Annotated in this window: 110 protein-coding genes, 1 pseudogene and 1 other annotated feature (1 of these 112 cut by a window edge); of the genes and pseudogenes, 31 read left to right on the forward strand and 80 right to left on the reverse strand. The window is 54.9% G+C overall.

What is annotated here, in order from left to right; translation table 11 throughout:
- Positions 1 to 450 precede the first annotated feature (450 nt).
- Positions 451 to 1,137 (forward strand): YjjG family noncanonical pyrimidine nucleotidase, encoded by a 687-nt coding sequence (locus tag ACFSOY_RS06265; protein ID WP_386044873.1) that lies wholly within the window; start codon positions 451 to 453, stop codon positions 1,135 to 1,137.
- Between the two features lie 124 nt (positions 1,138 to 1,261).
- Positions 1,262 to 1,639 carry a VOC family protein gene (locus ACFSOY_RS06270; RefSeq protein ID WP_386044875.1) on the forward strand — a complete coding sequence of 126 codons (378 nt, stop codon included), beginning with the start codon at positions 1,262 to 1,264 and terminating at the stop codon, positions 1,637 to 1,639.
- Between the two features lie 1,754 nt (positions 1,640 to 3,393).
- On the opposite strand, the gene ACFSOY_RS06275 is transcribed toward ACFSOY_RS06270, so the two are convergent.
- From ACFSOY_RS06275 to ACFSOY_RS06285, 3 genes are all read right to left on the reverse strand, one after another.
- Positions 3,394 to 4,275, reverse strand: coding sequence for an effector binding domain-containing protein (locus ACFSOY_RS06275; protein WP_386044877.1), 882 nt, complete (start codon positions 4,273 to 4,275; stop codon positions 3,394 to 3,396).
- Positions 4,276 to 4,442: 167 nt separating this feature from the next.
- The gene (locus ACFSOY_RS06280) at positions 4,443 to 4,787 is read right to left on the reverse strand and encodes a ribonuclease H family protein (protein WP_386044879.1); all 345 of its coding nucleotides are present in this window, start codon (positions 4,785 to 4,787) and stop codon (positions 4,443 to 4,445) included.
- A gap of 12 nt (positions 4,788 to 4,799) precedes the next feature.
- Entirely contained in the window at positions 4,800 to 5,066 is a 267-nt protein-coding gene (locus tag ACFSOY_RS06285) for a ribonuclease H family protein (RefSeq protein WP_386044881.1), read from the reverse strand.
- Positions 5,067 to 5,369: 303 nt separating this feature from the next.
- Between ACFSOY_RS06285 and ACFSOY_RS06290 the strand changes: the two genes are divergently transcribed.
- Positions 5,370 to 5,888 (forward strand): RICIN domain-containing protein, encoded by a 519-nt coding sequence (locus ACFSOY_RS06290; protein WP_386044883.1) that lies wholly within the window; start codon positions 5,370 to 5,372, stop codon positions 5,886 to 5,888.
- Between the two features lie 336 nt (positions 5,889 to 6,224).
- On the opposite strand, the gene rnhC is transcribed toward ACFSOY_RS06290, so the two are convergent.
- The gene (gene rnhC, locus ACFSOY_RS06295) at positions 6,225 to 7,220 is read right to left on the reverse strand and encodes a ribonuclease HIII (RefSeq protein ID WP_386044885.1); all 996 of its coding nucleotides are present in this window, start codon (positions 7,218 to 7,220) and stop codon (positions 6,225 to 6,227) included.
- Positions 7,221 to 7,335: 115 nt separating this feature from the next.
- Positions 7,336 to 7,761, reverse strand: coding sequence for a PH domain-containing protein (locus ACFSOY_RS06300; RefSeq protein WP_386044887.1), 426 nt, complete (start codon positions 7,759 to 7,761; stop codon positions 7,336 to 7,338).
- Between the two features lie 264 nt (positions 7,762 to 8,025).
- On the opposite strand from ACFSOY_RS06300, the gene ACFSOY_RS06305 reads away from it, so the two are divergent.
- A complete protein-coding gene (locus ACFSOY_RS06305; RefSeq protein WP_386044888.1) occupies positions 8,026 to 8,448 on the forward strand; it encodes a hypothetical protein in 423 nt (140 codons plus the stop codon).
- 70 nt (positions 8,449 to 8,518) lie between these two features.
- On the opposite strand, the gene rsgA is transcribed toward ACFSOY_RS06305, so the two are convergent.
- The 3 genes from rsgA to ACFSOY_RS06320 form a co-directional block, all read right to left on the reverse strand.
- On the reverse strand, positions 8,519 to 9,571 hold the full coding sequence (gene rsgA, locus ACFSOY_RS06310) for a ribosome small subunit-dependent GTPase A (RefSeq protein WP_386046758.1): 1,053 nt from the start codon (positions 9,569 to 9,571) through the stop codon (positions 8,519 to 8,521).
- A gap of 437 nt (positions 9,572 to 10,008) precedes the next feature.
- Complete coding sequence (locus ACFSOY_RS06315; protein ID WP_386044890.1) at positions 10,009 to 12,822, reverse strand: phosphodiester glycosidase family protein; 2,814 nt, start codon at positions 12,820 to 12,822, stop codon at positions 10,009 to 10,011.
- 126 nt (positions 12,823 to 12,948) lie between these two features.
- Positions 12,949 to 14,226, reverse strand: a complete 1,278-nt coding sequence (locus ACFSOY_RS06320) for a M48 family metallopeptidase (protein WP_386044892.1) — start codon at positions 14,224 to 14,226, stop codon at positions 12,949 to 12,951.
- A gap of 114 nt (positions 14,227 to 14,340) precedes the next feature.
- Between ACFSOY_RS06320 and ACFSOY_RS06325 the strand changes: the two genes are divergently transcribed.
- The 4 genes from ACFSOY_RS06325 (at position 14,341) to ACFSOY_RS06340 (ending at position 17,121) form a co-directional block, all read left to right on the forward strand.
- Positions 14,341 to 14,730 carry an acyl-CoA thioesterase gene (locus tag ACFSOY_RS06325; protein WP_386044893.1) on the forward strand — a complete coding sequence of 130 codons (390 nt, stop codon included), beginning with the start codon at positions 14,341 to 14,343 and terminating at the stop codon, positions 14,728 to 14,730.
- An 80-nt stretch (positions 14,731 to 14,810) separates the two neighbouring features.
- Complete coding sequence (locus tag ACFSOY_RS06330) at positions 14,811 to 15,758, forward strand: ABC transporter ATP-binding protein (RefSeq protein WP_386044894.1); 948 nt, start codon at positions 14,811 to 14,813, stop codon at positions 15,756 to 15,758.
- A complete protein-coding gene (locus ACFSOY_RS06335; protein ID WP_386044895.1) occupies positions 15,727 to 16,476 on the forward strand; it encodes an ABC transporter permease in 750 nt (249 codons plus the stop codon). The genes ACFSOY_RS06330 and ACFSOY_RS06335 overlap by 32 nt, the downstream gene beginning before the upstream one ends.
- A 72-nt stretch (positions 16,477 to 16,548) precedes the next feature.
- Entirely contained in the window at positions 16,549 to 17,121 is a 573-nt protein-coding gene (locus tag ACFSOY_RS06340; protein WP_386044897.1) for a CHAP domain-containing protein, read from the forward strand.
- 23 nt (positions 17,122 to 17,144) lie between these two features.
- Here ACFSOY_RS06340 and ACFSOY_RS06345 read toward each other — a convergent pair whose 3' ends face one another.
- From ACFSOY_RS06345 to ACFSOY_RS06355, 3 genes are all read right to left on the reverse strand, one after another.
- Positions 17,145 to 18,098 (reverse strand): phosphotransferase family protein, encoded by a 954-nt coding sequence (locus ACFSOY_RS06345; RefSeq protein WP_386044899.1) that lies wholly within the window; start codon positions 18,096 to 18,098, stop codon positions 17,145 to 17,147.
- A gap of 77 nt (positions 18,099 to 18,175) precedes the next feature.
- Positions 18,176 to 19,114 (reverse strand): carbohydrate kinase family protein, encoded by a 939-nt coding sequence (locus ACFSOY_RS06350; protein ID WP_386044901.1) that lies wholly within the window; start codon positions 19,112 to 19,114, stop codon positions 18,176 to 18,178.
- A gap of 173 nt (positions 19,115 to 19,287) precedes the next feature.
- The gene (locus tag ACFSOY_RS06355) at positions 19,288 to 21,657 is read right to left on the reverse strand and encodes an immune inhibitor A domain-containing protein (RefSeq protein ID WP_386044902.1); all 2,370 of its coding nucleotides are present in this window, start codon (positions 21,655 to 21,657) and stop codon (positions 19,288 to 19,290) included.
- A 270-nt stretch (positions 21,658 to 21,927) separates the two neighbouring features.
- Here ACFSOY_RS06355 and ACFSOY_RS06360 point away from each other — a divergent pair, with 270 nt between their 5' ends.
- Complete coding sequence (locus tag ACFSOY_RS06360; protein WP_386044904.1) at positions 21,928 to 23,826, forward strand: DUF2334 domain-containing protein; 1,899 nt, start codon at positions 21,928 to 21,930, stop codon at positions 23,824 to 23,826.
- A gap of 204 nt (positions 23,827 to 24,030) precedes the next feature.
- Positions 24,031 to 24,423 (forward strand): hypothetical protein, encoded by a 393-nt coding sequence (locus tag ACFSOY_RS06365; protein WP_386044905.1) that lies wholly within the window; start codon positions 24,031 to 24,033, stop codon positions 24,421 to 24,423.
- Between the two features lie 226 nt (positions 24,424 to 24,649).
- Here the strand turns inward: ACFSOY_RS06365 and ACFSOY_RS06370 are convergent, their stop codons facing one another.
- The 7 genes from ACFSOY_RS06370 to ACFSOY_RS06400 all read right to left on the reverse strand — a co-directional run bounded on the left by ACFSOY_RS06370 (position 24,650) and on the right by ACFSOY_RS06400 (position 30,708).
- On the reverse strand, positions 24,650 to 24,949 hold the full coding sequence (locus tag ACFSOY_RS06370) for a hypothetical protein (RefSeq protein ID WP_386044907.1): 300 nt from the start codon (positions 24,947 to 24,949) through the stop codon (positions 24,650 to 24,652).
- Positions 24,946 to 25,383: an HNH endonuclease gene (locus tag ACFSOY_RS06375; protein ID WP_386044908.1), complete on the reverse strand. Its 438-nt coding sequence runs from the start codon at positions 25,381 to 25,383 to the stop codon at positions 24,946 to 24,948. The genes ACFSOY_RS06370 and ACFSOY_RS06375 overlap by 4 nt, the downstream gene beginning before the upstream one ends.
- 63 nt (positions 25,384 to 25,446) lie before the next feature.
- On the reverse strand, positions 25,447 to 26,391 hold the full coding sequence (locus tag ACFSOY_RS06380; RefSeq protein ID WP_386044910.1) for an ROK family glucokinase: 945 nt from the start codon (positions 26,389 to 26,391) through the stop codon (positions 25,447 to 25,449).
- Positions 26,392 to 26,491: 100 nt separating this feature from the next.
- The gene (locus tag ACFSOY_RS06385) at positions 26,492 to 27,601 is read right to left on the reverse strand and encodes an ABC transporter ATP-binding protein (RefSeq protein WP_386044912.1); all 1,110 of its coding nucleotides are present in this window, start codon (positions 27,599 to 27,601) and stop codon (positions 26,492 to 26,494) included.
- Between the two features lie 42 nt (positions 27,602 to 27,643).
- Complete coding sequence (locus tag ACFSOY_RS06390; RefSeq protein WP_386044913.1) at positions 27,644 to 29,011, reverse strand: MATE family efflux transporter; 1,368 nt, start codon at positions 29,009 to 29,011, stop codon at positions 27,644 to 27,646.
- A 137-nt stretch (positions 29,012 to 29,148) separates the two neighbouring features.
- Entirely contained in the window at positions 29,149 to 29,505 is a 357-nt protein-coding gene (locus tag ACFSOY_RS06395; protein WP_386044915.1) for an arsenate reductase family protein, read from the reverse strand.
- 255 nt (positions 29,506 to 29,760) lie between these two features.
- Positions 29,761 to 30,708 (reverse strand): isopenicillin N synthase family dioxygenase, encoded by a 948-nt coding sequence (locus tag ACFSOY_RS06400; protein WP_386044916.1) that lies wholly within the window; start codon positions 30,706 to 30,708, stop codon positions 29,761 to 29,763.
- 256 nt (positions 30,709 to 30,964) lie between these two features.
- Between ACFSOY_RS06400 and rpsF the strand changes: the two genes are divergently transcribed.
- The 3 genes from rpsF to ACFSOY_RS06415 all read left to right on the forward strand — a co-directional run bounded on the left by rpsF (position 30,965) and on the right by ACFSOY_RS06415 (position 32,538).
- Entirely contained in the window at positions 30,965 to 31,252 is a 288-nt protein-coding gene (gene rpsF / locus ACFSOY_RS06405) for a 30S ribosomal protein S6 (protein WP_386044918.1), read from the forward strand.
- 32 nt (positions 31,253 to 31,284) lie between these two features.
- Entirely contained in the window at positions 31,285 to 31,563 is a 279-nt protein-coding gene (gene rpsR / locus ACFSOY_RS06410) for a 30S ribosomal protein S18 (protein ID WP_386044920.1), read from the forward strand.
- Between the two features lie 156 nt (positions 31,564 to 31,719).
- The gene (locus ACFSOY_RS06415) at positions 31,720 to 32,538 is read left to right on the forward strand and encodes a hypothetical protein (RefSeq protein ID WP_386044922.1); all 819 of its coding nucleotides are present in this window, start codon (positions 31,720 to 31,722) and stop codon (positions 32,536 to 32,538) included.
- Between the two features lie 33 nt (positions 32,539 to 32,571).
- On the opposite strand, the gene ACFSOY_RS06420 is transcribed toward ACFSOY_RS06415, so the two are convergent.
- Positions 32,572 to 33,315, reverse strand: coding sequence for an EcsC family protein (locus ACFSOY_RS06420; protein WP_386044924.1), 744 nt, complete (start codon positions 33,313 to 33,315; stop codon positions 32,572 to 32,574).
- A gap of 117 nt (positions 33,316 to 33,432) precedes the next feature.
- Here ACFSOY_RS06420 and ACFSOY_RS06425 point away from each other — a divergent pair, with 117 nt between their 5' ends.
- Together ACFSOY_RS06425 and ACFSOY_RS06430 are read left to right on the forward strand one after the other, a co-directional pair.
- The gene (locus ACFSOY_RS06425) at positions 33,433 to 34,494 is read left to right on the forward strand and encodes a type III polyketide synthase (protein WP_386044926.1); all 1,062 of its coding nucleotides are present in this window, start codon (positions 33,433 to 33,435) and stop codon (positions 34,492 to 34,494) included.
- Complete coding sequence (locus tag ACFSOY_RS06430; protein WP_386044928.1) at positions 34,488 to 35,051, forward strand: isoprenylcysteine carboxyl methyltransferase family protein; 564 nt, start codon at positions 34,488 to 34,490, stop codon at positions 35,049 to 35,051. The genes ACFSOY_RS06425 and ACFSOY_RS06430 overlap by 7 nt, the downstream gene beginning before the upstream one ends.
- 75 nt (positions 35,052 to 35,126) lie before the next feature.
- On the opposite strand, the gene ACFSOY_RS06435 is transcribed toward ACFSOY_RS06430, so the two are convergent.
- Complete coding sequence (locus ACFSOY_RS06435; protein WP_386044929.1) at positions 35,127 to 35,381, reverse strand: DUF1292 domain-containing protein; 255 nt, start codon at positions 35,379 to 35,381, stop codon at positions 35,127 to 35,129.
- Positions 35,382 to 35,451: 70 nt separating this feature from the next.
- Here ACFSOY_RS06435 and ACFSOY_RS06440 point away from each other — a divergent pair, with 70 nt between their 5' ends.
- A complete protein-coding gene (locus ACFSOY_RS06440) occupies positions 35,452 to 36,336 on the forward strand; it encodes a 4Fe-4S binding protein (protein WP_386044931.1) in 885 nt (294 codons plus the stop codon).
- 15 nt (positions 36,337 to 36,351) lie between these two features.
- Here the strand turns inward: ACFSOY_RS06440 and ACFSOY_RS06445 are convergent, their stop codons facing one another.
- Positions 36,352 to 37,005, reverse strand: coding sequence for a YjbE family putative metal transport protein (locus ACFSOY_RS06445; protein WP_386044933.1), 654 nt, complete (start codon positions 37,003 to 37,005; stop codon positions 36,352 to 36,354).
- A 134-nt stretch (positions 37,006 to 37,139) separates the two neighbouring features.
- Between ACFSOY_RS06445 and ACFSOY_RS06450 the strand changes: the two genes are divergently transcribed.
- Positions 37,140 to 37,274, forward strand: coding sequence for a hypothetical protein (locus ACFSOY_RS06450; RefSeq protein WP_386044935.1), 135 nt, complete (start codon positions 37,140 to 37,142; stop codon positions 37,272 to 37,274).
- Between the two features lie 33 nt (positions 37,275 to 37,307).
- On the opposite strand, the gene cspD is transcribed toward ACFSOY_RS06450, so the two are convergent.
- The 9 genes and pseudogenes from cspD to ACFSOY_RS06495 all read right to left on the reverse strand — a co-directional run bounded on the left by cspD (position 37,308) and on the right by ACFSOY_RS06495 (position 48,498).
- Positions 37,308 to 37,508 (reverse strand): cold-shock protein CspD, encoded by a 201-nt coding sequence (cspD, locus tag ACFSOY_RS06455; protein ID WP_386044936.1) that lies wholly within the window; start codon positions 37,506 to 37,508, stop codon positions 37,308 to 37,310.
- A gap of 171 nt (positions 37,509 to 37,679) precedes the next feature.
- Positions 37,680 to 39,197, reverse strand: a complete 1,518-nt coding sequence (locus ACFSOY_RS06460) for a carboxypeptidase M32 (protein WP_386044938.1) — start codon at positions 39,195 to 39,197, stop codon at positions 37,680 to 37,682.
- Positions 39,198 to 39,317: 120 nt separating this feature from the next.
- Positions 39,318 to 42,281: an OmpL47-type beta-barrel domain-containing protein gene (locus ACFSOY_RS06465; protein ID WP_386044940.1), complete on the reverse strand. Its 2,964-nt coding sequence runs from the start codon at positions 42,279 to 42,281 to the stop codon at positions 39,318 to 39,320.
- 273 nt (positions 42,282 to 42,554) lie between these two features.
- Positions 42,555 to 44,147 (reverse strand): annotated as a pseudogene (locus ACFSOY_RS06470) (hypothetical protein); the annotation flags it as partial.
- 155 nt (positions 44,148 to 44,302) lie between these two features.
- Positions 44,303 to 44,932, reverse strand: coding sequence for an LbetaH domain-containing protein (locus ACFSOY_RS06475; RefSeq protein ID WP_386044942.1), 630 nt, complete (start codon positions 44,930 to 44,932; stop codon positions 44,303 to 44,305).
- Positions 44,933 to 45,010: 78 nt separating this feature from the next.
- Positions 45,011 to 46,081 (reverse strand): ABC transporter permease, encoded by a 1,071-nt coding sequence (locus ACFSOY_RS06480; protein WP_386044944.1) that lies wholly within the window; start codon positions 46,079 to 46,081, stop codon positions 45,011 to 45,013.
- A complete protein-coding gene (locus ACFSOY_RS06485) occupies positions 46,078 to 46,818 on the reverse strand; it encodes an ABC transporter ATP-binding protein (protein WP_386044946.1) in 741 nt (246 codons plus the stop codon). The genes ACFSOY_RS06480 and ACFSOY_RS06485 overlap by 4 nt, the downstream gene beginning before the upstream one ends.
- Positions 46,819 to 46,839: 21 nt before the next feature.
- Positions 46,840 to 47,496, reverse strand: coding sequence for a TetR/AcrR family transcriptional regulator (locus ACFSOY_RS06490; protein ID WP_386044948.1), 657 nt, complete (start codon positions 47,494 to 47,496; stop codon positions 46,840 to 46,842).
- Positions 47,497 to 47,628: 132 nt separating this feature from the next.
- Positions 47,629 to 48,498 (reverse strand): NAD-dependent epimerase/dehydratase family protein, encoded by an 870-nt coding sequence (locus ACFSOY_RS06495; RefSeq protein WP_386044950.1) that lies wholly within the window; start codon positions 48,496 to 48,498, stop codon positions 47,629 to 47,631.
- Between the two features lie 299 nt (positions 48,499 to 48,797).
- On the opposite strand from ACFSOY_RS06495, the gene tenA reads away from it, so the two are divergent.
- Positions 48,798 to 49,493: a thiaminase II gene (gene tenA, locus ACFSOY_RS06500; protein ID WP_386044952.1), complete on the forward strand. Its 696-nt coding sequence runs from the start codon at positions 48,798 to 48,800 to the stop codon at positions 49,491 to 49,493.
- 132 nt (positions 49,494 to 49,625) lie between these two features.
- Positions 49,626 to 51,542, forward strand: a complete 1,917-nt coding sequence (locus tag ACFSOY_RS06505; RefSeq protein WP_386044954.1) for an ABC-F family ATP-binding cassette domain-containing protein — start codon at positions 49,626 to 49,628, stop codon at positions 51,540 to 51,542.
- Positions 51,543 to 51,568: 26 nt separating this feature from the next.
- Here ACFSOY_RS06505 and ACFSOY_RS06510 read toward each other — a convergent pair whose 3' ends face one another.
- From ACFSOY_RS06510 to proC, 3 genes are all read right to left on the reverse strand, one after another.
- Positions 51,569 to 53,374: a DUF2334 domain-containing protein gene (locus tag ACFSOY_RS06510; RefSeq protein ID WP_386044955.1), complete on the reverse strand. Its 1,806-nt coding sequence runs from the start codon at positions 53,372 to 53,374 to the stop codon at positions 51,569 to 51,571.
- Positions 53,375 to 53,437: 63 nt separating this feature from the next.
- A complete protein-coding gene (locus ACFSOY_RS06515; protein ID WP_386044957.1) occupies positions 53,438 to 53,752 on the reverse strand; it encodes a hypothetical protein in 315 nt (104 codons plus the stop codon).
- 4 nt (positions 53,753 to 53,756) lie between these two features.
- Positions 53,757 to 54,566 carry a pyrroline-5-carboxylate reductase gene (gene proC, locus ACFSOY_RS06520; RefSeq protein ID WP_386044958.1) on the reverse strand — a complete coding sequence of 270 codons (810 nt, stop codon included), beginning with the start codon at positions 54,564 to 54,566 and terminating at the stop codon, positions 53,757 to 53,759.
- Between the two features lie 94 nt (positions 54,567 to 54,660).
- Here proC and ACFSOY_RS06525 point away from each other — a divergent pair, with 94 nt between their 5' ends.
- The 4 genes from ACFSOY_RS06525 to ACFSOY_RS06540 all read left to right on the forward strand — a co-directional run bounded on the left by ACFSOY_RS06525 (position 54,661) and on the right by ACFSOY_RS06540 (position 57,183).
- Positions 54,661 to 55,401 (forward strand): YwaF family protein, encoded by a 741-nt coding sequence (locus ACFSOY_RS06525; RefSeq protein WP_386044960.1) that lies wholly within the window; start codon positions 54,661 to 54,663, stop codon positions 55,399 to 55,401.
- Positions 55,402 to 55,491: 90 nt separating this feature from the next.
- On the forward strand, positions 55,492 to 56,169 hold the full coding sequence (locus ACFSOY_RS06530) for a phosphopantothenoylcysteine decarboxylase domain-containing protein (protein WP_386044962.1): 678 nt from the start codon (positions 55,492 to 55,494) through the stop codon (positions 56,167 to 56,169).
- An 85-nt stretch (positions 56,170 to 56,254) separates the two neighbouring features.
- The gene (locus tag ACFSOY_RS06535) at positions 56,255 to 56,761 is read left to right on the forward strand and encodes a DUF6886 family protein (protein ID WP_386044963.1); all 507 of its coding nucleotides are present in this window, start codon (positions 56,255 to 56,257) and stop codon (positions 56,759 to 56,761) included.
- Positions 56,762 to 56,775: 14 nt separating this feature from the next.
- Complete coding sequence (locus ACFSOY_RS06540) at positions 56,776 to 57,183, forward strand: NUDIX domain-containing protein (RefSeq protein WP_386044965.1); 408 nt, start codon at positions 56,776 to 56,778, stop codon at positions 57,181 to 57,183.
- A 267-nt stretch (positions 57,184 to 57,450) separates the two neighbouring features.
- Here the strand turns inward: ACFSOY_RS06540 and ACFSOY_RS06545 are convergent, their stop codons facing one another.
- Both ACFSOY_RS06545 and ACFSOY_RS06550 read right to left on the reverse strand, forming a co-directional pair.
- Positions 57,451 to 57,720 (reverse strand): PQ-loop domain-containing transporter, encoded by a 270-nt coding sequence (locus ACFSOY_RS06545; RefSeq protein WP_386044966.1) that lies wholly within the window; start codon positions 57,718 to 57,720, stop codon positions 57,451 to 57,453.
- Positions 57,721 to 57,762: 42 nt separating this feature from the next.
- A complete protein-coding gene (locus ACFSOY_RS06550; protein WP_386044968.1) occupies positions 57,763 to 58,284 on the reverse strand; it encodes a GNAT family N-acetyltransferase in 522 nt (173 codons plus the stop codon).
- A 179-nt stretch (positions 58,285 to 58,463) separates the two neighbouring features.
- On the opposite strand from ACFSOY_RS06550, the gene ACFSOY_RS06555 reads away from it, so the two are divergent.
- Together ACFSOY_RS06555 and ACFSOY_RS06560 are read left to right on the forward strand one after the other, a co-directional pair.
- Positions 58,464 to 59,117 carry a helix-turn-helix domain-containing protein gene (locus ACFSOY_RS06555; protein WP_386044970.1) on the forward strand — a complete coding sequence of 218 codons (654 nt, stop codon included), beginning with the start codon at positions 58,464 to 58,466 and terminating at the stop codon, positions 59,115 to 59,117.
- 117 nt (positions 59,118 to 59,234) lie between these two features.
- Positions 59,235 to 59,978 (forward strand): VOC family protein, encoded by a 744-nt coding sequence (locus ACFSOY_RS06560; protein ID WP_386044972.1) that lies wholly within the window; start codon positions 59,235 to 59,237, stop codon positions 59,976 to 59,978.
- Positions 59,979 to 60,253: 275 nt separating this feature from the next.
- On the opposite strand, the gene ACFSOY_RS06565 is transcribed toward ACFSOY_RS06560, so the two are convergent.
- From ACFSOY_RS06565 to ACFSOY_RS06610, 10 genes are all read right to left on the reverse strand, one after another.
- Complete coding sequence (locus tag ACFSOY_RS06565) at positions 60,254 to 61,180, reverse strand: serine hydrolase domain-containing protein (RefSeq protein ID WP_386044974.1); 927 nt, start codon at positions 61,178 to 61,180, stop codon at positions 60,254 to 60,256.
- 241 nt (positions 61,181 to 61,421) lie between these two features.
- Positions 61,422 to 62,060, reverse strand: coding sequence for a hypothetical protein (locus ACFSOY_RS06570; RefSeq protein ID WP_386044976.1), 639 nt, complete (start codon positions 62,058 to 62,060; stop codon positions 61,422 to 61,424).
- A complete protein-coding gene (locus tag ACFSOY_RS06575) occupies positions 62,057 to 62,914 on the reverse strand; it encodes an ABC transporter ATP-binding protein (protein ID WP_386044977.1) in 858 nt (285 codons plus the stop codon). The genes ACFSOY_RS06570 and ACFSOY_RS06575 overlap by 4 nt, the downstream gene beginning before the upstream one ends.
- A gap of 17 nt (positions 62,915 to 62,931) precedes the next feature.
- Positions 62,932 to 64,995 (reverse strand): hypothetical protein, encoded by a 2,064-nt coding sequence (locus ACFSOY_RS06580; protein WP_386044979.1) that lies wholly within the window; start codon positions 64,993 to 64,995, stop codon positions 62,932 to 62,934.
- 65 nt (positions 64,996 to 65,060) lie between these two features.
- Entirely contained in the window at positions 65,061 to 65,435 is a 375-nt protein-coding gene (locus ACFSOY_RS06585) for a hypothetical protein (RefSeq protein WP_386044981.1), read from the reverse strand.
- A 333-nt stretch (positions 65,436 to 65,768) separates the two neighbouring features.
- Positions 65,769 to 66,839, reverse strand: a complete 1,071-nt coding sequence (locus ACFSOY_RS06590) for a glycosyl hydrolase family 18 protein (RefSeq protein ID WP_386044982.1) — start codon at positions 66,837 to 66,839, stop codon at positions 65,769 to 65,771.
- A 25-nt stretch (positions 66,840 to 66,864) separates the two neighbouring features.
- Positions 66,865 to 68,685, reverse strand: coding sequence for a polysaccharide deacetylase family protein (locus ACFSOY_RS06595; protein WP_386044983.1), 1,821 nt, complete (start codon positions 68,683 to 68,685; stop codon positions 66,865 to 66,867).
- 30 nt (positions 68,686 to 68,715) lie between these two features.
- On the reverse strand, positions 68,716 to 70,545 hold the full coding sequence (locus ACFSOY_RS06600) for a glycosyltransferase family 2 protein (protein ID WP_386046760.1): 1,830 nt from the start codon (positions 70,543 to 70,545) through the stop codon (positions 68,716 to 68,718).
- 59 nt (positions 70,546 to 70,604) lie between these two features.
- Entirely contained in the window at positions 70,605 to 71,918 is a 1,314-nt protein-coding gene (locus ACFSOY_RS06605; RefSeq protein ID WP_386044985.1) for a nucleotide sugar dehydrogenase, read from the reverse strand.
- A gap of 33 nt (positions 71,919 to 71,951) precedes the next feature.
- Positions 71,952 to 73,406: a polysaccharide deacetylase family protein gene (locus ACFSOY_RS06610; protein WP_386044987.1), complete on the reverse strand. Its 1,455-nt coding sequence runs from the start codon at positions 73,404 to 73,406 to the stop codon at positions 71,952 to 71,954.
- Positions 73,407 to 73,839: 433 nt separating this feature from the next.
- Here ACFSOY_RS06610 and ACFSOY_RS06615 point away from each other — a divergent pair, with 433 nt between their 5' ends.
- Positions 73,840 to 73,998, forward strand: coding sequence for a hypothetical protein (locus ACFSOY_RS06615; protein ID WP_386044989.1), 159 nt, complete (start codon positions 73,840 to 73,842; stop codon positions 73,996 to 73,998).
- Complete coding sequence (locus tag ACFSOY_RS06620) at positions 73,995 to 74,468, forward strand: GNAT family N-acetyltransferase (protein ID WP_386044990.1); 474 nt, start codon at positions 73,995 to 73,997, stop codon at positions 74,466 to 74,468. The genes ACFSOY_RS06615 and ACFSOY_RS06620 overlap by 4 nt, the downstream gene beginning before the upstream one ends.
- Here ACFSOY_RS06620 and ACFSOY_RS06625 read toward each other — a convergent pair.
- Complete coding sequence (locus ACFSOY_RS06625; protein ID WP_386044992.1) at positions 74,465 to 75,397, reverse strand: Gfo/Idh/MocA family protein; 933 nt, start codon at positions 75,395 to 75,397, stop codon at positions 74,465 to 74,467. The two genes, ACFSOY_RS06620 and ACFSOY_RS06625, sit on opposite strands and share 4 nt — an antisense overlap.
- A 117-nt stretch (positions 75,398 to 75,514) precedes the next feature.
- Here ACFSOY_RS06625 and ACFSOY_RS06630 point away from each other — a divergent pair, with 117 nt between their 5' ends.
- Entirely contained in the window at positions 75,515 to 76,471 is a 957-nt protein-coding gene (locus tag ACFSOY_RS06630; RefSeq protein WP_386044994.1) for a helix-turn-helix transcriptional regulator, read from the forward strand.
- A 162-nt stretch (positions 76,472 to 76,633) separates the two neighbouring features.
- Here the strand turns inward: ACFSOY_RS06630 and ACFSOY_RS06635 are convergent, their stop codons facing one another.
- From ACFSOY_RS06635 to ACFSOY_RS06690, 12 genes are all read right to left on the reverse strand, one after another.
- Complete coding sequence (locus tag ACFSOY_RS06635; protein WP_386044996.1) at positions 76,634 to 76,948, reverse strand: hypothetical protein; 315 nt, start codon at positions 76,946 to 76,948, stop codon at positions 76,634 to 76,636.
- A 114-nt stretch (positions 76,949 to 77,062) separates the two neighbouring features.
- Entirely contained in the window at positions 77,063 to 77,638 is a 576-nt protein-coding gene (locus tag ACFSOY_RS06640) for a GNAT family N-acetyltransferase (protein WP_386044998.1), read from the reverse strand.
- Between the two features lie 25 nt (positions 77,639 to 77,663).
- Positions 77,664 to 78,287 (reverse strand): TetR/AcrR family transcriptional regulator, encoded by a 624-nt coding sequence (locus ACFSOY_RS06645; RefSeq protein WP_386044999.1) that lies wholly within the window; start codon positions 78,285 to 78,287, stop codon positions 77,664 to 77,666.
- A 227-nt stretch (positions 78,288 to 78,514) separates the two neighbouring features.
- The gene (locus ACFSOY_RS06650) at positions 78,515 to 79,228 is read right to left on the reverse strand and encodes a hypothetical protein (protein WP_386045001.1); all 714 of its coding nucleotides are present in this window, start codon (positions 79,226 to 79,228) and stop codon (positions 78,515 to 78,517) included.
- Between the two features lie 293 nt (positions 79,229 to 79,521).
- Positions 79,522 to 79,887 carry a DUF4180 domain-containing protein gene (locus tag ACFSOY_RS06655; protein WP_386046762.1) on the reverse strand — a complete coding sequence of 122 codons (366 nt, stop codon included), beginning with the start codon at positions 79,885 to 79,887 and terminating at the stop codon, positions 79,522 to 79,524.
- A gap of 189 nt (positions 79,888 to 80,076) precedes the next feature.
- Positions 80,077 to 80,958, reverse strand: a complete 882-nt coding sequence (locus ACFSOY_RS06660) for an aminoglycoside phosphotransferase family protein (RefSeq protein WP_386045003.1) — start codon at positions 80,956 to 80,958, stop codon at positions 80,077 to 80,079.
- 145 nt (positions 80,959 to 81,103) lie between these two features.
- The gene (locus tag ACFSOY_RS06665; RefSeq protein ID WP_386045005.1) at positions 81,104 to 81,385 is read right to left on the reverse strand and encodes a hypothetical protein; all 282 of its coding nucleotides are present in this window, start codon (positions 81,383 to 81,385) and stop codon (positions 81,104 to 81,106) included.
- A gap of 235 nt (positions 81,386 to 81,620) precedes the next feature.
- Positions 81,621 to 83,144 (reverse strand): 23S rRNA (uracil(1939)-C(5))-methyltransferase RlmD, encoded by a 1,524-nt coding sequence (rlmD, locus tag ACFSOY_RS06670; protein WP_386045007.1) that lies wholly within the window; start codon positions 83,142 to 83,144, stop codon positions 81,621 to 81,623.
- Between the two features lie 19 nt (positions 83,145 to 83,163).
- On the reverse strand, positions 83,164 to 83,523 hold the full coding sequence (locus ACFSOY_RS06675; protein ID WP_386045008.1) for a nucleotide pyrophosphohydrolase: 360 nt from the start codon (positions 83,521 to 83,523) through the stop codon (positions 83,164 to 83,166).
- A complete protein-coding gene (locus ACFSOY_RS06680; RefSeq protein WP_386045010.1) occupies positions 83,524 to 85,443 on the reverse strand; it encodes a RecQ family ATP-dependent DNA helicase in 1,920 nt (639 codons plus the stop codon). It lies immediately after the preceding gene.
- Entirely contained in the window at positions 85,436 to 86,125 is a 690-nt protein-coding gene (locus ACFSOY_RS06685) for a hypothetical protein (RefSeq protein WP_386045012.1), read from the reverse strand. The genes ACFSOY_RS06680 and ACFSOY_RS06685 overlap by 8 nt, the downstream gene beginning before the upstream one ends.
- 166 nt (positions 86,126 to 86,291) lie before the next feature.
- A complete protein-coding gene (locus ACFSOY_RS06690; protein WP_386045014.1) occupies positions 86,292 to 87,179 on the reverse strand; it encodes a 5'-3' exonuclease in 888 nt (295 codons plus the stop codon).
- Between the two features lie 161 nt (positions 87,180 to 87,340).
- On the opposite strand from ACFSOY_RS06690, the gene ACFSOY_RS06695 reads away from it, so the two are divergent.
- Together ACFSOY_RS06695 and ACFSOY_RS06700 are read left to right on the forward strand one after the other, a co-directional pair.
- Positions 87,341 to 87,856, forward strand: coding sequence for an RNA polymerase sigma factor (locus tag ACFSOY_RS06695; RefSeq protein ID WP_386045016.1), 516 nt, complete (start codon positions 87,341 to 87,343; stop codon positions 87,854 to 87,856).
- Between the two features lie 101 nt (positions 87,857 to 87,957).
- On the forward strand, positions 87,958 to 89,355 hold the full coding sequence (locus tag ACFSOY_RS06700; protein WP_386045017.1) for a hypothetical protein: 1,398 nt from the start codon (positions 87,958 to 87,960) through the stop codon (positions 89,353 to 89,355).
- 219 nt (positions 89,356 to 89,574) lie between these two features.
- Here the strand turns inward: ACFSOY_RS06700 and ACFSOY_RS06705 are convergent, their stop codons facing one another.
- The 9 genes from ACFSOY_RS06705 to ACFSOY_RS06745 form a co-directional block, all read right to left on the reverse strand.
- Positions 89,575 to 90,396: an enoyl-CoA hydratase-related protein gene (locus ACFSOY_RS06705; protein ID WP_386045019.1), complete on the reverse strand. Its 822-nt coding sequence runs from the start codon at positions 90,394 to 90,396 to the stop codon at positions 89,575 to 89,577.
- A gap of 5 nt (positions 90,397 to 90,401) precedes the next feature.
- Entirely contained in the window at positions 90,402 to 91,289 is an 888-nt protein-coding gene (locus tag ACFSOY_RS06710; protein WP_386045020.1) for a nitroreductase family protein, read from the reverse strand.
- 81 nt (positions 91,290 to 91,370) lie between these two features.
- Positions 91,371 to 94,151, reverse strand: a complete 2,781-nt coding sequence (locus ACFSOY_RS06715) for an ABC transporter permease (protein ID WP_386045022.1) — start codon at positions 94,149 to 94,151, stop codon at positions 91,371 to 91,373.
- Positions 94,151 to 94,849, reverse strand: a complete 699-nt coding sequence (locus ACFSOY_RS06720) for an ABC transporter ATP-binding protein (protein ID WP_386045024.1) — start codon at positions 94,847 to 94,849, stop codon at positions 94,151 to 94,153. The genes ACFSOY_RS06715 and ACFSOY_RS06720 overlap by 1 nt, the downstream gene beginning before the upstream one ends.
- 74 nt (positions 94,850 to 94,923) lie before the next feature.
- A complete protein-coding gene (locus ACFSOY_RS06725; RefSeq protein WP_386045026.1) occupies positions 94,924 to 95,931 on the reverse strand; it encodes a sensor histidine kinase in 1,008 nt (335 codons plus the stop codon).
- Positions 95,928 to 96,644 (reverse strand): response regulator, encoded by a 717-nt coding sequence (locus tag ACFSOY_RS06730; protein WP_386045028.1) that lies wholly within the window; start codon positions 96,642 to 96,644, stop codon positions 95,928 to 95,930. The genes ACFSOY_RS06725 and ACFSOY_RS06730 overlap by 4 nt, the downstream gene beginning before the upstream one ends.
- Before the next feature lie 155 nt (positions 96,645 to 96,799).
- Entirely contained in the window at positions 96,800 to 97,867 is a 1,068-nt protein-coding gene (locus ACFSOY_RS06735) for an HD-GYP domain-containing protein (RefSeq protein ID WP_386045030.1), read from the reverse strand.
- Between the two features lie 64 nt (positions 97,868 to 97,931).
- On the reverse strand, positions 97,932 to 98,702 hold the full coding sequence (locus ACFSOY_RS06740) for an SDR family NAD(P)-dependent oxidoreductase (protein WP_386045032.1): 771 nt from the start codon (positions 98,700 to 98,702) through the stop codon (positions 97,932 to 97,934).
- A gap of 89 nt (positions 98,703 to 98,791) precedes the next feature.
- On the reverse strand, positions 98,792 to 99,340 hold the full coding sequence (locus ACFSOY_RS06745) for a hypothetical protein (protein WP_386045034.1): 549 nt from the start codon (positions 99,338 to 99,340) through the stop codon (positions 98,792 to 98,794).
- A gap of 96 nt (positions 99,341 to 99,436) precedes the next feature.
- On the opposite strand from ACFSOY_RS06745, the gene ACFSOY_RS06750 reads away from it, so the two are divergent.
- Complete coding sequence (locus ACFSOY_RS06750; RefSeq protein WP_386045036.1) at positions 99,437 to 101,032, forward strand: M2 family metallopeptidase; 1,596 nt, start codon at positions 99,437 to 99,439, stop codon at positions 101,030 to 101,032.
- 41 nt (positions 101,033 to 101,073) lie between these two features.
- Here the strand turns inward: ACFSOY_RS06750 and ACFSOY_RS06755 are convergent, their stop codons facing one another.
- The 13 genes from ACFSOY_RS06755 to ACFSOY_RS06815 form a co-directional block, all read right to left on the reverse strand.
- Positions 101,074 to 102,219, reverse strand: coding sequence for an ATP-binding protein (locus tag ACFSOY_RS06755; RefSeq protein ID WP_386045038.1), 1,146 nt, complete (start codon positions 102,217 to 102,219; stop codon positions 101,074 to 101,076).
- Positions 102,220 to 102,373: 154 nt separating this feature from the next.
- Positions 102,374 to 104,089, reverse strand: a complete 1,716-nt coding sequence (gene argS, locus ACFSOY_RS06760) for an arginine--tRNA ligase (RefSeq protein ID WP_386045040.1) — start codon at positions 104,087 to 104,089, stop codon at positions 102,374 to 102,376.
- Between the two features lie 61 nt (positions 104,090 to 104,150).
- Positions 104,151 to 104,377: a binding site (T-box leader), on the reverse strand.
- Between the two features lie 40 nt (positions 104,378 to 104,417).
- Positions 104,418 to 104,657: a YkvA family protein gene (locus ACFSOY_RS06765; protein ID WP_386045042.1), complete on the reverse strand. Its 240-nt coding sequence runs from the start codon at positions 104,655 to 104,657 to the stop codon at positions 104,418 to 104,420.
- Between the two features lie 38 nt (positions 104,658 to 104,695).
- Positions 104,696 to 106,231, reverse strand: a complete 1,536-nt coding sequence (locus ACFSOY_RS06770) for a fumarate hydratase (protein ID WP_386045044.1) — start codon at positions 106,229 to 106,231, stop codon at positions 104,696 to 104,698.
- Positions 106,232 to 106,379: 148 nt separating this feature from the next.
- Positions 106,380 to 107,744 (reverse strand): UDP-N-acetylmuramate--L-alanine ligase, encoded by a 1,365-nt coding sequence (gene murC, locus ACFSOY_RS06775; RefSeq protein ID WP_386045046.1) that lies wholly within the window; start codon positions 107,742 to 107,744, stop codon positions 106,380 to 106,382.
- Between the two features lie 140 nt (positions 107,745 to 107,884).
- Complete coding sequence (locus ACFSOY_RS06780) at positions 107,885 to 108,781, reverse strand: cation diffusion facilitator family transporter (protein ID WP_386045048.1); 897 nt, start codon at positions 108,779 to 108,781, stop codon at positions 107,885 to 107,887.
- 122 nt (positions 108,782 to 108,903) lie between these two features.
- The gene (locus ACFSOY_RS06785) at positions 108,904 to 109,170 is read right to left on the reverse strand and encodes a DUF6154 family protein (protein WP_386045050.1); all 267 of its coding nucleotides are present in this window, start codon (positions 109,168 to 109,170) and stop codon (positions 108,904 to 108,906) included.
- Between the two features lie 176 nt (positions 109,171 to 109,346).
- Positions 109,347 to 109,631 carry a hypothetical protein gene (locus ACFSOY_RS06790; protein WP_386045052.1) on the reverse strand — a complete coding sequence of 95 codons (285 nt, stop codon included), beginning with the start codon at positions 109,629 to 109,631 and terminating at the stop codon, positions 109,347 to 109,349.
- Positions 109,632 to 109,773: 142 nt separating this feature from the next.
- Complete coding sequence (locus tag ACFSOY_RS06795; RefSeq protein WP_386045054.1) at positions 109,774 to 110,718, reverse strand: DUF4097 family beta strand repeat-containing protein; 945 nt, start codon at positions 110,716 to 110,718, stop codon at positions 109,774 to 109,776.
- Between the two features lie 124 nt (positions 110,719 to 110,842).
- Positions 110,843 to 112,006: a S8 family peptidase gene (locus ACFSOY_RS06800; RefSeq protein ID WP_386045055.1), complete on the reverse strand. Its 1,164-nt coding sequence runs from the start codon at positions 112,004 to 112,006 to the stop codon at positions 110,843 to 110,845.
- 84 nt (positions 112,007 to 112,090) lie between these two features.
- Positions 112,091 to 113,251, reverse strand: coding sequence for a S8 family peptidase (locus ACFSOY_RS06805; protein ID WP_386045057.1), 1,161 nt, complete (start codon positions 113,249 to 113,251; stop codon positions 112,091 to 112,093).
- Positions 113,252 to 113,505: 254 nt separating this feature from the next.
- Entirely contained in the window at positions 113,506 to 114,669 is a 1,164-nt protein-coding gene (locus ACFSOY_RS06810; protein ID WP_386045058.1) for a S8 family serine peptidase, read from the reverse strand.
- 76 nt (positions 114,670 to 114,745) lie between these two features.
- On the reverse strand, positions 114,746 to 115,343 hold the 3' portion of the coding sequence (locus tag ACFSOY_RS06815) for a S8 family peptidase (protein ID WP_386045060.1). Its footprint extends 563 nt past the window's final position; only the last 598 of its 1,161 coding nucleotides appear in the window; its start codon lies beyond the right edge, outside the window; the stop codon is at positions 114,746 to 114,748.

The raw sequence follows: 115,343 nt of genomic DNA on the forward strand, positions 1-115,343 counted from the left end.
ATATTTCCTTGGTACGTTTTGTGAACTATCCTGATCATCGAATTGTTCGAAATGAATGGGTGGTTCATCATGCAGATGTTGCCATGCGCAGGATGTAGAGTGTTATGTTGCGTTCCTGTTAATTGGTGAGTCGAGTAGGTAACTGAAACAAACCGTATGACATTCATGAGAAGATCCAACTTCTACATAAGTTGAATCTTCTCATGTAAGCCGTCCTATGAGCTTCGGCTGATGTCCAACAATCTCACGAAAGGTTAGATGATAAGTACTCGTTTTGTGTTTTCCTCCCTCATCATACGAATTGGTCAAAGTGAGGAAGGTCTCCAGGCTATGGTGAAAAGCAGTACGACATTGTATGATTGTTTACTATTAGGAGGATAAATTGTTTCATCCTCTATAGAAAGACTGAGTGCAGTCGTTCTAGATCGATCATGATTCATGGAGGTAATTATGAAGTACGAGATCATATTGTTCGATGTTGATGATACATTGTTCGATTTCAGCATGTCAGAAAAGACGGCATTGCAACATACTTTTCTAAAGTTCGGGATGCCAACCGGTTTGACCGATTATCATACCACTTACAAAGAGATTAGCAAGATATTATGGAGTGATTTGGAAAAGGGGAATACCACTTTATCAGGACTAGGGGTGGAGAGATTTAGAAGGTTGTTCTTCGAGCATAGCCTTGAAATCGATGCAGCTAAATTCAACAGCACCTATCTTGGCTATTTGGGGAAGGAAACAGTTCTTGTAGAGGGAGCCCTGGAACTGTGCAACCAACTTGCCGGCTGTCGGCTAGCGATTATTACAAACGGATTTACAGCTGTTCAGAAATCAAGGATCGGCAGTTCTCCTCTATGCAATACTTTCGAGCATATTATTATTTCAGAGGAGGTTGGCTCCCAGAAGCCAGAGAGTGGCATTTTTGATTATGCGTTTTCCAAGCTAGACTTTACAGATAAGGAAAAAGTATTGATTGTGGGCGATTCATTAACCTCAGATATTCAAGGGGGAGCAAATTATGGGATTGATACCTGCTGGTTCAATCCAAACTATGAGGAAAACAGTATTGGAACTCGACCGACATATGAAATCCATGAGCTGATGGATCTGTTGAGGATTTTGAGAATCTAGTTAGATGAAATAAGTTATATACTTGTAGCGGCATTTAGCTAAACAAGTAGATTTGTTGAGTAGCAAATCGCATTTTCGTATTCGTAATGATCAGATCATGAACTAGAAAAAGGAGCTGACCTTAATGAATATCTCTCGCTTGGATCATTTGGTTTTGACTGTAAAAAGTATAGATAAAACATGTGACTTCTATAGCCGAGTGTTAGGTATGAAGGTTATCACTTTTGGGGAGGGAAGAAAGGCACTACTTTTTGGACAACAGAAAATAAACCTGCATGAAGTAGGTAAATTGTTTGAACCAAAAGCAAAAAATCCAATGCCTGGAACTGCCGATCTATGTTTTATAACAGATGTCCAACTTTCAGATGTGATCGATCATTTGGATAGTTGCGGAGTACCGATTGAAGAAGGCCCTGTAAAACGAACAGGAGCATTAGCTCCTATTATGTCGGTGTATATTAGAGATCCTGATGATAATCTGATCGAGATTTCTAACTACTAATTGAGTCCCGTTCACTTGGATAAACTCTGAGCAGCCTTTACCTACCAGTACAGACCGACCCCTCTTTCATCCATCATTATGGCTGCGTTCGATCATGTGAGACGAGAACGATAGTGCCTTCTAAAAGCTAAAAAAAGTTCTAGTGTTTCCGTATACATAACAGAAAATTAGTCGGCTCATCTAAGACCCGCACGTTGTAGATTCCCAAAAAAGTTGGCACAACATGAGTTGCCAAAAGCATTCTGCTATGATTTATCATGCCCGTGACAAAGTGAATTCTGATCGCATAAAATGATACGATTTCAAGTCACTCATAAAAAGAAGGTCTGCATGATGAAATCACAAATAACAGTCGAAAACATGAAGCGAACTCAAGATCTCCAAACAAGATTTGCAGTTGCGTTTCTTACATTATTTTTAGCCACTTTCTTTTTAGGGAGAACTGCGACTCCACAATTAGGCATCGGCCAAATCGTTCTCCTCTGGGGTCTTTTAGTACCTGATATGCGGAAAGTGGTGATGATTTTGTTCGTAGTTTATTACTTTCTGTCATAGCGAGAGCAGAAGTTCGAGCCATAGAAAAAGGCACGCAACGTTTGTATAGCTTCGGTTGTTTCCTACGCGCTTCATCTAAAGGTTTTGAAATCAATCGATCATACTTTTTGTCTTTTGAACGATACAATACTTATTACGCAGACCGAGAAACATGGTGACGCAAGTGCTCTACTTGAATCTGAACGTAATCGCTTACGAACAAGAACAACTCTAACCTCTCAATGGTTGGAGTTGTTCTTGTTCGTAACTCTTCTTGAAAAAAGTATCCCGATGAGTAGAAATAGGATCGGTAACAGCAGCAGATATACACCTATTGACCACATGGCAAGCAATGAACACAAAAAGGACAATATTGCACCACTATACATCTTTTTTGGTGATCTTCTGCGAATTCCCCATATAGCCAGCAGAATACTTACTACCAGTACAGAATAGAACAAATATCCCCAAAACCCCATCTGGACACCTCCACTCAATAGAACACTATAGGTAAGCACGCACGAAAATTACATGATCAACTTTTCATAGAACTCGTTGTATTTAGCAGGCTTGAGGTGCAGGTATACCCTAACATGATTCGTCCTAACCTTCGACCATGATGATCTACATCGCATAAGTCAAGAAACTTTTGGGGGACATTAACGTAGAAGGAGGTGAAAACATATGGACAAAACGGAATTGACATTGAATAATGGCGATACATTTTTTGTGGAGAAACGTAATTGCGAAGCAACTGGTCAGGAGTATGTAGTGGCTTATATGGATACCCATGAGCCCACTAAACAATGTGAAACAAACGTCATCGGATGCAACGGAGTTATTTATACAATTCGATGTAAAACAAGAAATACTAAAGTAGATTGTACAAAGAATCCGCCTATAATCGTTTGTGTTGACGGACCTTGTACCTAGCATATATACATAAGAAATGACAGTCAATTAGACTGTCATTTCTTATTTACACCTCTTCGCTAAACCTTATATTCTACTCCTGTTTCTTCGAGGACCTCTTCCATCAAAGTCTTGATCTTTCGGATAAATTGTTTTGGCAGGGTTTCAGTTAAATTCCGTACAATTACGCCAGCCGTAACCAAACCTCCGAAAAACCCCCATCCACACAAGCAGTACCAAACACCAATAGAACAACTGCCCAATATCATAATCATCAAATGGGCAGTTGTTTCAAAAGGTGCGAAGTCTTACTCCTTCACAATCGCGATGTAGATGTCCATCTGCTTGTCGATGTCAGACTCAGAACGCTCGTCGTACCACTCAAATTCGGGCGTGCAGGCTTGATAGCCGGAGGTGGGAAACCACTCTTGGAATGCTTGCGCCCACGTTTGCTGGATGCTCGACGGGAAGTCCGCGTTGGACGCTTTCGGGGTGGTGAAGACCGCATACGTGGCTTCAGGTAAGGTGATGCACATCATCCCCTCCGGCACGTTGTCAAACGACTCCGCTTCAAATCCAATCACATAGGTAAATCGGCCCGTCTCCGGATCGAAGTTCGTGCACATCCCAATCTCCACGTTCGGGCGAAGTTTGTTGGGAATATTGGCACGAAGGTTTTCTTGGAGATAGCGTTGCCAAAACGCCGGGATGTCGTGGTGGTTTTTTCCTTCATTCGTTTCGGTTTCCAATCCGTAGCCAATCAGTTTGAATGCAGACTTTGTCACAATCTTCGGTGTCATCATGATTCCTCCTTCATGCAGACGGGGAGCGCGCGTCAGAGTCACGAATGGTTGCAACGCCAGCGACAGCCCGCTTTTGCGGTACTCAAGCGGTGTCAGTTCAAACTGCCGCTTAAACGCGCGGGCAAATGCTTCGTGCGACTGAAACCCGGTCGCCAACGCGATGTCGAGAACCCGCTGATCCGTCGTGCGCAACAGCTCCGCCGCTTTGGCGAGCCTCCGCTTGCGCAGATAATCGGCTGCTGTGCTTCCCAATGTCAAAGCAAACACGCGATGGAAATGAAACACGGAAAAACACGCAACCTTCGCCAACTCCTCCATTGTGATCGGTCGATCCAAGTGGTGTTCCATATAGTCCAAGGTGGCTTGGATTCGCTCGATGTACTCCATTTACGGCTCCCCGTCCTTTCTTTCTCTAGGGTATCAGAATCGGAAAGAGGTTCCTTGACAATTATTGCTGATTTTTGCCTTCGAAAAAAAGTTCCCGACAGACGGCGGGAACTCCTTTTATTAGGATCGGGGGTAAAAAACCGCTTCCTACTTGCCGTGGTTTCAAGTTAGAACATCTTCTGTAGTCTTGAAGTGCAGTTTCGCCACGTTCTGAAGTGCCTGTTTTCCGTTCGATTGGACATAAGCCTTCCCCACCTGTACAACCTGTGCGTTCGCCCCTTTGGGATGGTGGTGCCGTATTCCCCCTTCGCCTCTTTATGCCAGCGTAGGTACGCGTCACGCGCCAAGATGGAAGCGGCTGCGACGGCGAGGTTTTGTTGAACTTTGGGGATGAGGATGAGTTGGATGGTCGGGTCGAGTTTGTTCAGGCGTTTCTCGATCAACGTCTCGTTGGCGAACTTATCCACAATGACAAGCTTCACCGGCTGGATTTCGACCAGCTTTTCAATCACCGAACTATGTGCTCAGGATAAAAGCGAGTTGAGGTTCTTACCTTGAGCTTGGAACTTTTCGTACAGCTCGTTGTATTTGGCAGGCTTCAAATGCAGAACTTTGTATTTTCCGAAGCAGATCTTCTTGATCTCAGCCGCAAGCCCCGGAATCTTCGCATCGTTGATCTTCTTGCTATCATCAACACCTAGCGACTTCAACAGCGGAACTGCTTCTGGATCGACGATCACGCCAGCCGTAACCGAACCTCCGAAGTAGTCACCCTTTCCCGATTCACACAATCAGTACCACATTGATTCAGGCGTTAACAAGGATATGCATGGTATACCGCTTCTTCCAAAAACTATGACCTACTTGAAGTGTCTGTTTTCATCATATATCACATATACGAATTATTCACATATCGATTCACTTATATTACTTCAATACGGGTCTCGAACGCGTTGGGTTGGGAATCAACCACGAGCATTAGGTATGATTTATTTATATTTCAAACAAATTATTATGAATATAGGAAAATAGTCACTTTTAAAAGTGATAATTTGTTGATAACATTAAAACATCAAAACATAAGGAGTGAAGTTATGAAAAAGGTGAAGTTTTTTGCAATGATGGCATTGGGTGCGGTTCTGTTCGCCGGTTCCACAGTTGGATTGAGCCCTGCTGCGCATGCAGCGTTTGATCCGAACGCGACCTACAAAATCATCAATCAAGGCAGCGGGAAAGCCCTGGACGTAGAATTTAATTCCACCGATGCATGGACCGGGCTCCATCAGTGGACCTATCTTGGCTTGGCGAGTCAGAAATGGAAGCTGAAGCCGTCCACTGACGGGTACTACTACCTGGTTAATGTAAACAGCGGGTTGGCAGCAGACGGTTCGGGAGGAAGCAACGGCTCTCGAGTTCTGCAAACGTTCTTTGATAATCGGGAAACCGAAAAATGGGATCTCCAACAAGTCGGAAGTTCCTTCAAAATTGCCTCAAAATTCTATGGCAAAGTGTTTGATATTCAATTCAACTCCACGAGCGATGGCGGCAAAGTTCATCTCTGGCAATCCCTCTCAGGAGTTAATACCCAGCTCTGGAGCATTGTGCAAATCTAAGTACGCAGTATAGTTCGGCCGGCACGTTGTACCATGCAAAAAGACAAGCATCTATGTCAATTAGGTGCTTGCCTTTCTTTACGTCTTGAATTCCCCTTGTACCCAATGCCCCCATCGGAGTATGGTCTAGGACTCGCTCCTTCATTGTGTAGCCAATCTCGTCAATATCGTTGACGATAAACCATTGAATCTGACTCGCCACGTGATCACTGAACTCCGCCCTCGGAAAAGTTTGCACCTCGCAAGTTCCGAAACCTTGACGAGACACAAAAAGGCAAGCATCCACGGTTTCCCGCCAATTGCTTGCCCTGAGATGGAGTTGGGGTTGCACTGCTACTATCGCAAAACTTCTTCTGTCGTCTTGAAATGCAATTTCGCCACGTTCTGAAGTGCCTGTTTTCCGTTCGATTGGACATAAGCCTTCCCCACCTGCACAACCTGTGCGTTCGCCCCTTTTGGGAAGGAGATGCCGTATTCCCCCTTCGCCTCTTTATGCCAGCGCAGGAACGCGTCACGCGCCAAGATGGAAGCTGCTGCGACTGCGAGATTTTGTTCAGCTTTGGGAACGAGGATCAGTTGGATGTTGGGGTCGAGTTTGTTCAGGCGTTTCTCGATCAACGTCTCATTTGCGAACTTATCCACAATGACGAGCTTCACCGGTTGGATTTCGACCAGCTTTTCGATGACCGAACTATGTGCCCAGGACAAGAGAGAGTTGAGATTCTTGCCTTGAGCTTGGAACTTTTCGTACAGCTCGTTGTATTTGGCAGGCTTTACATGCAGAACTTTGTATTTGCCGTAGCAGATCTTCTTGATCTCAGACGCAAGCCCCGGAATCTTCGCATCGTTGATCTTCTTGCTATCATCAACACCTAGCGACTTCAACAGCGGAACTGCTTCTGGATCGACGATCACGCCAGCCGTAACCAGTCCACCGAAAAAGTCACCCTTCCCACTCTCATCCGTGCCGATCCACGATTCCTCAAATGCGAGCGGAACGAGCCCCTCTTCCTTCGAACTCCGCTTCCCTTTCTGCTCCGCCGAAGTCGCTTGCCCGTCCGCTCCGCCAGCAACTGCAGCGCTGGGATCGCGTCCTTCGAGGGCGGCCATCACCCGCTCCACCGCCACTTTCGCTTCCCCTTCTCCCCCTTGCGCTACCAGCCGCAGTCCCTTTTTGCCAAAATAGACGTTCAGCTGTGCCCGAGCTGCGCCGAGCCGGACTTTAAACTGGTGCCCATACGGAATCTCCTTCTGCTCGATGATCTCCATCCCTTGCTCCTGAAGCAACACCTCAGCCCGTTCACGCGCGCTTTGCAAATCTTTGATCGCCAAAAGAATCCCCCTTTTCGATCTCCTGATCACTTTTTCATCCGCTCAGGCAAAAAGAACCGCCGAAAAACGGCGGTGTCGATCATCAGTATGCCTAGCAAGCGTCGATTGCCAACAGTTATAGGTTGATTTCCACTTGTGGACAGCGTTTCTTGAGCATCTTGATGAATTCATCCCGATCCAGCGGGGAGATTAAGACGGAACCGTAGCGACCATACCTGATCTCCAGCCGCTTTAGCGACAACGCGGGGCTCGATAGCGGGTTGGAAGTCTTCTTTACCGATCGGATCTCCGCCAAAGGCACCGTCTTCTTAAAGAAGCTGAACCTGATGACCAAATTCTCTTCCTCGACCACATAGTACGTGGTAAACCAGAGCAACAGGAAAAAGAGCGGAAGCAGGATGGTCACCATCGTCAAAAACAAAACCTCGGCTGTGCTGACCTGCTCAGTAGCGAGCGTGAAAATACCGCTTCCGATCAATAAAAGCATCGTTCCCCAGATGAGCAGGGTCAACCACCAGTCTTTTTTCGAAACGAACTTCATGCGCTTCCCTCCATCTTCCCCTTGTCTTGCGCGCTCTACGCATCTGTCTTTGCAGTCCTTGCACTTCACTGCTCTTTTATATCAACACAGATAGCAGCAACTTGCCCCTATCGTTTGCTACACGCCAATCAGCATATCTTTCCTATTCTGCTTTGCACTTCCATCTCCTCGTCATCGCTTCTGACAATTTTGCGAAAGATCAGCAGTTCCCCCCTCTCGTAAAATGAGATAGAATAGACAAGAATACTAGAGGAGGTGTGCAGCATGACCTGGTTTTATCTGATCCTTGGGTTTCATCTGCTCGCTGTCGTCACAAAGCTCGGCGTGCTGTTTTATATTCCGAGGTTGAAAGACGTCGCGCAGATTCAATCATTTCTCGGCAAGTACAAAGCGATCGATCGCTATGCGAACTATTCGCTCTGGGCGACCGGTTTGGGCATGGTGCTCGTCACGTCGATTCAACTGCTGTTTCAAATGTGGCTGCTCGTCTCGATGCTCTTGTACACGCTGATCTTCTATATCATCAAGCGCGTTGTCATGCGCCGGATGGAATCGATCATCGCGACCAACAAAGTCTATGCGCACGAAGAGATTCGCACGCTCAAGGTGGAAAACTATTGTGTGATCGTCGTCTCGCTCGGCCTGTTTCTCGCCATCGGCGGGCTGATGATGACCAAGCCGTTTTAGAGAAGCAGAAGATTTAGAGAAGCAAAAAGAGTCCCCTGCACATAGCAGAGGACTCTTTCTATTCTATCGGCTAGCGATGCTTTTTGTTCACTCCGCGCATCGACTTGGTAATGTTCTTCCACTTCTGTCGCTCTTGAAGCTGGGCGCGAGCATCATCTTTGCGCGCCAGATAGGCTAACTCACGCTGGAGCTTCACATAGCTGTTGTAGCGACCCTGATCGAGCACACCCTCGCGCAGCGCCCCTTGCACCGCACAGCCTGGTTCGCTCTTGTGCGTGCAGTCGCGGAAACGGCAGTTCTCGGCGATCTCCTCGATGTCAGCAAACGAATCGCTAAAGCCTTCGTCCGCCTCCCAGAGCTGAAGTTCGCGCATCCCCGGCGTGTCGATCATCAGACCGCCTTGGGGGAGCTGAATCATCTCGCGGTGTGTCGTCGTGTGCCTGCCGCGGTCATCCCCTTCGCGAGCCTCGTGTACCAGCTGTACTTCGCGACCGACCAAGCGGTTGGTCAGCGTCGATTTGCCGACGCCAGACGAGCCGAGCAGCGCGACCGTCTGTCCCGGTCCCACATAGGGCAACAAAGCGTCGATGCCCTCATTTTGCACAGAGGAGATGATGTGGATCGGCACGCCGATGGCGATGCTCTCCACTTGCGCCAGCCGTTCTTCCACATCCTCACACAAGTCAGCCTTGGAGAGGATGATGACCGGCGTGGCGCCGCTTTCCCAAGCCATGATCAGATAGCGCTCGATGCGGCGCAAATTAAAATCGTTGTTCAGCGCGTTGACCAGAAAGACGGTGTCAACATTCGCCGCCACGATCTGCTCTTCGGTCGTGGTTCCGGCGATCTTCCGCGAGAACTTGCTGGTGCGCGGCAGTACCGCATGGATCGTCGCCTTGCCCTCTTCTGGGCGGACGCTCATCACCACGAAGTCGCCAACGGCAGGAAAGTCCTGTCGCCCAGCAGCCTGGTAGCGAAGCTTGCCCGCCACGTCTGCCAACAGATCGCCCTGCTCCGTGTACACTCGATACAGATGCTTATGCTCAAGCGCTACTCGGCCTACCGTGTAGCCTTGATCTGCGTAAGAAACAAAAGATTCTTCAAAAAAGGGCTTGAAGCCCATCGTCTGCAAATTAAAAGTCAATGTGGATTCCTCCTGAAATGTTCGATCGATTCAACAAAAGCTGATCCGATCACGGAGTCATCCTCACTTCTTCCGGTTCCAGTTGCCTTTAAAGGAGGATCTCCGTGACCTCACCTGCAACGACATGGTAGGAAACACTCTGCATTTTCACCATATACCCATCACTCCTTTTCAAAAACAACCACTAGAATCGGTATTTACTAAGGTGATTTCAACAGACTTCTGTCATTTCCTGCTTTTTTGCTCAGCCAATTTGATCAATCCTATGCAAAGAAGTTCCGGACTGCCACCATGAACGGCGCCTCTGCCCTTCTCGGCTGCCGATCTCCTGCTATCTCGATCGCACCTCAACTCAATTGCGATCGCCCCTTAGCATGCCCGAAAACGATGAACGGAAGACAAAAAAAGGGACCGCTTTACAGCAGTCCCGCTTGTTGCATCATCTTGTAGATCAACGCCGCCGCTTCGCCCCGGTTGGTGATGCTGTCCGGGCGGAGATAGCCGTCCGATCCGACCATGATGCCAGAGGCGGACAGAACGTCCACTTTGTCTTTGGCCCAGGATTGGATCTGCGCCGCATCTTTAAACGCGATCGGCGTGCCTCCTTGTGGAAGCTTTTGTTTGTATTTCAGCGCGTTGTAGATCATCACCGCGATCTGATTGCGATCCACCGCGTCGCTCGGTGCGAATCGATTGTTGCCAACGCCGCTGGCCAGACCCGCTTTGACCGCAGCGCCGACCTTTTTCTCATACCAGGAGTTTGCCACCACATCGGTAAATTGCGTGCCTGGCGCATCTGGCAGACCGAGCGCGTTGACGATCAAGGTCGCCGCCGACGCACGGGTCAATTTGTCATAAGGTGCAAAATGATCCTTGTCGATGCCGAGAATGATGTTTTTCGTCGCCAACTCCTCGATCATCGAGCGACCCCAATGCGTCGCGATGTCGGGGAAGGTGACATCAGGCTTCGGCGTCGGCTTCTCCGCATAGGTTCTCGCCGCATAGAGCACTTGCAGATCGTTAAAATACAGCGTGCCGCTCACGTCGCGCGCAAGTCCCTCTGCCACCAGATCGAGGTAATCGAGCTTCAGCGGGAAGGTGGCGTTCGCCGGAAACTTGAGCGTGACATACTTCCAACCGCTAAAGTCGATCTTCACCTGATTGGTCGCCTGCACGATCGTCCCATCTGGCTTTTCGAACGAACCGATCAGCTTCATGCCGGAGTTGTCCCCGTAGACCCACATGCCGACGCCGATCGGGTTGACCGCCGCGTTATCATTTTTGGCCGGCAGCGACAGCGCGTCTTTCGGATAGAAGACGAACTGCTGTAAGCCGGCGTTGCCCGCAAAGCGATAGTTGAGCGCGGTCGACGCGGTGAAGCCAGGTCTGGACTGGGCAGAGCTCGTCGCAAGCGTGCCGACATCGCCCCAGCGGTCCGTTCGCTTCCAGAGCTGCGCGTTGTCCATCCGGTCGACCGTCTTTTGCACATAGCCGACATAGACGCTCGCCGTCGCCGTCTTGTTGCCGATCTTCGCGGTCACGGTGGTCATGCCGTTGCCCGTCGCATTCGCTGCGGTAAACTTGCCGTTGTTCACCGAGCCGTATGTAGCGTTGGAGGAAGTCCAGGTGAGCAGCTCAGGATTCAAGGTGAGCGTCTGACCTGCTACCGTCCCCTTGGCGGTAAACGTGTATGTTTCCCCAGCTCCGAGATCGACCACGCTCGGGGAGAGCGTCAGCGTATCGACCGAATCGTAGACGGTCAGCGGGATCTCGGTGTAGGCGGCCGGATTGGACTTGGCGGCGACGATGATCTTGCCGCGTCCGCCCTGCTTGCTCGCCACAAACTGTCCGCTCTGGTCGATCGTGCCGAGGGTGGACGGTTCCACGGAGAATGTCACGCCCTCGCTTGGGAGCGGATTGTAGTTCTGATCGAGTACCGCATACTTCTTGGTCACCTTCGACTTCTCGCCGATGAACACCTGAACGCTCTCGCCCCAATCGGTCACTCGCGCAGGCGTTCCAAGCGGCGACTTGCTGTAGACGAACAGCCCGTTCGCCACGCGCCGCTCCCTGCCGTCAGACGGGCTGTTGGTTACCGTCGCCTTCGTGTCACCAGGCTGGCGCAGCACCATCTCGGTCGAACCGCCGCCGTCGAGCAGCATCGCGTGAGCCACGCCGCGCGTTTTGAGGTAGTTGGCCGTCTGCACATAGGTCAGCCCGATCGAGCTCGAAGTGCGCCCATCGACGACCAGCTGCAACATCCGTTTGCCATCTGCTGTCACCGCGACGCCGGTGATCGGTCCGCGGTAGGACGAGGCGCCCGGCAGCGGTGGATTGGGGTCAGCGAAGTACTGCCCATCTTTGAGCAGGATCGGACCGCCGCCGATCGCATATTTCAGATTGGTGCTTCCCGGCGATGTGCCGTATGACAGGTTGACCGTATCGCCCTTCTGCACGTTTTGCATCACATAGTTGATCGGGCCGCTGCCTTGGGCGATCAACTTCACATAGCCGAATGGAGGCGCTTCGGTCACCGTCTTCATCGGCTCGACGCTGGTCACCTTGTAGGCGCCGCCGTCCAGCTTCTGCAGGGTGACGATCGTCGCATTGGCGACCATCTCCCAATAGCCGAGCTCTGGCGTCAAGAGCACCATGTCGTTCGGATAGGTGACCGGATGGCCGTTGAGCGCACGAATCGTGTACGCCTGCCCGTTCGCTGCCGTCACGCTGCCCTGGAACGAGTATTTGCCGATGATCACCTGATTGTCATAGCCGATGCCGAGCACCGCCGAAGGTGACGGATGATGGATCAGCTGTCCCTCCTGCACCGACATCCCCAGCGCCATGCCGGATGATTCAGACTCGAAAAAGTCGCCGTTCACTCCGGCCACCGCACCCGTTCGGTTCGCCATCGACGAAACGGTCTCGTTCTTTTCGTTTTCCAACTTGTCCCCCGACATGACCGTCTTGACTTCCACGTTCGGATCGTCGAGGTTCACCCACGTCTCGTGAAGGAGGATCGGGCCGCTCTTCGTGTTATACTGGATCGTTTGGTACGTGACGCCCTTGGTCACGACCACCTCTTTGCTCGCCGTCTTGGACACGATCTCCGGCCAGGAGTAGATCTGCTCTGCCGAAGTAGCGGCGAGAGCGCCGCTGGTCGAGCCTGTGATCAGCGCAAGGTTGAGCAACATTGCCTGTGCAAACTTCAGCCCTTTGCGAATCTTCAAAATATCCCCTCTCCTATCAACCTATTTACGATGGTTACAGGATACTAGATTCTGGGTATGAAGACCATAGGAAGTTAGGCTTAAAAAGGAAAAGCATGCCTGCGACAGGCATGCTCACGTTTGCGCTCATCTCGTTTTTTGCTGTTTGGCCATCTCCTCCAGATCGCGAATGCGCTCCGATAAGGTTGGATGCGAGTAGAGCAACAGTTTGACCAATGGCGACGGGTTGGGATCGGAGAGCGAGAGCCGCGACAGCTTCTGAAAAGAGGTCACGCCCGCCGCCGCATTGCCTCCGGTGATCTCCACCGCATAGCGATCTGACGCTTGCTCATGCACGCGCTGCAGATAGTTTTCTGCAGGTGCCACCAAAAAAGAGAACAGGGACAGGATCAGCAGGGCGACCGGCAGCGCCGCTATGTCCTGCTCGCCTTTCAGCCCCCAGACCCTTCCCATGAACCGAACGACCAGCGGGTAGACGATCGAGAGCAGATAAAACGAGATCAGCAGGATGACCAGCGAGCCTGCCAGCCCCCAGAGCATGTGATTTTTCACATAGTGACCCATCTCATGGCCCATGATGAAGAGGATCTCCTCCTCGTTCAACTGACGCAGCGTCGTATCCCAGAGCACGATCCGCGCGCTCGGCCCGATGCCGTTCACATAGGCGTTCAACCCGTTTGTCTTTTTCGACATATCGACTTCATAGACGTTCTGGCTGGGGATGTCCGCCTTTTCAGCAAGGTCGAGAATCTTCGCTTTTAGCTGTTGATCCTGCAACGGCTTAAAGTCATTGTATAGCGGATCGATAAAGACAGGCTGGATGACGATCAAAAAGATCAACAGCGGCACCGTCGCGCTCCACAGCCAGAGCCACCAGCTCTTCGGCTTCTTGCGGATGATCAGCAGGGCGATCCAGATCACCGGGATCGTCAGCAGCGTATTGATGCCCAGATCGAGCAGCAGTTCGCTAAACCACGCGCCTGGCGTCATGTTGGACACGCCGTAGTTGACATCGACCATGTGCCGGTACCAGCTGAGCGGCAGATGAAGCAGCGCGGTGATCAGCTGAAACAGCACGACGTAGAGCGTGACCTGCCCGAACGTCGAGCGCTTAAAGCGATTGATCGCCAGGTTGCGCATGCGGCTGGAGAGACCCGCCCCCAGCAAAAACAGCAGGATCACCCAGTCGAACCCAACGCTTGCAAAGTAGAGCGCTTCCTTCGTTCGTGAAAACTCGACCGTCCGCTGGTACTCCTCCTCCGACATAAAGGAAAGCGGATGGGCCGCCTCCCCCTTGACCACCTCGGTCACAACGCTTCCATCGCTGTAGACGTAATGAGCCATCCACAAGCTGGCCGCCAAGATGAAAAAGCAGAGCGGGATCGTCAAGTACGAGCGCTTCATCGTCTCTCCCCCTTCGATCTTCTTGTCCCTCCTCCATCCTATTCGCCTGCCGCTTCCCACATGCCTAAGCGCAGTCGACGTGTTAGGATAGAGGCAGAGGAGGCGTTCGCACAGATGAAAGTATCACTAGACATTGTGGTTCGATCGACCGAAATTGATGTAAACGGACATGTGAACAACGCAAAATACTTGGAGTACCTCGAATGGGGTCGTGAGGAATGGTATGAACGTGCCGATCTGCACTATGACCAATTCACCAAGCTGGGCATCCAGACGGTGACGGTAAACATCAACATCAACTACAAGAAGGAGTGCAGACAGGGCGATCTGCTCACGATCACCACAACGCCTGAGCGGATGGGCAACACCTCCTACTCGCTGAAGCAAGAGATCACCAACCAGCGCGGAGAGCTTGTCGCAGATGCGATCGTCACCTCGGTCGCGATGGACATCGAGACACGCAAAGGCCGCCCGGTGCCGGAAGCGCTTCGCCAGCTTTTTTGAACGAAGTCTCTGTCTGCCTGTCACAAAATCCCCCTCTACGGTTTCTTCCAAGTGAAGATCTAGTGAAGGGGGATTTTGCGTTGAAACCATTGCTTGAAGTAAAACGACTGAGCAAAACATACGATGGACGGCAGGTCGTCCACGATCTGGATATGACCATCTACCCTGGGGATATCTATGGATTTCTCGGGCCGAACGGGGCGGGGAAGACGACGACGATTCGGATGATCTTAGGGCTGATCCAAAAGTCGAGCGGCGAAATCCTGTTTGCCGGCAAGCCGCTGCATCTGCTCGCCGATCCGTATGCGCAAATCGGCTGCCTGGTCGAATCGCCCGGGCTGTATCACAATCTGACCGGCAGACAGAACCTCGTCCTGTTTCAAAAGCTGAGAAAGGCGAAGGACAGCGCTCGCATCGAAGAGCTGTTGGAGATGGTCGATCTACAGTCGGCAGCCGATCGGAAAGTGAAGGACTACTCGCTCGGGATGAAGCAGCGGCTGGCGATCGCGATCGCCCTGCTCCCCAACCCGCGCCTGCTGATCCTCGATGAGCCGACGAACGGGCTCGACCCGGCCGGCATTTCGGAGATGCGCACCTTTTTGAAAAAGCTCTCCGAACAGGGGATGACGATCCTGATCTCCTCCCACCTGCTCGATGAGATCGAAAAAGTGGCCACCCGTCTGTGCATCATCAACCAGGGAAGACAGGTGGCAGAAGCTCCACTCGATCAGCTGTTGCACACGCATCGCGATCTGGAGCTCGTTTCGCCAAAGCCGGAAGCTCTGTATAAGTTTGTCACCGATTGGCTGCAGATGCGCGGCCACACGGCACTGACCCGGTTGGTGGATGGCAACGTGCTGATCGAGGGCTTCAGCGATGACTCGGCGCTGTTGAACACCGCAGCCATTCAGAGCGGGCACAGCATCTCCGAGCTACGAATCAAAACATCGCGACTGGAAGACATGTTCTTTACGTTCACCGAAGGAGGAGACAACCATGTGGGCCGTCTGGCAAGCAGAAGCGTATAAATATTTCAAATCGAAACTGTGGTGGGGGACGTTGCTGCTGATCTCCGTTCCGCCTTTGCTCAACCTGATCCTCTGGATCGAGCACATCTCGCGAAATCCGGACTTTGTCCTGACCTATGCGGAGGCGCTACCGCAAAATCAGACCATCACCGCCCTGCTCTTCGGCCCGCTCGTCCTCTGCCTGCTGAGCACGCTCTCGATCACTTCAGAAGTGCAGCATGGCACGTTGCGCTATGTGCTGACCTCGCAGATCAAGCGGTGGGAGCTCCTGCTCGGCAAAGCGCTCTGGGTGTTCGGGTGGAACTCCTTGCTCTTGCTGTTCGCCAATCTGGTCAACTTCTTGTTCGCCTTTGCGATCGGTGCGACCGGGTCTGTTCCGATCGCCGATACGCTCGTGTCGTGGCTGATCATCTCCGCCTCGCTAGCTGCGATGATCCCCGTCTACCTGTTGATCTCACTGTGGATTCCGAACTTTTTCGTGCCGGTCGGATTCGGGCTGATCGGCACGTTTGTCGGCCTGATCCTCAGCAGCTCCAAATACATCACCGTCTATCCCTTCACCGTCTCGGTCGTTCTGGTCTCCAAAGCGCTCGGTGAAGATGTCGGTCAGGAACTGCTCGGCACCTTGCCGCTGTGGATCGGGATTCTCTCTGGCATCGGCATCATCGGTATGATCTTGACGGCCGTTCTCTTCCAGCGCAAAGATGTGACCGCCTAAACATAAAAAGTGGGAACGGCAGACATACTACCTCCGACAAATGAACAAAGGTTCCCAAAGGAGGGCTCTGTCATGCGCCGCCTCGTCTGCACGCTGGCCTTTCTCGCCGCACTCAGCATCGCACCACAACCGCTGCACGAAGCTGCCATCACCAACGACGCGGAGGCGACCGCTCTGCCCGCCTTGGCCGGAGGTCCGATTCAACCGCTGGCAGAGGGGCTGTATGCGCTCAAAGGTGTGGACACGCGGCGAGGATTGCAATGCGTCGAATATGTGGAGCGCTACTATGTGACGCACTATCCGGACACCTTTCCCTTTCGCAACTCAGGGCCAGGCGCCTACGACATCTGGGAAGGAATTGCCGATAGCAAGGCGGTCGGCGGATGGTCAGATCGTCGAGATCGCTTTGTCGCCTATGAAAACGGAACGGCCGCTCCACAGCCGGAGGATATGTTGCTCTATGACCGCACGCGGGGTGAAGGATATGGGCACATCGCGCTGATCGCCGAAGTGTATCCGACCGCGGTGGTCATCTTGGAACAGAACAGCGGTTGGGACACCAAAAAAGTGCTTCCGCTCGTCGAAAATCGCATTTTTGATCGCGGTGTGAAAGGGATCATCCGCCTGAAATCGAACGATCTGTAAACAACAAAAGGGAATGCTGATGTTCAGCATTCCCTTTTCAGCTTGCGAGCGCATTGGCGAATCCACCCGCATTTGATCGCGAGGATCGTTTCGATCTCCGCTTTTTTCAGATGGCCCTGCCTGTATTTCCAAAGCTCAAAGCCGAGCATCATCAGCGTGTTGTCCAGCATGCAAGCTGTATACGCATCGTCAAAATCGGCTTCGAACACCCAGCCTCTGATCTCCATCTCGCTTCTGTACAGATCGAGCACGAACGGATGCAGCGATTGATCCAACACATCTTGCAGCAAAATCGTCACATCGCGCACCGGCACCGCAAGCGACGAATATTCCCAATCGATCAGGCGAAACTGCCTTCCGTCGTGCAAGATGTTCTCCATGTGCGGGTCGCCGTGGGTGAACGTCTGCCTCCCCTCGACATAGCGCTGATAGCGCGGATAGAAAAAAGATGCGATCTCCCGCAGCTCTGCCAGCAGCGCTCGATCGACCCCGTCCAGCTTCCCCAGCTGTTCGCCGAGTTCAACAAGCGCTGCTTTGGCGAAGTCGATCGACGAGTGAAACGGATACGGGGAGACCAATCCGTCCTGTCGCCACGCGTCGCTCACCTGTTCGAGCGATGCGTGCAGTTCGGCGAACAGGGCGACGATCCCTGCGAGGATCTCCTTCTGGCTGGCAGCATCGCCGCTGCGGAAGATCGATTTGACGCTCGTCCCCGCATCTTCGATCAACAGCCCCTTCTCCGCCACGATCCGGTACAGTCGCGGCACTCCGTGCGACAAAAGCGGCACGACCTGCTGATAAAAGGTTCGCTCCGCATCGCGCCCTTCCGCAAATCGCTTGTAGACAGCCCGCACCTCAGCGCCCACCTGATCGCGCAGTCGCAAGCGATACAACGTGCCGGTAAAGCCGCCGACCACCCGCTCCTGTTCGATCAGGCTCCACCCCATCTCTGCCAACGCCTGTTGCAGCTCGTCCATCCTCACACCTCCTCTTCACAAGAAAAGCTGCCCGATTGTTTCGAGCAGCTTCCTGTTGATGCGCATCTTTTACCAAGCTATTTCAAGACGGCTACCTGCTGAAAGAGCGCGTTGGTCTTGATCTTCTCCGAAATCGACGGATCGACCGCCTCCTTTGAGGAGATCGTCCACGAAGCGAGATACGTACCGCACTCGACCGCTTGCTCCATCGCATGGCCGTGGGTCAACCCGAACACCGCACCGGCAAAGAAGGAGTCGCCCGCCCCGGTCGTATCGACCACCTGCGTCGGAATGACCGGAACATAGCCAAACTCATCTCGCTCTCTGCTGTAGAAGACGCTGCCTTCCGCGCCCATCGTGATCACCGCCGTCTTCAAGCCGCCAGCGGTCAGATCTTTCGCCGCCATCTTCGCCTCTTCGACCGAAGTGGTCTTGACGCCATACACTTCTTCAACTTCCTGCTGGTTGCAGACAAACATCTCCATGTCATCGATCAGCGAGCGCTTGCCGAGCAGCACCTCCAAGTTACCGACGATGCCAAAGACAGGCACATCAAACTGTTTCGCCCAGGCAAAGATCGCTTGCACCACCAGGTCGTGCAGGTCGAGTTCGATCACGACTGCCGAAGAGTTCTTGACGATCTCCTCCCCATTGCGCAACAGCAGATCTTCCAGCTTGGACAAGTCAGGCTTTTGCGAGACCGATGCGACCAGCGACCCTTCGCCGTCGAGCACCGCCAGCCATTGCCCCATGCCGTTCTCCGTCTTGACCATGCGCGCCGTCTTGATCCCGATCTCCGAAAGGAATGCGATCACCTCATCACCCTGCGCGGTGTTCGCCACCGAGGAGATAAACTCCACGCTGCCGCCCGCACGACCGATCGCCTCTGCCACGTTGCGCCCAACCCCTCCGTGCGCAAACTCCACATGCCCTACATTTTTCGTATCAGAATTGACCTTTCCGTTCGAGTAGCCCTTGATGTCTACAAAAACGGTGCCGATCACTGTAATCGCCAAGACACTGCCCCCCACTTTTCGCTAAAGATAGTAGATGAAAATACAGCTCATTCGATTCTATTATACTTGACTCCTTCACAAATCCCCACATAATTTTTGCAAATCCTCAAGGAAAAGTATGTTTAAAAGGGCTTCTTCCGCATGCTGCGAAAGAAGCCCTGTAAACGGTTTGCCTATTTGAAGACGCGGATCGCACCGACAGACTTGTCAGGAGATTGACCCGTGACCAGAACTTTCACACCGTAAGAGATGAGATTACGGCCAGCATCTGGCACATTGTTGTTCATGTACGATTTCGAATCATCGAACAGAGGTTGCGGCAGCTTGCTCTGTGCGTACAGCGTGCGATCCGGATACACCAGGTTCAGCGCGGACGTCATGTTCAAGCCGAACGCTGCGTCGCGGATGTGGTAAGCGGTACCCGCTTTAATGCCGGTGCTCCACTTCAGGTTTTCTTGCGTATGTGCATCGACGACGCCGAGGAAACCATCGCCCGGATGCAAGCCAACCCAGTTGTCGGTGAAGGACGGGTCGACATACCAGATGACCAGACCGCCATCATAGCTCATCAGCGACTGACCGCGGCGGATGTTTTTCAGACCGACGTCCACGCCAGCATGGTTACGCCATTCCAGCAGGTAGTAGTGGTCAGTGTACAAGTTGCCGTCAGACTTGGAGAAGCCGTTGAGGGTGAATTTCGGAGTGCCCTCTGCACCATCTTCGAGCAGCGTAGCGCCATCAGCGGTCACTTTTACGTTGTCCACATAGATGCCCGCCATCGAAGAAGCCCAGTCGGTCACGTTGCGAACCGAGATCTTGATCTGCTTGCCCGCATAGGCGGACAGATCGAACGTCTGATGCTGCCAGCCGTTCGAATTGCCCGTAAGGCCAGGCAGGTTCTCTACGACGGTCGGATATGCTTCCGGCACAGCGGTGGATTTGGTGTTCGCGTTGGACAGAGAAGTCCAAGTAGCACCGTTGTCCTCCGAGACTTGGACGAATGCAAAGTCCCAGTCCTCTTCGATCTGGTACCAGGAATCGAAATCAAGCGTAGCAGAGGTCTTGCCGGTCAGGTCGACAGATGCGACCATCGTGGTATCGCTCTCATCGCCAGTCCCGCTGTAGTATTCGTAGGTGCCGGTCGGCGGAGTGTTCACATAAGTTTTCTTCTTCGGCAGGTTGATCTGAACCGCCTGATGGTTCTGACCGTTCGGCGAGTTCGCTTGGTCGAGCACGAACGATTTGCCGAGCTTGTTGAGCTGGTTCAGCTCAACGACGGTCGGAGCTGTCCAGTTGCCACCCATCGTGGACTGGAAGTACGATTTTGCAAACGGGGAGAAACCGGTCGGCTCGGTGCCGCCGATCTTACCTGCCCAAGAGCCGGACGCCATGATCGACCAGTAGGAGACAGCCTCTCCTTCGCCGGTGTAGTCTGTGTCATACTCATCCGGCAGGCCGAGATCGTGGCCATATTCGTGCGCGAATACGCCCGTTGCGCCGTCTTCCGGCATGATCGTATAATCATAGAAGCCCGGGAGACCTTGACCCAGCCCGTCCGGATCGACCAGAACTGCAGAGCGGTGCGACCAGATCGCATCATCGCCCAGCGAGCCGCCGCCCGCTTCCTGACCGACACCCGCGTGGATGATCATCAGGTGATCGACGAGGCCGTCCGGCTCGCGCAAGTTGCCGTTTCCATTCAGGTCATGTACATCTTCCAGATCGTAGTCTTGCAGCGGAATGCCAGCCGCCTTCGCAGCCGCATAAGCGTCAGCCACCAGACGCTTGGAGCCGCCTGGAGCGAGGTTGTCATGACCGCCGTTCGGGCTGTCCGCGCCGTAGTAAGCTGCCGTGCCCGGCAGTTTCAGCCAGCCATACGCTTTCCCGTCTACCGTGTAAGTGCCACCAGACTGTTCCAGATAATACTGTTTCATCGAGATGAAGTTTTCACCGTTCGGACCGGTTACACCGTTGCTGCCGAAGATCATGTCTTCGAAGTGACCGAGCGTGTAGTTCGGATACCAGTTCGACGTTTCACTCGGCTGGATCTGGTTGTGCCCGTAATCGGCAAATTCAACCGCAAGCACCAGCACCTTGTCCTTGCGAACCGGACCGATGTACGGTGTCTCTTGTACCGGTTCAAGGCGATTTAAGAAGTTGCCGATCTTCTTCCCTTTACCGTTCATCCAGTTGTTCTTGAAATTCTGCTGCTTCTTATTCTCGTTTTTCTTCGCTTTTGAAGCGATCGGATCTGCCACACTCGGGCCAGCATCCACCTTTTTCCCTTTGAGCGCGATGTATGATTTCAGATAGTTTTTCTTTTGCTCAGCAGTTGCTCCTGCCGGAATCTTTCCTTGCTTCTGCAGCGATTCGATCAAACGATCTTCGTTCATGATCGCTACATCAAGTCCACTATTTCCACCCGAGTGTACTACCGCTTGTCCGGACGTGCTTTGCTCCGGCTTTGCAGCTGACACCGTACCTGAAAATAGCGTACTTGCAACCAGAGCGCCACTGACGCCTACCGCAAGTAACTTTTTCATTAAGTGCTCCCCCTTATCTATCTATTGGTTACGCTATGAGTATAATAGACTGAATCTTCTAATGTCAACATAATTTTTTATTTTAATTCATTGTATTAATGGTTTGGCATTGTACTAAACATTTATGTATGAGCGGTTGCAAAGATTGAAAACTAACGGTTCTAACCGTTCTGAAAATTCTTTGTTTTAATTTAATTAGTAGAAAAATATCTCGATCTGTCGTAGAGTGTAGAATGTAGAATTTGTAAACGACACAAAGGAGAGTCATGGATGAAAAGAGCATTGCTCGCGGTCCTGTTGGCAGCTGTCATCGCATTGCCAGTTCAGGGTCAGTCCCGCACCAATTCGTTTCCCAATCATGACAAGCATCACGCCTTACTGCGCTTAGAGGACGTTTCACCAGGCGGCTCCTATGCCACGCTGGATGATCTCGGACGCCTGCGGGCCGTTTTTGAATACTTGAACGAAGAGCAAGTGCCCTTTCACGTAGCGGTCATCTCGCGCTCCAAGCTGTTGCATGCGGATGGCACGTGGTATGAGAAGGGCATCGATGATCCCCATCCTGATGAACATCTGCAAAAGTTTATCAAGCTGTTGCAAAGCGCTGAACAAAAGGGCGCCGTCCTCGGCATGCACGGCTACTCCCATCAATATGGAGATGTCAGGCGTGGAGACGGCTGGCAGGATACGGGCGTCGGCTATGAGTTTGCGATCAAAGACGCGCCGGAGACTTCTACCGCCCCCTATGCGGCTGAAAAGATAACCAAAAGCCTGTCCGCCTTTGAAAAGGCAGGCCTTACGCCCGGCTTTTGGGAATCGCCACACTATCAGCAGACGCGCGAGCAGGAAAAAGTGTTTCGCTCCTATATGGGCGTGCTCTATCAGCCCGACTTTTTCTCCTTGAAATCGCTAAAGGATCAGGTCGTCTATCAGGATGAAAACGCGTACGGCTCGACGACGCTCGGCTCCGTCTACGTTCCGGCTCCGTTCAGCTACGTGACCGGCCAGCACGACGTGGAGCGCATCTTGAAGCGAGGCGATCGTTTTCGCGGGCTTGGCGCGACCTTTTTCCATCCTTACTTAGAGTTCGATCATCTCGAAGCGACGACCGACGCAAGCGGCGCACAAGAGCAGCGCGATGGATTGCCCGTCTACCGCTACAAACAGGGTGAGGTCACCTATCTGCATCAGATTGTGGAGGGGCTTCGCAAGCGAGATTTCGATTGGGTTTCACTGCACGATGTGCTTCCCTTCTCACCTGCCCATCGCGTCCAGCTTCCGATCGGCACGACGGCGGAGCATCTGCTGTTCGGCAATGTCAGCGGAAGCGGGCAGGACTCGCTGGTCGTCGTCGACAGCGAGGGGCGGGTGTCGGTGCTTCAGGGCAACTACAGCTGGCCGCGCAATCGCGCTCAATCACCGTTCACCTCTTGGCTGCCAACCGGCTTGCAGCCGAACGACACACCTTTTTTGGTCGATGTGAACCGCGATGGGATCAGCGATCTGCTGACCTATCAAGAGGAGAAGGGCGAGTTGAACGCCTACCTGTCCAACAAGATGAGCTTTGAGGCGGTCAAGCGGTACGGTTCCCTTCAGCCCGGCTGGAAGCGGATCGTGCCATGCGACCTGAATGGCGACCACAACCCGGATCTGATCTTAAAAAATGAGCAGACGATCGGCGTCGCACTCCATGAAAACGATTCGTTTCGTCCGCTTACCGAACAGTTTCTCTACTTGAAGCACGCCGATTCGGTGCCTTTTGTCGGAGATGTCAACGGCGATCAGCAACAGGAGTTGATCCTCTATTCGGCATCTGCTGGTGAGATCGAGCTCTATGCGATCAGCAGAGCGGGCGAGTTCTCCTCGCTCGGAACCTACCAAGTGCCCAAGCCGAAGCGGGGCGGCCAAGCGGTCGCAGGCGATACGAACGGTGACGGGCTGACCGATCTGGTCATCTATGACGCTCAACGGGGCATCTGGGAGGTCTGGCAGGGCGATCGCGAGCTCGGCTTAAAACCGCTCGACAACCTGTACGGCCCGTGGGCGCGCGGTGAGCGAATCGCCTTTAGCGCCGATCTGGATGGCAATGGAAAAACGGACATCACCGCCTTCGACCCCGCAGAGGGCGTGCTCGACATCTCGCTCTCGTTTCGCGGCCCGAAAAAGTAAAAAGAACCCCGCCCAACTCAGGCGGAATCCCCTCTTTTCGATCACGAGGAGCGCATGTTCACGCGCTCCTTTTTATGTTGGTAAGTTACTGCGCGGCATCCTTGTAAAAAGTGGTTCCAAATCGGTCGTTTTTGCAGACGCTTGGGAACCTCAAGCAGTTTTAAGACGTCTAATTTGCTAGAAGGAAACGAGGAGGAAAGAAACATGAAAAGATACGCCTCGCTCCTCTTTTTTGCAGTCCTCTTGACGGGACAGCTCGCATGTTCAAGCCAACAGGATGCGAACAGACCGATCGCAGAAACGGTCGATCCTACAGCACAAACGGGACAAGCGACAGCCGAGCAGGACGTGCGAAAAGACGTTTGGGATCAGCTTGCCAAAGAAGATCGGGCACGGATCAAGGGGACATGGAAAGAGGGAACGGTGCTGAAACGAACCCTGACCGAAAACATGGGTTTTTACCTCGACAAATCTTACCTGGGGAAAGAAGTGTACCTCGTCGATTTTCCGACAAAATCGAAAGCCATGCCGAACAACATGATCCTGTTCGCCGCACCTGATAACCATAAGCTGATCGGATATGGCTATGTGGATTAAGCAGGGCGAATGCCCAGCCCCCCGATGATAAAACCCCCTCTGATCGACAAGATGATCGAGATCATACCGATCTCCTAGCTCTCTTGTCGACCACGAGGGGGATCTACGGGATCTACCACACAACACATTTGCTCGTGCGGAGACATCTCTAGGATGAGGAAACGAACCGCGCTCTCCTCAGCGTGCAGATGCGCGGTGCTGCCGACCGCCTTTTTGCCGACAGCGCTTAGCGATGCAACACGTCCGTATCGCGTTCATAGCCCGACTGGTCGCGTGCGTTCTCCCACTCGCGATCCTCTTCGATGTCGACGATGTTCCACCAGCCGCCTCCAAGATCGTTTGCGCGCAGCAGATATCCTTCCCGCCCCGGCGAAAGTCGCAGGCAGAGGATGTACCAGCCACCATCCGCCTGAAACACGCGAGCCGCCTGATAATCGTACACCCCTTCGTTCTCCACTTCGAGGTGCAACTGCTGCCCGGTGATCACCTCTAGGTTGTCCTCCATAAAACCGATCTCATTTCTCATCCGTTCTTCTCCTCTCGTTCCATCCCAATTTTCAGACCGCATCCGGCCGCACATTCGCCGTCTATGATCTCGCCACCGCATCGGCAGCGTCCATCGGTGAGCGCATCCAGCCAAATATATTGCTCCGACTTCAGTCCATACAGGGGCAGCAATACCCGCTTGCGATATTCGATCAGCCGGCTCGCCACCCGTTTTGAGCGGTGGGCAAGATGGTGACAGCTCGCATCCAGACAGATGCCGTTGTCTGCCGTGCCCAGCCCGCCTTGCGACCGCGAGATGATATGGTGCACTTCCCGCCCCGGCTTGCCGCACAGCACGCAGCGCTCCTGATCGCGCTCGCGAACATGCTTGCGCACGATCGCGCTAAAGTCGTTGCGCTTGCTCGCCGCCTGCAGTTCTTCTCGCTGTCGACGCTTTGCACTTCGGTCATCCATCCGCATCACCTCCCCCGCCTCCTCTTACACTATCAAAAAGAAAAGAGACCCGCAAAGGTCTCTCTACAACTCTTCCACCAACAGCATCGCCGCACCGATCACACCCGCATCATTGCCCAGCGTTGCCAGCCTGATCTCTGTCGCCCGCCGCACCCGAGGCAGCGCGTAGCGGTCGAACGCTCGCTTGAGCGGTGCAAGCAACGCCTCTCCCGCCTGCGAAACGCCGCCGCCGATCAGCATCACCGGCGGGTTGAGCGTCGTCCCGATGTTGGCCAGCACAAATGCCAACCGATCGATCGCATGCTCGATCACCTCGCAGGACAGGCGATCCCCCCGCGCCGCATGGTCGAAGATGAGCGCAGCGGACAGCGATCGCTCCGCCGCAAGCGAGCTCTCATCTCCGGCGAGCATTCGATCGACCGCCGCTCGAACGATTCCGGTGGCTGAGGAGATCGTCTCCAGACAGCCTCTGCGCCCGCAGTTGCAGAGCCAGCCCTCTTCATCGAGCATGATGTGACCGATCTCCCCGCCCATCCCGCTCGCGCCGCGAACCAATTTGCCATCGATCAAGATCCCGCCGCCCACACCGGTGCCCAGCGTCACGCAGAGCGCATCGCGCGCCCCGCTTCCTCCTCCCACCAGCGCCTCGCCAAACGCAGCTGCATTCGCATCGTTGTCCAGCGCGATCGGCAGGTCACCTAAGCGCTTTTGCAATTCGGCGCGCAATGGCACCTGGCTCCAGCCGAGGTTGACGGCCGTCTCGACGAAGCCTGTCGCCCAATCGAGAAAAGCGGGAACGCCAACCCCCACCCCGCACACATCGCCCAAGCTCCGCCCCTCCGCTCGGGCAACCTGATCGACCAGTGCGACCATCCGGTCGAGCACAGCATCTAGGCCAAGATGGGGACACGTTTCCTGCTCCGCTCGGAAGATGATCTCACCTGCTGCGGTGACGAGCGCCCCTTTCATCGTCGTGCCGCCGACATCCAGCCCCACATAGTTTCGCATCCCCGCCACCCCTCTTCACCAAAAGCGCCACATGAAGATCATGTGGCGCCGTCCGCTTCGCTCGCTTTCAGTTTATTCGCAGGGAGCGAGAGATTACCTGTTAAAAAATGGATTCCTCCGTCAACGCATCGAAGAGATGGATGCGATCGTTGAGCAGTGTGAGCGTGACAGACGAGTTCGCTTCGATCTCCGATCGAGCTGGCACGCGCGCGATCATGCTCTGCCCAAGTGCGCGCAGGTGCACATGCTTTTCCGCCCCGAGCAGTTCGACGCGCTCGACTGCGGCTGGCAACAGTGCGCGATCGGTCGTTTCGCGAATGTCTTGGTCAGCGATCAGGTCTTCCGGTCGAATGCCCAAGATGAGCGGCATGTTGAGCGCGCCCGCCTCGCGCAGCCGGGTCTGGCGCTGTACCGGGATTGCGATCTGAAAACTTGCGCTCTGAAAAAACATCTCGTCCCCTGCCACCTGCAGCCTTCCTGACAGAAAGTTCATCGCTGGAGCGCCGATAAACGAAGCGACAAACATGTTTTGCGGCCGATTGTAGACATCCTGCGGGGTGCCGACCTGCTGAACGACCCCCTCTTTCATCACCACGATTCGCGTTCCCATCGTCATCGCTTCTGTCTGATCGTGCGTCACATAGATGACCGTCGCCTGCATGCGCTGGTGCAGCTTGGCAATCTCGGTGCGCAGCTGCGCCCGCAGCAGAGCGTCGAGGTTGGAGAGCGGCTCGTCCATCAGAAAGACCTGCGGTTCGCGGACGATGGCGCGCCCGAGCGCCACGCGCTGTCGCTGCCCGCCTGAGAGCGCCTTCGGTTTGCGCGCGAGCAGGTGCTCGATGTTGAGCACTTGTGCCGCCTCGCGAACTTTTTCCTCGATCACCGCTTTTGGCGTCTTGCGCAGTTTCAACCCGAACGCCATGTTGTCATAGGCGGTCAGATGGGGATACAATCCGTAGTTTTGAAAGACCATCGCGATGTCACGATCTTTCGGATGCACATCGTTGACCAGGCGATCGCCGATCCACAGCTCCCCCTCCGAAATGCTCGCAAGACCTGCGATCATCCGCAGCGTCGTCGTCTTGCCACAACCTGATGGGCCGACGAGGACGAGAAACTCGCCATCTTCGATCTGCAGATCGAAATCCTGCACCGCCACCACGCCGTTCGCAAAGCGCTTGTAGACATGTTTCAGTTGCACGTGCGCCATATTTTGAAACCTCCTTACCGACCTGCGCTCGCTCCGACTCCTTTACCCGGCGAGTCCCTTCTCCGCCTTCAGCGCGGAGATCAAGCTCATCCCCTGCCATTTTTTCTTCCGCCAACGCCAGAGCATCATCAGACCGCGGAGCCATTCATCGACGATAAACGCTGTCCACACGCCGACCAGCCCGTAGCCGAGGTGAACGCCCAGCAGGTAGGCGAGCGGCACCGCCACGCCCCACATCGACAGCACGCCGAGATAGACGGGAAACTTCGCATCACCTGCCGCTCGGAGCGACAGGATGATCACCAGGTTGAGCGCCCGCCCAGGCTCTAACAGGATCGTCATCAGCACGAGCGTGCTCCCGACAGCGATGATCTCCTGCTGATCGGTAAACAGGCCGAGCAGCGGTGCTCGAAACAACGAAAACAGACAGGCCATGACGAACGAGACGGCCATGCCGATCTTCAGACTTCGCATGCAGGTTTGATAAGCGGTGTCCAGATCGCGCGCGCCGACCCGGTGTCCGACCACGATCTGTGTCGCCTGCGCGATCGCCATCGAAAACAGATAGATGAACATCATCAAATTCTGGGTGTACACTTTCGTCGTCAGCGCCAGCACGCCGATCGAAGTGATGAAAAAAGTGATCATCACCTGTGATGATACGTAGGACAGATGCTCTCCCGCAGATGGAATCCCGATCTTTAAAATGTTGGCGATCGCATAGCGCGGGAATCTGATCAAGCAGCCGAACGGCAGCTTGCCATCCATTCGCTTGAGCAGAATGATAAACAGCACGACAGCTCCGACCAACTGCGCGACAGCCGTTGAGATCGACACCCCGAGCACGCCGAGCACCGGAAGGCCAAACGGGCCGAACAGCAACAGGTAATTGCCGATCACATTGAGCACGTTCATCCCGAGCGTCACATACATCGCATCTCGTGCAAAACCGTGGCTGCGCACCGTCGCCGACATCGCGGTCATCAACGCTTGCAACACCGATGCGCCCCCGACGATCCGCAAGAAGGTCAGCGCTTCTGCCATCAGCTCGTCGGGCAGCCCCATCCAGGTCAAAAAGGATCGCCCAAACACCACCAGCACCACGCTCAACAACAAACCGAACAGGAAGTTCGCGCCCAATGCGACCACCGCAACTTCTGAAGCTTTCTGTCGCTCACCAGCGCCGAGGTATTGCGAGATCACGATTCCCGTTCCCATCGCCACAAAGCCGAACATCACCAGCACGACCATGACCAGTTGGTTCGCCACGCCGACAGCTGCCACCGCATCATCCGAGTAGCGGCTCAACATCAAAGTATCCGCATTACCCATTAACATCCGCAATCCAAGCTCAATAAAAATAGGCCATGTCAGCGCGAACAGCGTCAATTTTCGATCAGTTCGACTCATTCCTCATCCTTCTCTCTTCCCTCGAAGTGCAATCGGTCGATTGGCGACAAAATCCCCCCATTTCCCAGGAAATACTCAGTTCCTGTCGAGGAAAACAGAAAGCATATCGACATCCGATATGCTTTCGCCTCGCTTTTCTACTCCTTTGTCGCGCGGAGCAACTCTGTGATCTTCGCTTCGTCCATGCCGATCACATATCCCCGATCTGTCTTGACGATCGGGCGCTTGACCAGCGTAGGCTCTGTCGCCATCAGCGCCGAAAGCTCTGCCTCCGCCATCTTGTACAGCTCTTCGTGGCGCTCCTGATAGACGGGCGAGCTTGGCCGCAACAGATCTTGGACTTTCAGCCCAAGTGAGCTGGCGATCTCTAAGATCTCCTCCGCAGAGAGCATCTCTTCCACCAGATTGCGCTCCTTCACTTCCTCGTTTGCCAGAAAGTCTCGCGCTCGCGGCGTTTTGCTGCAAGCCGGATGATACATCATCGTCACTTCCATCTCTTCACCTCATACCGATCTTTTTTATACCGATCATTCTTTCCATTCTATCATATGGAACGCTTCCCCAAAAACGGAGAGTAAGCCGCCTTGAGAACTTCCCATATCACCTACTTCCACCGCAGAGCGCCGCTCACGAACTGGCATCCGCTTCCTTCTGCGCATAAAAAAGCTTTCGTTCACGCCTGAGCCGAACGAAAGCTTGTGCAATCTTGATGGATCGATCGCTTGTCAGTTGCTGAGGCGCGATTCGAACTATTTTTTGATCAGGCCGATCTCCACGAGGCGCTCGTAGAGGAAATCACCCGCTGTGATCGGCGGCCATTTCTCCGGGTTGTCGCTGGTGATGCAGGCCGGAATCGTCTCCAGCAGATAGCCGCTGTACGGATGAACGAAGAACGGCATCGAGAAGCGCGAACTGTTTTCACCTTTCGGGTTGACCACACGGTGGGTGGTCGCCGGGATCACCTTGTTGGTGATGCGCTGCAGCATGTCTCCCGCATCGACGACGATCTGCCCTTTCAGCGCTTCGACCGGGAACCATTCGCCATCGTTGGTCAAAAGCTCAAGGCCGGAGGCTGTCGCTTCGCAGAGCAGGGTGATCAGGTTGATGTCCTCATGCTCCGCTGCGCGCACCGCATCTTGCGGCATTCCTTCTTCGAGCGGCGGATAGTGGATCAGGCGCAAGATCGAGTTCCCGTCTTGAATCATATCGGAGAAGAAGTTTTGTCGCAGGTCGAAATGCATCGCCAACGCTTCCAGCATGTTTCTCGCCACTCGCTCCAGCTCGCGGTACAGCGAAAGGGTCAAGTGCTGCAGCTCCGGCACTTCATCCACCCACACGTTTGTCGGATAGTCGATCGACAGCGGATGCCCGTGCGGTAGCTCTTGGCCAACATGGTAAAACTCTTTCAGGTCGCCCACCTTGCGCTGCTTGGCATGCTCTTTCATGAAGCCGGTATAGCCGCGCTGACCGCCAGATTCGCCCACATATTTCTGTTTCAGCTCAGGCGAAAGCGAGAACAGCTTCTCAATCGCCGCATAAGTATTTTCGATCAGCTTCGGGTTGATGCCGTGGCCTTCCAGGGTGATAAAACCGATCTCTTTCAGACCTGCGCCAAATTCATCGGCAAACTTGGTGCGCTCTTTTCCCGAACCGTGCGTGTACGACTTCAAATTAAGGGTACGAACCAACTCGCTCATGACAGCCTCCTCAGATGTTCGCTCGAACAGATTTAGGATTTACGTTTTAGAATGTGTAATCGCTTTCAATAAATACTCTAACATGTCAAACAGACCCGGGCAATAAAAATTTGTAAGATGTCTGACGTCTGTCCACTCCCGAATAAATCTTGCACCATCTCTTGCCCTTTCATATGAACCTTGTTATACTATTCATTGTGTTTATTTTCACCACCTTGCTCCCACGGGGGGCCAAAGTCCAAAAGGAGGGTACATGATGAGAGCCTATGAAACAATGCTGGTCCTGAAAGCGGACCTCGAAGAAGAAACTCGTGATGCGCTCATCGCGAAGTACGAAGGTATCGTTGCGAAAGAAGGCGGTACTGTTCAACAAGCGACCAAGTACGGCAAGCGCCGTCTGGCGTACGAGATCAACAAGAACCGTGAGGGCTTCTACGTTCTGCTGAACTTCGAAGCGAACTCCACCACGCCGGCTGAACTCGAGCGCCTGATGAAGATCGATGACAACGTGCTCCGCTACCTGACCGTCGTTAAAGAACAGTAGTACAAATTCTAACCAACGAGGAGGAAATCGAAATGAGCGAACAACGTGAACAACGCGAACACCGCGAGCAACGTGGCGGTTTTAACAAAAAACGCCGTGGCAAGCGCCGCAAAGTTTGTAACTTCTGCGTTGACAAAGTGAAAGTAGTAGACTACAAAGACGTTAACCGTCTGGGTCGTTATGTATCCGAACGCGGTAAAATCCTGCCGCGCCGTATCACTGGCAACTGCGCAGCTCACCAGCGTGCAGTCACCGTTGCGATCAAAAACTCTCGCATCGTGGCTCTGATGCCGTACACCGCTGAGGTGTAAGAATAGAGAAAGGAAGTGGCCTCGCGCCACTTCCTTTTTTATTTTTTTGCAATAGAATTATTTTCCTCTTCCAAGCTGACCCCCATAAAGATAGAATGATATACTGAATAGGTATATGGTTATGGGGTTCTTTTGGTGCAGGGAGGGGAATGGAAGATGCAACAACCTAGTTTTAATCTGCTGAAAGAAACGGTGGGAAAACGTTTCGGACAAATGTTCACCGACTATGGGCTTCCAGAATTGCCGACAGGTCTTTTCTCGGCTGAACAGCTCAATTTTCTACAAGATCAATCTGAAAGCTTGCCAAGCGATTTGGGGGCGCTTGAAAACTTGCTCTTGCAAAACGTGAACAAGAGCAAAGTGTTGCGCATCGGCAACGCACCGACCGGGGAAAACCTGATCACGGTGCGTATCCCGCTACAAAAATCGGCTTGCATGCTCACTTTTGCTTACTATAAGGAAGCTTGGCGTGTGCACACGATCGACGCACTGCAAACGCGTCGAGCTGAGATCGGCAAACTGGTGCTCGGCGGGCTGGTAGGCGCTGCCGCCACCGCGCTGTTCGCTTTGATTCTGTCCGGTTTCAGCGGCGGAGACATTGTCGCACAGGCGAAAGAAGAAGGGTATGTCGTCCTGACCCAAGAGCAGTATGCGGAGCAGACAGGCCAAAGCCAGGTCGACATCGCCGCGAAAGACAAAGCGGCGAATCAGGGCGCAGATGCGGGCGACGCTAAGCAGCCCGCCAAAGAGGATGCGTCCAAAGGCGAGGCGATCACCTTCTCGCTCAAAGAGGGCATGACCACTTGGGATCTTACCGAGTTTTTGAAAGAGCAAGGCCTGATCCAAGATCGGATGCAGTTCAGCACCAAGCTGACCGAGCTCGGTCTGGACACGATGCTGCGCCCGCAAGACTATCACTTCACCAAGGGCATGACCGAAGCTGAAGTGATCGAAGCGCTGAAAAAAGAAGTGTGATCCGTTCCGCGCAACGAAGCCACCTCGGTCCTCCTAGGTGGCTTTGTTCGCTTCCAAGATGCGCATTCGATACCCATTGCTCGCCACCACTCCCAGCTCCTCGATCAACCCGTAGTTCGCCCACGCCCCGACGACCGCGCCGATCAAAGGCACGAGCTGCAACATTTTCCGAAAATCGATCGCATCGCGATACTCGCGCTGAAATTGCTCCCAATCGATCTGTTGCAGATACTCCCGCTCCGGTGGCAATTCGCTCGCCACACGCTCCCAATGCTTGATCTTCCACAGCAGTTCCTTCCGCCGCTCCGGCGCAGAGAACGCGAGCTGAAACAGGTAGAGCAAGAACAGCCGCTCGCGATAATCTGTCGTCCGATACCCATAGATGTGCGCCAACTCGAACAAAAACTTCATCTTGATCGCGATCAACGCTGGAAAGTCGACCAGGCCGAGCACAATCCCCCCGGCGCCAGTCCCCGCCCCTTCGGCTGCCGCGATCTTCTGATAGGTCGACAGCAGCGCTCGCGCTCGCTCATCTCGCTCCTGCAGCGAGATTCCCAGAAGCGGCGGTTGCTTCGGCACGTATTCCAACCCGAACAGAACTGACCTCACAATCCCGCGAACGGTGCTGGTCAGCGTCTGCTGCACCTTCGCCGGAATCGCGCGGTTGATCTTGGTCTGCACCCGCTTGGACACGCTCTGCAGCAGGCCGGTCGGCTTGAGCAGTTCGTCTTCCCATCGATCTAGCTCTGCAATCACTCTTTGCTCATAGGTCATCATTCCGATCATCTCCTCCCCTTTTCTACGACGAACGGAGCCGAATGGTTTCATCCCAGTTGAAATTGGAAACAATATCCTGTAACAAATGGAAACTTTTTCTCTGAGGAGGGTGATCTGTTGCCTGTTATCGCATCGATCGGCACTGCCGTACCGCCCTACATCATTCGCCAAGCGGAGTCGCGAACGTTTGCCCGCAACCTGTTTGCCGATGCATTCTCCGACATCGACCGCCTGCTCACCGTCTTCGATTCTGCGCAGGTGGAGCAACGACACTTCTGCATACCGCTCGATTGGTTTGCCACAACCTCTTCGTGGGAAGAAAAAAACAGGCTCTACATCGAACATGCGGTCAGCCTGAGTCGGCAGGCTGCTGAGACCTGTTTGCAGAGAGCCGGTCTATCGCCAACCGATGTGGACATGATCCTCTTCATCTCCTCCACCGGAATCGCGACCCCGAGCATCGACGCGCTCCTCTGCAACTCGCTCGGTCTGCGCGAAGATATCGTCCGCCTGCCGATCTGGGGGCTGGGCTGTGCCGGTGGAGCGGCAGGGCTTGCCCGCAGCTTCGATCTCGCCCAAGCGCACCCGAACCGCAAAGTGCTGATGATCGCACTCGAACTGTGCGGCCTGACCTTCGTGCACGGTGATCGCTCCAAAAGCAACCTGATCGCCACCTCCCTGTTTGCAGACGGCGCGGCTGCCGCGCTGCTGTACGGCGATCGGGCGGCCGAGTCACTCGATTGCCACGGCCCGCAGCTGATCGCCAGCCGTTCGACGACCTGGCCGAACTCGCTCGACGTGATGGGCTGGGATGTGCAGAACGATGGTCTGAAAGTGATCTTCTCCCGAGATATTCCCACGCTGGTCGAACAGAAGATCGGCGATCTGTGCGATTCGTTTCTGTCGGCGCACGATCTGAGCAGAGCTGCGGTCAGTCGCTACATCGCCCATCCTGGCGGGATGAAGGTGTTGAGCGCCTATGAGCGAGCGCTCGACCTGCCTGCCGACGCGCTGCAGCACGCCCGTGAGATCTTGCGAACGCATGGCAACATGTCTTCCTGCACCGTCCTGTTCGTCTTGGAGCGCGAGCTTGCCGAGTCGCATCAGCTAGGCGAGCACGGGCTGCTGTTTGCCCTCGGACCTGGATTCTCCGCCGAGCAGGTGTTGCTCAGATGGTGACCTGGTTTGCGCTGCTCTTCGCCTTTGTGCTGTTTCAGCGCCTGCTCGAACTGGTGATCGCCAGACGAAATGGAGCGCACATCGAGTCGCTCGGCGGCTTTGAGGTGGGCAAAGATCATTACCGATACATCGTTCTGCTCCACATCGCCTTCCTCTGCTCCTTCCTCTTCGAAGTGCTCGCCCGCCATCAGGAGGGAATGGTTCCTCAGCTCGCACCGCTCACCCTGTTTGTGCTCGCGCAGGGACTGCGCCTCTGGGTGTTGCGAACGCTGGGGAAATTTTGGAACACTCGCATCTACATCCTGCCCGGAAGCGAACCGGTCACTCGCGGCCCCTATCGCTTCATGCGCCACCCGAACTATCTGGTCGTCGCCGTCGAGCTGTTCACGCTGCCGCTCTGCTTTGGCGCCTGGATCACCGCGATCGTCTTCAGCCTCTTAAACGGGGTGATGCTCGCCGTGCGCATCCGAGCAGAAGAGAACGCGCTGATCGCCGGAACCGCCTATGCGGAGAAGATGTCGGACCGCAAGCGCTTCTTCCCCCTGCTCAGAAAATGAGCAAAGACCGTTCAGCTCAAGCGCTGAACGGTCTTTGGAAGCGGCGAAACTGATCGCGCAGTTTGCTTACTTCGCTTACTCTGTCTCACCTTCTGCCGGAGCAGCATCTACAGCGATCTGGTAGGCATCGAGCAGGGACTGCGCTTCCGCTCTGTCGTCCAGGCCGAGCAGCTCTTGCGAATCGCCTTCCCCTACGATCTGCATCAGAACAGAATCCTCCTCGTTCATCAACAGCACATAGTTGCGGTCGTTCATCTCGAACATGCCCTCGATGCTAAACTCCCGCTTCTGGCCCTGATCATCCTCCACAACGATGCGGTCTCTGCTCATCTGATCACCCCCATGCATTATCCTTTCCATTTCGGAGCACGTTAGCCAAGGAGAAAGGAGTGCTTTTTGCATGCGCAAATGGATACAGCTGGTGATCCTGCTGCTCTTCTTTATCGTTCCCTACACCGACCTGTTTCGCATCGACATCCCATCAGGTCATTACTATTGGTTTACGCGCAGGCTGTCGTTCTCACAGGCGATGCCGCTGCTTTTGACCGTCTTGTGGCTGGTGTTTCTCGTGCTCGGCCTCACCTTTTTCAAACCGCGGCTCTTCTGTTCCCATTTTTGTCCGCACAACACGATGTCCCAAGTGCTTCGTACGATCAGACGGTGGAAGCTCGACCTGCCGCTTGCGATCCTGCTCACCCCGCCCGTCGCCTTCACCCTGCTAGCCTATTTTGTCGACCCGCGCACCGCTTGGCAGGCGATCACAGAAGGCCGCTCGACGATCATCCTCGCCTTCTTCATCGCCCTTTGCTTATTTATCGGCTTTCTGTTGCTCAAGCTTCGTCACCAGTTCTGCCGCAACACGTGTCCCTACGGCTATTTTCAACAGCTGTTCCGGCCGGAGCGCACGACCCGGCTGGGCAAGGTGATCACCGCGTCCCTGCTCGTGCTGCTTGCGATCGCGACTGCCGTCTCCGTCCGCTTCACATCGGGCGTGGAGATCGACCTCGGCACGATCGCTCGCATTCACGCCGGAACGCGCATGATCTACACGTATGAGCTTCGTCTGGTCAACAATCGCAGCGAACAGGAGCGGGTGACCGTCACCTTTCAGAAGCTGAAGCCGTTCAATCACCCGGAAGAGCAACAGATCGTCCTTCAACCCGGAGAGGAGAAGCAAGTCCCCTTCTCGTTTCAGGTGGAAAAGACAGAAGAGGTGCTGCTCGATGTGTGCGCAGAAAACGAAGATCGCTGCAAACAGTTTCAGTTCTCGCTCTCCGGCGTATAAAAAGCGGATGCCTTCCTAGGAGGGCACCCGCTTTTTGAGCAGCCAGACCAGCGCGGTCGCCGCCACTGTCACCCCGTAAAAGGCGGCGTTCGGAACGGCGAGCGACGTCAGGAAGCGGCTGACCACATGTTCGGCCAAGATCATCGACATCGCCGTCCACGACAGCACCGCCACTCCGAGAAAGAGCAACACGGGATACTTCTGCAGCAGATAGGCGATCAGGCGACTGCCCCACAGAATGCACGGGATCGACACCAAGACGCCGAGCGACACCAGCCACCAACTGCCATCGGCGATGGCGATCACCGCCAGCACGTTGTCCACCGACACGGTCAGGTCGGCGATCACGATCATCTGCACCGCACTCCAGATCCCTGCGCCGCTGCGCATCTGCGGCAGATCCTCCCGGTGTTCCTCCAGCATCTTGTAGGCGATGTAGAGCAAAAAGATGCCGCCGATCAGTTTGATGTAGGGCAGCGAGATCACCAGGTAGGCGATCAAACAGAGGATGATGCGCAGGCCGACAGCCCCCATCGCCCCCCAGTACACCGCCTTTTCTCGAAGCCCGATCGGCAGATGCCGAGTTGCCAAACCGATCACCAGCGCGTTGTCCATCGACAGGATCGCCGAGATCAACAGAATTTCGATGCCTAATAAAACTTCTTGCACGTCACAGACCTCCTCTGTGTCCCTCTAGGAACAGCCTATGACGTGAAGTAGGTTAACTTGTCTCCTTCCGCTCCGATCGCTAAAACACCCCGAGCGCAAACTCGCCCCAGTCGATCCAGGAGCGCATAAAGCGCGTGCCGACCGGGGCGATTATCGATCTGTACTTGCTGAGCGAACCGCTGTCTGTCTCGGCGATGATCAGCATCCTGATGCTGATCGGGATCGTCGTCCACCTGTTACAGAAACACAAAAAACCAGCGCATCAATAAGATGCGCTGGTTATATTCGCCAATGTCGCAAGCTTACAGCTTAGAGACGTTAGCAGCTTGCGGACCGCGGTTGCCTTCTACGATTTCGAAAGAAACGCGTTGACCTTCTTCGAGGGTTTTGAAGCCATCTTCTTGGATTGCGGAGAAGTGTACGAATACATCGTCGCCGCCTTCAACAGTGATGAAGCCGTAACCTTTTTCTGCGTTAAACCATTTAACAGTACCTTGTTGCATGTGTGAAACCTCCTGAAACGTCCGTAAAAGACGAAATATTAGCTACCATTTCGTCCGATCCAAAATGCACCGACTCAGCGTTGAGCACTGCAAATGGCGAATCACTAATGGTGCTCTTTGAGACAATATCATCATACCACCCTTTGTCAAGAGTGTCAAACGTTTCAGGCATTAAATGCCATATATCTTTTTGAATTTTTCTTCAAGATAAGTGACCAAATAGTCTGAGTTAATTTCCTCACCGGTCGCCTGCACCATGATCTCACCTGGCGTCAGCATCTTGCCATGCTTGTAGACTTTCCGATTCAACCAAGCGAGCACTTGCGAAACATCGCCGCGCGCCACCTGCTCCTGGTAGTCGGGGAGCTCTTTGCGCATCGTGTTTTCCAACTGCGCCGCATAGATGTTGCCGAGCGAATAGGAGGAGAAGTAGCCGAACGCCCCGCCCGACCAGTGGATGTCTTGCAACACGCCGGTCGCGTGTGACTCCGGACGCACACCGAGATACTCTTCCATCTTCTGCGCCCAGATCTCCGGCAGATCTTTGACCTGAATCTTGCCGTTGATCAGATCTTTTTCGATCTCGTAGCGCAGCATGATGTGCAGGTTGTAGGTCAGCTCATCCGCATCGACGCGGATCAAAGACGGATCGACATAGTTGACCGCCTTGTAGAACTCTTCTGCGCTCACCCCGGCGAGCTGTTCGGGGAAATGGCTGACCAGCCCGTCAAAATGATGCTGCCAGAACTCTTGGCTTCTGCCCAGCATGTTTTCCCAGAAGCGTGATTGCGACTCATGGATGCCCATCGAGGTGCCTGTGCAGAGGAAAGTGCCGATCAGATCGTGCGACACGTTCTGCTCATAGATCGCATGGCCGAATTCGTGAATCGTGCCGAACAGCGAGGCGGTGATATCGTTTTCAAAGTAGAAGGTGGTGATGCGGACATCGTTCGGGTTCAGACCGACCGCAAACGGATGCGGGCTCTCCTCAAAGTGACCTTTGCTAAAATCGAAGCCGAGCTGGTTCAGCATGTAGCGCGAATATTTCTGCTGCTGATCCTTCGGGTAGGACAGGTGCAAGAACGAGCGGTTCACCTGCTCTTTCTGCTGGATGCGCTGGAGCAGATCGATCGTCTTCTCGCGCAGGTTGCCGAAGATCACATCGAGCTTGGCAACGGTCAGCCCCGGTTCATACTTGTTGAGCAGCGTGTCATATTTGTTATCCTGATAGCCCCAGATCTCGATGAACTCGCCCAAGAGGGCGACGATCTGCTCCAGATAGGGACGGAACATTTCAAAATCGTTGTTCTGTTTCGCTTCTGCCCATGCGCTCTCCGCTTTTTGCGTCAACACCACATACTCGCGGAACTTGTCTGGCGGAATGCTCTTGTCGCGATCATATTCCAACTTGCGATCCAAGACGGAGTTGCGCGTGATCGGATCGAGCTGCGAAAGCGCTTCCGGCTGTGCCAGCACTTCGAGGAACTCCCCCATCTGGTCGGAGATCTGCATCATAAACAGCTCGCTCGACAGCATGCCGACCACCTCTGCACGCTGGGCAACACCCTGTTTCGGAATCAGGACGCTCATGTCCCATTGGATGAGCTGGATCGCTTCGTGTAGTTGCTTCATCTTGCGCACGTACGTTACAAAATCGTTCGCCGTCTGCTGAATCTTATCGGTTGACATCCATTAACCTCCGTTTCGTATCTACAACAGGTGTTTACACTTTTAATTTACAGAATATTTTTCGAATTGTCCAGCGGCAAATAAAAGAGCCACAGGTTGAAACTGTGGCTCTGCTTGATACTATTTTAAACCATGTTGGATCAGATAGTCGATGTTTTTGTTGAGCAGTTCTGCGCCGCTTGCGGAGATCTTGCCCTGTTTCACATCTTTGACCAGCTCAGCTTGCAGCTTTTGCAGGTGATCGATCGCTTTGTCGATCTTTCCTTTGCTCGCATGCTGCTCAGCAGTGTCCAGCTTCGCTTGGATCGACTGCTTGGTGCCATGGTTTTTCAGCTCGCCGCGATCGTACAGCTGGTTCAGCAGGTTTTCGATCGAGCTAAAGCTCGTCTCGACGAGGAACAGGAAGTTGCCTTCGTAGAGATTGCCCGCATGGTCGAGCACGCGAACTTTCAGCGTGTGCACGCCAAGTCCGAGACCTTCTGCGTTCAGCTCAGCGCCTTGGTTGATCTGATGATCATCGAGGAAGAGCTGAACATCAGCGACGCCAGCGCCTTCATCTGTCGCGTTGACGGTGAAGGATACTTTTTCATCGATCGTGACGTTGCGAAGTTCACCGCCCGATTGCGCGATGCTGACAGTCGGGATCGTCTTGTCGAGCTTGATCGTAATCGTTTTTGCTTCTTCCACGTTGCCGCTCGCATCTACAGAGCGGTACGCGATCTCATGGGTGCCGTCTGTGCTGACGACGATCGGTGCGCTGTATTCGATCCATTCGCCTGCGTTCACCTGATATTCGGTGCGAGCGACGCCCGACTTGTCGTCGGTTGCGGTAAGCGTGATCGACACATCTTGGTTGTACCAGCCGTTGTCGTTCGCTTCGCCCGACAGAGCAGCTTCGGTCGTCGGCGCTTGTTCATCCAGATCGGCTGCAAAATCGTTCAGGCCGGTCGGCTTCAGTTGGAACGTGCCTTTAAAGATGGCGGAGATACCGGTGATCGTGACCGTTTGACCGTTTTGGAACGGGAAGTTGTCCAGGCTGAGTCCGCTTCGGCTATCGACGCGAACGAGCGTCTTCTGATCGCCGTTCACCGCGTTAAATTCGAACGTGCCCGTCGGGGTCACCCCGTGCAAATCTTCGATCTTTACATTTTCCAGCGTGACGCGCTGACCTTGGTTGGTCGCATCGACTGCTGCCACCACTTGTGCTGCGGGCAGTTCTGCTGTGCCCAGCTTGGTGATCGCGGTCGGGTTGGTCAGTTCGAGCTCGGTGTTAAACACTTCCATATCTGCGGTGATCTCGATGCGATCGCCCGCTTGGAAACCGGATTGCGTTTGGAAGACATAGATGCCGCCCGTCTCATCCTGCAGGTAGAACCCTTGTCCACCAAATGCGCCCGGCTGCGTGGTGATCACGCCTTGCACGGTGACGGTCGTTCCTACTGTTTTGCTGCGCGCTACATCGATCGATACCTTTTCTGGCACCGGCGGCTTGTCCTCTGGCAGCTGCTCTGCCGGAACGTTTGCGATGGTGACCGCCTCGGTGCTCAGCGCGGTCGAAGCTTGGCGGACGCGCAAGCTAGCTGCGCCGAGTGTACCCGGCTTCACGCGAACGTTCAGCGTCTTCGTCGCATGGCCTTTATCGTCTGCTGTCATCGAGAACTGCGCCGAGTACCCATAAGCGGTCGGCCATGTGCCATCCGCATTTTGTACTTGCGCAACCTGCGTGCCACCCGTCAGGAAGATCCCGAGGTTAAAGCCCGACAGCGTTTGACCCGGTGCGAAATTATCCCCGACCAGGCGCACTTGGAACACTTCGGTTGCCGGAAGCTGCGCTTGATGAACGGTCGAGTAGGCCGGATTGGACGGCGTGGTCGGGTTGGAGCTGGAGCCATAGGAGCCCGGTTTGAACGTGGAGGAGTTAAACCACTTGTAGCCAGCATCTGGCGCTGCCCACGGCTCCGGCTGCGGCTCCGTCGAAGTTTGCGGTGTTTCCATCGGCAGAAGCTGAGTCGGCTGGTCGAGCTGGATGCCCGCCTCGCTGAACGAGGTGTAGGACTCCTTTTTCGACAGCCAGTTCACCATGTTCACCAGCAGGATCGCATCGTTTTGCTCTTTAAAACCATCGTAGGTGGTCTTTTTCTTGCCATTGTCTTCGCGCAGATATTTCGGGGTTGCATCTTCTACCGGCGAGGAGTCGCCGATAAATGCTGCTTTGCCCCCGCCCACTTTGGAGATTGCCGCATACGGACCTTCTGCGACACCGCCGCCGTTGTAAACCCCTTGGTCGACCGCGTTCGCCCATCTTTGGTTGGTCGGCGGCAGATAGACCAGGCCTTTTGCTTTGTTCGGATCGAGGATCGCCAGCGTCGAACCTGCGTGCATCGCCACGCTGTTCACGCCTTGAGTGATGCCAAACGTCTGTGCCGGAGCCGCGATGTTGGACGCGTTCAGATCGCCCAGCGCGTTGTAGCGGAAGCGGATGCCGAAGTTGGTGCCCAGCCAGTCGGAGGACTCAACGCCTTGCATCTGCTCAGATGCGCGCTCTTCAGCAGACATCCCTTTTGCCGGGTCTTCCCAAGCGCCGCGACGATAGCCGTTAAACGCTTCGTTCGCATCCCAACGGTTTTTGTTGCGGTCTGCGTTGTAATGGTCACCGATAAAGAAGATCGATCCGCCCTGCTGAACATATTGCAGCATGGCGTCTTGCTCAGACTTTTTATAGGGATTGTTCGCTTCCCCAATAATGAAAACATCATAATCTTGCAGATCGGAAAGCGTGAGCGGGCTCGTCTTGCGCAGCTCTTTCACATAATATCCATCGTTTGCCAGCGCATTCCCGAAATCGGAAAACGCGCCGTCAATCACCCAGTCTGCCGCGCCAGCCGTCTGGCCGTGCGTGTTGTCGAACAGAACTTTCTTGCCAGCATTTCCGTTGACAACTTTCGGCTGAATCACCGGAGCCGGGTCGTTCGCGCCTTCCGCGTATGCAACGTTACCGATCGTAAGCGTCGCAGCAGCGGGCAGCGGGAACGCAAGCGTCATGGCGAGGACAACTTTCATCGCCTTGCTTTTCAAGCTAAACATTCCTGCACCTCCTAATTATTTGCGCTCATAGATTTTGAACGCCAACAAATCTATTTTAGCATCAATTATGAATGGTTGGGTTACTATTTTGTAAATTGGAATGCCTATTACGATGACATGATTAAAAAGTCCTACCTTTGATAAGTCCAGACTCACATTTACACGTCATACGTCCTACCTCTTGCGGCATACTACAAGCTTCCAAAAGCTAATCAATCGTACAAAAGCCTCCCCCATCAGGAAGGGGAGGCTCTCGAAAGGTGAATAGGACTACGGCAGCGGCTGTGCTGGCACGTTGTCGATCGTGACCGATGTGGTCAGCTTCGCGGTCGAGGTCTGACGCAGTCGCAAGCTCGCTGCACCGGTGGTGCCCGGCTTGATCTGCATCGTCAAGATTTTTTCAGCATGTCCGCTGCTGTTCGCCGTCAGCGAGAAGTTCTCACCATACCCGTAGGCGGACGGCCAGGAGCCATTGCTGTTTTGCACCTTCGCCACCTGCGTGCCACCGGCCAGGTAGATGCCGACGTTAAAACTGTTCTGCGTCGTGTTCGGCGTCATGCCGTCTGCGACCACTTTCAGCTGGAACGTCTGAGCGTTCGGAAGCACCGACTGATGGACGAAGGAATAGGTCAACGTCGGGATCGGAGTGGAAGTTGCACCGTAAGAGCCAGCTTTAAACGTGGTCGGGTCCCACCACTTGTAGCCAGCAGCCGGCGCGGACCACGGCTCCGGTTGCGGCTCGGTCGACGATGCCGGATCTTCCATCGCGAGCAGGGTGGTCGGCTGATCGAGCAGCAGGCCAGACACTTGGTTCAGCGCCGTGTAGCTTTCCTGTGTGGACAGCCAGTTGACGATGTTCACCATCAGCGTCGCATCGTTTTGCTCCTGCCATCCGGCATAGGTCGTCTTGCTTGTCCCAGTTTCTTCGCGCAGATAGCGCGGCGAGCTGTCTTCGACCGGGGAGGAGTCGCCGATGAATGCCGCCTTGCCGAGGCCCACCTTCGAAACTGCCGCATACGGTCCTTCTGCGACACCGCCGCCGTTGTAGACGCCCTGATCGACAGCAGAGCCCCACTTCGCGGTGGTCGTCGGCAGATAGACGATGCCTTTCGCCTTGTTCGGGTCGAGGATCGCGACGGTCGAGCCCGCGTGCATCGCGACGGTCGAGACGCCTGCGGTGATGCCGAACGCCTGCGCCGGTGCGACGATGTTGTTCGCCGTGATATCACCTAGCGCATTGTAGCGGAAGCGGACGCCAAAGTTTTGTCCGAGCCAGTCGGAAGAGGTCACACCCTGCATCGCGGTGGAGTTCGCTTCCTCTGTGCTCATGCCTTTCGCGGGATTGGTCCACGCGCCACGACGATAGCCGTTGAACACTTCGGATGAATCCCAGCGATTTTTGTTGCGGTCCGCATTGTAGTGGTCGGAGATGAAGAAGATCGAGCCGCCGTTTTGCACATATTGCAGCATCGCAGCCTGCTCAGTCTGCTTGTAAGGAATGTTCGCTTCCGGAATGACAAACACATCATAGTTTTGCAGATCGGAAAGCGTGATCGGCGTCGATTTCCGCAGCTCTTTCACATAGAACCCATCGTTGGCCAGCGCGTTGCCAAAATCGGAGAAGGCGCCGTTGATCACCCAGTCTGCCGCCCCTGCCGTCTGTGCATGCGTGTTGTCGAACAACACCTTTTTGCCATAGTTCTGATTGGCCACTTTTGCTTGAATCTCCGGAGCCGGATCGCTCGGCCCTTCTGCCTTAGCTGTCTGCTCGCTGCCATAGGGCAGATACAGCGGCAGAGCCATCGTCATCGCCAGCAGAACTTTGATCGCTTTGCTTTTAAATTTCAAGATGGTACACCTCCACATAGGATAAGATCTACTTTCATTGTAACACCTGAATAAAGAATTCGGACGAGATTGTTGTAAATATTTTTTATTGTTTAGATTTCTATTTATACACAATATTCCTAATTTGTAAATGAAAAGTCACGATGCTGCTGCGGTCAGCAGATCGTGACTTGTTAAAGTGTGAGCAAGCCCTGTTTGGCATACGACTTTCCGAGCCGGACGTAATGATCGACCGTCTCGCCGTTCAGCTGGCGATATCGCTCCGGAACGGGCGGCAGTCGGTCTGCCTGCTCCTGCGTGAACACCGACTGCCCGGGCGCCACATACCGCCCCGCCGCGATGCGCACTAGGCCGGTGACCACCGCGCCGTGCATGATCACACAATCCTGCTCGATCACCGCCCCGTTGATCGAGGCGCTCTGACCGATGAACGTGTTGCGACCGATGTACAGCGGGCCGTGCACCACCGCATGGTGCAGGATGCTGACCTTTTCCTCCACGTACACGCCATAGCGCTTCCCCTCGACCTCAACATATTGGGCGGGGTGGCAATGGATGGCAACAAAATCCTGAATGTTGCTGCGGGCACCGATCGAAAACGGCGGCGACGAATCGGCGCGAATCAGATTATAGAAGCCGACGAACACATCGTCCGCGATGCAGACCGCTCCGATGATGATCGATCCGACTCCGATGACCGCACGCTCGCTGACAGCCGGATCGGTGGCAGCTGGCACCTCCTCGACCGGAGGGTTAGGAACGAGAATCTGATGCAGCGGGTAGATGCCCATCTCTTTTGTCATCGCGCTCTCCTCCTGAAACAATGATATGTGTCAGGGTCGGAAATACGCCTGTGGAAAAGTTGCCCCAAACAGTCGCTCCTATACCCGGCGATACCTTTTCAGCGCGACGACGTTCAGCGCGAGAAACAGCACACAGTATCCGAGCAACACCCACAGTGCCACCTGGATGTCGGCGAGGGTCTCCCCGCGGATCATCACGCCGCGCAACGCTTCCGCACCATGCGTCAGCGGGAGCGCTTCGGACAGCTTCATCAACCAGTCCGGCATGTTGCGCAGGTCGAACAGCCCGCTCAAAAAGATCTGCGGCACGACGACGAGCGGAATGAACTGCACCACTTGGAATTCATTGCGCGCAAAGGCGGAGAGCAGCGTTCCGAGCGACAGCGCCACCGTCGCCAGCAGGATGTTGATCAACAGCACCGCGCCAAACGATCCGACCGATCGCACGCCGATCACGTTCAGAGCGAACCATTGCACCAGCGCCGTCTGCAGGATCGCAAACACGCCAAAGCCGAAAAAGTAGCCAAGCACGATCTCCAACCGCTTGATCGGCGTCGCCAGCACGCGCTCCAGCGTCCCGCCTGTCCGCTCGCGCAAAAACGAGACGCCAGAGATGAGAAAGACGAAGAAGAAGATAAAGAAACCGATCAGCACGGGCGCGAAGTAGTCCATCTTCGTCAGCGATTCTCCGCCGTGCAAAAAGCTCACTTCCAGCTCCCCGAGCGCCACTGCTCCTGCAGCTGGCGGCACGCTCTGTCCGCTTTGCTTCCGCATCGCCTCAGCGGTCGCCTTCATCGCTTCCTGAACAGCCTGCTGCACAGCCCCATTGACAGCAGGATCAGAACCTTCGAGCCGCACCTGCACCTTGCCCGCCTCCACGGTCAGATACCCGTCAGACGCTCCTGCGGTCAGGCGCTCTTCCGCTTCGGTGAGCGACACCTGTTTCACCGTCGCATCCGTCTTTTGCAACTCTTCCCGCAGCATGTCAGGCACCTCGACCACATCGAGATCTGCCTGTGTCGTCGAGGTGGTCAGCACGACAGACAGCAACCACAGGACGAAGAGCGGGGCGACAAACAGCATCGCCACGGAGCGCTTATCTCGAATCACCTGTTTCATCAACCGCTTCGTCAGCGCCCAGATTCTCATGACTGCGCACCTCCATATCGCAAAAACGCCCCTTCGATCGTCGCCGCCCCCGTCTCCGCCTTCAGCTGCTCCGGCGTGCCCAAGGCGATCAGCTTGCCAGCTCTGATCAGGCCGAGGCGATCGCAATGCTCCGCCTCATCCATCACATGCGTCGTGATCAGGATCGATACGCCCTGCTCCTTCAAGCGCATAAACTCTCGCCAGAAGTCTTGGCGCAACATCGGGTCGATCCCCACCGTCGGCTCATCCAAGATCAATATCTCCGGCTCGTGCAACAGCGCGATCGCAAGCGACAGCCGCCGCTTCATCCCGCCTGAGTAAGTGTGAACCGCACGCTTCGCACTGTCGCTCAACTGCACGAGCGCAAGCAGCTCCTCGATGCGCCGCTTTCGCCTCTGCCCCCGCACGCCGAACAGCTCGGCGAAGAACAGGAGGTTGTCATACCCGGTCAGATCGTGGTACAGAGCATCCGCCTGCGCCATGTAGCCGATCCGCTTGATCGTCTCATAGTCGGGCATCTTCCGTCCCAAGACGCGCACCTCGCCGCCCGCGTAGTCACCAACAGCTGCGATCGTCTTGACCAACGTCGTCTTGCCCGACCCGGACGGACCGAGCAACCCGAGAATCTCACCTCGCCCGATCGTAAACGAAACGTCTTGCAACACCGTTCGCTTGCCAAACTGCTGCAGCAGATGGCTGACTTCCACCACCATCTCCTGCTGTTGTCCCCTCTGCATGATCTCGCCCTCCTCTACATCTCACTCTTGTCGATCCTGTTTCGCCACACCGTGCAAATACAGATCTAACAGCCGCCGGAGCTCCGTCTCCTCATCTTGCAAGCGCATCGCTTCCGGCATGACCTCGCGCATCAGAATGTATCCGCCGAGCAAGCTCATCAGCGCCCGAAGCGCCAAAACCGGGTCGACATCTCGCAGCGTCCCCTTCGCGACCTCCTCTTGAAAAAATTTGGCGGCGATCTCCACCAGCTTGGGCGCCATCTGCTCTCTGATCGGATCAAGCAGCTCCGGATGATAGGCAGCCTCGGTAGCCACCGTCTTGATCAACGGCAGGTTGCTCTTCACCAGCTTGACCCGATCCCGCATCACATCGAGCAGCACATCTTCGAGCTCGCGATCTTTTCGCGTCCGAAAGATCTTCTCCACCGACAGCAGGATCAGCGGGCGGAAAAAGCGTACCACCAGCGGGATCACCATCGAGGTCAACAAATCCTTTTTCGTCTTAAAGTAGTTGAAGATCGTGCCTTCCGACACACCCGCCTCCTTGGCGACCTCAGAGGTTCGCGACGCCCCATATCCTTTTTCTGAGAATACTTTTACAGCCGCTTCGAGGATTTTCCAATGCTTTTCGGTCAACTCTTCTTCGATCTGGTCAAACTGCCGCATCTCGTCGCTCATCGTATCCCCCTTGATTGAGTGCTTACTCAGTGATTGAGTCATTACTCAAAATATAGCCGATCGGATTGCGTTTGCCAATCAAAAAGACGACCGCTGCTGCGGTCGCCTCGTTGCATCGCGCTTCTTCGTCTGTCACACCAGCTGACGAATCAGCTGCGGCAGCCAGTCGGCCAGCTTGGAGAACTGGTAGCCCGCCTGTTCCGCCTTCGTTAGATCCATGTGGTAAGAGCCGGGGATCCCAAAGGGTGAGCGCACCTCCGGCGCAGTTTCCACAGCGATGAGCGCCTCTCTACCCACCGCTTCTTCCGCCATTGCGACCATCTCGCGAAGCGTCACCGTGCCGCTGGCAGCAGCGTTGACCGGACCTTCGATCGCCGCCTCTCCGCACCAGACGAGGAACTTGCCCGCCTCCTCAGAAGAGATAAATCCCTGGCGCGACTCGGGAACGGGCAGGCCGATCGGCAACCCTTCCTTCACGCGATCGACATGCCAATGCAGGCGCTTCGTATAGTCGTCCAATCCGAGCACGACCGGAAAGCGCGGCGCGACCACCGGAAAGGGCGCTTTTTGAAAAAAGACAGCCTCTGCCTGCTGCTTGCCTTCCTGATAGGAAAAATCGTCGCGCTCTCCCCATCTGATCGTCAGTTGGCGCGCATCGAGCACCTCTTCCGCCTGCGCATCTGCAGCCAGAGGATAGACGGAGAGCGTCGAGGTGAACACATAGCGACCGACCTTGCCGGAAAACACTTCGACCGCCGCAAGCGCCGCGTTGGACGAATAGCAGATGTTATCATACACCACGTCAAAGCGCGCATCCCCGATCGCAGCTGCGAGCGACTCCTTGCTCTCCCGATCGACGATCAGGCGCTTCACCCGATCGCCAAACTCGTCCGGCGTCTGCCCGCGCGTGGCGATCGTCACGTCTACACCTCGCTCCAACAGGCCTTGCACCAGATGCTTGCCAAAAAAGCGCGTTCCTCCCAAAACCAAAGCTGTCTTCATCCTCAGTTCCTCACTTTCTCCCTGTTCTCTCCGCTGACGAGCGAAGCACGACGTTCGGTCAAAGCTGTCGGAAACCATCATGTTGAGTTTGTGTTGTCCAGCCATTTTCCCGTCACCGATTCGATCAGCGCTGTAAACGTGATTTAAATCGCTTTTCTCCGCAACCGGTCGAAAATGGCACGCGGTTTCGTCTCACGGACGATCCCTTCCTGTTTTCATCTCTCCATTGTAAGGCAATTTGTTTTATTATTGTAGGAGTGATTGTGAGAGAATAGCTCAGATCTGAGGAGGAATCGATTATGAAATTTAGCCAACGATTGCGCGCGAAAGCGGATGCCAGCTGGCAAGCGAGCTTCGACCACCCATTTGTCACCGGGATCGCAGATGACACCTTACCGCTGGAGTCCTTCAAATACTACGTCCTCAACGACTCCTATTATCTGTCCGTCTTCGCCAAAGTCCAAGCGCTGGGCGCAGCGGTCGCAAATGATCTGCATACCGCCTCCCGCATGGCGGCGCATGCGCAAGGAACGTACGAAGCGGAGCTGTCACTGCACGAAACGTTCTCCACGCGCTTAGGCATCACCGCCGAAGATCGCGCCGCCTTCGAGCCATCGCCGACCGCCTATGCGTATACGACGCACCTGCTCGCAGTCGGCTACACCGGCACGCTCGGCGAGATCATCGCAGCGCTTCTGCCCTGCTACTGGCTGTATGCGGAGATCGGCAAGCGCCTGCAAGGGGCGACGCCCGAACAGCCGATCTACCAGGAGTGGATTCGCGCCTATGGCGGCGACTGGTTCGAAACGCTCGTCACCGAGCAGATCGATCGTCTCGACGCGCTGGCAGAGCTTGCAACGCCTGAGGAGCGCCGCCGCATGGAGCAGCATTTCTTGATCTCCTCCCAATATGAGCTCTCCTTCTGGGGGATGGCCTACTCCTTGGAGCAATGGCCGGCACCTGCGATCGAGCTTGCCGAGTCGGACGCTCGCTAAGCAGATCGAAAAGAATAGATGATGATCGCCCGCATTCGGTTGGACAGCATTTCTGCTAACCGATGCGGGCTTTTCATGCTACACTGTTAGCAGTATGTTTCACAAATCGAACGCAGGAAAAGGTTGATCTACATGAATCTCGTATCGGTCATCTCACTTACCAAAACGTACGGCGAAAAAATTCTCTTCCAAGACCTCACCTTTGGCATCGACCAAGGGGATCGCATCGGTCTGATCGGCCTCAACGGAACGGGCAAGTCGACGCTGTTAAAAGCGATCGCCGGCGCGGATCATCCTGACTCGGGACAGATCGTCACCGCAAGCGGCATCTCGATCGAATACCTCCCGCAGAACCCGCTCTTCGATGACCAGCTGACCGTCCTGCAGTCTGTCTTCCAGAGCAGTTCGCCTCTGCTTCGCCTGCTCGGCGACTATGAGCAACTGCTGAGCGACCTTGCGCGACATCCGGAGGACGAAGCGCTGCAAGCTCGGCTCGTCAAGCTCTCGCAGGAGATGGATGCGGGCAACGCGTGGGAGCTTGAGGCAAACGCCAAGATGATCCTCAATCGGTTGGGCATCACCGACTACGATGCGATCGTCGGACAGCTCTCCGGCGGCCAGCGCAAGCGCGTCGCCATGGCGCGCGCCCTGATTCGCCCCGCCGACCTGTTGATCCTCGACGAGCCGACCAACCATATCGACAACGAGACGGTCGAATGGCTGGAAGGCTACTTGGCGAAGAGCAAAGCGGCCTTGCTGCTGATCACGCACGACCGCTACTTTCTCGACCGCGTGACCAATCGCATCCTTGAGCTGGACAAAGGCAACCTCTACACCTACCAGGGCAACTACGCCTCCTTTCTCGAACACAAGGCGGCCCGCGAAGAGCAGGCGCACGCAAGCGAAGACAAGCGGCAAAACCTGCTGCGGCGCGAGCTCGCTTGGCTGCATCGCGGCGCGAAAGCTCGCACCACCAAGCAGAAAGCGCGCGTCCAGTTCGCCGAAGCGCTGCGCGATCAAAAGGTGGAGAAAGCGGCGACCAAGATGGACATCGCCATCGGCTCGCAGCGGCTCGGCAACAAGGTGTTCGAGCTTGAGCAGGTCAGCAAATCGTACGGAGCTCGCCAGCTGATCTCCGACTTCTCCTACCTGATCGGCCCGCACGATCGGATCGGCATCGTCGGCAAGAACGGCAGTGGCAAATCGACTTTGATGGACATGATCGCCGGCATCATCGCGCCTGACAGCGGCACGATCGAGACGGGCACGACGGTCAAGCTGGCCTATTACACGCAAGAGAGCATCGAGATGAACGAAGAGCTGCGCGTCATCGAGTACATTCGAGAAGCATCCCCCTACATCCGCACCGTCGATGGTGAGACGTTCTCCGCTGGGCAGATGCTGGAGCGCTTCCTGTTTCCTCCGCACGCGCAGTGGACGCCGATCGCCAAGCTGTCGGGCGGAGAGAAGCGCCGCCTGTACCTCTTGCGCACGCTGATGAGCGAGCCGAACGTCCTGCTGCTGGACGAGCCGACCAACGACCTCGACATCCAGACGCTGACGATCCTGGAAGACTACCTCGACCATTTTGACGGAACGGTCGTCACCGTCTCCCATGACCGCTACTTCCTCGATCGCGTCGTCGACAAGCTGATCTGCTTCGAAGGGGATGCTGTCATTCGCACCTACCTCGGCATGTATTCGGAGTATCAGGCGGAGCGCGAACTGCAAGCGCCAGAAAAGGACAAGCCGACCAAGCCAAAAGAAGAGGCGAAAGCGGGATCGGAAGACCTGCCTGCCAAAAAGCTGAAGTTTAGCTACAAAGAGCAGAAAGAGTTTGACTCGATCGAAGAGCGCATCGCCGACATCGAAGCGAAGATCGCTTCCGTTCAAGCGGAGCTGGCCAAAGGCGGCACCGATTACACGCATCTGCAGAAGCTGACAGACGAAGAACAGCAGTTGCAACAGGAGCTGGAGGCGGCGGTCGAGCGCTGGGCAGAGCTGAACGAGCTCGCCGAGGAGATCACCCGCAACAAAGGTCGCTCCTGAAGCGATCGATCAAAAAACCAGGTCGCTCAGCGACCTGGTTTTCCCTTTCCCACCACCGAGAGGGCGAAGTCGACCGTCCCGCCGCGCAGCGATCGGTTGCGCGCACAGATGCTCGACCGCCCGTCCGGCGACCAGACGCCGACCAGCGGCTCCATCTCCCGCCCGGCCACCCACGGGCGCAGAACAGACTCCGCTGGCACCAAGCGCTCGCCCGTGCTGCGGGCGATCTGCCAGTCGCCCCGCTCTGGATCGACGACGAGAACATCCGCCCGGCCGTCCCGATCAAAATCACCGACTCGCACGCGCCATTCCTTGCCGACCGCCCAGTTTTCCAGCCACGGATCGCGCTCCATCTGCAGCGCGCCCGCCTGCCAGCTCCCCACTCTCCACGAGCCGCTATCCGGGTTCCACAGCAGAAGCTCCGCCCGCCCATCGCCGTTCAGATCGGCGTACAGCGCCTGCTGATCGATGCCGCTGTGCCCCGACGCGACCCCTCGCAGCGGGCAGAATTTAGCGCCGTCGCTCTCCGCCAACCGCCAAGCGCCCGTCACCTTGTTCCACACCGCAAGATCGGCTCGCCCGTCTCCGTTCCAGTCGGCGAGAAACGCCTTCCACATCCCTCCGCTTCCAAAGTAATCCAACCAGACGCTCGGTGCTTGAAACGACTCGCCGTCGCTCAGCGCCACGCGCCACGCTCCGCTCGCCCGATCCCAGAGCACCAGATCGTCCCGGCCATCGCCGTTCACATCGCCGATCAGCACCTCTCCGCCGCCGACGCCGCGCAGGACGCGCCTCGGTTCTAGCGGAGCAGAGCGACGGCAGGGAAACAGCTCCAAGCTGACGGAGGCAGCATACCAGTCTCCCGTCTCGCGCTCTCGCACGATCAGCTCGGACTGGCGATCGCCATCGATGTCGCCCACCCAGATCTCCTGTCCGGGGAAAAAGTCGGTCTGGCGCATCGTCGGCACGAAGCTGACCTGAGACAGCAGGGAGACGAAGCGAAACCGCTCTGCTTGAAAGCACCTGACCAACCGCTTGAGATAGGAATGCTCCTCATACACCACCCGCGACCCTTCGCGACTGATAAACGGAAACTCCAGATAGGGATGGTAGAAAAATCCGGCGATCTCGCCGTCCTGAAAGCTTTTGCTCTGCTCGCACATCCGCTGCAGATCCTGCTCTGGGTGCGCTCCGTCCAAGTAATACAGCGGCGTCGGCACATAGATCGTCCCGCGAAACAGCGGCAGGTCTGCATCATCGACCACGATCTTTCGCGTCTCCTCGCTGTGCGGATCATTTTCGAAGATCAGCCCCGTCCACCCTTCGATCACCCGCCGCTGGTTCTCCGAGGCGGTGTAGTGCGGCGTCTCAAACCAGTCGATCGAAAGACCTGAGGAAAACGCGGCGAGAAACCCGTTGCGCATCCTCCTAGACGCATAGGAGCTTTCGAACGCACCTCGCTCTAAAAAGGCCGCTTTCGGATCGTCTGGTGCACAGTCTGTCGCGCATTCTGCATAGGCAAATTCAAATCCGTCACCGGACACCGACTCTCCATACTGATGGCTGTATCCGTGCAAGCCGATCGATCCGCCTCGCTTGTGCAGATAATCGAGCGTCGCGAGGAAGCTCCGCACATGCGGGTCGCGACGATCGGCGATCGACCTGTCATATCCGGTTTTCGGATTGATAAATCGAGGGATCATCGCCACATGAAACGGTACGTCAGCAGCAGACAAAAAGTCGGCGATCACCCGCAGCTTCCACAGGCTCTCCTCCGACTCGTAATAACCGCCTGGCCCAACATCCTCCAAGCGCAACAGCGCTTTTTTCATTTTCGATCCCCTCCGCATAAGCTCACTTGCTTACAGCCTATGCGAGCGGGGATCAGAAGTTATTCAGTCGTCGTAGCGCGCATCTTCAACGCGCACGATCCCTTCGACGATCAGCTCCAGCTCCGTCTCGAAGTTGAGCAAAAGCGGTGCGGGCAACTCGTCGTAGAGGGCGGAAAGCTCGGGCAGGTCAAGCGCCGCTGCTGTCGTGCGCGGCTTTTGCTCCAAGCTCTCCAACCACTCTTTCACCGCATCGATAAACCGATAGAAAGCAGCTTGAAAGCGATCCGCATCATCGCCTGCGCTGTCCATGTCGCTCGACTGCATCTGCTGCCAATCGCTCTGCATCTCCTGAAACGCTTCTTGCACGGCTTTGATCATCGCGCTACTCCTTCGCCATCTCTTTGGCCCGCCGGTTGGTCGCCTCCACCGCCGCTCCGATCAGGGCGGGGAACTCACGCTCCTCCATCACGCGCAGCCCAGCTGCCGTCGCACCGCCCGGCGTCGTCACCTGATCGCGCAAAGCGGCGGGCGAATCGCCCTGCTTCAGCATCAGCGCCGAGCCGTACACCATCCCCACGATCATCCGATGCGCCTGCTCCTTCGTCACGCCAAACTGGAGTGCCGTCTCCTCCAACACTTCAGCGAAGCGGTACAAAAAGGCAGGAGCCGAGCCGGTCACCGCCGTCAGCTGATGAATCTGCTCCTCGGTGCACTCCTCATAGCTGCCGATGCCGTCCAAGATCATCTCCAGCACGGCGCGGTGCTCCGCTCGCACGCTCTTGCCGTATGTATAGAGCGAGACGGACGCGCCGACAGATGCCGCCGTGTTCGGCATCACCCACGCCACCGGAGTCCCTTCCGGCAGCAGTTCCTCCATCATCCCCGTGCCGATTCCCGCCGCCACGGTGAACACAAACTGCCCGTTCACATGCGGCGCCAGCTCGACGAGCGTCTCGCGAACCTGACCTGGCTTCATCGCGAGCACGATCGCATCCGCTCCTGCCACCTGTGCCTGCCAATCGCGAGTTGCGGTCACACCGTACGCCGCGCGCAGTTCGGCCAACCTCGCTTCGTTCGATCGGTTGGTGACGATGATCTCCTCGATCGAGTCGCGCTTTCGTGCCAAGAGCCCCGATAGGATCGCCTCTGCCATCCGCCCAGCTCCGAGGAACAGTATCGTTTGCTTCTTCATCCTCAAACGCCTCCTTTTCAACTATTCTCTTACAAAGCAGGAATGGAACGCAAGCCTGTACAATAGTAGACGATAGAGAAGCGAGGTGATACTCGTGTCAGAATTTTTCAATATCGGAGGGTTGACCGATCGGTTCGTGCTCTTTTCTTTCGGCCATCTGCTCTCCTTATTTCTTATCTTTACAGCGATTCTCTTTCTCTATCGTTACAGGCAACAACTTCAGCAAAAGCGGTTCGGACGCGTGGTGCGATATGGTCTGGCCAGCCTGTTGCTGATATCGGACCTCGTGCTCAACTTTTGGTTTTTGGCGGAGCGCTCTTGGCACCTCGACTACAACCTGCCCCTACAGCTGTGCACCATTTCGCTCTATCTGGCCGCCTTCATGCTGATCACGCGGAGCTTTTTGCTGTTTGAGTTCGTCTTTCTGATCGGCATCGGAGGTGCGCTGCAAGCGCTGCTCACGCCCGATCTCGGCTACTACTCCTTCCCGCATTTTCGCACCTATCAGTTTTTTATCGCCCACGGCGCCATCCTGCTCGCCGGCTTCTACATGGTGTTCGTGGAAGGATACCGCCCGACCCTGCACTCGATCTGGCGCTCCCTGCTGGTCTTAAACATCATCGCAGGTCTCGTCGGGATTGCCAACTGGCTGACGGGCGGCAACTACATGTTTCTCGCACACAAGCCGGGGGGAGCTTCCCTGATCGACCTGCTCGGGCCGTGGCCATACTACATTCTCTGGCTGGAACTGGTCGCGCTGCTCTCCGTGCTCCTGTTCTACCTCCCGTTCGGCCTGCAGGATCTGTTGCGCAGAAAAAACAGACGCGCGAGCTAGTCGTTCCTCCTCGCCTGCAGGAGAGCGTACCATGATCGATTCGATCAACGGTCGATCACCATTCGAGATCACGACAAAGAGGGGTTCCAAATGAAGCTACAGAGCAAAACGATTCTGATCACCAGCGGCGGCACGCTAGAAAAATGGGATGAGGTGCGCGGTCACACCAATCTCGCGCGCGGCACGATGGGCTGCTATCTGGCGGAGCAAGCGCTTCAGGACGGCGCGGAGGTGATCTATCTGCACGGCTATTTTGCACGCCTGCCAGAACCGCACCCTCGCCTGCGCCTCCTACCGTTTCTAGGCATTGAAGATCTCCGCGAGCAGTTGGAGCAAGTGCTGACCAGCGAAGCGATCGACGGGCTGATCATGACTGCAGCCGTCTCCGACTGGGTGGTGGACAAGCTGCTCGCACAGGATGGCAGCCCGATCGCCGACCTCGGCAAGATCGCCAGCGACAACCCGCCGATCGTCCACTTTAAAAAGGCGCCGAAAGTGATCACGCAGATCAAGACATGGAGTCCGAAGACGTTTCTCGTCGGCTTCAAGCTGGAGCATGATGCTGACCCCGACCACCTGCTGATGCGCGCTCGCCAGCGGATGGAAACATGGCGTGCCGACCTGGTGGTGGCCAACGCAGCCCGTTCGCTCTACACCGAATCCACGCCCCACTACATCGTCTCGCGCACCGGAGAGGTCAACGTGTGCACAGATAAAAAGACGACAGCACATGCGCTGTTGCAGCAGCTCGCAGAGGGGTTGGCCTAACGCCACCCTCTTTTTATTGCCCCTTGACAAGCTCGCCTCAACTATGGAAATCTATGGGTCACAACCATTTCTGGAGGATGCTCAGATGCTCTATCATTTTAGCGAGGATGCGACCATCCGCCACTTTGCACCGCGCCTGCACCCGTCCCATCCGGACAAGCCACCGGCAGTCTGGGCGATCGATGACCAGCGCGCTCCGCTCTACTATTTTCCCCGCGACTGCCCGCGCATCGCTTACTATGTGACGGAGCGCACGACGGAGGACGATCGAGAGCGCTACTTTGCTCACACGTCAGCCCGCATGGTGATCGCGGTGGAGAGCGGCTGGCTGAAGCGCATCCTGACCGCCAAGCTCTACGTCTACCACCTGCCGGCTGAGCCGTTCAGCTGCCTCGATCAAGGAGCGGGATATTTCACCTCACCGGAAGCGGTGACGCCCGTCAAGGTCGAGCCGGTCGGCGATCTGTTCGCTCAGCTCGCCGCAGCCAACGTGGAAGTGCGCCTGATGCCCTCTCTGTTCCCCCTGCAGGAAGCGCTGCTGCGCTCCAGCTTGCACTTTTCGATGATCCGCATGCGCAATGCTCGTGACTAAGAGGAGGATGTTAAATGTTTGAAAAAGGTCTGATCCGCGATGATGTCACCTATGTCTTGATCTACGATGAGCAGACAGACAGCGTGCTCGCCGTGCAGAATGAAATCTACTGGAGTCTTCCCGGCGGCCTGCGCGAAGATGGGGAAAGCTTGCATCAGGCGGCCGTTCGCGAGGCGAAGGAGGAGACTGGGTATGACGTCGCTGTCGGACAGCTCGTTCATCTCAGCGAGCGTCAACTGGGCAACAAGCATGCTGTCTTCTTCACCTTTCGCGGGGAGATCGTCGGCGGCGAGGCCCGCACGACCGATTCGGAGATTCAGCAGATCGCTTGGAAGACGATCGCCGAGGCGGAAGAGCTGATGCCCTATCTCGCGCCGCTTCGCCCCCTGCTTCAGAACTCTGCCACCTACCGGATCGAATAAAGCCCTCCCTGCTTGGAGGGCCTTGCTAGTCCTCGCCTTTTGACATGATCGACCTACTTTGCGGGCGCTCGCGAGATACTTCCACTGCGGAAACCCCATCGCTGCGAACCTGTTCGAACGTCACTGCTGTCAGGATCGCCTCCGAGCGCTTCGCAAGCGAGTTCCTGGCGACAAGCGCCGCCTAACACGCCGCCTTCGGGGCTCAGCCTCCCGACGGCGGCGTGTTGCAGGTCGGTGTGCTGATGACTCGGGTGGTCGCGCAAGGAATTAAGATTTCTTGTATTTGAACATCAAGCCGATGATGATCAGAATCAGGATGAGCGACATGCTGTTGGTGATCAGAAACGCATATCCTACACCGTCCACCGCGAGGCTGACCGCATACACTTCCATCAGGCTGATCCCTGCCAACAGCAACCAAAACGTCTTTTTGTTCAAATCTTTGACCGACTTGGTCTTCACAATCTGCACGATCTGCGGAATCCAGCCAAACGATAAGATCACGCCCCCGATCAGCTGAAGAACAGCGAAAAACATTCGACCCCTCCTCTCGATTTCACACAGCGCACTTCTGGCCGCCTAGACGTTAAAAAAGGCTTCCGGATAGCGCACCATCCCCTCGACTCCTGACAGCGAGCCGATTTGTGTTTCACACACCATAAAATATTGATCTTGCACGTCAAATGGCCCCTGCAATTTTTTCTCGCTCGCGGGAATGAACCCGAACTTCGGATAAAACTGTGGATGACCCAACACGATCACAGAGCCGTAACCCGCTTCCGCACAGCGGCCCAACCCTTCGCGCACCAAGTCGGAGCCGATCCCGCGCTGTTGATAGTCCGGCTTTACCGCCATCGGTGCGAGCGCAAGCGACGTGACGAAGCCGCCTTCCGTTTCGATCCCAATCTTGCTGAACAGAATGTGTCCCACCACTTCGCCCGCCGACGTTTCTGCGACCAATGAGAGCTGAGGAACGAAGTGCTCCGAACTTCGAATCGCCTCGATCAAACTCGATTCATCTTCTCTCCCAAATGCGAGATCGTTTACCTCTTTAATCGCGCAGATATCTTCTGTTTGCTCCGCTCGAATGCTGTACAACATGTCTGTCCTCCCACCACAATGTTAGATACTGTTCATCATATCACACAGACCGATTGATATTTCCAAAATTGAAAACACACTCCGCGATTCTCGATTTTCAATTCATAGCCCCTTGACCTTCCAGTTAGCGGAACCTTTATACTGTGAGTAAGCACAACTGAAGTAGGAGATGCCTCATCATGCTGATGACAATCGGTCAATTTAGCGAACGCACAGGGCTGCGACCTAAAACTTTGCGCTACTATGAGGAGGTCAAACTGCTCCTCCCCGAAGTTCGCTCTGAGAACGGCTATCGTCACTATTCGGATGCACAGATTGAAAAAGCCCAGCTGATCAGCAGTTTGCGGCAGGCGGGAGTCAGCGTAGCAGACATTCGCCAATTTTTAAGCTCCGATCAGGCGCAGAAAGAAGATCTTCTCGCTCGCTGGCGGGACGAAGCGGCAGCCAAGCTCCTGTCGATCCAAGTGGCTCATCAATTCTTGAACGGATTGGATTCACAGACAAAGCATGTGCATCTGGTGTATTGGGATCATCCGCGCTCGATCGTCTGGCTCCCGCTGGAAGTGGGCGCGGGGGTAGCAGCATGGAACTGCTCAGCGCAAGACTATCAACGCCGCCTGAGCGCCATCGGGCTGGAAGTCGAGCGATCGAGCTATGTCCGCTTTCCACAGGATGCGCAAAGCACGCGCTGTGAGATCGGATTTGTGATCGCCAGCCAAAACATCCCGCCAGATCAGCAGGTCGAAAAATATGCTCCCACCTTGTTCGCAACTTTACACTGTCAGGCGAACATGCCGCTTCCCTGCAAGCCGATCTTTGCAACTGTGCAGTAGTTCGGATTTCGACCTGTCGGGGAACCGCTGCGGAAGTATTCCGGTTTTTCGGACGGTCACTATCTGCTGATGGTACCTGTCGCACAATATTGATGCTTAAAACTGGAGGATGACACCATGTCCACAAAAACGTCCAACCTGCACATCATCGCGCTGCACGAGATGTACTTCCTCGTCGCCAACGTGGAGACTGCGACCGACTGGTACGTGCGAAACTTCGGCGTGACGCTGGTCGATCGACAAGCAAAGCGAACGACGCTCCGGCTGGCCGAAGGCTCCCTGCTCACTCTGATCGAATCGGATCAACGAAACAAGTTCGATTCGCCCCCGATCAATTTTAAAGCGCACGATGCGATGCGCGCGCACGAGCTTCTGAACAAGGCGGAAGTGCGGGCGCAAGAGCCGGAAAGTTTTTATCATTATGTCGATTTCGATGTGTGGGACCCAGACGGCAACTCGTTTAACGTGATCAGCGATCCAGCATGGCCGAGCACGCCGAACAACTTCTTTCGGATCGACGGAATCTTCCTCGGCGTGATCAACTTTGAGCAGATGCTCGTCTGGTATGCAGACGTGCTGGGCGCCGAGCTCGAATATGCGTTTACCGGCCCGACCTCCACTCTGGCGGAGGCGCGGTTCCGCTGTTTCCGTGACATCCCGTTCAACCTCGTCGAATCGCCCGAATCGGTCATGCAGCACCGCGTGTGCGAATTCCAGACGACAGACGCGCAGGCAGACTACAAGTTTCTCCAAGCAAAAGGAGTTCGAGTGACCGAGCTGATCGAGCAGGATGGCAAGCGTACGTTCTCCTTCTTCGACCCAGAAGGCAGAGAGCTCGGCATGGTAGAACTCCTCGCCTGACAGTATAAAAAAGGGAGACGATCATCTCGTCTCCCTTTTGCGATCCCTCTCCATCTGTTCCTTGCACAAAGGTTCTCGTCGGGCTCCTCACTTCAGATATCCTCTTCAGATATCCTCTTCAGATATCCTCTTCAGATATCCTCTTCAGATATCCTCTTCAGATGTTCTCAAGGTGTCCTCTCAACGTGTTCCACGGTCTATGCTGTTCGCCGATCCATGGCACGCCAAAAGCGCGTCCTTCCACACACACCCGCTTTAAAATATCACGACTCTCCTCAAGCGCCCTCCACGAAATGCTTTCGAAAGAGGCGAAGCGGCAGAAATGTATTCTTGTACAGATCGCTGGTAAACACCACCACAAGCTGGTCGACTGGGGACACGAAGATATACTGCCCTCCGTAGCCCATCGCAAAAAACAGATATGGATCTTGCGCTCGCTTTGTTTCGTCAGCCATCACCCACCAGTGATACCCGTAGGAGCCTACATGATCATATGTGTGATACATGGCTGTCGTCGAGCGAGTCGCCCAATGCTCCGAAACGATTTGCCTGTTTTCCCATCTTCCATTTTGGATCATCAGCATCCCTAGCTTGAGCAGATCGGCCGCCTGCAGGCAGAGGCCGAACCCTCCGATCGTGATCTGCTTCGCATCTTCCTGCCAGCTGTACTCCTCGATCCCAAGCGGTTTAAACAGCACCTTTTCCGCATAGGCATCTACTTTTTCGCCGGTCGCCTTTTGCAAGATCGCACTGAGCAGATGGGAACATCCAGAGTTATAGATCATCCGCTCGCCGACATTCTCGACCATCGGCTGTTCGAGCACATATTTCACCCAGTCGGCGCTGTTAATCATCGGAAAAGGTCGACCGCCCCACGCGCCCCATTCGGGCCACTCGAAGCCTGACGTCATCGTGAGCAGATGTTCGATCGTTATCTCCTGCTTATCCGCTCCGACATGCGGCAGGTAGTGCCCAATCGGAGTGTGAACCCCCTGAAGATCGCCTCGATCGATTGCGATGCCGATCAACACCGAAAGCACGCTTTTGGTGATCGAATTGATTTTGAAGAGCTTGCTCTCCATCTTCTTGTTTTTATAATAGTGGAAGATCGTCTCGCCTCGGTGAGCGATCAGGCAGGAGCAGATCTTCTCTTTTCCGATTTCCTTCTCCAGCTTTTGCAACATCCCCGATTCAATCTCCATCGACAGCCCTCGCTTTCTTATCGACTCGATCCACATCTTTCAAACAAACCGACCCGCCCCTATTATAAGATGCTTGGTCAGAGCTGTCACTGTATGGGCAGGGACAGGAAAGGGAGACGATCAGCTCGTCTCCCTTTTTTGACAGTAGTAACATCAATTCATCAAGAAGATGAAAATGCCTCTCCCCTGCTAAGCCTCGAACTTGGTCTTCATCGTTCTTCAGCTCATCAAGATGCCCAGCTCATGAGTTGAATCGTGTGAAACGCTGTAGCAAAATTTGTCCCAATATCAGCAACAGAACACCAGCTGAGAAGGTGGCCACAGATCGCCCTAGCAGATCCGTGACTGGTAGTACACGATCATTAAACAGATAGACATTAAAAAACGGGAAGAGCTTCCCTTTGGTAAAGATCTGGGTGCAAGAGTAGACGACGAGTACGACAAGCGACCAACCACAATTGCGGAGTAAAACAACAGACAGGAACCCTAATCCCGCAAAAAACACACTTTGCGTTCCAAATTGAAGAAACAAAGAGCTGGTGATCGATTCCTGAATCTGACTGTCCACAAGTGCTAAACTTGCCAACAAGCACACGAGGTAAACCGCTCCCCAGAAAAGCACTCGTTTTATCCCAAGCTGGAAACGGGAGAGTGGATAACTGAAGAGCGTTTCCCCTCCCGGCTCTTCTAATAGATCCTGAAACAGAAAGATCGACCACCATGCAGCAAAAGCGGGCGCAACAGCCTCCATCATCGGTAAGAATTTTCCTGTAGAAAAATACAGTCCAGAAAGAACGCATAACAGCAACATCAGCAATGGCAAGTAAGCATTAAACCCCATCGCTCTCCAGTCAAACGCCAAGTTCAGCCTGCCACTCATACAGACTGCCTCATTAGATGGAGGTATCCATCTTCCAACGTAGTTGAGACAGAGATCGCCTCAGCTGGCGGAACATCAGCTAGAAATCGAATCTGATAACCATCCCCCACTCGGTGACTGGAAATTACCTGTAGGGAATCGATTACCTCATAATACCGCTCCTGTGTCACTTCTAACGTCCACACTTTGCCAGCAGCAAGAGCTCCTAACTCCCTAATTTGCCCATGTGCAATGAGTTTGCCCCGATTTAAGATCGCAGCCCGATCGCAAGTAGATTCGATGTCTTCCACGATGTGAGTCGAGATGATGACAATAGAATGCTCTCCCAATTGACGCAATAGCTTCCGAAAGCGTATCCGTTCTTCTGGATCAAGGCCAGCTGTTGGCTCATCAATCACAATGATGGACGGGTTCCCAAGGATCGCTTGAGCAATTCCCACTCGGCGTATCATCCCGCCTGACAGCTGCCCGATCTTTTTACGCTTGTGTTCGGACAAATTTACTTGCTGCAAGACCTGCTCAATCAACTCTCCGCGATTCTTTTGCAATCCCTTTAGCACCGCGAGATGATTGAGCACTTCCTCAACCCTCATCTGTTTATAGAGAGAGAAATTCTGTGGAAGATACCCGATCAGACCTCTCACTTTTTGCGTCATGTCCCAATTGATGTCACCAAAGGAAATATGGCCTTCACTTTTCGTCAAAAGAGTTGTCAAGATTCGCATCAATGTCGTCTTACCTGCTCCATTTGGGCCTAACAGACCAAACATACCGACAGGAATTGTAAGCGAGATATCCTCCAACGCCTTTACTTTCCCAAAATTTTTCGAGACATTCGCAAGCCTCAGTTCCATTACTCTCGATTCCTCCTTCACGAAGCGGACACTCGAGTCGCCAGTTCCTCCCACGTAAGCGACGGTTTTTGTTGCAATCGAGCAATCCATTCATCGAAAAATTTTCGCATCACTTGTGAATCGTTTGCATGCTGTTCCACAAATGTCATAATCCCTTTCAATCTCTCTTCGCCTTCACGATTTTCAGCCTCAATGTTGCTTTCCTGAAGCTGTGTCAAAACCGCCTTGGAACTCTCTCCTTGTCGAATTCGAACCCAATACTCGTAGCTGTATGCCAAGATGAGGTGCATATCCAACGGCTGCGCGACCGTCTCTTTGCTTCGAATGGAGGCGAGAAACATTTTTTCTAGCTGAGCGGTTTCATATTGGAGCCCCCCTAGGTTGTACGATTGACTAATATTGACCAGAAGGTGATCTTGCATCAGCCAGATATCGCCCGTATAGCTGTTCGTTTCGGTCGGTGTCGAGAGAAAGAACACAGTCTCAGGCAATTTTGCCGGAATCGGCAACTTCCAGTCCTGATTGATAATCTCAAGAGCCTGATGAGTGCGCTTAAAATAGTCGGGGACATCGACGAGCATGTCCTGAAGCGTCACAGGATAAATGACTCGTGTCGTACCTATTTTCGTTTCTGTCATCATTCCGCCGACAACCGTAATGCCGTTCAGCACTTTCCCTTTCCATACATCTGTCTCCGCTTGCGGTAAATTGGTGTATAGTTTAACAGGACCATGATAGCGCAACGTGTACTCCACTTCATGCTGTGGGGCAAGAGGAGTACGTCGCAGATCGATCGCTCCCAAACGCATCGCCTGATATGAACCTTCTGCCGGTAGCCATGGGAAATAGTTGGGCAACATGATCGCTTGTTCATTCGCAAAATAGAATGCTGAGCTCAGGCCTGCATATTCGACTGTGACCTCAATCGACTGTCCTTTCTTCACACTCGCTGGAAAAATGATCTCCGTTTGATCTCCAAGCTGTTGAAAATGCAGAGGTTGTGCCTGCGCATCTTCCACTTTGGTTACCCGTAAGCTGTGATACAGCGTGAACACGAGGCGATCGGTGTCCTCCTGTGGGATCACTTGCATCTTAACATTCGCCCGCAGACTGTCTTTCGTCTGAAGGTCAATTTCATAGGAGTTGATGCGGAAAGCACTTTTGCTTTGCAACTGACTCTCCTGATTCTGCTTATAGTAGTTACGATCATCAAGCGAGTCAGACTTGCCAAATGATATCATCAGCTGTTGAGAGTCTACGAGATTGATCGTTGTATATGCACAAACTCCAACTAAAAGAGAGAGCATCATCCAGTGTTTAATTGGAATCTTTCTTCCGTAGTTTTTTAGCAATGTGAGCATCCAAAGCAAAGCGATCACCAGCACTAGAAAAAGAACTCTATGATTCCATCGAAAAGACTCCAAAGGAAGCCCGTAAACTGGCTCGTAAGGAGCCGTATAATCTGTTTGCCCCAAGTTCAAGAAATGTAAAACAGGACTTGCGTTTACTCCCGTCACAGCCATGGGCAACTGATAAATGGAGACATTCAACGGACCGATCAATGTCCAAAACAATAGCAAGAGTGCATAAACACCTTTTGATTTTATCCAGACTCCGACTACCATTCCAAGGATGCCAGCAATAAAAAAGGGTACCACCCAATACATAACCAAATAAAGGAAAGCCTGTTTGTATAATGCAGTAGCTACATCAGCTTGCAAATAAAATGCATATAGCATCAATAAAGTGCTTACGAGAAATAGAAGGAGCAAGCTACACAATGCTGCAACTTTACCAATAATTTTTGCACCAAATCCATCAGGAAGGCTCAGATAAATTTCCTCAGAGGACGTGATTTGTTCTCTTCTTGCCAAAGAAAGTCCTAAAAGGAGCGAAACAAATATACCACCTTGCACGACAAATGCAGAAGCTACTAACATCCCTCCAGGATCTTTCTCTTGCATAAAAAATAAAAAAGTATAGCCAATAAACGCCAATGAAAGAAAGAAAAAAAGCCATGTCCAATAGCTTCTTCTTAACAATTTTATCTCAACAGAAAAGGAACTCAGTATTTTGCTCATTTTTCTCTTCCCTTCGAACTAATTTTTAAGACAGACAGGAGAACCTGTCTGTCCAGAGGGAATTGTTAATTTTTCGCACTTCCGCTTGCTACACACCCGTCGTAATTCGGGCCGTCCGGGTCGAGCCAGATATAATAGTTGGCCTCTGAGGCTGTAAAAGTGAAGTTGCTAAAAGATGAATTAGGCGACAATTCTTGGCTGAATTGTTTTGAATCTGCACACGCTCCACAATTTTGCTTATAAACTTCAACCCACACTTCGTTTGTTGACATCGGATTGCTGTACCCTTCTACTGAAACAGTCCCTTTCATCGGTACTGTTGATCCCTTTGCGTAGGTGTCGTAGTACCCAATGAATGCAGAAGATGTTCCCGCCGAGTAAGCAGAAGAACCGACCAGCAAAGTAGCTGCTACAAGTGGAAAAATAAGCTTCTTTTTCAAGAACAACTAACCTCCTAAGATAAATTCAACACCCGAGATCTTCACCTTTGTACAGATTAATTGCTTCTTTTGAAATTATTTGTATATAGAACAAAATGAAAATATCAGGTGTGTTATTTTTATAATAAATTATAGAAAAAATCCAGTCAACCAAAATATGGTTTTCAAATCATATTTTAGAAAACATTTCGCTGTATCTCGCTTAATAATATAAATATCCAGACTCAATGTTGAAATATAAAAAAGAAGGCGACGTGCTGTGCTCCCTCACACAATTCACGCCGCTTGCTTTCAAAGACTATCCCCATATTCATCTTTCCGCTGCAAATCCCCTCAGCGATTCAACTTCTCAAGCGTAGCTTGTCCAAGATCGCCAAGTCGCCAGATCGCGATCTTGTGATACCCCGCCTTACGCGAAACATCGATCCACTGGGATAGCGTTTCAGCATCCGCATACCAGACGGTGTGTTTCACACCTCGTTCATCCAGATAGTCAAAATAGAGCGCACCGCTCTGCTCATCTCGTTTCGGAGAAGCGCCTTTCTTGCTCACCAGCTCGGCTGCCCGCTTTTCGGTCAGCGAGGTGATCTTGCCCCCCTCTGCCCAGTCATAGCCGCCAGCCGACAGCGCGATTACCTTCTCGCCAGGCACCTGCTTCATCCGATTGGTCAGCTTGGTGAGAAACGCATGGTCCGCTTTCGGCCCAGGGCCGCTGTGGTTCCCGTATAGGTTGTAAGCCATCATCACATAGGTCGGCCCTGCTGGCAGTTTGAGCCGCTCGATCGGAGTTCGAGCTTCCAGCACGATGCGCAGCGATTTACCCTGCGCATCGAGTTGCCGATAGAGCTCCGTATAAAAAGCGCATACATTGTCCCAATCCTGATCGCCAATCTTTTCATAATCGATCTCTACACCGCGAAAGCTATGTTTGTCGACCGCATCGAGAATATCTGCAATATGTTGGTTCCGGCTGGTCTCGCTTGCCATCAACCGCGTGACCAGCGCCGTATCTTTCTGCACGGCCGTACCATCTCGGTTCCAGCGGTCGTTCACCACCGTCAGATCCACGTCGACCAGATCGTTTTGCTTGACCGCCTCGAACAGCTTGGGAAAAGCTTCATCGCTATCCTTCGTAAAATACAGGCGATCCTGATCATCAAAATAGGCGGCAAACGCCTGCAGCCGGGTGAGTCCCCCGGCGATGTCCTGCAAGTCGGCAAGGCCCGCTTTCCACTCCCAGTCCACAAGCCATGCTGACAACTCCAATTTTTGCTCCGTCTGCTCGGTGATCATCGCCCCGTCCGTTTCCTTCTCTTTCATCACGTACATGTCGACGAGCGCGAGGACGATCAACATCCCGATCACCGCGAACACCCGCCTGCTGGCAAGCTTTGCTTTTGACACCTGATGCTGCCTCCTTTTCGCCGATTTAGAAGGTGTCAATCATCCAGTCAACGACAGCGTTGGTCTGTTTTTTTAGCTTGTTGATCACGCCTTGTAAACCGGTCTGCTGGTTGCTGAACAAGAGGGTTGGCTGGCCATCCCCGCTTCCTAGGGACTGCACCTGAACATCGTCGAACACGCCATCATAGATATCGTCCTTCTTGTTCTGCTCACTGTATTTCGATTCTAGCGCGATGCCGCCGCTCTTGATCGCGCTGTCGATCGCTCGATCGCTCAGCAGCGACTCCGCATCGATCTTCACTTGTAACCGATCCCCCTGCAGGGAGATCTCAAGCTGTCTCGTCTGTTGAATGTTGATCGGGATCTGCTCATCGGTCGCCGGACCGCCTGAAAGCGTCTGCTCCTTGGTATAGACGGTCGCCTTCTCAAAGGCAAGATCTTCCGACTTCCACTGCACCGTGCTCAATTCGCGCGTGAAGATCTGCTCAGCCGCTTGACCAGGCTTCTTCTGCTCGACGATCAACTCGTTATCCTCCAGCGTCACGCGCAGAAAGGAACCGTTCTGCCTGTCATAGCGCAAGTACACGCTCTGCTTGCCCACCACGTTTCCGGCGAGCTTGGCGGTCAGCTTCACATCCTGCTGACCATCGCTCTCTTTCAAGTACAGCATGCCCGCTCCGGCAGAGGGGGAGGTCAGCGCAATGCGGTTCTCAAGAAACTGTGCCGCGCCATTTACGACCGTCCAGCGGTCCGCATACTCCGCATCCCCGCGCACAAACTCCATCCGCTGCCCCGTATCCTTCTGAATTTTCATCAGCAGATGGTTGGTGAACCAATAGGGGGCTGGCTGTACGCGCGTCAGATCGTACAGGCTCGTCTGCGAGGTGTTGTACGTTTGCCCTTCCCGATTAAAATGCATCTTGAAGAGATCTTGGATGTTCTCCGAGTTCGCATCTGATACCAGGCGGTTCATCCCCTCATGAAGCGCATTGGCATGCATGATCATGTAGACGCTCGGCACATAGCCTAGCGTATCGCTGTAGATGTCTTTCATCGCCTTGTAATCCTCGTCGATACGCACGCGCATCTCCGACTTGTCTTCCACCGGAATCATGTTGTCGTCCCGCAGAAAGTCCATCAAGTAATGATTGTAGTATTCCACATTTTCTTTGTGAGTCAACTCATTTTCATCCCGCACACCAACAAAGCGTCCCTTTTTGTCAAAAATGTTGATATAGGTGAGCCGATAGCCGTTGGTGCCGAGCTCCCAAAAGCCCGTATCGCTCATCTTCAACATCTCTTTGGGCTGGACAAACTTTTGATCGCTGTTGCCCATCTTGTTGGCGTAGGAGAGAAAGGTCGCCTTGTAGTTGTATTTCTCAAGCAGCGGTTGTGCGAAGAGGCTGGAGTCGTTGCGGCCATCCTCAAAGGAGAGGAAGAGCGCTTTTTCCGGCAACGCCTTCCCCTTTTGATAATAATCTAACACGTCCTGCTGCGAGATCGTCGTATAGCCTTGCTCATAGAGCGCCTTCAGCTGTTCGTCCAACTGACTTTTCGCCACCAGCTTGGGAGTGCCATTGCGCGCGACGCCAAAATAGGACAGCGCGATAAACCCTTTCTGATTCGTCCAAGCGGCGCGATCTGGCTCGACATATTTTTCAACGTTGAACACCGCGTTGTAGAGCATCACGCCCACGACCAGCAAAATCGCAGACTGCGAGACCGTCTTGATCACTTTTACGCGCTCTTTCTTGCGAATATTGAGGGCTAATCTGTGTCTCTTCGGCTTCCCCGGCTTGCTGAGCACGCTCTCCTTTTTATGACTTCTTCCCCGTTTGCTCCTCATCGCTGCCACCCTCACCCCTCTCGAATCAGACTACTGCCGCAACGCGACCCCCTTTTTGTTCTTCTGCCTTCTCGCTTCTTTGCGTTTTCTTGCCTCGACATCCTGAGGCGTTTCCCGCGTACCCCAAGTGGACTTCCAGAAGGTGACCCAAGCGACAGGCATCTGCCAGAGCAGGACCAGTTCATAGAACACGCAGAACACAAGCCCAAAGACCCACAGCTTGCTTTTGCGAAACAGCAGATGAGCCAAGCTCATCAGCATCGCCATCATCAACAGCCCCATCAAAAACGTACCGGGGAAGATCTGATAGACGAGCGGAACGTATACCAGATTGTAGACGACGATGATCGGTGCGGCGATCGGCACGATCAGGCCGATGTAGAAGAAGATCGCCATAAACGGCTCTTTGCGCCAGATAAAAAATGCGGCCCTGAGCGATTCGCGAAGCCAAGAGCGCTTCCAACGCATTTGCTGCTTTAAGAACACGCTCATGTCTGACGGGACGACCGTCGAGCAGATCGCCGTGTCCTGATAGGCGGTGCGATGCGTCTTCAAAATGAAGTTGGTCATGCTGCGATCATCGCCAAAGGTGGCCGGCTGGCCGAGAAACTTCTGGTTCAGCCACGCCTCCGAATGCTTGATCACCAGATCTTTGCGGTAGCAGGACAGCGGTCCGGACAGACAGGTAACGCTGTCAAACCACGACTCGGCCGCCTTCATGATCCGAAAGGCGATATAGTAGCGCACCGTCTGCAGTTTGGTCACCGAATTGGTGTATTTGTTTTCCACATCGGTACGCCCTGCCACCCCGCCCATCTTCGGGTCTTGAAACGGCTGGACGAGGTGTTTGATCGCCGTCGGTTCCAAGAAGCTGTCCGAATCGACAAACACGACCAGATCATGTTTGGCCAGCTCCACACCTTGCATCAGCGCTTCTCGCTTGCCCCCGTTTTTCTCCACCACGACCATCTGCAAGCGATCTTTGGTCGCATAGCGCTCCGCCTCTCGGTGGAGCATCTCGATCACCTTTTGGATCTGTTCGACCGATCGGTCTGTCGATCGATCATCGACGACGATCACTTCCAGCTTGTCGATCGGATAATCCTGATTGATGCAGCTGAGGATCGTTCGGTGGATCCACTCCTCCTCGTTAAAGCAAGGAATGATGATCGAAACGCCTGGCGTGTAATCAGGGTTGAGCGGAACATCCCGATACAAGGCGCCAAACATGTAGCGAGTCAGCAGAAACGCCGCTGCGATCAGGCTGTAGAGATAGAGCAGGTAGTTGTATTTAAAATAGATGATGCTCTCCACGCGCATCAGCATGATAAACGCGACTGCAACAAACAGCAGACCGCTCGCCGTGTAGACCGAGTAGCCCCATCTCTTCTTCTGAAAATATTCGGTCAGCGGCTTGGCAAACTCGAACGCCACCATCTGCTTCTCTTGACCGTCCTGTTGGCGCGTGAACAGGCGGACGGTCACCGCGTCCAGCTTGACGTTCGACTCGAAACCTTCAGGCATCGTGCCTGGAGGGATGTTGAATCTGATGTTGTACTTATCCCCAACTTGAAAGCTGTCTTCCTCCCCAACAAGTTCGATTAGCAAGCCGGTTGAGGAGATATCCACAGCACGCGCTTTGATTCCCTGCTTTTTCTTTTTCCCCTCGGCGATCAACAGCACGTCAAAATCGGCCACATATCGCAAGCTGAGCTGGCGCATTTTATGCAGAGACGCAGCATCTAACTCCTCGTTGTCTGTCGCCGCACCTTTCAGCCCCCTGCGGTCGAGAGTCACGCGAATGTTTTCTGGGTCTGGCACATGCGAAAGCGTTCGCCTATCCGCTCGCGGAACGGTCATCACCTCAACGATCTGCTTTTTCTTTCGTTTGAACACCGCCTTATCCCCCAATCCTCAGCTTACAAACTCCAGTAGTGAAACCCGCTCTTCTCATACTCTGATCTCGAATAGACGCCCTTCACATCGACCATTACCCTCGTCTGCTCGACGCTGTACAGCTTTTCAAAATCGGAGACGCTCATCTGTACGAACGGTTGGTGCGGGACCGCAACGATCACGACGTTCAAATCTTGCAGAGACGAAATGTCTGCCAGCTCGATCCCATACTCCTCATACGCCTGCTGCTGGTCGGCCAGCGGATCGACCACCAGCGGAGTGATGCCGTACTCCTTGAGCTCCTGGATGATATCTGTCACCTTGGTGTTGCGGATATCTGTACAATTTTCTTTATAGGACAAGCCCAATATCCCGATTCGGGCGTTCTTGATATCATGCTTGAGGCAGACCAAGATCTTAATGATGTTCTGGGCGATATATCTGCCCATGCCATCATTGATGTGCCGGCCGGCGAGAATGATCTTGGAGCGATACCCGATATCCTCCGCCTTGTAGGTCAAGTAGTAGGGATCGATGCCGATGCAATGCCCTCCGACCAACCCCGGCGCGAACTTTAAGAAGTTCCACTTGGTGCCGGCCGCCTCTAAAACCGCCTTCGTATCGATTCCCATCTGGTTGAACAGCATCGACAGCTCGTTCATAAAGGCGATGTTGATGTCGCGCTGCGCATTTTCGATCACTTTGGCCGCCTCCGCAACCTTGATGCTCTCCGCGCGGTAAACGCCCGCTTCGACCACCAGCTCATACAGCCTCGCTACCGTCTCTACCGTCTCCTCATCGATGCCAGACACGATCTTTACGATGTTTTCCAGCCGATGCACCTTGTCTCCCGGATTGATCCGCTCTGGCGAATATCCGACTTTAAAGTCCACGCCGCAACGCAGACCTGATCCGGCCTCTAGGATCGGAATGCAGATATCTTCGGTGACCCCTGGATAGACGGTCGATTCGTACACGACGATCGCACCTTTGGTCAGCTTCTTGGCGACGATCCGGCTGGCGCTTTTGACATATTGCAGATCGGGGACATTGCCGCTCTTGATCGGAGTCGGCACGGTGACGATGAAGAAACGCGCTTCGCTCAATCGCTCCTCATCTGCCGTAAAGTCGACCATGCAGTCGCGGACGTGCTGATGCCCAACGTCGCCTGTCACATCGATGCCGCGCAGATAGCTTTCGATCTTCGCCTCGTTGACGTCGAAGCCGATCACATCAATCTTTTCCGAAAAAGCGACTGCGATCGGCAATCCGACATAGCCAAGGCCGACCACGGCAAGCTTTTCCTGCCGTCTGACGATTCCCTCATACAACCCCATGCGCCCCATCTCCGTCTTCTTCGTAGAATTGTTCTATCGCTTGATCATGTCGGCCATCTTCACAAACGTGTAGCCCTTGCTCTTTAAGCGCTCCAGCACAGTCGGCAACGCCTCGATCGTGTGGATATCATCCAGCATGTGCAGCAGGATCACGCTGCCGCCTTTCGTCTGCTCCATCACGCCGTTCACAATATCGGCAGCGCTGTTTTTGACATCCCAGTCGAGGGTGGTCACATCGTACATGGCGATGTTCGGATATCCGATCGCAGCGATCACTTTCCCCGTCCGATCGTCCATCTCGCCGGTCGGCGGTCGGAAGAGCATCACCGGCTGTTGCTGGATCGCCTCGGTGATCACCTGATGTGCTTTCACAACGTCCTGTTGCAGCTCTTCCGGCGTCATTTTTGTCACGACAGTGTGACTGTACGTGTGGTTCGCCACATCATGACCCGCTTCGACCATCGCTCTGGCCAGGTTTGGGTTGTTCTCCACACCTTTCGCACGCAGGAAGAATGTTGCCACCACATCGTGCTCCGCCAAGATGTCCAATATTTTGGTCACCGTCTTGTCGGTCCCCCAGTCGTCAAACGTCAGGGCGACCTGCTTTTTGTTCGTCTCCACGTTGTAAATCAGGTTGTATTTCGAGTTCGCATACTCAAGGTTCACTTTTGCCGCATCATAGCCGGGAATCTGCTCAAGCGGCTTTCGCTCACCGCCATCCTTCACCAATTGACTGAGCGGAACCAACTTGTAGCCGATGTCGGCAGCCGCCTTCGCGATGTGCCCGATCGACGGGATGACCTCCGGATTGATGTCTGTGTTCAGCGTGATGATGCCGCCTCTGGACAGATACTTTTCCACATAGGCACCGATCGCTTTCGCATCTTTCATATCGCTGTCTTTCGGATTGATCGTATAGCTGACCACCGCGTTCATCCCGAGCTGCGCCGCCACCAGCCGCACATCATCCGTATAGTCGCCCGACTTGGTTCGCACAAAGCGAGGATCGATGCCGAGCTCCTTTTTCATCACCTGATTGCTCAGGTGGATTTCTTTATAGATCTGCTCATAGCTGAGCTTGCTGATATCCAGTTGATTCAGCGTGTTGTTCTCGATCTCATGTCCTCTGGACAGGATCTCTTTGGCGATGTTCGGCTCTTCTGCCACCCGCATCCCCGGCAGAAAGAACGTCGCTTTGATCTGCGCAGCATCCAGTTCGTCCAGCAACCGCTTCATCGTCGCTTCGTCCCCCATCCCGTTAAAGGTCAGGGTCAGTTCTTTCTTCGCTGTGTAGACGGATGAGATGACCTTGCTCTGCTCGCCGGTGTAACGGACGATCTTCTGTTCTGAGTCGCTCTGTGCTCCATTGTTCTCATCCGATTCGTCGCTCTGTTTGAACATGCTGCACCCGACGAGCATCGTCAGCGCCATCACCAGCACGATCATTTTGATGAACAGACTTTTTTCAGTGGCAACCTTACCTGTCATCAGCTTCCGCTCCTTTTTGTACATCGAAAAGCATATTCGAGCTTTGAACAAATGATTCACAACTTGCGTCGGTGTCGTAATGCTCATACCAGACTTGGGACGCTCTCTTCCCCATCTCTGCTCTCATTTGTTTTTAGGTTACAGCGATCTCACACCAAAGTACAATAACATTGTAAACTGAACAATTTCTGAACAGAAAATATAAATAACCCAATAATTTAATGTAAAATAAACTGTTTCCGCTTACCAAATTTTTATGCCGGACAAAGGGACCGAATCGTGAATTTCAACAGGGCGCGAATTGCTGAGCCAAACAGGTCTCCAGTATAACGCCTTTCACCCTTGGGATTGTAGAGGAAAGATCATGCATGCTGGTCAGTTTTGCTGGAAAGAAAGGAAGATGTTGAGGGAGGCGAAAAAGAGGAGGACGGTGATGCTTCGCGAACAGAGCTCGATGCGCATTTCTTCGCTTCGCAGCGAGCAGGAGAGCTTGCTTTGCGATGCGATTCATCAAATTTTTACAGAATTTGTGCAGGTCGGTTCGAATCGGTGCGGAGTTTGCGCAGGACGAATGGAGGAAGCAAAGCCATGAAAATTAGGAAATTTAAACGGGCAGACATCGATCAGATCGTCACTCTGTTCTATGAGACGGTGCACACCGTTTGTGCCAACGATTATTCGCGCGCACAGCTTGAAGCTTGGGCACCAGATGACGAGACGGACTCCAGAATTGCAACTTGGCAGGAGTCACTATGTCAGCACTATGCGTATGTCGCCGAATCGGAGCGGACGATCGTCGGATTCGGCGACATGACAGTAGGAGGATACTTAGATCGACTGTACGTTCATAAAGATTACCAGCGGCAAGGGATCGCCTCCGCGCTGCTCAAGACGCTGGAAGGAGAGGCGCGGCGACTGCACCTCCCCGAGATTCGAACAGATGCGAGCATCACCGCCAAACCTTTTTTCGAACGTCATGGCTACCAGCTGGTGCAATCCCAATCGGTAGTTCGCAGAGGTGTCACGCTGGTCAATTTCAAGCTGGTGAAAACGATCACCTAAACGATCCTCCGCTGCAATTCGACTGCGATCTTCAGTGACTGGATCGCATCGTCGAGCGAGATCAGCGATGCGGTACCATCCCGAAAGCAACGGACCGCATGTTCGATGCTCTTTTCGTATGGATTTGCAGATCGAAGAGCAAGCTCACGCATTCCCGAACTGGTGTATTCATGCAAGGCTGCTTCGATCTGCCCCTGATGATCGCTTTCATGGTAGACGAGCTTCGCACGCTCAAAATACGCTTCATACCCGACGATGAACGGATAGGCTGCCGGCATTTGGGAAGCGGCGATGATTTCGGCGAACTGCCCTTTGTGCTGAAAGCAGGCGCGAACTTGCGCCTGCGCTTTATCTTCCAACTCTGTTCCCCATGCGCTAAACTTGTCGATCGCTCCGAAGATCCACGTGAGAAAATCTAGTTCATGGATCATCAGCTTGGTCGTGATCTCCCTGAGCCCCAGATCGCCCCACATCGGAGACGTTTCTCTCTTTAACGTGAGGGAGAGGAGCTTGCCATATTTTTGTTCATCGATCGCATGCTGCAGATAGGCATAGGCAGGATCAAATTTGATAAATTGATTGACCAAGACTCTTTTGCCGTACTGCTTTGCAGCTCGCTTCATCTCCTCTGCCTCTTCAAGTTGAAAGCAAACGGGAGTTTCGCAAAATACATGCTTCCCGTTTTTCAGCGCCTCGATCGCGTAGTGACTGTGCAAGTCGGATGGCAAACAGATGTCGAGCACCTCGATGCCAGGGTCCAACAAAAGGTCGTCGATGCAAGATGTGACCTCGACGCCAAGCTGCTCTTTCAGCTGTTGAAGTTTCGACTCGTTTCGTCCGAATATGACGACTCTATCCACCAGATGCATCTGTTGCAAAAGCTGTGCATGATACGATCCAAATCCGGTGCCCACTACTCCAATATTCATCTTCGAACACTCCCTCCTGCTATAGCTCTACGATACGCTTCTATTGTTGACATCAGATCGTCAACAATAGAAAATGAACGGCAGAGAGATATAAAAATCGATGCTGGAGGTTCGATGATGAGATTGCATCGGCTGATCGCAATATTGTTGTTGCTCGAATCGAGAGGGAAAGTGAAGGCGAAAGAGCTGGCCAATGCGCTGGAGACATCTGTCCGCTCCATCTATCGCGATCTCGATCTGCTGGCGGAAGCTGGGATTCCGATCATGACCGCGACCGGTCCGGCGGGCGGCATTCGGCTGATGGAAGGCTATACGGTCAATCTAAAACAGTTGAACAGCGACGATGTGATCCACCTCTATCTGACCGGGATGGGGATCTATGCGGGTGGGCAGTCGGAAAGCGGTTTGAAGTTGACAAACGCGTTGCTGAAATTGGAGAAAACGCTGCCCGTCGCCTATCAGGCTGATATCAGAAAAGCGAGGGCCCGGTTTTATTTTGACGATACCCCGTGGTGGACAGAACGCGTGACGATCCCCTGTCTCGAAGCTTTGCGCATCGCCGTTTGGAGATCGCAGAAACTGCGGATCGAATACAGGAAGGTCGACGGTGTTTGTTCCACACGAAAAATCAGTCCGTACGGCCTCGTCGTCAAGCAAGCCGATTGGTATCTGGTCGCATTCTGTGAGGATGTGGGGGCGATCAGAACGTTTAAATGTGAAAGGATCGTGAAGGCGGAGCGGACAGATGAGGAGTTTGAGGTTCCTGACAGCTTTGTTTTGGAAGATCATTGGAACCGGCTAGAGTCTGACTTTAAGCGATCTTGCCGCGAGACGGAGCATTTCCCCGTCATCCTCAAGGTGGACAGGGCGAATCAAGCGCTCTTGAAAAGGTTGGATGTTATCGAATCGGCCGAGCAGGGCGACCATCTCTGTGTGACGGTCAACCTGTTCAGCTATGAAGCTGCCTGCCGTGCAATGTTGGAGATGATCGCTCAGGTGGAAGTTGTCGAGCCTGACATGCTCCGGCAGTTTGTTCGAACAAAAGTGATGGAGCTGTTGGCGATCTATTCATGACGGATCGCAGTCGAACAGCCGAACTCCAGCGGTTAGCATCGGAAAGGGGATACCGATAGAGTCGGTATCCCCTTATTTGAAATTTGCAGTTGTAGCTCTTACTCCCCCGCTGATGCGTGGATGTAACGAACGACCCTGCTGAATATGTCTCTAAGATCTCGCTTACTTCTTCCTTCGTACGAACAGGAAAACATACCACCAGACCAAAATGAAGAGGAAACCGCCACTTGCATAAAGGGTCCAAATTTCACCCTGTTGCAATTGATCGACAAAATGCTCATATTCATTCTTGCCCTCTGCTCTGCCAATGCTGCAGATAATGGCGATGATCGGGACGGTGATCACAAACACGAGGTTGAGGATCGACAGTTTCACATTTCTCTTACGAATCAGACTGAACACCGAAGCGCCAAGGGTGATCACCCAAAAGGAATAAAATATCAGCCAAAACCAAGGCGGGAGTGTTTCCCAATACATGATTGCACCTCGTTTCAACAGATCGTCAACTTGATGATTCCATCATTCTATCGCCTCACAGACCAGCACCTTTCACTGTAGTGGTGCAGATCCGCTAGGAAACACAGATACAACTCACGGACGAGGTTCGTGCACAAAGTCACTGGCTGATCTTCTCGAATTTACATATTCATGTTGCAGAATCCCCATCTGAATCATGTCGTGCCATCCGCCATCTCGGAAGATGCATTGGCGTGAGACTCCCTCCTGCTTGAACCCGATCTTCTGATATAGCTTGATCGCCTTTTCATTAAAAGCAAATACTCGCAGCGATACGCGATGCAAATTCATTTCAAGAAATGCGTAATCGAGCAGCAACTTGAGCGCTTCCGTTCCATAGCCTTGACCCCAAAACTGTTTTTCACCAAGATCGAGAATGCATTCTGCGTTGCGATTCTTGAGGTCGATGTTGATCAGTGAAGTGACGCCGATCGGCGACTCGGATTCTTTTTCGATGATCATGTAACTTTTTGATTGGCTCGACCCGAGAATCACATTTCGCACAAACTGTTCGGTATCCTCCCATGTATATCGATCGATCGCCGGATTGGTCGTCCGCATCACTTCCATGTCATTTCTCCACCGATGGTAGGTCGTGGTATCATCTGCAGTCATCTTTCGGAGATACAATCTTAAAGATTCGAATAGCAATGTTGTTCTCCCCTTTTCTGGTTATCTATTTCGTTTGCACGGGGTCAAGCAACTGCTCCAGCGTAAACAGCAGAGTGTTCATCTGCTCCGCTACCTTTGTCTGCTCCGAGCCGAGGTGGGCCGTCTGAATCATCAACCCATCGACAACGGACACCAGATATCGCGAAATGGACGGAGCGGGAAGACCCGGCGAGAACTCACCCTGAACGGCTCCTCTTTGAAAGAAATCGGTCAACGCTTTCACGATTCGCTCATATCGCGCTGTGAGATAGGGGTAGCTCTCTTTGTTGCTGCGGTAATGGTACGATGAGAAAAACTCCAAATTCGCCCTGACGAGCGTTTGATCGATCTGTTCGATCTCCTTTTGCTGCTTCTCGATCCAGTTCCTCAGCTGCTGCCAGGAAGTCCCCACACCTTCTGCACAGAAATGAAACACATCCTGTCGATCCTCCTGTTGCAGAAGTTCGATATACACATGTTCGAGGTTATCGAAATAGGCATATAAGGCACCTCGCGACACGCCAGCCTCGTCCAGAATGTCTTGCATCGTCGCTCGTGTGTAACCTTTGTGGATAAATACCCGTTTGGCCGCTTGCAGCAGATCTAGCCGCTTCTGCTTTTTGTATTCCTCGCTCACTCGGGGAGACATCTTTTTCACCTGCTTAAAAACGACAATAGTGTCGTTTTATGATAAATCTAGTATAACCGACAAGCCTGTCGTTTTCAATGCGCTGCTATCTTTCTGTGCTTCTCTGAAGGTCTCTTGCACAATAAAAAACCCCTCCAATGATGGAAGGGTGAGCTGATGGAATAATCTTGAATTTCGTTCGTGCACAACAAACAAAGTGTCCTTCAGCAATCTCCACGATCGTGACCTTACTTCAGCTCCTCAATCGTCTTTACGAGCTCCTGTTTGCTCTTACCGGCAAATTGGCTTTGTATCCAAAACTTCACAGATTGCTCTTTCATTTCTTTCGGATCGACAGTGGCAACCAATCGATCCGCTTCGCCGATTTTTATCTTTCCTTGCACGACACCCACAACGTTATACCCATTCTCTTCGTTCCCACTCTTTCTAAGAAAGACAAAATATCGCTGATTTTGCTTCATGACCGTTGATCCGTCAAGCGCGATCTCTACCATCCCTTTCGTTTCGGCAGGTGGATTTTTCGGGTCGATCCGAGTCTCATTACCCGTTACTTTCGAAGGATCCATGATACCGCCATCTTCAGAGATCAAGATGGTAGTATTCTTGAGTGACTCATCCCCTTTAAATACTTCCTGAATCATCGCTTTAGAGCGCGTTCCCACAGATGATTGACTCTGCTGAATCGTCTCTTGCTCCTTGATCTGGATTGCGGCCACCAGTTCAGCTCTGTTCAACACGCTTTTCATATCTGGGTAGGTTTGCATGCTGCCATGATTTGAAACAACAGGGTATGTGTTCTCTGGCTCATAGACCACCGCACTCTGTTCGACTTGTCCACCCGTTGTCCCCAAGTTGGAGTTCGCAGAGCTTTGACATCCTACAATTCCTGTCGCCGCGAGCGTTACTGATAGGAGTAACGCGATGCTTTTTTTTCGGCTCATTTCCTTCCCTCCCATAGATTTTCCGTATTCCATCCCCACTCACCGACATGGTATAGCAAAATCACTTTGCAGACAATTTGAAATATATCTGAATATGTATACTCTTGTTACTTCCTACCCAAACAATCCCCTTATCAAGGACAAACGCCCTCATTCTTCACAAAGAACGAGGGCGTTTGTCAACAGGTAGTCTTAGCCTTCAAGTGACTAGCGACAAGCAATCTAAAGCATCTTTCATTTTCTTCGAGCTGTAATACACGTTCCCTCAGCTGTCGTTCAAGCGAATCTCCGCTTTACGCAACCCCGTGCAACGCATCGAGCGCTTCCGCTTCTGTCGCCTTGAAAAATACCCGGTTCCCGCGATTGCATTCGTAGATAAAGTCGTTCAGGCTTTTGCTGTTATAGCCGCTAAAATCACCGACGATCGCGATCTTCATGCCGTAATTGGTATACTTCTGCAAGATCTCGCCCGCAATCCCCGTCCTCAATTCATAAAAATCATCGAGGAGATGCTCTTTCCGCAAAACCATTTTCTCATACCCGCTATATCGAAGGTTCACCATCACATCCAACGCATCCTGTAGGCCAGCAATCACGATGCTGTCGCTTGAGATGACAGCAACTTCAGAATCCCCTCTCCGATTCACTTCGATCTCCATCATCTTTTCTCCCCTTCCTGCCGTTCGCACAATCCGTACCACTACCGCGCAGCTCTCCGCACATGTACCAGCCCGACAGCGCTACAGCACTGTCCCGATTCAAAATAGCCCGACAAATCGAAACATGACTTCGGAATAACTTAGTATAACATGCTTTTTCTGGCACACTCTATGCCCATGGCGAGTTATTCACTCTTCTTGATTTAGCTTGCTGAAATGGAATTGACTTAAAAACGGATTGCCTGATATCAAACCTTTCACCCGCTCAAGCGTGTTCGATTCTCTCGGTACACCACCGCTTCTGCTCAACAAAATCCATCTGAGACAAGCCAACGCTTCAAAAACTGCAAGTTCTTTTGGCAGGATCGGATGATCTGAAAGATAGGCGGATTGAAACAGATCCGCATGCCAATCGGAGACGTATAGTTTGAGCAGAAGCAGCGACCAGGCAAAATCGTATCGCAAGTCGCCCAGCTGTCCGTTCGTCCAGTCGATGACCGTATATCGATCGTTTTCCGCCAAAATGTTTCGCAGATGGAAATCGCCGTGGATGATCTGTTTTTGCTCAATTTTGGCGGTTGGCACAAGCGAAAGCAATGCTTCATTGAGGTCAGCATGTTCGCTAACTCCCGGAAAAAAGTAATCGATAAAATCGTACTTGGGCAGCTGTAGATTGCTAAGCTCGCTCTCCTGAAGTTGGTGGATGCTCGATAAAATGTTCGCAATCTCCGTCATTTTCTTTTCATCCACTTCAGCGATCGGCAGTCCGTCAAACGTTGTCAACAACACCTGTTCCCCGTTTGGATTGATCCCCCAACCCAATGGTTTGGAGACTGCCAATCCTCGTTCAAACAGGACATGCAAGAGTTGATACTGGAAGCTGACATCCGGCTTGGAGCGCTTGTTCCATATCTTCAGCACAAAGCTCTTATCGCTCGAACTGAGCTTCACGACCTCTGCTTCAAATCCTTGATCGATCGGGTGCAGGGTTAAGTGATCATCTCGATTCAAGAGTTCCGCTAGTTCTTCGTTTTTTTCTACCCATTTCACAGTGCGAATCGGAGTTCCCAATCATGATCTTCCTTCCGCCAAGTTAGTTGTGTTCGCTGTTCGATCTAGCAACATTTAATGATAGGTGCAGTTGTTGCTACCACCCACACCGAACTGCTCTCCAGGTGCATTGAGATGACAGAGAGGGTAAACCCGAAGCGATGCATTATCTGATGTTGTTCCTGATTTTTAGCGTCTGAATCGCGTGCACAACTTTCTCCAAATCGGTCGGCTCATCTGGCGTATTGGACGTGGTGAGGATGTGGGCAACCCGCCGATATTTAATATCTTCTCCATACTTCATGAGCACGTAGATGGCAGTTTGAACGTTTTGACCATCCTGATCCCAATCTACCTGACCGTATCTGACAAGGTAGGATGCATCTGACGAGTGTTGCGGCGCTTTGATTTCGATACTATCGATCGGATCATAATGAACTGGTGGCAAAGAGTATTCCTCCTATTTTCACAATCGTTGCCTCATACTATACCATATATTTACACGCACCTGAAAGACTAGATAAACTTTTGACTGACCGTCACCGCTGATACGAAATGATCAAAAATTGACGCGACTGCCTGTCCAAAGGTGGAGGGAAGTTTGAGCATCCGTCTCAATGATCCAATTAAAAAATCCCCCTTCACCGAAGGGGGACTCACACGTTAACGCCTGACCTGTTACTCTACTTTTCCTTCCTCACCAGCACCGCGCAGCTCTCCACATGCGCCGTCTGTGGAAACATATCCACAGGGGTCACTTTCTTTACCTCATAGTTCTTCAACAGTTGCCCACAATCTTTCCCCAGTGTGGATGGATTGCAGGACACGTAGACGATCCGTTTCGGTGCCGTTTTCAGCAGCGCTTGGATCAGATCTTGGTGCAGCCCGGTGCGCGGCGGATCGACGACGACCACATCTGGCCGCAGCCCCTTTTTCATCCACTCGACCAAGATCTTCTCTGCCGCCCCGACCACAAAGCGCGCGTTATCCACCCCAGACTTTTCCGCATTGCGCTTCGCATCGGCGATCGCTTCTGGCACGATGTCCATGCCGTGCACCTCTTTCGCCTGCGGTGCCAGCCACAGTCCGATCGTCCCGACACCGCAGTACGCGTCGACCACCACTTCGTTGCCGGTGAGCTCTGCCGCTTCAGCCACCAGGTTGTACAGCTTGGGCGTCTGCTCCGGGTTTAGCTGGAAAAACGCGCGCGGCGACAGCGAAAAGTGCACATCGCCGAGGCGCTCGGAGATCGAGGCGGCGCCCCAGAGCGGAATCGTCTCATCGCCGAAGATCAGCGACGTGCGGGCAGGATTGACATTTTGCATGATCGACGTGATCTCCGGCACCCGCTCGACGATCCGCTTAACCAGCTCTTGGCGATGCGACAGCTCGCGCGTGCGCGTCACCAGCGTCAACTGGCATTCTCCCGTCTCAAAACCGACGCGCGCCACCACCGTTCGCAGCTCGCCCTTATGTACTTTCTCTTGATACAAGGAGATGCCAAGCTCGCGTGCGATGTCGCGAACTTCCTGCACGATGCGATTGGTCAGCGGATGCTGCACCGCACAGCCGCTCACATCGACGATCTGGTGGGAGCCTGCTTGAAACAGGCCGACGACCACCTCACCCCGATGTTCGACGATCGGCAGCTGCGCTTTGTTGCGGTAGCCCCACGGATCGCGCATCCCGACCGTCCGCTCGACAGGAGCCTGTCGCAATCCCGCATACCGCGCCAACGACTCGCGCACCAACTCCCGCTTCATCTCCAACTGCGCCTCATAGCTCATGTGCTGGAGCGTACAGCCCCCGCACTCCGCATAGACAGGACAGGGCGGCTGCACGCGGCTCGGGCTTTTTTTCAAGATCTTCACCAATCTGCCGACCGCATGCTTCTGTTCAACTTTGACGATCTCCGCCGCCACCAGCTCGCCCGGCAGCGCATCGGGCACGAAGACGACCTGTCGATCCGCATAGCCGATCCCTTCGCCGTTGATCCCCATCCGCTTCACCTCAAACTCGACCAGTTGGCCGAGCTGAAGCCTGATGCCTGCGCTTGCACCTTTGGCTGGACTGTCGCTTCGCACCGACTGCCCTCTGCCCGCACCGTCAGGCCGCCGCGATCCAGTGCGCCCTTGCCCAGCACCTCCACCTTGCCGCTTCGCTTTTTCCCGATTCCCACTGCCCTGATACGACTGCCGTTTGCTCACAAACCTTCCTCCTCAAACGCTACTCCTGATGGCGAACCCGATCGGCTGGAAACCGCGCTTCATTGATCTCCTGTTTAGCTTGAACCGCTTCGGAGAGATCGATACCGAGCGAACGGCAGAAGCTCAACATGTAGATCATCACATCGGCGACCTCCATGCGAATCTCCTGCATCTTCTCCGGCCCGAGCTTCTCCGCCGTATAGTCTTCACGATCGCCCCACTGAAAATGTTCCATCAGCTCAGCCACTTCGATCGCCATCGACATCACCAGATTTTTCGGCGTGTGCCCCTGACCCCAGTTGCGCGCCTCCATGAAGCGCTGCACCAACAGCTTCAGCTCCGCAACGGTCGTTTGGTCGTCCTTCGAAAACTTGCTCATCTAGTACTGCCCCTCTCCCCAAGCGATCAGCATTTGCCGCGCTTGTCTGATGTTGTACTCTTTCTCTTCGCGCCGAAGCAGTGCGAGCAACGCCGGCACGCACCGGCGATCGCCGATCTTCTCCAGCGCTTTTAGCGCATACTGCCGCACCTGCGGATTGTGATCGGACAGCATCGGCAACAGATAGGGCGCCGATTCGCCCGCCCCGATCTTGCCGATCGCAGAACAGGCCATCCGCCTCGTCGTCACCGACGGCGATTGCAGCAGCTCGTACAGCCGCGGAAGCTCCGCCAGCTTTTTTTGCTCCCCGACCCGAAAGGCTTCCTCCCCCTCTGTCATCGAGAGCGACACGTGGGCGGACAAGCTCGGGTCGAGCCGCTCCGGTGGAAGCAGATCGGCTAAGATCTGTTGCCAATCGAGCTCCGCCAGCGTCGCGTCGATCAGCGTCGGGTTGAGCTTCAGCTCTGGGTTGCACACATCGCAGCAGAGGTGTGGCCGCTTGCGCAACGGCTCGCCAAAATAGTGCAGGATGCCTTCGCGCCGACAGAGCGGCGACCTAAGCAGCTCGACCACCCGGTTCAGCTTCCCAAACCGGCGCAACTTCAAGCGCTCGATCGAATGCAAGATCTCCGACCTGCGACCTTGCATCCGCTCCCAGTCCACGCGAGCGGTCACCGCATCCCCGGTAAAATCGATCAGCTCCACACAGCCGCTGCGCTCCCACTGATGCATGAGCAACGAGAGCTTGTCATCGTCCAAGCCAAAGTGGCGGATCATCTCCCGCCAGGAGTTGCGAAACAGCCCGTCTGGTCCGATCCCATAGCGCATCAGCTCACACGCCCTGTCCAACTCCTGCTCAGTCGGAAACTCCCGCTTCATGAAAAAGTGGTGGATCGCTCGATCCTGCTCGTTGTAGATCGTCATGCACAAGGCCGGCTTGCCATCTCGTCCAGCCCGCCCCGCTTCCTGATAGTAGCCTTCGACGCTCGAAGGCACGTGCAGGTGCAAGACGAATCGGATGTCCGGCTTGTCGATGCCCATGCCGAACGCGTTGGTCGCCACCACGATGCGAATCCGCCCTTGCATAAACCCGTCCTGCACCAGCTTTCGCTCCTCCGGATAGAGCCCCGCGTGGTAAAAAGCGATCTGATCATCAGCCAGCGCCCGCTGCAAAAAGCGCGTCACCTCTTCGCATTCGTTGCGCGATGGCGTGTAGATGATCCCCGCGCCTCGCTGCTTGCGCAAAAAGGCGAGCGCCTCTCGATATTTGTCCTCCCGCGTGTCCTCGCGCTGAAAGCAGATCGTCAGGTTCGGACGGTCAAAGCCGGTCACGTACTGCTGACAGTCCTGCATCCGCAGGTGGATCAGGATGTCCTCCTGCACCTCCCGCGTCGCCGTCGCCGTCAGTGCCAGCACCGGCACCTGTCCGATCTTCTCCCGCACGGCTCCGATCTGCAGATAGTCGGTGCGGAAATCATGTCCCCACTCGGAGATGCAGTGCGCCTCGTCGACCACCAGCAGCGAGAGCGGGATCTCCTGAAGCAATCGCAAAAACTCTTGGCTCCGCAGCCGCTCCGGCGCGATGTAGACGATCTTGTAGCCGCCCTGCCGCATGCCTTCCATCCGATTGCGAACTTCTGAAGCGGGCAGAGCAGAGTTGATATAGGTCGCCTCCAGGATTCCTCGCCGATGCAGCTGATCGACCTGATCTTGCATCAGGGCGATCAGAGGGGAGATGACCAGCGTCACACCGGGCACGATCAGCGCCGGCAGCTGATAGCAGAGCGATTTTCCCGCGCCTGTCGTCATGATGCCGAGCACATCGTCTCCGTCGAGCAACGACTCGATGATCTCGCGCTGCGCACCGCGAAAATCGTCAAACCCGAACAGCCTCCGCAGATGCTCCTGCAGCTTATCCACGCGTCGGCACCTCCCCTGCTCCAAGCTCCAGCCTCATCCGCTCGCGCACGAGCTGAACCGTTTCCTGCGCCTGTTCCGGCAGCGTGGCTGCCACCTGCTCCCACGCGTCGAGACCTGCTCGATGCAAAGCTTGGCGAATTTTCAGCTCCGACCCCGCATCGACAAACTGCCGCAGATCGAAGCTCAGCTCCTGTCCCGCCTGCTGCAGCAAGGAGGAGATCGCCTGCACTTCGCCCGTGCCGCCGCTGTCCTCTGCCACCCGCTCTCGCAAAAAGCTCAACAGGGGAGTCTGCTCGGAGAGGGCCGTTTCGATCTGGGCGTACGCCTCCCGCCGCCAAGCGCCGATCTGCTCGATCGGCACTTCGAGGCTGACAGCGAGCCGCTCCTCCGTGTACCCGCGTCGCTTGGCACCTCCGATCCCGCAGAGCAGTGCGGTCGCAAGCTCCGGTCGGATGGCGGTGAGCACGCGGTGCAACTCTTCGCGCAGCTGCATGCCCAACTCAAAGCGGCGCTCCCAAAAGCTTTCGCCCGCATACGCGTCCAGCCAGGCGCCGCAGCTGGTCAGCTCAGCTCGACCGATCGCGCTCTGCTCGATCCACCGCTCGCGATGCGCCCACTCCTGTTCGACCGCCTCTGCAAACAGCTCCACCGTCACCTCTACTGTGCGTGCAAACTCGTTCACCCGATCCTCACCTCACAATCTCCGTCAAAGCGCTTGTTCCGTCCGATTGGAAAAGACCATCAAGTCGCAATTGCCTTGATGGTCAAGCCGGGTTCAACCGATCCATTCAACTCATCAACGAGCAGATACGCGACCATTGCTCAGTAGCTCGCCCGCCTTGTTCGCATTATCCGACCTGCACCAATCGCTCCAGATGGGAGACAAATCGATTCAAGTCCAGCTCCGACAGCTTCTCTTTCGCCGTCTCCATCTGGAACGACAGCTTGCAGGCATCGAGCGTGTGCACGAGCGGCACATCGATGACGATCGTCGCCAGCTTCTTGCTCAACAGCGCGATCTCCTGATGCTCCTCGATCTTTTCCTTCATCTTGCCTTTGAGCAGATGGCGGTTTTCGATCAGGTTCTCCACCGTGCCGTATTCGAGCAGCAGTTTCTTCGCCGTCTTTTCCCCGATCCCAGGCACGCCGGGGATGTTGTCGCTCGTGTCGCCCATCAGCCCTTTCAGATCGATGATCTGATCGGCTGTCAGCCCCCAGGTCTCCATCAGGAAGGCAGGTGTGTAGTAGTCCATCTCGGTGATGCCCTTCTTCATGATCGCCACCGTCACCCCGTCGCGCACCAGCTGCAGCGCATCGCGGTCTCCGGTCAGCACCAAGACTTGATGACCATCGTCTGCCGCCTGATGAGCCAGCGTGCCGATGATGTCATCCGCTTCGAACCGCTGGTCGAAGTGCTGCGGGACGCCGAGCGCATCCAGCACGTCCTTCATCGTGTCAAACTGCGGATGCAGCTCATCGGGCAGCTCCCCTCGCGTGCCCTTATAGGCGGGGTAGAGCTCGCGGCGGAACGTATCCCGCGACACATCCCACGCCACGAACAGGTGGCTCGGACGCATCTGTTCCACCGCGCGCAACATCATGTTTAAAAAGCCGAACACGCCGTTCGTATACACCCCGCTTGAGGAGCGCATGATCCGGCCAGAAAATGCGGATGCAAAATAGGCGCGCACCAGCATCGAGCTACCGTCTACGATCAAAAAGTTTGATTGGTTCAATCGAGTTCCCTCCGCTCTAAAAAATCTACTCTATTATAGCACAGCATCCACCCTCCCAACTTTCTGACAAGAAATGAGAAAGGATGTAACCGCTCCCTGCACCACTGCGTCAGATCATATGCTACCATCTATTCAGTATGCGTGGAAAGGAGGGCGACCCCATGGATGAGATTGTCAAGCGAGCGCTCCACGATGCGAACGCAATGTCAGACCTGCTCGATGAATTGGAACCGTTCGTATTCAAAGTCTCCTATTCTTTCACTCGCCATCAACAGGACGCCGAAGATCTCGCACAAGACGTACTCTATAAAATCTGTACAAAACTATCTAAATTCCGCGGTGACTCGTCACTTCAAACATGGGTCTACACCCTAATCATGAATTCCTATAAAGATTCCCTGCGCAAGAAGAAAAATCGCAAAACGGAACCGTTGCCTGACGACACGCCGATCTCTTCCTTCGAGGCGGCAGCAGATGCGCGTCTCATGTTCGAAGAAGCGCTCAAAGGCTTGCCCGAGACGGACCGCGACATCTTGGTTCTCCGCTTCCAAAATGATCTTTCTGTCCGCGAAGTTGCGGCGATCATGAACCTGTCCGAGTCGAACGTCAAAACGAGAGTTTTCCGCATCAAGGATCGACTGCGAAGCCTATTTTTCCAAGGGGGTGAAGTGTTATGAAATGCGAGGAAGTTCAACACGCGATCTGGTCAGGTTTGATTACGCCGGAAGACACCCTCCACCTTGACACTTGCCCGGCTTGCCAAGGAGAGTATGCCCTGATGCAAAAAATCGTTCATGATCTGAAGCCGCTCGACACCCCGCAGCCGTCCCGCTCGCTCAAGCCGAGCCGCGACGTGATCGAAAAGGCGGTTCGGAACAACAAGCGCTTGCCCTTCGTCCGCATGACGTCGATCGCCGCCTCTGTCGTTTTGCTGATCACCGCAGGCACGGTGGTCGCCCAACAGTTCAACGCACCGCCGACGGTGGAGTTGACGCCAGGCGATGTGAGCCCGCCGAAGCCGATCGATCCGATCAAGCCGCCGGCCGACCCGACGCCCGACCCTGTGGAATCGACAAAGGTGGCGATCGAAGTTGATTTTGATGTCAGCAAAGACAAGCTGAACATCGTCAACGCGCTCAAAGAGTATCTGGAGCAATCGACCGATCCTGCGAAGGTGCAGAAGGTTGTGCTGCAAAACGTATCGAACATCGTGCAACCTGGCGACAACCGCATCGTCGCCTATGTCGATCTCAACTATGAGAAGCCGAAGGAAAAATTAAAAGGTAACAGCGCAAACGGATCGAACACGGTCGTCACCCAGTTCCTGCGCAACTCGGATGACACGCTGAAAGTCGAAACGTTCGCCAGCCGTGATCTGGCCGATCAGCCGGATGAGATCGTCAACCTGTGGGCGCAAAGCTTGCGCGATCAAAATGCGGTGCTGCAATGGGCGACACTGGACGAGAACGTGCAGGGCAAGCTGCTGAAAAACTATGCGGCTGCCAATTGGACGCTGGTCAACGAGCGCGGCAAAGTGGTCAAAGAGTGGCGGATCGACTCCTCCCAAGAGCTCGATACGAACACGCGCGAATTTCAAGTCTTGCTCTATTACGATCAGGCGCACAAAGACAGCGAGCTCGCCAAAGTGATGGTCAATCGATCGGGCGACGGATTCTGGCACGTGTCTCAGTTTGCCTCTGCCAACCGCGCACCTGGTGAGACGCCATCCAGCAACTCAGGTCACGAGGGTGAGACGGTGTTCGACCCGACGCGCGTGAAAGTGGGCGACAAGATCGGCCAGATGCGCCTGGAGAGCTTGGAGTTGGTCTATTTTAACGACGGTCAGCTCTCCTCGGTGGTCGCCTCGTTCTCCGGCCGGCTCAAAGTGTCGGGCCGCTATCAATTCTTCGAGGAGAAAGCAGAGTTTGTCGGGAACCAGATCTTCTTCTACCCCGATTCAGAATCGAGCAAGCTGTTTCCGCTGCTTCTGAAAGACGAGCGGGGGACTACGACCCAGTTCCGCCTGCGCAACCAAGAAGAGGCGAAAAAGCACTTCGGCAAGCCGGGCAGCATGGGAGATGCCACCGTCGAGATCGAAAACTTCACGATCAACTATGTGCCCAAAGAGATCTGGGATGAAGCGAATCTGGTCAACGCGATTTCGGTCGGCCCGTGAGCTTCCGTCTCAACACAAAAAGACTTCCGCGTCTCCTGCGCGGAAGTCTTTTTGCTCTGCCAGCCAGCCTTTTCGCATCGACTCGGTCGCCAACTCGTTTTCCAGCACGGTTCTCCCCATCTCTCAGATGCGAGCGATGATCAGATCGATCAGCTTCCACTTCGCATCGCAGGTTCGGAGGCGTTGTTCGCACGCGATCGGCGCAAGGCGATCCTCACGCTACTTTCCCTTATACACGCCTTGCCGCTTCTCCAGCAGCGCTTGCACCGCTTCGCGATAATCTTCCGTCTCCGTCACGATCGCCATGTGCGAGGAGACCAGATCGAGCGCGGTGCGCAAGTCTGCCGTCGCGCTCTGATAGGCGGCCCGCTTGATCAGCTGCACGGCGACCGGCGGCTGAGCGGCGATCTTTCGCGCCAAGCGGTATGTCTCCTCCAGCAGTTGCTCAGCCGGGACGACACGGTTGACCATGCCGATGCGCAGCGCCTCCTCCGCATCGATCATGTCGCCGGTCAGCAGCAGTTCGAGCGCCTTGGGCATCCCGACCAACCGCGGCAGGTAATACGCCCCGCCATCGCCCGGCACGATGCCGAGCTTCACATACGCTTCAGCAAAGCGGGCCGTATCGGCCACCACCCGCATGTCGGCCATCAGCGCCATATCACAGCCCGCGCCGATCGCATCGCCGTTTACCGCAGCGATCACCGGCTTGTCCACCTGATCCAGCGTGAGCGGCACGCGCTGGATCAGCTTCCACAGCGAGTTTTTCCGCGCCAGAGCGGTGCTGTGCGTATCGAGCGTCGCCTCGCCCCGCTCCAAAAATCCGCGCCCTTCGCGCATCGCCTTCACATCGCCGCCCGCACAAAACGCTTTCCCATTCGCCGTCAGTACCACGACGCGAATGTCTTCGCGGTCGCGACATTCCTCCAGCGCCTTGACCCAGCGCTCGATCATCTCGATCGAAAACGCATTGCGCGCTTCCGGTCGGTTCAGCGTGATCGTCGCAATGCCCTCCTGCACGTCAAACAGCAGATGTTCCATCTTCATCACTCCTGCTCTTCTCTCACATGATCGGGGATAAAGTATGTCGCGATCGGGTTGCTCTGCTCCTCATCAGGAATCCATCTGCCTTCGATTCCCAGCGCTCTCGTCGCCACTTTCAGGTGCAACATCGCAATCCCACAGCACAGTCTGCTCGAATTGGGAGCTCCCGGCACGATCGGCTTTTTGTCTCTGTACGTCTCGACGCTGGAGATCGAGATGCGCCCGTCCTGGTGGTAAAAGATGTGCCACGGCTGCTTGTTCATCGAGGAGGGCGCCACCTGCACCGCCTCCAAGCCCCGGTAAAACCAGTTGGGCGGCGTCACATCTTCCACATAGGAGATCTGCTCGATCGATTTGCGCACCCCGCGCTTCGTGCCGAACTTGAACAGCCCTTCGTATAGTGAGCTCATCCCATCTTTCTTCGCAAAGCCGACCGGAGAGACGGCCAGCACGCGCTCCCCGCGCTCCAGTCCGATCAGATCGCCCGCCAGCTCGGGACGGAAAAAACCTCCGACCCAGCAGGTGTCAAACCCGAGCCGCGTCGCGTAGAGCACGCACTGTTCGCCCATGTATCCGGTCGCTTCATAGAAAAACGGGTCTTCCACATTGCCGATCATGCAGATCATCGCCGGCGCGTTCTGCACCGACCCGTAGCTGCCGAGAAACCCTTTAAAGATTCGCTTCGTCGTCTCCACACCTTCGAGCAACACCGCTCGCGTGCGCGCGCCTGGATAGGGCTCCCAACCTTTTTGCAAAAACTCAATCAATTTTTCCCGCTCAGGCGCCGGCAGCGGCTCGCCCGTATAAGAACGCATCGAATGTCGATGCTCGATCGCTTCGAACAGTTGAACGGCCGTTTCCCGCACCATCTGATCTGTCTTCACTTCCATCTACGCTTCCCCTCTCCTGACAGTTCCTCTCCTCTAGCATAACACAAAAAGCCCTTCTGTCAGGAAGGGCACTTGCGTTCTCTACCGCACATATTTGGTCGCTTCTGCAGGCGACAGTCGGAAAGCGAGGCGGGCGGGAAGCATCATCAACAGCAGCGTCAACAGCTGCGTTCCCACCATGTACAGGATCATCTTGCCGTAGGGGAACAGGACGGGGAAATCGCCTCCTCTGCCAAACAGCTCGACCATGATCGTGCCGACATAGCTCCCGATCAACGAGCCGAGGGCGATGCCGAGCATGCCGATCAGCGAGCCTTCGATCAGCAGGCTCCAGTAGATCACAGCTGCGGACACACCGACTGCGCGCAACATCCCGATCTGCTGACGCCGCGCGTGTACCATGCGAAACATGATCACCCCGAGCCCGCCGATGCCGATCAGCGCCGACAGCAGCGAGTAGCTTGCAAACGTGTCGAAAAACTTGGCCATGTGATCGACGCCGACCTTGCGATCCGCATCCGGATGGTGCAGCGGGTAGATGTTGTGCAAGCTCAACGCCTTTTCGATCCCCTCTACGTCTGCTGCGCTCGTCTCCTCTTGCGTCAGACGAAACAGCAGTTGGCTGGTGATCGTTTTCGGATCGTTCGTGTAGTTCGGCAACTCACTCTGCTTGAGAAACACGCCAGATGTGGCAGGAAGATCATTGCTCCCCTCATCATAGGCGGCAATTCCGATGATTCGCTTCTGAATCACGCCACCCATCAGCGAAATCTGGTACGGCTCGCCGATCTTCGCCTCGTTCGCATGCCGTTCTGAGACGATCATCACCCCAGGGTCGTTCACCACCGCCAGCCACGCTTCGAGATCGCTTCGGTAGGCCGGATCGCGATCGATCAGCTTCAGCGTCGAAAGCGCTACATAGGCACGATCGATCCCGTTGATGCTTCCGAACTCCAGCGCATTGGGATGGTACGCCTGCTCCCGATACAAGGGTACCTGCCAGACGGAGACGACCTGCTCAACGATGCCCGCTTTCACCTGCTCCGATCCAGCGACCATCCGGCTCGCCTCTTCGCTGGTCAGCCGCTTGCCGCCAGCGGTCGCATACAGGTCATACCCCCCGGCTAACACGCGGGACTCTTGCCGCGCGAAATGCCCGATAAATGAATCTCGAAACACGCCGGAGAGCGAGGTGAGGAAAAAGACGAGCGCAAACATCAGGACGAGGAGCGCCGTCCGCTTGCTGTGCACCTCCAAATTGCGCAGCGCCATCCGCAAGACTGCGACGATCCGTCCAAACGGACGAAACACCCACTGTAGCCCCATCGCCAGCTTGCCGAACGATCTGGAGACGATCAGCGAGGTCATCAGCGTCCAGAAGAAGCCGATCTCGATCAGCAGCAGCGGGAACAGGTTTGAAAAATGATCGTGCAGCCCATCGCGAAACGAATCGGTCAACGAGAGTAGCAACAGCCCGACTGTCAGGATGGTTCCCAGCAGCCGAACGGCGATGCGCTGGATCGACAGCCGCTCTCGACCGCCATTGCGCCCCCGCCGCTCCTCCTCATCGTACAGCGCTTCCACGATCGGGACGGTGGCCGCCTGAGTTGAAACCTGCCAGGAACAGCAGTAGATCAGAAGCGCACCGGTCGCAAATCCGGTGATCAGCGGTTCGAAGCTGATGAACAGTTGATACTGGATCGAGAGACCGCCAATCTGCAACACGCCGAGCGCAAAATAATCCCCGATCAAAACGAGCAGCAGTTTGGCAAGTCCGATCCCAGCGAACAGACCGACAACGCTGGAAAGCAGCGCATAAAACGCTCCCTCCAGCCGCAACAGCTTGGTCAGATCTGCTTGCGTCATCCCGATCGCCCGCAGCACGCCCAACTCCTGCCTCCGCTCCTCGGCGATCATGCGGAAGATGTTGAGGATCATCATCAGCCCGATCGCGATCGTGCTCCAAGAGGCGATGCTGAAGATCGGAAAAATTCTTCGCGCATGTTCCAGATCATCTTCTGCCATCCCGCGCACCGCCACATCTCGATACCCGAGCCCAAAGAGCACGCTTGAGCGCGTCCCCACATTGCCGGTACCGAAGAGGTACTCTTTTTGGCGCAACAGGATGTTGGTGTACTGCCCATCTGGCACATCTGCCAGGCGCCGAGCTGTCCCCTCCGCCACCAGTGCGCTTGCTGACGCGTGCTTGATCCCCCGATAGCCGAGCAGCCCCTGCTCCGGCACCACGCCGACCACGCGCAAGGAGTCTGCTCCGACGGAGACCTGATCGCCAGCGATGACCTCCAAGCGATTCGCCACCAACTCCGACAGGAGGATCTCCTGCTCGCCGAGCTCCGGGATGCCTTCCATCGCCCGCCAATCGAACGATTGGGCCCGCATCCGGTCAAAGCCTTGCAGGTAGACGTTCGGCTGGATCGACAGAGGGTCGCCTTGATCATTCCGCTTGATCAGCGTGGAGGTGAGCGAGACGGTGGGCAACAGCGCATCCACCTCGGCGACCGCTCCCTGTGCGATCAGTCCTTGCAGCCGTTCGATCGACTGGTCGTCCAGCTGAGCGTTGCCATACCCTGCTTCGCCCGCAGGCAGGTCGTAGCCGATGCGCCCAAACTGCTCTTCGAGCAGCTGCTCGCCGCTTTGGACGAGCGAGTGTTGAAACAACAGCGCCGCCGTAATCAGCGCCGTGCCGATCATCGCCCCTAACACGGTGAACAGCGTCGTGCTTTTGTGCAGGACGAGATTGCGCAGCGCCATGCGCCGCAGGTGCGGACTGCCGATCGCCGTCCGACCCATCTTCCAGAGCATGGCGATCAACAGGCTGCCGAGCAGGAGCGAAAGGATCATCAGCGCTCCCTCCTCCTGCGCTTCGGCACGAGCTCCTGCACGATCTCCCCGCTGTCCATATAGATCACCCGATCTGCGCGCTCCGCCACCTCCGGGTTGTGCGTGACGATCACGAACGTAATGTTGTCGACGCGATTCAGGTGATCGAACAGATCGAGCACCAGTTCGGTCGTCGCCCGATCGAGCGCACCGGTCGGCTCGTCAGCAAAGACGACAGCCGGATTGTTGACGATCGCCCGCGCAAGCGCCACCCGCTGATGCTGACCGCCCGACAGCTCGCTCGGCCGGTGGTGCGCTCGCTCTCTCAAGCCGACTCGGGTCAGCGCGACCTCCGCTCGCTCTCGCGCCTCTTTGACGTCCACCCCTTGGCAGAGCAACGGCAGTTCCACATTTTCAACTGCGGAGAGCACCGGGATCAGGTTGTAGCTCTGAAAGACGAAGCCCATCTTCTTCGCCCGATACTGATCGCGGGCGGCAGCGCTGCCCCGATGCAAGTCCTGCCCTTCGAGCAGCACGTGGCCCGAAGTGATCGTATCAATGCCAGACATGCAGTTGAGCAGCGTCGTCTTCCCGCATCCGGACGGCCCCATCACGGCGATCCTCTCGCCCCGCTCGACCGCAAGCGAGATGCCGCGCAGCGCATCGACCCTCACCTCGCCGCCCCCGTAGGTTCGCCAGAGGTTTTGCACCTCGATCATCTTCGACACCTCCTCTCTGTTCACAGCGTAGCTCGAACGTCTTCACATCGTTTGAGGAAAAGATCAAGAAGTTGTCAAGATATGGGGAAGATCGGCAAGTTGAGCGCGAAGGTCGTCCCTTCGCCCAGCTCGCTTTTCACGCGCAGCTTTCCGCCGTGCGCTTCCACAAACTCTTTGGCGATCGCAAGCCCGAGCCCCATGCCGCCCGACTGACGGCTGCGCGATCCTTCGACCCGGTAAAAGCGGTCGAACAGATAGGGGAGGCTTTCTGGCGGAATCCCCGGCCCGTCATCGCGCACGGTCAGGCGCATCTCTCCCGCCGCAAACCGGGCGGTCACCTCAACGCGCCCTCCCGACTCCGCATAGCGGATCGCATTGCCGATCAGGTTGATCAACACCTGTTTGATGCGCGCCCGATCGCAATACACCTCTTGCTCTGCCGATGCGACCAGCTCAATTTTCGTTCCTTTTCCCTCCGCCTCCAGCTCCAAGACGGCCACGATCTCCTGCAGCAAACGCGCAAATGGCACCCACTCGCGAGCCAGTTGCAAAGCGCCCTCCTTCGCCAGCGACAACTGTTGCAAATCCTGCACCAGCCGCGTCAATCGCGCCGTCTCATCCAGCATCGGCAACAGCTGCTCCGGCACCAGCTCCACCTTGCCTTCCAAGATCGACTCCACCTGCCCGCGCAGGATCGAAAGCGGGGTGCGCAGCTCATGCGCCACATCGGCGACCAGCTGATCGCGCGGGCCCGAACTGCTGCTCAGCTGTTGCGCCATCCGGTTCAAATGCTGAGCGACCGGAGCGAACTCGCCTAGATCCTGCAGCTTGATCTCCTGAACATCCTTGGCCAGCTCTCGCTCCCGCACCCGCTCCTTGAGCAGTTCGGCCGGCTGGGCGTACCACAGCGCGAACAGGTAGGCGACTGCGATCCCCAGCATCCAGAGCACGGCGAGCAGCACGAGGCGCACGTCCGCTCCCGCCGCGCTGTTGCCCACCCCGTAGCCGAGCCAAGCGGCCACGAGCACGCCAGCGGTAAACAGGATGCTGTACGCTTGAAAGATCCTTTCTCGCAACCTCATGCAAAATCTCCAAATTTGTACCCGACGCCGAAGACGGTCAAGATCATCTGCGGCTGGCTCACATCCTGCTCGATCTTCTTTCTCAGGTTAGAGATGTGCGTATCGATCGAGCGCTCATATCCCGCATATTCCTCGCCGAGCGCGATCTCCAGCAACTGCAGACGACTGTACACCCGTCCCGGAGCGGAGGCGAGCGTCACGAGCAACTTAAACTCGGTCGGGGTGAGCGTCAGCGCCTTGCCATCGAGAAGCACCGCGTGTTTGGCGAGCTCGATCGTCAACCTGCCGCGCACCAGCTGTTCCTGCCCGCTCCCCGCAGCTGTTGCAGCGGCGTTCCCCCGCTTCATCCGCCTGAGCACAACGCGAATCCGTGCGGCCAACTCCCGCATCGAAAAAGGCTTGGTGATATAATCATCCGCACCGAGCTCCAAGCCGAGCAGCTTGTCCAGCTCGTCCGTCTTCGCCGTCAAGAAGATCACCGGCACATCGGTAAACTCGCGCATTCTTCGGCACACCTCAAGCCCGTTCAGCCCCGGCATCATCCAATCGAGCAAGACCAGATCGACCTCGACCTGCTCCACAAGCTTTAGTGCACCGCTTCCATCGCTCGCTGTCAAAACGGTAAACCCTTCCTGTTCGAGATAGTTTTTGACGATCCGTTGCAGCGTTTCCTCATCATCTACCGCGAGAATCGTCCCTTGCCTTCCACTCATGCGACCGCTCACCTCTCCACCCGCTCAGCATCTGCTCGCAAGAAAAGACCGTTGCAACCCAATCGGTGGCTCAACGGTCTTTTCCCCATTCATTCTCTTCAGATTCAAACAGCGCCGATGCGGCGATTTCGTTCCGCACGCTCCGCTTGCGAGCTCTATTCTTGTAAGACCTTTTTGATAAAGACGGTCGTCTCCTGTGCGAGATCGACTTCCTTGACATTGTGCGATTCCCACTCTCCATCTTCCTTGGTGAAGACGCGAACCACCGGGCGGGTGGGAAGCCCCTTGTGCTGGCCGACCACCACGCCGATCTGCCCCGTGTCCAGCCTGACCGACATTCCGGTCGGGAAGACGGCGATAGCGCGCAAGAACTGAATGACGATCTCATGATCGAAGCTCTTGCCCGCGAGGCTCATCAAGACTTCTGTCGCCTCATGCGGCAACATCGGCAAGCGATCCTCATCGCCGGAGATCAGATTGTCATACTCGTTGGCGACGGCGACGATCTTGGCGAACTGATGGATTTCCTCCTCCTTCAGCCCGCGCGGATACCCGCTGCCATCGATGTTTTCATGATGCTGGAGCGCACAGTGCGCCGCGATGATCGATATATCGTTTTTCTTGCGCAACCGCTTGTACCCGCGCCACGTATGCTTCTCATCGTTCGCCAGGTCGGCAGGCAATTCTTCATCCTCTTGCTTTTTCACAGACTCGGGCACTTCGATCTTGCCGATATCGTGCAACAGAGCTCCGATCGCCAAATCGGTGAGCTGGTTGCGATTGAGCCGCATGTTGATCCCGACGACCACCGACAGGATGCAGACGTTGAGCGAATGGACAAACAGACGGTTGTCCATCGTGCGGATATCGGTCAGATTGATCAACACTTTTCTGTTCTTGATCATTTCGTCGATGATCGCGTTGGTCGTCTGCGACATCACCTTCGTGTCGAACTCTTTACCACCTTGGATGCACTGCACAGCAACGGCCAGATTGACTAACGCTTCACGCCTTGTTTCCTCCGACACGACCTCTTCGACGACAACATCCTGAAAGCGCTTATCCTGAATGTAGATCATCGTCACTCCGAGGCGGCGCAAGGTGCTGAGCATGCCGACTGTAAGCTGCACGCCGGTGTTCAATAGCGGTCGTCCGTCACCTGTATAGATCGATCTTGCGAGCACGTTGCCGGGCTGCACCATATCAATCGGCACATGGCGCATGTGAGTCTCCCCTTTTTTCTTTCATAAAACGATAATTTTCTCTAAGTTTAATTTACCACAACTTTTAGCGTCTTGCCACTTTCCCCGCGCCCGCCTGATCGGTCGGCTTGACGATGATCGCATCGATGTTCACATGCTTGGGGCGAGTCGCTGCAAAGGCGACGCAGTCTGCAACATCTTCTGCAACCAGCGGCGTCATCCCTGCATAGACCGCATCTGCCCGCTGCTGATCTTCGAGCCGCACCATCGAAAATTCGGTGTTGACCAGCCCTGGATCGACAGTCGTCACCCGAACGGGCAGTCCGAGCAGCTCTTGGCGCAGCGCGTCGGTGATCGCGCGCACCGCAAACTTGGTCGCACAATAGACCGCACCGCCCGCATACGCTTCACGCCCGGCGATCGAGCCGATGTTGATCACATGGCCGTTTCCGCCCTGCACCATGTGCGGAACGCACGCGCGGGTCATCATCAGCAGCCCTTTGACGTTCGTATCGATCATCTGATCCCAGTTGCTCGCCTCTTCCTCATCGATCACATGCGCCACGCCTTTGGCCAGACCTGCGTTGTTCAGCAGCAGGTCGAGGCGACCATGCGCTTCGATCACAGCGGCGACAAAAGAGTTGACCTGCTCCTCCTGTCGCACATCGAGCTCCATCACGAACGGCCGCTTGCCCGTCTCCGCCAAGATCTGCGCTGCGACCTCGCTCAACTTCTCCGCTCGGCGCGCACCGAGCGCCACCTGAAACCCTTCGCGCGCCAACGCGATCGCGCTGGCTGCTCCAATCCCGTTCGATGCGCCGGTGATGATGGCGACCTGCCCTTCCACTCTGCTCATTCCGCTTCGCTCCTTCAATTCGATTCAATTCGATTTCTCACCATTTCGCTTTCCGACCCAGAAGCTCCTGCCGCCAAGTCGGGCGAAACTTAGCGCGAGTTGCCGATCTGCTCGATCGTCTCCAGCGAGAGGACGAGATGGTCGAGCAGCGACACGACATCCTCGATGTTGTCCTCATCGATCTTGCCGGCAAGCGGCAGGGTGATGCGATAGATCCCGCTCGGCGTTTCATCGCTCCGGTCGCCAGCATGCGGCGCGAACGATTCGACGCGCTCGTGCTGGACAGCCGCCACATCTCCCCACACCGCCCGCAGATGCTCATCGATCGCACCGCTGTTCACCGCCATGCGCAGAGGCAAGTCGAATGAAAGGGTCAAGCGCGACCCTGGCACCTCATCTGCCAACCTCATCCGGCGCAGCTCCGAGGCAAAATCGACCAGGTTGGACGACAGCTCCAGCTTCGCTTGGCAGGTCGCATCCTGCTGCTTCTCCATCCGCATCGCAAACCTGCGCGACATCGAGGCGAGATCGACCAGATCTTCCCTCCCGACGATCAGGATGCGACCTGTGCGATCCAGATCGTACAAAGCTCCTTCAAACACCACTTTCAGATTGTCATAGATGGTCGGATCGAACACCATAGATCCCTCCCTTTGCTTGAAAATTCCCCCAACTCTTATGGTACAATAAGGTATCCCATTTCCAAATTTTTGAGTGACGAAGGAGGATATACATTGAACACCGAGATGCAACAATTTTTGGATCGGTTCGTTCCCCAATACCGTGAGCTGACCATCGCCTTTAACATCGCCTATTGGGAAGCGACCACGACGGGCAACACCGAGGCGGATGAGCGCTACAGCGCGCTCAAGTCCGACTATCTGAAACTGCTGGCCGACCGCGAAGCGTTTGCGGAGCTCAAGCGCTTGAAAGAGAGCGGCGGCGTGACCGACCCGCTGCTCGCGCGCCAGCTCGTCCTGCTCTATAATCTGTGCCAACAGCAGCAGATGGATGATGCGGACATCGAGAAGCTCGTTCGGATAGAGACGGAGATCGAAGGCGTGTACAACACGTTCCGTGCCACGATCGACGGCGAGAAAAAATCGGACAACGAAGTGAATGAGCTGCTGCGCACCGAGACGGACAACGAGAAGCGCAAAGCTGCCTGGGAAGGCTCCAAACAGATCGGCACCGTCGTGGGAGACAAGGTGATCGAGGTGGTCAAGTTCCGCAACGAGCTGGCCAAAAAGTTCGGCTACGAAAACTTCTACACGATGAACCTGACCCTGCAAGAGCTCGATGAGCAAGAGCTGTTCACCCTGCTCGGCGAGCTGGAGCGGGCGACGCTCGCCCCCTACAAGGAGATGAAGCGGTCGCTCGATGAGGAGCTCGCCGAGCGCTATGGCATCGAGCCTTCCGAGATGCGCCCCTGGCACTATTCGGACCCGTTCTTCCAAGAGGTGCCCGTCTCCTCAGACCTCAACCTCGACAAATATTTTGAGCACCAGGATGTTGTCACCCTGACCAAATCGTATTTTGACAGCATCGGGCTGACCGACATGCAGAAGATCATCGACAATTCGGACCTGTTCGAGCGGGAAGGCAAATATCAGCACGCCTACTGCACCAACATCGACCGTGAAGGCGACACGCGGATGCTCTGCAACGTGCGCAACAACGACTACTGGATGTCGACGATGCTGCACGAAGCGGGACACGCCGTCTATGATTACTACAACGATCCGAGCCTCCCTTACGTGTTGCGCGACTGCGCGCACACCTTGACCACCGAGGCGATCGCCATGCTGTTCGGGCGCCTGACGAAAAGCGCCGATTGGCTGATCAAGATCGCCGGCGTCCCTGCGGAGGAGGCGAAAGCGCTGGAAGATGCGTTCAACCGCCAGCTCACCCGCACGATGTTGATCTTTGTGCGCTGGAATCTGGTCATGACCCATTTTGAGCGCGATATGTACAACAACCCTGACCAAGATCTGAACAAGCTGTGGTGGGACTATGTGGAGCGCTTCCAGCTCGTCACCCGTCCAGCAGATCGCAACCAGCCAGACTGGGCGGCCAAAATTCACCTGGCGATCGTACCCGTCTATTACCAGAACTACATGTTGGGCGAGCTGACCGCATCGCAGCTGCAAGCTTCGCTTGAGCAAGAGCTCGACATCAACTCGATCACCGGGGACGAGCGCATCGGCGCCTGGCTGACCGAGCGCGTCTTCAAGCCGGGCTCGCGCTGGCATTGGAACGAGATGATCGAGAAGGCGACCGGCGAACCGCTCACACCGAAACATTTCGTCCACCAGTTTGTACAAGCTTGATCGCAGACAGAAAAAGGGTGGGGCGCTTGCCCCACCCTTTTTTATTTGGGCAAGCGAATCGCGATCGTCGTCCCTACCCCTTTTTTCGATTGGACATCGATCTGCCCGCGATGCTCCCTGATGATCTTCGAAGAGACGGTCAGACCGAGCCCCGTCCCCTCCGTCTTGGTCGAGTAGAACGGGCTGCCGAGGTTCTGCAGCTCCTCGTCTGTCATGCCGATCCCCGTGTCGATCACCAGCAGGACGACATGCTTGTCCTCCTCTTTTGTCTGCACGGTCAGCGTTCCGCCTACGTTCATCGCTTCCAGCGCGTTTTGCATCAGGTTGAGCACCACCTGCTGGATCGCCTCTTTGTGCATCAAAACGTGCGACAGCTTGGTCAGATCGGTGACCACCTGAATGTTGCGCAGGATCGCCTGGTTTTGCACGAGCACCAACACCCGCTCGATCACCGAGTTCAGACAAGCCTGCTCGCGAATCACATCGCTCGGCTTGGTCATCAGCAGAAAATCGCGAATGATCTTCTCCATCCGATCCACCTCTTCGACCATGATCCGCGTGTACTCCTTTATCTCGCTCTCCTGCTCCATCGTCTTCAAGCGGTGCTCCAACAGCTGGAGAAACCCCTTGATCGAGGTCAGCGGATTGCGAATCTCATGAGCGGTCGCCGCCGCCAGTTGGCCGACGACCGCCAATTTTTCCGATTGGATGATCTCGCGCTGGAACTTCTTCTCCTCTGTCACATCGCGAAAGCAGAGGACACCTCCGACGCGACCACCCTTTTCGTCATACAGATCGGACCATTCAAAATCGCTGAGGATGCGCTCGCCAACTTTCAGTTCGATCGCACCGCGCGCCAAGATCTGATCGAGCAATTCCTGCGGGTTCTCCACCTGCAGGCGGGACAGCACATCGAGCGCGCTCTGGCCTTGCAGCTCGCTCTGTGAGCTCTTGATCCATTCCCGTCCCTTTTGATTGATCTCCAGCAAGGTAAAGTCGGGCTGAAACAGCAAAATCGCTCGAGGATCTGCTTCGATCACATAGCGATAGCGGGCGTGGAGGAGCGCTCCTGCTCGCTGAGCCGTTTCCTGTGCGGCTAGACGTCTGGTTCGATCAATATAGTATGCCGCAGTCATCAGGCACATTGCTACCATCACCCATTGCAGACCGGATATATGCAGATCCATCGAATCCCTCCCTGAAGCAGGTCCTCTCCTGCTTAAAGAGATTCGGCATATTTTGGGTGAACTCCTCTGTAATTCTAAATTTTGTACACAATGAGTGAACAAAACTGGTGATGGTTAAGAATAGATCTACGGAAACCTTATTGAAATTTACTTCTTACATCTCAGCAGGAGCTTCCAGCCCGAGCAGACGCAGCCCCTCGTGGAGCACAGTTGCCGTGGCTGCCACCAGCTGCAGACGAGCATTTTTCACCGCTTCCTCTTCAGCCAACACCCGCACGTTCGCGTAGAACTTGTTAAACGCTTGGGCGAGATCGATGATCCACTTGCCGAGCGCAGACGGATCGAACTCCTCCCCTGCGCGCTTGATCACGTTCGGGAAGTTGAGCAACAGCGTAACCACCGCCCACGCTTCCGCCCCTTCGAGCGCCCCTGCCGGCAACACCACATCGCTCGACTCCACATAGCCCGCTTTGCGCAGGATCGAGTTGGCGCGCGCATGCGTGTATTGCACATAAGGCCCTGTCTCGCCTTCGAAAGTCAGCATCTCTTCCCACGAGAAGTTGATATCGTTCATCCGGTAGTTTTTCAGGTCGTGGAAGATGATCGCACCGACGCCGACCTGTTCGGCCACCTGGTCTTTGTTTGCCAGATTGGGGTTCTTCTCGGCGATGACCTTTTTCACATCGGCGATCGCCGCTTGCAGCACTTCGTCGAGCAGGATGACCTTGCCTTTGCGGGTGGACATCTTCTTGCCATCTTTGAGCATCATCCCAAACGGGATGTGATGCATCTCTGCCGCCCATCCGTATCCCATCTTCTCCAACACTTTGAACACCTGGCGGAAGTGCAGGCGCTGCTCGTTGCCGACCACATAGAGCGCCTTGGCAAACTGGTAGGTGTCCTGACGATAGAGGGCGGCCGCCAGATCGCGCGTTGCGTACAGGGTTGCACCGTCCGATTTTTTGATCAGGCAAGGCGGCATGTCGTACTCATCCAGTTTGACGACCATCGCGCCCTCATCCTCGACGAGCAGGCCTTTCGCTTCCAGCTCGTTCACGACGCGATCCATCTTGTCGTTGTAAAAAGCCTCGCCATGCAGGGAGTCGAACTTGATGCCCATCAGCGCGTACGTTTTGTTAAACTCCTTCAGCGACTCGTCGCGGAACCATTGCCAGAGCTGCTGCGCCTCTTGATCGCCATCCTCCAGCTTTTTAAACCACTCGCGGCCTTGATCTTCGAGCGACGGGTCTGCTTTCGCTTCATCGTGGAACTGCACGTACAGCTTGAGCAGCTCCGGAATCGGGTTTTGTTGAACGGCCGCTTCGCTGCCCCACTTCTTGTAGGCGACGATCAGCTTGCCAAACTGGGTTCCCCAGTCGCCGAGGTGGTTGATCCGCACCGGCTGGTACCCGATCTTCGCCAACAGGTTGGCCTGCGCGTTGCCGATGACGGTCGAGCGCAGATGGCCCATCGAAAACGGCTTGGCGATGTTCGGGGAGGACAGGTCGATCGTCACATGCGCTCCGCCGCCGATGTCTGCCGATCCATAGCCCGCCTTTTCGGTCAAGATGGTCGCGATCACATCTTTGGCCACCGCCTGCTGATCGAGGAATAAGTTGATGTACGCGCCGACCACCTGCACGCTGCCCACCGGAACGCCTGCCGCTTGCAGGGCGGGAGTCAGTCGCTCGGCAACTTCGCTTGCGATCATCGGCGGCGCTTTGCGCATCGTCTTCGCCAGCTGGAAGCACGGGAACGCCAAGTCGCCCATCTTCAGATCTTTTGGCGTCTCCAGGATCCGCTGTACCGCCTCCACTTCGAGGTCGACCACCTGGGCGATCGTTGCTGCAATCTTGTCTTTGTAGATCATACGAGCCACTCACCTTTTACCAGAATAGTAGTTTCAAATGAAAAAAGCTCTCGTCTCTGTGTAAAGAGACGAGAGCTGTTGCTCCCGCGGTACCACTCTTGTTGCCCATGCATTGCTGATGAGCCAACTTCTGTATCTGCTGTAACGGGCAGAACCGGCACGCCCTACGCAAAAGGTTCAGGCGGCGTCTCCGAGGTGCGCTTCTCCACATGCTTCCCTGTCAGGCTTCCACCCTCCCTGACTCGCTGAAGTTCCACAAGCGGATACTCTCCTCATCGCTGACATTTTCTTAGTCCCTATTATAGCGCCAAGCGATCGATTCGGCAACTCAGCCGACGATGCGAGTGCGGCGCACATAGCGGTTGTACGTTTTGTAAAACAGGGTGACCGTGCCGATCAAGCAGGCGAAGTCATCCACATATCCCACGAGGAGCAGAAAATCGGGGATCAGATCGATCGGCGAGATGATGTAGACGACCCCACCTGCGATCAACAGTTTGTCTCGCACCGGAGTTTGCTTGTCCTTAAACATTCCGACCACATTTTCAAAAAATCCAGGTCCTCTCATCTGTGCCGCACCCTCTCCCATCAATCTTCACCCTCGACTTAAAACACTTTCTCCGCAAAGTCGGAGAGCTTGCGCAGCGATTGGTTATCGATGTCAGCATGCAAGGAGTTGCCGTGCGCATCCATCGTGACGATCGCCGCAAAGCCTTCGACCTGCAGGTGCCACATCGCCTCTGGAATCCCAAACTCCAGGAAGTCGACACCGTTCACCTTTTTCACGCAGCGCGCATAATATTGGGCTGCTCCGCCGATCGCGTTCAGGTAGACCGCACCGTGCTCCTGCAAGCCTTTGAGCGTCTTCGGTCCCATGCCGCCCTTCCCGATCACCGCGCGCAGGCCAAACTTCTTGATGATGTCCGCCTGATACGGCTCTTCGCGGGACGAGGTGGTCGGGCCGGCCGCTTTGACATGCCATTCGCCCTGTTGATCTTTGAGCATGACCGGACCGCAGTGGTAGATCACGCCGCCGCTCAGATCGACCGGGGAGGTGTGCTCCGGCTCGATCATATATTTGTGGAACGCATCGCGGCCAGTGTGCATCTCGCCGTTGATGATCACCACGTCGCCCACCTTCAGATCGCGCACCTGCTCCTCGCTGATCGGCGCTTGCAGCACGACCGTGCGGGTGTCGTCGCTGTCAGTTTCACCCGCATTTTTGGTCAGGTCGAACGCTTCGACCGACTCTTGGAACTGCCACTCTCTGATCTCGCCCGAGCTCGCATCGAGCACCACGCCGAGGCGACGGAACGCCCAGCAGTTGTAGGCGACAGACACGTAGAACGAGGCGGGGAGACGGTTCATCACGCCGATCTTACAGCCGAGCAAGGACACTTTGCCGCCAAACCCCATCGTGCCGACGCCCAGCTGGTTGGCAGTCTCCATCACATACTCTTCCAGCTTGGCGAGCTCCGGAATCGGGTTGACATCATCGGTGCGGCGGAACAGTTGGTCTTTCGCCAGCGTGTAGCCGGAGGTGCGATCGCCGCCGATGCCGACGCCGATAAACCCGGCGGAACAGCCTTGACCTTGTGCCTGATAGACCGCATGCAGAATGCACTTGCGGATCCCGTCGAGGTCGCGGCCCGCTTTGCCCAACCCGTCCAGCTCTGTCGGCAGGGCGTACTGAATGTTTTTGTTCTCACAGCCGCCGCCCTTCAAGATCAGCTGCACTTCAATATCATCTCGTTCCCATTGCTCGAAGTGGATCACCGGGGTGCCCGGGCCTAAGTTGTTGCCCGAGTTTACGCCGGTCAGTGAATCGACCGAGTTCGGGCGCAGTTTCCCCATCTTGGTCGCTTCCTCGATCGCCGCATAGATCTGCTTTTTCATCACGATCTGGTTCGCGCCAACCGGGACGTGCAGGTGGAAGGTCGGCATGCCGGTGTCTTGGCAGATCGGCGCTTCTTCTTCCTGCGCCATCACGATGTTTTCTGCGATCGTGTCCAGCGCGAGGGAGGAACGGTTGCCCATCTCCTCTTCCAGGCGCGCCTTCATCACCGCTTTGCGGACATCGGACGGCAGGTTGGTCGATGTTTCGATGATCAGTTTGAGCATGCTCGCTTGAAATTGTTGCATGTATCTCTAGTCCCCTTTGTCAGGCATTTTCCAGTAAACTCCGCAAGTGTATCCAAACATCTTCATTATAGAAAAGTTCCCTCGATCTTGCAATTTACCAGCAGACCGATACAAAAAAGACCGAGGTTCCCCTCGGTCCAGAACATGCTTATGCGTGCACAGAGATCAGCCGTTCCCCGATCCCGCGGATGTCGCCTGCGCCCATCGTCAGCACCAAGCCTGTGCTGCCCGCGCGCTGTTGCAAAATCCACTCGGTACCTTCCTCCAGCGTGTTGACCAGGTGCACCGTCTTCCCGCGCTCCGCAATCTTTTCGGCGAGCAGGTTGGTCAGCTCTTCCGCCCGGTCGCTCTTCTCGCGAGCAGACTGGTACACTTTGACCAGCATCACTTCATCTGACAGCGTCAGCGCGTCGGCAAACTCGTCGAGAAACGCCATCGTCCGCGAGATGGTGTGCGGTTGAAAGACGGTGAGCAGATGATCCTCCGGGAAGGAGCGCTGCACCGCCCGCAAGGTCGCTTCGATCTCGCTCGGATGGTGTGCGTAATCATCGTAGATCGCCAGTTGCTCCACCTGTCCGAGGTAGTCGAATCGACGATAGACTCCTCCAAATTCTGCGAACGAAGCTCGCACCGCTTCAAACGGAATCTGCAAGATTCGCGAAAGGGCGATGACCGCCAGCACGTTCAGCACGTTGTGCTCGCCGATCGCTCGCACTTCCAGCCTGCCGAGCAGCCGATCGCGCTCCCAGACGTTGAAGGACAACAGCCCCCTGTGTTCGGCAACATCGGTCGCCCAAATATCGTTCGTATCGTTTAAGCCGAAATAGAGCACCTTACCCTTGGAGGAGAGCTTCCTGCAAAGCTCCTGATCCCCCCAAGTGATCAAGACTCCGTCAGAGGGAACTTTGTCCACAAACGTCTGAAACGCCTCAAACACATCGTCGATCCCGGAGAAATAGTCGGGGTGGTCGAAGTCGATGTTGTTGACGATGGCGATCTTCGGGTTGTAATTGAGGAAGCTGCGGCGATACTCGCACGCTTCTGCCACCATAAACCCGTGCCCGAAACGAGCGTTGGAGCCGATGTTATAGTTTTTGCTCCCGATGATGGCGAGCGGATCATGCTTTGCCTGAAGGAGCATGTTGGCGATCATCGAAGTGGTCGTCGTCTTCCCGTGCGTGCCGGAGACGGTGATCGCAGCTTCGTTGTGGCCTTCCATCAGACGACCGAGCATCTGCGGATAGGTCAACACTTCGATTCCGAGCTCTTTCGCTTTTTGAATCTCGATATGATCATCTCCGTACGCCGGAGAATGGCAGACGATATCAGCATGTTGCACGTTCTCGACAGACGGACCAGTGATCTGTGTGATGCCAGCTTGGTGCAACAGTTCATCTGTAAAAAATACCGCGTCCGTGTCCGAACCGGTCACCTCGCAGCCCATGCGTGCGAACACTTGCGCGAGCGCACTTATGCCTGAGCCTTTGATTCCCACGAAGTGGATTTTCTGCATGGACGTACCTCCCAGTATTCTCTCCCAAACGCCAAAAGCATCTTGATGGGGACAACAGTCTTAGTATGGGCAAAAGAGCAAGAAAATGCAATTGTTGATTTATTACATTCATGTGTCTCCCGCGATCAAAAAGGGACGCCCTAGCGGTGTCCCTTCTTTTCTGTAGAAACATCCACCGGTTCAACGTGGATGTGCACATATTCGATCTTTTCCTTGTCGAACAGCAGCTTTTCGATCTGCTCGGTGATATCGTGCGATTCGCCGACCGTCAACCGCTCATCGACGCCGATCACCGCATCGACATATACGTTGCTGCCATAGGTGCGCGCCTTGATATCGACGATCGAGTGCACCTGCGGCACACCTAATATCATATCTTCCAACACTTTCAGATGTGCTTCATCAAACCCATCGGTCAGCGCATGCACCGCTTCTCGAAAGATCTGGTAGGCGGTCTTCAAGATGATCAGGCCGACGAGGACAGCTGCGATCGGATCGAGCCAGTGCCAGCCAAACTGCGCGCCCAAGATGCCGACAAACGCACCGATCGAAACGAACGCGTCAGAGCGGTTATCTGCCGCTGCAGCCAACACCGCCTGCGAGTTGATCCGCTTGCCCAAGCGCCCGTTATACGTTCCGACGATCAGCATCACGCCTGCCGAAAACAGCGCAACCCACATCGAGATCGGATCGGGTACGACAAAGTTGCGGTCGATCATGCTCTGCACCGCATCCCACAGCACGTTGATGCTGACGCCCGCCATGATCAGCGCAGCGATAAAGGTAGCGACCGTCTCCGCTCGGTAGTGGCCATATTTGTGATCATCGTCTGCCGGTTTCCGCGCGATGCGCAGACCGATCAGGACGGCGACAGAGGCGACGATGTCTGTCGAGTTGTTCAGACCATCGGCAAACAGCGCTTTCGAATCGGATGCGTAGCCAACAACCAGCTTTAAAATGGACAGGATCAGATAGGCGATGATGCTGATCCATGCACCACGTTCTCCCTGTTTCATCTTGTCTAGTTTGTCATCCATCGTCCCCGCTCCCATCTCAAAAGACTCTGCATGTAAGATGGTACTCTCCGCACCTCGTTTTAGTCTACAGAAACGTTTTTGGGTGCGGGCAACAATCTCGCGGGGCTTTCGTCCTCCAACTCTCAATGGAGGTCGCCCTCCTCTGAAGCTGGCCAGCCATCATGCTTTCCGACCCCCTCTTGGGTCATCATCTCGCGCAGTTGATCGACCATATACCGCCCGAGCATCTCATACAGCTCTTCGCGCTCCAGCTCCTGAATCATCGCCAGCAGATCGTCCTTTGCCAAGCTCTCTAATATTCCAGAGACGATGATCGCCGCATCTTCTTCATCGCCAACCAGTTGGTCTTTGTAATGGTGATAGAGTTGGTTCACCAGTTTCATCGTCATCCGCTCCGCACCCCTTCCGCGTAAACTTTGCCCGATCTATTGTTTCCCACCGCGATGGAATTCATTTGTATCTGTCTCCCAAAAGCTGCTCACACAAAAGGCGATAGAGCTTCCGCGCTTCCCTTGCTGGAATCTGCTCTACCGCCTCTGCGGGTAACTTTCAGTTGTCAGCTCGATCACTTCTGCACAGTACCTCCTGCATGTTTTTGCGAAAACATCTCATACATCAACATCTCTTGCCGCAGATCCTGCAAGCGGCTTTTCACGCGCTCTCGCTCCACCGCATTTCCAGAGACGATCGCATCGTGCAAGGACATCAGCTCGTAATCAAGTTCGAGCCGCAGCACCGGAATCCTCGCTTCGATCGCTCGGCTCAACAGCGCTTTCTTCACATCTTCACTCGACACATGGATCGGCCTCTCGCAGTCAACTTTGTTTCGTTTACCATTGAGCTCCATCATCAACGTCGCCTCCCCGTCTTTGTGATAGAAGTTTCTTGTCTCCATTATACTCAATTTTCAGACTTTTCGCCATCACCGACCGACCGATTTCAATAAAAAAGGCGGTCTGCAAAAGGATTTCCCCCTCTGCGACCGCTCTTCCTCAGTCTTGGATCACCCGCAGGTCGCCGCTCGACGTATCCACTCGGACGGACGGTCCACCCGTGCCGATCTCCGCGATGAACGAACCTTTTTCCTGACGGGAGATCTGCATCGGAAACTCCACGTTCGCCTCGCCAGAAGAACTGCGGAAATTGAGTTTCATGTACGAATTGCTCGGCAGTCGCACCTCAACATTCCCAGAAGATGTCGAAAGGTCGATATTCTCCTGCAAGGCGCTCATCCCGATGCGAAGCTCACCGGATGTAGAGTTCGCTTTTACCTTCCCAGTCAGATCGCTCATCAGCAGATCGCCAGAGCTACTCTCCGCCTCCAGCGACTCCCCCGTCCACTTGCGCAGTCCGACCTGGCCGGAGGAAGTTTCCGCATACAGCCTGCCGATCAGGTTTTGCAGCTGCATATCGCCAGATGATGTTCTGAATTTGAGCGACTTCCCTTGGATATCTCCCCCCTGGATATCACCAGAGGACGATCTTAGGACGACCGTCTCCGCCTTCAGCCCTTTTGCTTCGATATCGCCCGATGAGGTGGAGACGGCAAGTTCATTGAACACCTTTTCCGGCAGCCGCACATCGAGGCGAAGGTTGCGCTCATTGGTGAAGCCGATCTGAAAGCTCCACTCCCGCTCAACCTCGACCTTGAGCACATCACCGCTCAGCGCGGTGTTCACCTGGTAATCCCCACCGCCAAAACCGCCGTTTTTCACTTGCCCGGTAAAATCGACATGTATTTGATCATCGTTCGACTTGAGCAGGTTCACATCTGTGCTCGAAGTGCTGATCTGCACAGAAGCTACCTTCTCCCCCTCGACCGTCTTGTGCTCATCATAATTGCGCGTTTCCTGATTGAACAAGAACAGGGAGCTGATCACTCCACCCAAGACCAGCACTCCGAGTACAGATGCGACAGCAATCCTTGTAGCTTTCATCTCCGATTCCCCTCCATCCTTCTCTTTCTATTGACGAAAGATTTTACGGAAATCCTTCAAAAAAGTTTCAAAAAAAGAACACCTCTTCAAACTGCCTAGGAAGAGGTGTGAACAGAATGATCGTTTACAGCGAGTTGCGAACGTTTAAACGCCCGCATTGCCAATAGGTGCCCGTGCCGGTGATCGGGTCTGCCCCGGCGCAAAGCTTGCTTTCGATCCCTGCGTTTGAGATGCCAGGATTGGCAGCTCGCACCAGCCCGGCTGCGCCGGCAACCATCGGAGTGGACATCGAGGCGCCCGACATGGTCGTCATGCCCCCGCCCATCTTGGTCGAGAGGATCGAAGTTCCTGGAGCTGCGATGTCAACCCAAGTCCCGTACGTGGTGAAGGAAGCTTTGTTATCTGCACTGTCTGTCGCTGCGACCGAGAAGACGTGGTTGTAGGCGGCCGGATAGTTCTTGGTCGTGCTCGCCGATCCACCAGCCGCCGCCACGATAAATGCGCCTGCGCTCCACGCATTGTCGATCGCCGTCTGGAAGGCGGTGCTTGCGCTCGATCCGCCCAGCGACAACGAGATGATCTGCGCGCCGTTGGTCACCGCCCAGTTCACCCCGCTGATGATGTCAGACGTGTAGCCCGATCCTGCGGCGTTCAACACTTTGACCGGCATGATCTTCGCGTTCCAATCCACCCCCGCACCGTCGATGCTGTTGTTAGTGCTCGCCGCTGCGATCCCGGCTATATGAGTGCCGTGGCCGTTGTCATCGTCGGCGATGCTGTCCCCGTTGACAAAATCATAGCCTGGCACGATCTTCGCGACCAGATCTGGATGATCGAGATCCACCCCGGTGTCGATGATCGCGATCTTCGACGACGTCGAACCGAGCGTATAGTCCCACGCTTGCGGCGCGTTGATCTTTTGCAAGTGCCACTGGCTGGAGTAGGCGGGATCGTTCGGGACTGCGTTTGCCGTCATGATCGCATCGAGCTCCGCGTGTTCCACACTCTCGTCCGCCTTCAGCTGAGCGAGCACTTTACCCGCTTGCCCAGCCGGCACTTTCAGCACTTTCCAATCGCTGTCGAGCGATTTTTTCACCGTCGCGCCATGCTTGGCAGCAACGCTTGCCGATCGATCCGCTTTTCCCGCCTTCAGCTTGACGATGATCTGGTCGGTGCTGACAGAGATCCCTTCTGCTGTTGTCGCCGCCGTCACACCTGCTGTCGGCAATAGGGCTGTCCCCAGTGCCACCGCGAGAATGGCGCTGGCTGCTCGCATTCTTTTGCTCAATTGGATCGCCTCCTCTTTTTCTGCTTGCTTCTATAAAACCCCCTCTCCTTCCGAAGAAGAAGAGGGGGTCGTGAACCCCTGTGCTTACAGGGAGTTGAGTGCGTTTACGCGGCCGTATTGCCACCAACCAGGTACACCGATCGGGTCAGCGCCGCTGAAGATCTTGCTGACGATCCCTGCGTTGGAGAGGCTCGGGTTGTTCGCTCTGACCAGACCTGCCAGACCTGCGACGACCGGAGTCGCCATCGAGGTACCGGACATGGTGGTCATGCCACCGCCGAGGCGAGTCGAAAGGATCGAGGAGCCCGGAGCTCCCACGTGTACCCAAGAGCCGTAGGTGGAGAAAGAGGATCTGTTATCCGCGCTGTCGGTCGAACCGACCGCTACCACGTTGTTGTAGGCAGCCGGGTAGTGTTTTACCGTATTGCCGTTGTTGCCTGCAGCTGCCACGATGACCACGTTATTAGCCCACGCGTTGTTGATCGCCGTTTGGAAGGATGCGTTCGCAGCACCGCCGCCGAGTGACATCGAGATGATGTTCGCACCGTTGGCGACCGCCCAGTTCACGCCATTGATGATGTCAGACGTGTAGCCCGAACCACCAGCGTCAAGAACTTTGACCGGCATGATGCGCGCCTTCCAGTCAACACCAGCACCGTTGAGGTTGTTGTCGGTGCTCGCAGTCGCGATGCCCGCGCAGTGCGTGCCATGACCGTGATCGTCCTGCGCGTTGGTCGTTCCGGTGATCGCGTTGTATCCACCGATGATCTTCGCGGACAGATCCGGATGCGTCAAGTCAACGCCGGTATCGATGATCGCGATCTTCGTCGACGTCGAACCGGTGGTGATGTTCCACGCTGCCGGAGCTTGAATCTTCGGCAAGTGCCACTGGCTGGAGTAGGACGGATCGTTCGGGGTGAGGTCGATCTTCATGATCTGATCGAGCTCTGCGTATTCGACGTTCGGATCAGCTTGCACCTTCGCGAGCGCGTCGCCCACATTCCCATCAGCCACTTTCAGCACTTTCAGGTTGCCGTCGATCGCCTTTTTCACCGAAGCGCCAGCCTTAGCAGCAACTGCTGCCGTCTGATCCACCTTGCTCGGCTTCATCTTCACGATGATCTGGTCAGTGCCAGGGTTTACCACCGCTTCCGACTTTGCTGCGGATACACCCGCTGCCGGAAACAGTGCTGCCCCGAGGGCAACCGCCAGAAATGCTCCTGCTACTTTCTTCATCTTCGCCATTTTGATAGCCTCCTTTATATATCGCGAACTCGAATCGTTCGCTTATAATGTAAGTGTAATGTAATAAATGTAACAACACAAATCAGGAAATCACCCATTTCACCAAATAACGACCACTTTCCACAGCTTTATTCGATAAAACTAAAGATAACGTCAAATTTCTTCATAATATTCTAATAAATACACCCCCTTACTAATAGTGAAGGGGTGTATTGCGAAAATGATTTTCGTGAATGGCTTTCTGAGATTCCTGCTCATAGTGAGTTGAGTGCATTGACGCGGCCATATCTCCACCAGACGCCAGTGCCGGTTATCGGGTCTGCACCAGTGAAGATCTTGTTGACGATCCCCGCGTTGGAGAGGCTCGGATTGTTCGCTCTGACCAGACCTGCCAGACCTGCAACGACCGAAGCAGCCATCGAGGTGCCCGACCAATTGCTCATGCCACCACCCAGTCGAGTCGATCTGATCGAGGTACCTGGGGCTGCCACGTGTACCCACGAGCCATAGGTGGAGTAAGAGGATTTGTTATCCGCGCTGTCTGTCCAAGCGACCGCTACGACGTTGTTGTATCCGGCTGGGTAGCGTCTCACCGTGTTGCCGGAGTTGCCTGCCGGCGCTACGATGACCGCACCTGCCGCCCAAGCGTTGTTGATCTCCGTTTGGAGCACCGCGTTGTAAAGAGAGCTGTCCAACGACATCAAGATGATATGTGCGCCGTTGGCGGCCGCCCACTTCACGCCGAGGATGACGTCAGACGTGTAGCCTGGAGTGCCCGCGTTCACAACTTTGATCGGCATGATACGCGCTTGCCAGTCAACTCCTGCACCCTCCTGATAGTTGTTAGTGCTAGCAGCTGCGACCCCTGCAACCTGAGTTCCATGGCCATGGTCATCCTGCGCGACGCTGTCTCCGTTGGCAAAGTCGTAGCCGGGAATGATCTTCGCCGACAGATCCGGATGGGTGAGATCTACACCCGTGTCGATGATCGCGATCTTCGTCGACGTCGAACCGGTGGTGATGTCCCACGCTGCCGGAGCTTGGATCTTCGTCAGGTGGTATTGGCTGGAGTAGGAGGGATCGTTCGGGGTGAGGCTGATCGTCATGATCGGATCGAGCTCTGCATACTCGACGTTCGGATCAGCTTTTAGCTTGGCGAGCACGTCGCCCACGTTCCCATCCGACACTTTTAGCACTTTCAGGTCGCTGTCGATCGACTTTTTCACTGTCGCACCGCTCTTAGCAGCGACGGTTGCCGTCTGATCCACCTTGCTCGGCTTCATCTTCACGATGATCTGGTCGGTACTTGGAGAAACCGTCGCTTCCGATTTTTCTGCGGTCACTCCCGCGCTCGGCAGCAGAGCCACCCCGAGTGCAACCGCAAGGATTGCGCCCGCTATTTTTTTCACCTTCGCCATTCGGATCGCCCCTTTCCTCATCCATACTTTGCATCCCCTTCACCAGATCGGAGAAGGGATGTATCGAGATCCCTGCTCACAGGGAATTGCGTGCGTTTACGCGGCCACATTGCCACCAGGTAGGAACACCAATCGGGTCTGCTCCAGCGCAGATCTTGCTGATGATCCCCGCGTTGGAAAGGCTCGGGTTCGCCGCGCGAACCAGGCCTGCTACCCCTGCGACGACCGGAGCAGCCATCGAGGTGCCCGACATCGTAGTCATGCCACCGCCGAGGCGAGTCGAAAGGATCGAGGTGCCAGGAGCTGCCACGTATACCCAAGTGCCGTAGGTGGAGAAGGAAGATTTGTTGTCCGCACTGTCGGTCGAAGCGACCGCTACCACGTTGTTATACGCAGCCGGATACTGTTTCACCGTGTTGCCGTTGTTGCCTGCTGCCGCCACGATGATCGCACCTACCGCCCACGCGTTGTTGATCGCCGATTGGAACGAAGCGTTCGCAGCACCACCGCCGAGCGACATGTTGATGATATGCGCGCCGTTAGCAACCGCCCAGTTCACACCGTTGATGATGTCAGATGTGTAGCCCGAACCACCAGCGTCAAGAACTTTGATCGGCATGATTCGCGCTTGCCAATCAACGCCAGCACCGTTGGTGCTGTTGTTGCTGCTCGCA

The organism is Tumebacillus lipolyticus, assembly GCF_042682745.1.
Classification (GTDB): Bacteria; Bacillota; Bacilli; order Tumebacillales; family Tumebacillaceae; genus Tumebacillus_A; species Tumebacillus_A lipolyticus.

Bases quoted from the DNA above. Each gene is read 5' to 3' on its own strand.
- ACFSOY_RS06265 (WP_386044873.1), top strand. From the start codon at position 451: ATGAAGTACGAGATCATATTGTTCGATGTTGATGATACATTGTTCGAT.
- ACFSOY_RS06270 (WP_386044875.1), top strand. From the start codon at position 1,262: ATGAATATCTCTCGCTTGGATCATTTGGTTTTGACTGTAAAAAGTATA.
- ACFSOY_RS06275 (WP_386044877.1), bottom strand. From the start codon at position 4,275: ATGGAGTACATCGAGCGAATCCAAGCCACCTTGGACTATATGGAACAC.
- ACFSOY_RS06290 (WP_386044883.1), top strand. From the start codon at position 5,370: ATGAAAAAGGTGAAGTTTTTTGCAATGATGGCATTGGGTGCGGTTCTG.
- ACFSOY_RS06300 (WP_386044887.1), bottom strand. From the start codon at position 7,761: ATGAAGTTCGTTTCGAAAAAAGACTGGTGGTTGACCCTGCTCATCTGG.
- ACFSOY_RS06305 (WP_386044888.1), top strand. From the start codon at position 8,026: ATGACCTGGTTTTATCTGATCCTTGGGTTTCATCTGCTCGCTGTCGTC.
- rsgA (WP_386046758.1), bottom strand. From the start codon at position 9,571: ATGGGCTTCAAGCCCTTTTTTGAAGAATCTTTTGTTTCTTACGCAGAT.
- ACFSOY_RS06320 (WP_386044892.1), bottom strand. From the start codon at position 14,226: ATGAAGCGCTCGTACTTGACGATCCCGCTCTGCTTTTTCATCTTGGCG.
- ACFSOY_RS06325 (WP_386044893.1), top strand. From the start codon at position 14,341: ATGAAAGTATCACTAGACATTGTGGTTCGATCGACCGAAATTGATGTA.
- ACFSOY_RS06335 (WP_386044895.1), top strand. From the start codon at position 15,727: ATGTGGGCCGTCTGGCAAGCAGAAGCGTATAAATATTTCAAATCGAAA.
- ACFSOY_RS06340 (WP_386044897.1), top strand. From the start codon at position 16,549: ATGCGCCGCCTCGTCTGCACGCTGGCCTTTCTCGCCGCACTCAGCATC.
- ACFSOY_RS06345 (WP_386044899.1), bottom strand. From the start codon at position 18,098: ATGGACGAGCTGCAACAGGCGTTGGCAGAGATGGGGTGGAGCCTGATC.
- ACFSOY_RS06355 (WP_386044902.1), bottom strand. From the start codon at position 21,657: ATGAAAAAGTTACTTGCGGTAGGCGTCAGTGGCGCTCTGGTTGCAAGT.
- ACFSOY_RS06360 (WP_386044904.1), top strand. From the start codon at position 21,928: ATGAAAAGAGCATTGCTCGCGGTCCTGTTGGCAGCTGTCATCGCATTG.
- ACFSOY_RS06365 (WP_386044905.1), top strand. From the start codon at position 24,031: ATGAAAAGATACGCCTCGCTCCTCTTTTTTGCAGTCCTCTTGACGGGA.
- ACFSOY_RS06370 (WP_386044907.1), bottom strand. From the start codon at position 24,949: ATGAGAAATGAGATCGGTTTTATGGAGGACAACCTAGAGGTGATCACC.
- ACFSOY_RS06375 (WP_386044908.1), bottom strand. From the start codon at position 25,383: ATGGATGACCGAAGTGCAAAGCGTCGACAGCGAGAAGAACTGCAGGCG.
- ACFSOY_RS06380 (WP_386044910.1), bottom strand. From the start codon at position 26,391: ATGCGAAACTATGTGGGGCTGGATGTCGGCGGCACGACGATGAAAGGG.
- ACFSOY_RS06385 (WP_386044912.1), bottom strand. From the start codon at position 27,601: ATGGCGCACGTGCAACTGAAACATGTCTACAAGCGCTTTGCGAACGGC.
- ACFSOY_RS06390 (WP_386044913.1), bottom strand. From the start codon at position 29,011: ATGAGTCGAACTGATCGAAAATTGACGCTGTTCGCGCTGACATGGCCT.
- ACFSOY_RS06395 (WP_386044915.1), bottom strand. From the start codon at position 29,505: ATGGAAGTGACGATGATGTATCATCCGGCTTGCAGCAAAACGCCGCGA.
- ACFSOY_RS06400 (WP_386044916.1), bottom strand. From the start codon at position 30,708: ATGAGCGAGTTGGTTCGTACCCTTAATTTGAAGTCGTACACGCACGGT.
- rpsF (WP_386044918.1), top strand. From the start codon at position 30,965: ATGAGAGCCTATGAAACAATGCTGGTCCTGAAAGCGGACCTCGAAGAA.
- rpsR (WP_386044920.1), top strand. From the start codon at position 31,285: ATGAGCGAACAACGTGAACAACGCGAACACCGCGAGCAACGTGGCGGT.
- ACFSOY_RS06415 (WP_386044922.1), top strand. From the start codon at position 31,720: ATGCAACAACCTAGTTTTAATCTGCTGAAAGAAACGGTGGGAAAACGT.
- ACFSOY_RS06420 (WP_386044924.1), bottom strand. From the start codon at position 33,315: ATGATGACCTATGAGCAAAGAGTGATTGCAGAGCTAGATCGATGGGAA.
- ACFSOY_RS06430 (WP_386044928.1), top strand. From the start codon at position 34,488: ATGGTGACCTGGTTTGCGCTGCTCTTCGCCTTTGTGCTGTTTCAGCGC.
- ACFSOY_RS06435 (WP_386044929.1), bottom strand. From the start codon at position 35,381: ATGAGCAGAGACCGCATCGTTGTGGAGGATGATCAGGGCCAGAAGCGG.
- ACFSOY_RS06440 (WP_386044931.1), top strand. From the start codon at position 35,452: ATGCGCAAATGGATACAGCTGGTGATCCTGCTGCTCTTCTTTATCGTT.
- cspD (WP_386044936.1), bottom strand. From the start codon at position 37,508: ATGCAACAAGGTACTGTTAAATGGTTTAACGCAGAAAAAGGTTACGGC.
- ACFSOY_RS06460 (WP_386044938.1), bottom strand. From the start codon at position 39,197: ATGTCAACCGATAAGATTCAGCAGACGGCGAACGATTTTGTAACGTAC.
- ACFSOY_RS06465 (WP_386044940.1), bottom strand. From the start codon at position 42,281: ATGTTTAGCTTGAAAAGCAAGGCGATGAAAGTTGTCCTCGCCATGACG.
- ACFSOY_RS06475 (WP_386044942.1), bottom strand. From the start codon at position 44,932: ATGACAAAAGAGATGGGCATCTACCCGCTGCATCAGATTCTCGTTCCT.
- ACFSOY_RS06480 (WP_386044944.1), bottom strand. From the start codon at position 46,081: ATGAGAATCTGGGCGCTGACGAAGCGGTTGATGAAACAGGTGATTCGA.
- ACFSOY_RS06485 (WP_386044946.1), bottom strand. From the start codon at position 46,818: ATGCAGAGGGGACAACAGCAGGAGATGGTGGTGGAAGTCAGCCATCTG.
- ACFSOY_RS06490 (WP_386044948.1), bottom strand. From the start codon at position 47,496: ATGAGCGACGAGATGCGGCAGTTTGACCAGATCGAAGAAGAGTTGACC.
- ACFSOY_RS06495 (WP_386044950.1), bottom strand. From the start codon at position 48,498: ATGAAGACAGCTTTGGTTTTGGGAGGAACGCGCTTTTTTGGCAAGCAT.
- tenA (WP_386044952.1), top strand. From the start codon at position 48,798: ATGAAATTTAGCCAACGATTGCGCGCGAAAGCGGATGCCAGCTGGCAA.
- ACFSOY_RS06505 (WP_386044954.1), top strand. From the start codon at position 49,626: ATGAATCTCGTATCGGTCATCTCACTTACCAAAACGTACGGCGAAAAA.
- ACFSOY_RS06510 (WP_386044955.1), bottom strand. From the start codon at position 53,374: ATGAAAAAAGCGCTGTTGCGCTTGGAGGATGTTGGGCCAGGCGGTTAT.
- ACFSOY_RS06515 (WP_386044957.1), bottom strand. From the start codon at position 53,752: ATGATCAAAGCCGTGCAAGAAGCGTTTCAGGAGATGCAGAGCGATTGG.
- proC (WP_386044958.1), bottom strand. From the start codon at position 54,566: ATGAAGAAGCAAACGATACTGTTCCTCGGAGCTGGGCGGATGGCAGAG.
- ACFSOY_RS06530 (WP_386044962.1), top strand. From the start codon at position 55,492: ATGAAGCTACAGAGCAAAACGATTCTGATCACCAGCGGCGGCACGCTA.
- ACFSOY_RS06535 (WP_386044963.1), top strand. From the start codon at position 56,255: ATGCTCTATCATTTTAGCGAGGATGCGACCATCCGCCACTTTGCACCG.
- ACFSOY_RS06540 (WP_386044965.1), top strand. From the start codon at position 56,776: ATGTTTGAAAAAGGTCTGATCCGCGATGATGTCACCTATGTCTTGATC.
- ACFSOY_RS06545 (WP_386044966.1), bottom strand. From the start codon at position 57,720: ATGTTTTTCGCTGTTCTTCAGCTGATCGGGGGCGTGATCTTATCGTTT.
- ACFSOY_RS06550 (WP_386044968.1), bottom strand. From the start codon at position 58,284: ATGTTGTACAGCATTCGAGCGGAGCAAACAGAAGATATCTGCGCGATT.
- ACFSOY_RS06555 (WP_386044970.1), top strand. From the start codon at position 58,464: ATGCTGATGACAATCGGTCAATTTAGCGAACGCACAGGGCTGCGACCT.
- ACFSOY_RS06560 (WP_386044972.1), top strand. From the start codon at position 59,235: ATGTCCACAAAAACGTCCAACCTGCACATCATCGCGCTGCACGAGATG.
- ACFSOY_RS06565 (WP_386044974.1), bottom strand. From the start codon at position 61,180: ATGGAGATTGAATCGGGGATGTTGCAAAAGCTGGAGAAGGAAATCGGA.
- ACFSOY_RS06570 (WP_386044976.1), bottom strand. From the start codon at position 62,060: ATGAGTGGCAGGCTGAACTTGGCGTTTGACTGGAGAGCGATGGGGTTT.
- ACFSOY_RS06575 (WP_386044977.1), bottom strand. From the start codon at position 62,914: ATGGAACTGAGGCTTGCGAATGTCTCGAAAAATTTTGGGAAAGTAAAG.
- ACFSOY_RS06580 (WP_386044979.1), bottom strand. From the start codon at position 64,995: ATGAGCAAAATACTGAGTTCCTTTTCTGTTGAGATAAAATTGTTAAGA.
- ACFSOY_RS06595 (WP_386044983.1), bottom strand. From the start codon at position 68,685: ATGAGGAGCAAACGGGGAAGAAGTCATAAAAAGGAGAGCGTGCTCAGC.
- ACFSOY_RS06600 (WP_386046760.1), bottom strand. From the start codon at position 70,545: ATGACCGTTCCGCGAGCGGATAGGCGAACGCTTTCGCATGTGCCAGAC.
- ACFSOY_RS06605 (WP_386044985.1), bottom strand. From the start codon at position 71,918: ATGGGGTTGTATGAGGGAATCGTCAGACGGCAGGAAAAGCTTGCCGTG.
- ACFSOY_RS06610 (WP_386044987.1), bottom strand. From the start codon at position 73,406: ATGACAGGTAAGGTTGCCACTGAAAAAAGTCTGTTCATCAAAATGATC.
- ACFSOY_RS06615 (WP_386044989.1), top strand. From the start codon at position 73,840: ATGCTTCGCGAACAGAGCTCGATGCGCATTTCTTCGCTTCGCAGCGAG.
- ACFSOY_RS06620 (WP_386044990.1), top strand. From the start codon at position 73,995: ATGAAAATTAGGAAATTTAAACGGGCAGACATCGATCAGATCGTCACT.
- ACFSOY_RS06625 (WP_386044992.1), bottom strand. From the start codon at position 75,397: ATGAATATTGGAGTAGTGGGCACCGGATTTGGATCGTATCATGCACAG.
- ACFSOY_RS06630 (WP_386044994.1), top strand. From the start codon at position 75,515: ATGAGATTGCATCGGCTGATCGCAATATTGTTGTTGCTCGAATCGAGA.
- ACFSOY_RS06635 (WP_386044996.1), bottom strand. From the start codon at position 76,948: ATGTATTGGGAAACACTCCCGCCTTGGTTTTGGCTGATATTTTATTCC.
- ACFSOY_RS06645 (WP_386044999.1), bottom strand. From the start codon at position 78,287: ATGTCTCCCCGAGTGAGCGAGGAATACAAAAAGCAGAAGCGGCTAGAT.
- ACFSOY_RS06650 (WP_386045001.1), bottom strand. From the start codon at position 79,228: ATGAGCCGAAAAAAAAGCATCGCGTTACTCCTATCAGTAACGCTCGCG.
- ACFSOY_RS06655 (WP_386046762.1), bottom strand. From the start codon at position 79,887: ATGGAGATCGAAGTGAATCGGAGAGGGGATTCTGAAGTTGCTGTCATC.
- ACFSOY_RS06675 (WP_386045008.1), bottom strand. From the start codon at position 83,523: ATGAGCAAGTTTTCGAAGGACGACCAAACGACCGTTGCGGAGCTGAAG.
- ACFSOY_RS06695 (WP_386045016.1), top strand. From the start codon at position 87,341: ATGGATGAGATTGTCAAGCGAGCGCTCCACGATGCGAACGCAATGTCA.
- ACFSOY_RS06700 (WP_386045017.1), top strand. From the start codon at position 87,958: ATGCAAAAAATCGTTCATGATCTGAAGCCGCTCGACACCCCGCAGCCG.
- ACFSOY_RS06705 (WP_386045019.1), bottom strand. From the start codon at position 90,396: ATGGAACATCTGCTGTTTGACGTGCAGGAGGGCATTGCGACGATCACG.
- ACFSOY_RS06710 (WP_386045020.1), bottom strand. From the start codon at position 91,289: ATGGAAGTGAAGACAGATCAGATGGTGCGGGAAACGGCCGTTCAACTG.
- ACFSOY_RS06715 (WP_386045022.1), bottom strand. From the start codon at position 94,151: ATGATCCTTTCGCTCCTGCTCGGCAGCCTGTTGATCGCCATGCTCTGG.
- ACFSOY_RS06720 (WP_386045024.1), bottom strand. From the start codon at position 94,849: ATGATCGAGGTGCAAAACCTCTGGCGAACCTACGGGGGCGGCGAGGTG.
- ACFSOY_RS06725 (WP_386045026.1), bottom strand. From the start codon at position 95,931: ATGAGGTTGCGAGAAAGGATCTTTCAAGCGTACAGCATCCTGTTTACC.
- ACFSOY_RS06730 (WP_386045028.1), bottom strand. From the start codon at position 96,644: ATGAGTGGAAGGCAAGGGACGATTCTCGCGGTAGATGATGAGGAAACG.
- ACFSOY_RS06735 (WP_386045030.1), bottom strand. From the start codon at position 97,867: ATGCGCCATGTGCCGATTGATATGGTGCAGCCCGGCAACGTGCTCGCA.
- ACFSOY_RS06740 (WP_386045032.1), bottom strand. From the start codon at position 98,702: ATGAGCAGAGTGGAAGGGCAGGTCGCCATCATCACCGGCGCATCGAAC.
- ACFSOY_RS06755 (WP_386045038.1), bottom strand. From the start codon at position 102,219: ATGGATCTGCATATATCCGGTCTGCAATGGGTGATGGTAGCAATGTGC.
- argS (WP_386045040.1), bottom strand. From the start codon at position 104,089: ATGATCTACAAAGACAAGATTGCAGCAACGATCGCCCAGGTGGTCGAC.
- ACFSOY_RS06765 (WP_386045042.1), bottom strand. From the start codon at position 104,657: ATGAGAGGACCTGGATTTTTTGAAAATGTGGTCGGAATGTTTAAGGAC.
- ACFSOY_RS06770 (WP_386045044.1), bottom strand. From the start codon at position 106,231: ATGCAACAATTTCAAGCGAGCATGCTCAAACTGATCATCGAAACATCG.
- murC (WP_386045046.1), bottom strand. From the start codon at position 107,744: ATGCAGAAAATCCACTTCGTGGGAATCAAAGGCTCAGGCATAAGTGCG.
- ACFSOY_RS06780 (WP_386045048.1), bottom strand. From the start codon at position 108,781: ATGGATGACAAACTAGACAAGATGAAACAGGGAGAACGTGGTGCATGG.
- ACFSOY_RS06785 (WP_386045050.1), bottom strand. From the start codon at position 109,170: ATGACGATGAAACTGGTGAACCAACTCTATCACCATTACAAAGACCAA.
- ACFSOY_RS06790 (WP_386045052.1), bottom strand. From the start codon at position 109,631: ATGATGGAGCTCAATGGTAAACGAAACAAAGTTGACTGCGAGAGGCCG.
- ACFSOY_RS06795 (WP_386045054.1), bottom strand. From the start codon at position 110,718: ATGAAAGCTACAAGGATTGCTGTCGCATCTGTACTCGGAGTGCTGGTC.
- ACFSOY_RS06805 (WP_386045057.1), bottom strand. From the start codon at position 113,251: ATGGCGAAGATGAAGAAAGTAGCAGGAGCATTTCTGGCGGTTGCCCTC.
- ACFSOY_RS06810 (WP_386045058.1), bottom strand. From the start codon at position 114,669: ATGGCGAAGGTGAAAAAAATAGCGGGCGCAATCCTTGCGGTTGCACTC.